The sequence below is a fragment of the Shewanella sp. YQ_9 genome (genome assembly GCF_043103185.1).
Classification (GTDB): Bacteria; Pseudomonadota; Gammaproteobacteria; order Enterobacterales; family Shewanellaceae; genus Shewanella; species Shewanella algae.
The window spans coordinates 57,039-169,780 of record NZ_JBICJO010000057.1; the positions used below are offsets into that span (position 1 = coordinate 57,039).

A 112,742-nucleotide genomic window follows, 5' to 3' on the forward strand; every position below is an offset into this window, starting at 1 on the left:
GGCGTAGAACACATTGTCCCAGGACAGCTGCCGCATATGCACTGCCACCAAGGGACCAAGGAAACCACCGATATTTACCACCTGATAGAAGATACCCCAGGCCATGGAGGTGTTGTTACGGTTGGTGGACAGCACCAGCGTTCCCTGGATACCGGGCTTGAAGATGCCGGTACCGGCCGCCAGCAACATGGCGCCGAACAAAAAGCCCCAGAAGCTGGGGAAGAAGGCCATACAGAGGTAGCCACAGATCTTGATAATGGTTGAGGCAAAGATGGTCTCTTTGTAGCCGACCCTATCTGAGATCCCGCCGGTAAATACCGGCACAAAGGTCTGCAGTAAGGCCCAGACTGAAATAATGATACCGTAGTCGCTGAGGCTGATACCTAGGCCACCTTCGGAAGCCGGTGCCTTGGCATAGAGTCCGGCACTGGCCTTAACGCCGTAGTAGGCGATACGTTCAACCAGTTCCATGCCGCCGACCAGCCAGAAGATATAGCTTAAACTGGCGATGGAAGCCCACATCCCCAGTTGCTTGACTTCGCGCAGGTCATTGCCCGCACAGGAGTTGGAGTCGCTCATACTCTTCCCTTGTCTGTATTATTATGTTTGTAGGTCTTTTATCAATCGCAGGCTAATGCCTTGTATCAAAAAAGGTGATAACCGCGACACTTTACCCGCTTTACTGTCAAACACCAAAAAACAAGCCTGATCAAATTGGAAAAATCACGATCTGCCTGGCAAAAATTGCTGCTTACTTTTAACAATATTCATAACTTTCAAATCATTAACTTGGATAAGTGACTCATTCGCTTGCAGACCTTGCTATCTCCTTGTAGCTTGGAGTTTGTTTGAGCTGATACTGGAAAGTCTGCGGCGGCAATTGAGCGCGCCCAAGGGACTGAGTAAGGAGCCAAGATGCGAGTATTAACTGTAATGACTGTGGGCACTCTGTTGCTGTTGGCGGGCTGCTCTGAAGAGGCGGCAAAAACCGAGTCCGAGAGTCTGAAAGATACTGTGGGAAGCCCTAATCCGGCAGCGGTATTTTGTGTCGAATCCGGCGGTAAGCTGGAGCTGGTTCAGGAACAAAATGGCACTGTAGGCTATTGTCACCTGCCGGATGGCAGCATTGTGGAAGAGTGGACCTATTTTCGGGCCAATCATCCGGTAAATTGATTGGCCCGACTCCCTAAAAGGGGGGTTAGAAGCGGTAGCTGTAGGCCAGGTTGACAAAGTCGAGCCCTGGGTTGGGCTTGCTGAGGCCGGCATTGGAATAATGCAGGTAGGTGATGGAGACAGTCTGTTTGCGCTGACGGCCAAATTTGAAGGCAAAGCCCAATCTGTCTTCAAACTGATAGTGTGAGCCGACATCCTTACCGGCAAATTGGCTGTCATCCAAGAGGGCAAATCCGATCCCGGCCTCCAGATAAAAGTCCAGCCATTGCCCCCTCATCAGCGGGTATCTCAATATGGGTGACATGGCCAGCACATGATTGACATCATGCTGGTTATCCTCGCCGTATTCCCAAAAGTTGATACTGGCTTCCAGGGTCAGTTCCAAATCTTCACTGATAGGTTTCAGGGTATCCAGATACAGCTGATAAGCCAGTTTGATACCGTTGGCCTGGCCTTCGCCATGGATATAGTTGATTGCCACGCCCTGTTCGGCGGCGTTGGCATCTCCCGGCAATAAACTGCCCGGCAATATCAAGCTGAGCATGAGTGTAAGCAGGGGGAATAGTCTCTGTGAGTGTTTCATCTCGTTTCTGCCTCTCGAATCAATGTCGGCAGTTTAAATCCGTAAAATTAGAAAAAATATCGCAATAAAAGCGAGTTAATTTTCTAAAAAATGGAACTGTTAGTCTGTGCCAAGCCGAATGCAAACCAAACTGTATTTGCTGGTAAAAGCAAACCAAGTGGTCAGATTCAGCTGGTTCAAGCCAGTGGGATTTAATGCCTTAAGGGGTATTACAGAGGGAATATCGCTGTACTTGGCTATTTTAACCCTATAGTCATGCCGGGATTAGTCACTCAGACAGTGACAGTGTGTTGCATCTTGGCGGGCAATGCCGGCCGGCGAAAAGTCCGACCGATTGCGCTGCGAGAGGCTCAGCCAAGGGGCGGGCTTATGGCCCCTTGGGCTGAGCTAGTACAGCTGAGTGACCCATTGGTTAGCGAAACAGATTAAGTCCCATGGCGGCTTTGACATCTTGCAGTACGGCATCACTGATGGCTCTGGCTTCTTCCGTGCCCCGCTGCAGTATCGCCAGCAGTTGCCCCTTGTCTGCCATAGCCTGACTGCGCCGTTCACGCATGGGCGCGAGTAACTCCTGCAGGCAGTCATTGAGTATCCGTTTGCACTTCATGTCCCCGAGGCCTCCTCGGCGATAATGGGCCTTGAGCTCGGCTACCAGCGCCTTGTCCGGGTGGAAAGCATCGAGATAACTGAACACCGTATTGCCCTCGACTCTGCCCGGATCTTCCACCCTCAGATGGTTGGGATCCGTATACATGGAAAACACCGCTTGCTTGAGTTCGTCACTGCTCATTCCCAGTTCTATGGTGTTGCCAAGGGATTTGGACATCTTGGCCTTGCCGTCGAGGCCTGGGAGGCGGCCTGTGTCACTGAGAATTGCCTGACACTCCTTGAGCACTTCAGCCCCCACCAGATTGTTGAAGCGACGGACGATTTCATTGCTTTGCTCCAGCATGGGCAACTGATCTTCACCCACAGGCACATGAGTGGCGCGAAAGGCGGTAATATCGGCGGTCTGACTGACGGGGTAGACCAGAAAACCCGCCGGAAGGCTGCGCTCAAAGCCTTTTTGCTGGATCTCCGCCTTGACTGTGGGATTGCGCTCAAGCCGGGCAACCGTCACCAAGTTCAAGTAGATACAGGTGAGTTCCGACAGCGCCGGTAGCGCGCTTTGCAGGCAAAAACGTGTCTTGGCCGGATCCAACCCGGCCGCCAGGTAGTCGGCCATGACTTCGAGAATATTGTCGGTCACCTTGGCCGGGTTATGGCCGTTGTCGGTCAAAGCCTGATAGTCGGCGATCATTACGTTCTGATCGAATTCGTCCTGAACCTGGACTCTTTGCCTGAGCGAACCGACATAGTGGCCGATATGCAGTTTGCCTGTGGGTCTGTCGCCTGTGAGTATGATCTGTTTCATCTTGTTCTCCTTGAAATTGCCGGAGCCATAAGACGTACAGATACACAAAGGCCGCCTTATGGCGGCCCGGAAGATATGATTTTACCTATGTTTAATCCTGACACCGCCGGTTTGGGCTGCGCCACCAAGTCTGTTGCATGAGCAATGAGTCGATTGGGGAATACATAGGATTAATCAAAAATACATTTAAAGACCCAAGGATAGTAAGTCCTGAGTCTGTGTTATGCAAGTCAATTAAAGGTCGGTTTTTTGTCAGGAATTTGTGCCAGGTCAAGCATTTTTTTACCGTAAGGTATAAGGTTAAAGCGTAGTCACTCGGCAAGTGAGAGGTGCTTATGATGCGGTCCTTGTTTGCTGGCAGATCTTGGCTGTTCCTGGGTATTGGCGCCAGTCTGCTGTTGTCGCTGGGGGTTGTGGGACGCTTTCCCGAGCAGGTGATGCAACTCAACCCCCTGATGCTGGTAGCCAGTCTGCTGGTGGCCGTTGGCGTCGGTGTCTGGTCGGCGCAGCTTGGCGGTAAAGCCTTGTGGGCGGTGCCGCTCTCGTTTGTGCTGGTGATGTTAGCCGGTACCCTGATGGCACAAACCTCGGTGGCGCTTATCGTCAGCAAGTCCTTTGTTCTCCTGTCCATGTTTGTGCTCGGCATGTTGATTGCTGGCAATATCTGTTTTGCTACCCATGTCGCCGCGGCCATGGTCGCCATGTTGGCATTCGCCCATGGCTACACCCTGGGCAGCGCCAATCTGGGCGTGGCCGACTGGACCCTCAGTGGTTCCAATTTGTTTTTGGGCTATCTGGTGGGAATAGGCGCGACAGTATTGATCCTCAGCATGGTGGGGGAGGTAACCTGTAAAGTGCTGGCCAAGAAGCAGCTGCAATACGTGCTCGGCACTTGTTTGTTGCTGGCCGGCTTGATGATGGTTGTGGCAGTGTGACGGAGCAGAAACAACAAGGGCAAGTTCAATGAACCTGCCCTTGAGTCTTTGTGCCGCTTGGGTAGCGGTTTGATTGGTCGGAGCGACAAGATTCGAACTTGCGACCCCTGCCTCCCGAAGACAGCGCTCTACCGGGCTGAGCTACGCTCCGACTCTGGAATCAGATGGTAAGTGAAGCTTAATTGGAAAAATGCCAACCAGGCCGCAAAATTATTCTCCGATGTGAGCTGGATAGTTGAAGCGCTGAAAAAATCAGCATGCTATTAGCACTGGCTGAGCTCGATGATTCTGCTTATCAGGGCATAGAGGCCGTTGCTGCGGGATGGGCTCAGTTGCCCCTCCAAACCCAGTTGTTTGAGATAAGCCTTGGGCTCAAATTGCGCCAGGGTTTGGTTGTCGCTGTTATTCACCGCATGCAGCAACAAGGCAATCAGCCCCTTGACGATACGGGCCTCGCTGTCGGCAATAAACAGATGCTTGCCCTCGACTTGGCAGTGGTAGAGCCAGGCGGCGCTTTCACAGCCGCGTACCCGGGCGGCTTCTGTTTGCAATTCGGGTGGCAGGGCCGGCAACAGCTTGGCGCCTTGCATCAACTGGCGGTATCTGTCCTGCCAATTATTGGCCGAGGAGACGGCTTCAAATAAGTCGGCCAGCGGCGCCTGGGTTTGCTTGGCAAATTGGATAAAGTCGGCAGCAGTGAGTGTTTCTGTCATGGTTCAGTATCCCAGTAGTTCGGCGCTTGCCTTCAGGGCATCGAGAAAACGTTTGATATCTTGCTCATCTGTGTAGATCCCCACAGAGGCCCGGCAGCAGCCCTTGATACCCATCAGCGACATCAGTGGCATGGCGCAATGATGGCCGCAGCGTACCGCTATGCCTTGTTGATCCAGCAGTATGCCTACATCCTGGTGATGCTCGCCCTTGAGATTAAAGGCCACGGCGCCCAGATTATCCCCGTGAGCGGCGTAAAGTTCGACCCCGGCAATGGCGGATAACCCCTGTTGCAGCTTGTTCAGCAGTTTTTGTTCGGCAAGTGCCAGGGCTTGTCTGTCCTGCTGTTCGAGAAAGGCAACGGCCTCTCCCAGACCTATGACCTCGGCTATCGGCGGGGTGCCGGCCTCGAGGCGGTTGGGCAAGTCGCCAAATGTACTGCCTTGGAAACTGACGGTTTTTATCATCTCACCGCCGGTCAGCAGTGGCTCCAAGGTGTCGAGCAATTCATAGCGGCCCCAGAGTACACCTATGCCGCTGGGGCCATACATCTTGTGGCCGGAAAAAGCATAAAAGTCGCACCCCAGTTGCTGCATGTCCAGCGGCAAATGGGCGACGGCCTGGGCACCGTCCACCACACTGATGGCGCCGGCGGCGCGAATATCCTGACACAAGGCTTGTATGTCATTGACCGTACCCAATACATTGGAAACATGGCTGAGGGCCACCAACTTGGGCTTTTGCTGGAGCAGCAGACTAAAGGCCGCCTTATTGAGGCGCAGATCTTTATCCAGCGGAATGGGTTCCAGCCTGGCACCACTGCGTTTGGCCAGTTGTTGCCAGGGCAGCAGATTGGCGTGATGAGCGCAGCTGTCGACCAGAATGAGGTCATCCTTGCCAAATCGCTTGCCAAGGCCCCAGGCCAGCAGGTTGATGGCTTCGGTGGTGCCGTGGGTGAAGATGATCTCTTCCCGCCGGGTGGCATGGATAAAATGCTGCAAGGCATCACGCACAGCTTCGTAGGCCTGGGTCGCCCGGGCGGAAAGCTGATGGGCCGCTCTGTGCACATTGGCGCAATCTTCACGGTAAAAACGCGCCATCGCTTCCAGCACCCGCCGGGGTTTTTGGCTGGTGGCGGCCGTGTCGAGATAGACCAGGGGATAATCCCCCAAAATCTGGGTGAGCGCGGGAAACTGGGCGCGCAACTGTGGAGTGCTCATTGCTGTGGATCTTCAATCAAAAGGGCGCACAGATCTTTATGGATTTGTGCGCCCAATGCAAGGCGAAATATCTCAGCCCTTAAGGGCAAGGCAGGCGAAAGCGGCTCGATAGCGAGTTGAGCTCACCGAGCAGTTCATCACTCAGCTTAAGCTGCGAGGCGGCAATGTTCTCCTTTAACTGCTCCAGATTGGTGACGCCTATGATATTGCTGCCCACAAAGGGACGGGAGTTGACGAATGCCAGTGCCATCTGTGCCGGGCTCAGGTGGAATTTTTGGGCCAGCTTGACGTAGGCCTCGGTGGCCTCAAGCGCCAACTCGGTGCCGGTATAGCGGGCGAAGCGCTTGAACAGGGTCAACCTGGCGCCTGCTGGCCATTGGCCATTTAAGTACTTGCCTGTGAGGGTACCGAAGGCCAATGGCGAGTAGGCCAGCAGCGGTAACTCTTCGCGGTGGCTTATTTCACTCATGCCCACTTCAAAGCTGCGATTCAGCAGGTTATAGGGGTTCTGCACGCTGACAATCCGCGGCAGGCCGTGTTTCTCAGCCAGTTGCAGGTATTTCATCAGGCCCCATGGGGTTTCGTTGGAAACCCCGATATAGCGCACCTTGCCGGCGCGGATCACTTCGCTCAAGGCTTCTAGGGTATCCAGGATGGGGGTCATCGACTCCTGCTCCTGCTGCTCATAGAAGAGTTCGCCGAAGAAGTTACAGTTTCTGTGGGGCCAGTGGATTTGGTAGAGATCGATACAGTCTACGCCCAGGCGCTGCAATGATGCATCCACCGCCAGCTGGATATTGCGCCAGTCCAGTGCCATCTTGCTGCGGATATAGTCACTCTTGCCGCCGGGAGCCGCCACCTTGGTGGCAATCACCAGGTTATCTCTGTTGCCTCGGGCCTTGAGATAGGCGCCAAGAATGCGTTCGGTCTCACCCTGAGTCTCGGGTTTTGGCGGCACCGGATACATCTCGGCAGTGTCGATAAAGTTAATCCCTTCGGCTAGGGCCATATCCAACTGGGCGAAGGCGTCGGCCTGGCTGTTTTGCTCGCCCCAGGTCATGGTGCCGAGGCACAGTTTGCTCACTTCCAGAGTGGAGTGGGGGATACGTCTGTATTCCATTGAAAGCTCCCGCTAATTTCCTTATCTGCAAGCTAACAAGTGACAGAGGTTGATTGTCAATAAATAAAACTGTTTTCGTGTCACTTTTGTTGTTTTTCAGTTTGTTGAGCGGGAGGTGCAGGAATGGGAAGTATGATTTGGATTTCAATCTGTTGCATAACACCATCGCTGATGAATCAATCAAGGGAGAGGTGGCAATTGAGGACTTTGGGCAGGCATAACCGATTGCCAAAGTCACACTCCGGGAATAGCTGCAGCAATCACAGCGGCATTGCATCTATTGTGTTGGTGCGCTTTTTAGGCGAGGGCCGTAGCTGCCACCAGAGCCTTCGGTGGCAGCGGCTTGCTTGGTTAGAGGCTTGCTCGGCTAGAGTGTCAGCAACATTGGAATTTCACAGGCGCTGTGGCCGGTATTGCCAAGGGGCTTGGGCAGGACGGTAAAGCCCAGACTGGCGTAGAGGCCGAGCGCTTCCGGCAACAGTTTGGTGGTTTCCAGATAACAGGCCTTATATCCCTGCTCGCGGGCAAAGCTGAGACATTGCAGCGCCAAACGGCGGGAGAGTCCCAGGCCTCGCAGTGCGGGCATAAAGTACATCTTCTGCAACTCACATACGCCCTTTTCGCCGGGCAAGGGTGCTATGCCGGCACCGCCAAGCAGTTGCTGCTGTTTTTCAATTACCCAATACCGGCTGCCTGGCTGGCCATATTGGCGACTCAGGTGATCCAGGGTCGGGTCGGCTACACTGTAACCCTTATCGGGAGTCAGGCCATATTCGGCCGATACAGCACGTATCACGGCGGCCAGCCCGGCATCGTCTGCCGCCTGTAGTGGCCTGATTACCACCCCCTGTTGGCTCTTGGCTTTGGTAATCGCCTTGTTGTAGCAGCGCAGGCTGGCTTCCAGCTGGGTCACTTCGCTCGGTGCCAACTGGGCAAGAATGTCAGCAAATTGATTATCCTGCTGGTTATCCAGCTGTTTCAACATCTTATGCCCGGCCGGAGTCAGACTGACCTGCAGACAACGATTGTCTCTGGGATTGGCCTTGGTTTGGGCCAGTTGTTTCTTGACCAGATGACTGACGGCACGACTGGCATTGGATTTATCGATATTGAGCAGGCTACTCAGTTCTTTAATGCTGAGATCTTGCTGTCCCAGCTCCAGCAGTGTGTGTGCCTGCACAGGTGTCAGCGGCAGTTGCCCGCAGGCACCGGACAACATACCCAGCTGCCGTACCAGATGACGTGACAGGTGTCTGAGCACAGGGCTGACCTGGGCCAGTTCATCCTGAGATGCTTCCTGGCGATTACCCGGTTCTTTAACATCAGGCTTGGATGAGCCCGAACTTAGCGGTTTTGTACTGAGGGACATCTAAGGGATTACCTCGCAAAAAGATAAAATGGTTGCGATAGGCAACTAATGCTGAATTCAAGTTAGCTCAGTCTGTATCTATTTGCAACAGTTGGGTTTGGTAATTGTCCCGTATTTACACAGGTCGCTTGGGAAAGATTGAGGTGGGGCGGCCAACAACACCGCCGTTATTAATAACAGCGGTGACAGGTATCAGTAAAGCTCCGGGTAACGCAGTGGCGCCGATGCGAGCAGCAAGGCGGAGTGATAAATACTCTCGCGAGTAGCATGCCCCTGGGTCAAGAGCCCTATTGCACCACCTGCCTGTTTGACATTGACAGTATTGAACAGCGAATCCATCACATCCCCCAGTTCTTCACCGGCCTTAAGCGCGGCATAAACTTTGGGCGGCAGGGGCAGGTGAGCACTGCGGCCGACGCAGAGGCGTTCTTTGGTGGCTATGACGACATAGGCAAAGGTGGCCGGCCCCTGGGGAAAATCATCCACCCCACCTTCCATTGCCAGATAGTAATCTGCATCTGCATTCGCCTTGCACCATTCCACCCTGTTGATGGCTCCCTGGCGGGTATCGGCATCTGTCATGGGTTGCTCCGCCACACCGGATGGCGCCTTCATGGCTTGGCAGTGGATTTCGGCGTCGGGATGCAGGGCGCGAACCGCATTCTCTGCGGCTTTGAGTTTTACCGGGTTGGTAGAACCCACCACTATCTGCAACTGTTTTTGTTTCATATTTGTTTATTTGATGGATCTTTAATGTGGACGACCGTTTAAATCATTGTTTAAATGGTCGGAGGTGCGACCTTGAGTTGGGCGTCATTGTGACGTGCCATAAATCACAACGCAAGATGCACCGAGGGACACGACATAAGCGCCACGACAGACCCGTATGGCTTTTGGGGAGTTGTATTGTTCAAGGGGCTGGGCCTTGTCGGATAAATGGCATTAAAAAAGAGATAATTATAATGAAATTCAACAAACTCATGTACGCCATGGGGCTGGCAGGCACCCTGGCACTCGTTGGCTGTTCGGATGACGACAATGATCAGAACCCGCCTCCGGTCGACAACACACTGCAGGCATTTGCACCGGACGGCAAGCTCTCGGTCAGCGTTCGGCGCACCAGTTTCGGTGTACCTCACATTCAAGCCGACAATTTGGAAAGCCTGGGATTCGGTAACGGCTATGTGCAGGCGCAGGACAATCTGTGCATCCTGGCCGATGGTTTTGTTAAGGCCAACTCAGAGCGTTCCATGTATTTCGGCCCCCATGCCAGCCTGGACTTCACCACAGGGATCCCGGCCCGGGAAGACAATGGCAACCTGATCTCCGACTTTGCCTACAAGGCGCTCAAGGTCAGAGCTCAGGCCGAGGCCAAATGGCCTGAATTCAGTGAAAACTCCCGGGCACTGATCAGCGGGTTTGTCGCCGGCTACAACCGGTATTTGAGCGATGTGGCCGAAGGCAAGCAACAGGCCGAGCCCTTCTGTGCCGGGCAGCCCTGGGTCAAGCCTATTGAACCTGAAGATGTGGTGACCTACCTGTTTTCAATTGCTCTGTTACCGGGGGCGGCCAACTTCCTGGATCTGATCTTTTACGCCAATCCGGGTGATGGTGATGAATATTTGCCGCGAATAGTCGGCCCGGCTCCGGCCTCTGCCGCCCAGACCGCTTTTGTCAATGACATCAACAGCAAGCTGATTGCCAGAGCCGCCAATATTGCCACCCCGGAGACTAACCCGGGTGAACTGGGCTCCAACGGCTGGGGCCTTGGCAAAGACAAGACGGAAAACGGCAAGGGCATGGTGCTGGGGAACCCGCACTTTCCGCATACAGGTAACCTGAGGTTCTGGCAGTCCCATGCCACCATTCCCGGACACCTGGATGTGATGGGCGGCTCTCTGGTAGGCATGCCGGGCCCAATCAATATTGGTTTCAACAAAGATCTCGCCTGGACCCATACCTTCTCCACCGCCGAACATTTTGTGGTCTATAACCTGGAGCTGGTTTCCGGTGACCGAATGCAGTATCTGTTTGACGGTGAGCCTATGCCTATCAGCAAGGAAACCGTACAGGTGCTGGTCAATGCCGGTCCGGCGGGTATGCTGGTAGCCGAAAAAGATATTTATACCACTCCCAAGGGACCTATAGTCGAAGCGCCTGCCACCCAGGCACCTTTTGGTTGGGATGATGGCCAGGCCTTTATGTTGCAGGATGCCAACATGGCGACCATGGATCCCGTGGATCACTGGCTGGCGATGAACATGGCCGCCAACAAGCAGGAGTTTGTGCAGGCATTTAAAGACTATGACGGCATGATCTTCAATAACACCATGTATGCCGACAGGGAAGGCAACGCCTTCTATATCGATGACTCTACCGTGCCTGGATTATCAGAGGCGGCTGTGGTATTGCTGAAGACTTCCCCTGAGATCAAGGCGGCCAAGGCGCAGGCAGGCTTTACCATATTGCCGGGCAATACCTCACTGTTCGCTTTCGATGGCCCCACGCCTTTCGAGCGGGCGCCCAAGTTGGAACGCACAGACTTTGTGCAAAACTCCAATAACTCCTTCTGGTCTACCAACCCGGCCGAGCCGCTGGAGTATTTCTCCCCCATGTACGGCCCGGAGCGTGGCCAACTGAGCATGAGAACCCGCATGGGGCTCAAGCTGCTTGGTGATGCCGCCGGTAGTGATGGCAAGTTCAACCTGGATGAACTGGAGGCGGCAGTGCTCAACAACCGCAGCTATCTGGCCGAAATGGTTTTGGATGATCTGATTGCCCAGTGTGAGGCCAAGGGCAGTGAACCTGTAATGGTCGGTACCCTTGCCAAGGATATCAGCGCTGCCTGCGCGGCGCTCAAGGCCTGGAATGGTCATCAGGACAACGACAGTAAAGGCGGCGCCTTGCTTCGGGAATTCGCCCACCTGTTCAATGACAAAACCATGTTGACCCAAGGCTTTGATTATCTGCAGCCGGCGACCACTCCCACAGGGCTGAGTACTGACGGTTCGGCGCTCACTGCGCTGGCACATGCCGCACTCAACCTGGAAGCGGCCGGTTTTGCCGTCGATGCACCCCTTGGCAGTGTGCAGTTTGTCGAGCGTTCATTGCCGGATGGCAGCGCCAGTGGTGTGCGTTTGCCCTGGCCCGGCAGTCATCATGCCGAGGGTGGTTTCAACGTATTTTCCACCAAGACCAGTGGTGACGACACGCTTATCCCGCAGCACTCTTACGCTCCGGCAACCGATATTCTGAGCGGCAAAGCGCTGGATTCCGGTCTGAGCGCCAAGGGCTATCAGGTTCGTTATGGCTCCAGCTGGATGATGGCGGTGAGCTTTACCGATGAGGGCCCGGAGGCGAGAGGGATACTGACCTACTCAGAGACCAGCAATATTCTGCGTCCCGAGTTTGCCGATCAGACAGCGCTCTACTCCAGTGAGAAACGTTTCCGTCCCTTGCTGTTCAAAGAAGCGGATATTGATGCGGCAACCGTATCCAAGATGGAACTGACGCTCGAGCGTTAAGCGCTATTCTTTCAGCTTCAATGCCGCTCATCTTGATGAGCGGCATTTTTTTACTTGTGGTTGCCAACTCAGTCAAAGTGGCCTGGTTAACGTGACAACCTATATTTGCGCTGAACTTAGGCAGGCTTTTCCTCGTACATGAGGTAGTGGCTCTGACTCATGCCCAGTGATTGGTAAGTTTGTTGGGCACGGGTGTTTTCCTGCTCCACATAGAGCCTGAAGCTGGCAGCCCCACCTTGCTTTTCGGCCAGCGTCTTGACCTCCTGATACAGGGCGCGATAGATGCCTTTTTGTCTGTGCTCTGGCTTGATATAGACGCTCTGGATCCAGTAGTAGTCTGCGGCGCGCCAGTCACTCCACTCGAAGGTAACCATCAAGGAGCCTGCGATTTCACCTTCGATTTCTGCTACCAGATAAAAACCTTTGGCGGGATTTTCCAGCAGGGTGCTGACGCCTCGGCTCAGGGTGTCACTGTCCAGTGCCAATCCTTCGGTTTCCTGAGCCATCGCCTGGTTGAAAGCCACCAGGGCCTCGGTGTCTTTTGGGGTACCTTTTCTTATTAGCATAGTTATTCCTTTGAGTTCTGTTTGCTTGAATGCTCGTAGGGGCGGGCACAATTTATCAGCAGTCCTATGTTGGTGCAAAGGGGGGACTGGATTAAAAGTCGTCATTTCCGGTTTTACCTGGATTACCCTGGCTCGGCTCAAGATAACTGCTCAAGGTAACTCAAACCTGCAACCGGGCAGCGTGATACAGATCATCCTTGCTGCAGGCGAGCTGTGCTAAACTCGCGCACCGGCCTTGATGTCTGATCTCGGCCATCCGCCAAGGATATGGCCCCTCTCTTTTTCAAATATCAAGGTTTACACATGTCAAAACACCAACCTTCACTTGTCGGCCGTCTATGGTCACGCTGGTCGGGGCTGCCGCTGTGGCTGAAAATACTGATAGGTATGGTTCTGGGGATGAGTACCGGACTGATACTGGGTAAAGATGCCATCTATCTCAAGCCCATAGGGACTCTGTTCGTCAACACCATCAAGATGCTGATAGTGCCATTGGTGTTCTGCTCGCTGATAGTGGGTGTGACCTCAATGCAGGATACCGCCAAGATGGGGCGGATAGGTTTCAAATCTTTTGCCTTCTATCTGGGGACCACTTCCATTGCCATCAGCCTGGGGTTGATAGTCGGTTCAGTCATACGTCCGGGCTCAGGGCTGAATATGACCCCTGAGGTCGGTACCGAAAAGGCTACCCAGGCGCCTTCTGTAATGGAAACCCTGATCAACATAGTGCCCACCAACCCGGTATCGGCTCTGGCCGAAGGGCAGATACTGCAGGTGATAGTATTCGCCGTGGCACTGGGGATAGCCCTGGTGTTGATTGGTGAGCATGGCAGGCCAGCGATTCGTGTATTCGAGAGCCTGGCGGAAGCCATGTACAAGCTGACCGATATGGTAATGAGTCTGGCGCCCTATGGGGTGTTTGGCTTGATGGCCTGGGTGGCCGGTGAGTACGGCATGGAGATGCTGCTGCCGCTCATTAAGGTGATTGTTGCCGTTTATATCGGTTGTTTCCTGCATATTGTCGGCTTCTACAGCCTGGTATTGAGTGTGTTTGCCCGCCTCAATCCACTGCAGTTCTTCAAGGGGATCAGCAATGCCATGGCGGTCGCCTTCACCACATCCAGCTCGGCGGGAAGTCTGCCTGCCAGTATGAAGTGTGCCAGCGAATACCTGGGAGTGAACAAGAAGATTTCCAGCTTTGTGCTACCGCTGGGCACCACTATCAACATGGATGGTACCGCCCTCTATCAAGGGGTGACCGCGCTGTTTGTGGCTCAGGCCTTTGGGATGGATCTTACCTGGGTCGATTACATTACCATTATTCTGACCGCGACCTTGGCTTCCATAGGTACTGCGGGTGTGCCCGGTGCCGGCTTGGTGATGCTGACGCTGGTGCTGACCACTGTAGGCTTACCGCTGGAAGGGGTGGCGATTATTGCCGGTATCGACCGTATTCTGGATATGGCCCGAACTGTCGTGAATGTGTCCGGCGACTTGGTGGCAACCACTGTGATTGCCAAGTCGGAAAATGAGCTGGATATAGAGCACTATAACGCCGATATGCAGCAGAGTGCTCTGATAGCCGAGCAGAATGCCGTCAGCGCTGCAGAGGAAGGGCGCAGCTGAATTTTGCAATATGAGCGCGACTGAGAGTGTGTTGCAGTCATAAAAAAAACCGCCGGAGGGCGGTTTTTTTATGACTTGAGGCAGAACTCAGAGGCTGCTGAGTTGCAGTAACACCTTGCCGTCATCGCTTTTGAGCAAGAGTTTGCCATTGCTGACTTCACCTTGGGTTACCTGAGGCAAAGCTTGCATCACCAATTGCTCCTGGGCCATCAGGGCATCGACACAGGCTTTCATTGTGCTGCCGGCCGGGGAGAGTTTCAGCTTCTGACCTTCCTGGGAATAGGTTCCGAAGAAGTTATTGCAGCTATTGTTGCCGGACAGTTTGCCGTCATTGGTAAAAACCAATTGGGCAGGGCTGTAATCTATAGTGGGTTGTCCCATAATGCTTTCTACATGCCAGCTGCCTTCCAGTGGCAGATACTGACCTTGGGTATCCGGGGTGGTTTGGCATGCAGCCAGACCAAATAGCAGCGCAGCGGCTACGAAGGTTTTCTTAATCATGGTCATTTTTCCATTAGTCTATTAAGCCTCTATAGTGTGACAAGAATAGCGCGGATTAAAAAGGGGGAGAAGGGTGATATCCAGGGCTAACTCAGTGATAGGCCTTCTGAAATTGTTACATTGGATAGGTGTGTTAATGCTGCTTGGCGGCATTGGGCTTTACATGTTGACCGATATGGCGCTTGAGGTCAGTGGAATGTTGATCATTGCCTCACTGATAGGTTTGGGGTTGGTATTCATGTCCCCTTATCCTGTGGTTATTTTTATCCAATGGGCCAAGGCTCAGGATCAAAAACCGCAATAATCGCCCAAGTTCGCAGCTTGGTTTACTCAACATAAGCGGCTTATCCCGGATTGGCGTTAAGTTTTATATTGCAGCAGATCTTGCTCTGCTTGTTCCAACATGGGTGAGAGTTCGAAGTGGGAGTCCGGTGCAAAGAAGCTTTGCCCCACCAATAACTGCAGGCCACAATCACTGCGGCTGACCTGTTTTTTAAGGCGACTGGCGAGGATATCCAGGTGCGCCTGGCTGTCCACAAATGCCAGAATAATGAACTGGTTGTGATTCAATCTGGCACATATGTCGGCTTCGCGCATGTTCTCAAGTATCACCCTTGCCAACATTTTCAGGGATTGATCCTGCTGCAGTCCGCCAATGCGGTTTGAATCCAGCTCCTTGCCTTCCAGCAGCATAAGCCCGGCATGGGAGCCCAAACGGCGACTGAGGCTCAGTTGCCTCGGCGCCAACAGATTAAAGCCTCTGGGGTTGAGCATACAGGTGAGTTCATCCTGCAGAGATAGAGACTCCAGCTGCTCCATCAGTTGCAACTGTCCAAGCTCGGCCTTGAGCAGCGCCAGCATAGGCTCGAGCAAAGACTGCAACTGCTCTAATGCCACCTTGGGTTTGCCATTGAGGATCAGTAATTCGCCAAACAGCTTGCCATCGGACCAATGAAGTGGGTACTTGATGGTCTCCGCCGGGTTAGCTGCAAAGTGTTGCAGCAGGGAGGCGATACCTTCAAATTCAGTTGGGATTTCAGCCGCCGGGCTGTGGCTCAGGACCTGCAGCTTGGTATCTGGCATATGTTGCAGTAACAGCACAGTTTGGGCGTGAAACATCTCTCTGACAGTAACCAAGCGACTCTGCCAATGGTCGAGCTGCAAAGGGTCGTTGGGATGGTCTCTTAAGCTGCTGGTTCTTTCCGTCAGTTGCGCATGCATATAGTTATAGTATTTGTGATGGCAAGGATTGCCTCAGAATACCCAACTGCGTGCGTTAATAAAATGAAAAAATTCGGTTATTGGATCTGGGTCTTTTTAACGTCTCTTCTGTGCTTTGAATCAAGGGGCTCATGCTTCTTTCTTTTGCTGTTTGGATGACTTGAGTCCCGCCCTGGCACTTTCCAGCATAGGCGCCAGCTTGGCGGCAGAGTCAGGGCTGAAAAAACAACTGCTGGAGTCCAGTTGTAATGGGGCCGAAAACTGGCTCATCTGCCGCTCAAGGCGTTTGATGATATGCTCCAGATCCCGCTCCAGATCGACAAACACCAGCAGGACATATTGGCTGTCGTTATAGTGGGCAGCGATATCTGCGGTTCTTATGGTATTGAGGATCAGGTTGCCGAGTTCTCTATGGTGACGTGCCAGCGTTTCGGCATCCATATTCATCCCGGGTATCAACTCGAAAAAAATAATGCCTGAATGAGCACCGAAGCGGCGGCCGAGATTGAGTTGCCTGGGTGCCATCATGATAAAGCCGTAGTGGTTGAGCATGCCGGTTTCCCGGTCGCGCATGGACAGCGACTCAATTCTGTGACTCTGGCATAATAGCGCCAAGTCTTGCTGCAGCAGAATTTGGAACGGCTCCAGCATATAAGGGCTGATGTGTTGCTGTTCGTTGGCATGGGCATTGATGACACACAGGCAACCGAATACCGAGCCGTCGGGCCAGAGCACTGGCCGGGATAGAATCCCCAGGACATTGCTGAACTCTTTTGGGTTGTCATCATTGGTGGAGCGGGTGAGATCCAGATTAACGCCCTCGGGTGGGCTATCGACCATACGCTGGAATACACTTTCATCGGCAGAGAATACCTTGCCGGGCGGGAACCTGTGGCTGGCATCGGCGGCGCTGACAATGACTTCGAATCCCTGATCCGTCTTTTGCAGCACAAAGACTTTGTCGGCCTGGTAGTAACGTTTCATTAGCTCACATTGATGCATCCAGCGAATAAGGTTGAGTCTGTGGCTTTCATTTTCCAATAGGCTCTTGCCTGGGTCTATGGTATCCGGGAGCATATCTCTTCCTGAGTCGAGTGGCTTAAGTTCAACTTTAAGTGTGGAAGCAGTATGGGAATTTCGCAAATCGAGTGCGGCTGCAACAGGCTTTGGCTATAATGCGGCTTCTTTTATTGCTGAGCCTTTTTGATGCCGGAAACCATGCAATACCGCCAGGCTGAGGCGGCCGATGTTGAGACGATTGCCAGCCTGGAGCAGCGCTTCGGCCAGGATGAATTGAGTGCCAGAGAGCGTACACAGGGCATGCAAGGGCAGGGCTTTTCGGCCAAGGAGCTTGAACCTCTGGTGGCCGCCGGTCATGTGTGGCTGGCGTTGGACGCGACTAAGGTAGTCGGTTATCTGATAACCGGCAGTTGGGATAAACTCAAGCATTCGCCTTTGTGTCAGGCTCTCTGTCGGCAACTGGCCCAGGATCGCTTTGACCTGGGGCTGAACTGGCAGCAGACTCTGCATTACGGCCCGGTTTGGGTGCATCCTGAATATCGTGGCAAGGGCGTGTTTGATAAGCTTTACGGCGCCGCCAGAGCCAACATCAGTGCGCCTTGGCTGGCACTGATCGCCGAGGACAACGAGGCGTCTATACGTGCCCATAGCCGGGATGGCCGCATGCGCACCCTGGACTTTGTCACCCTTTGCGGCAGGGATTTCTATCTGCTGCTAGGCTAACAGCCGCTTTGACGCGGGAGAGCAAAATGCAAAACACGCCAGAAACCCTACTGCAAGCCTGTGAGTCGCTAAGGCTATCTGCCTGGGATAATGTCAGATACCTGGTGTCTGTTTTGGCGCTGCAGGGCGAACAGGCAAAGGCCTTTGAAGCCCAAATCGATGGCAAGCCGCATTATCTGCTGCAAGCCTTGGGCGTCTGTTTCGACTGTGGGCGCAGCAACAGTTATCAGGTGCAGATCCGTCTGTTGACCGATACCGAATTCACTCCAATGAAAGTGTTGGATATCACGCCGCTATCGGCCGAGCAGTTGGGTTACCTCTGTATGGAAACGGCCCATTTCGATCACTGCTACTGAGTGTCAGTTCGACAGATATAAAAAAACCGCCCTGAGGCGGTTTTTTTGCAAGCTGAGTCTATTACAGACCTGCGTCGGCGCGCAGGGCTTCAGCCTTGTTGGTTTGCTCCCATGGGAACTCATCACGGCCGAAGTGACCGTAAGCGGCGGTGCCTTGATAGATGGGACGCGCCAGATCCAGCATCTCGGTCAGGCCGTATGGGCGAAGATCGAAGTGCTGACGAACCAATTGGATCAGCAGCTCTTGCGAGACTTTGCCGGTACCGAAGGTTTCCACACTGATGGAAGTCGGTTCGGCCACACCAATGGCGTAAGACACCTGGATTTCACAGCGATCCGCCAGACCGGCAGCCACTATGTTCTTGGCAACGTAACGGGCAGCGTAAGCGGCGCTACGGTCAACCTTGGATGGGTCTTTACCTGAGAAGGCGCCACCACCGTGACGGGCCATGCCGCCGTAGGTATCAACGATGATCTTGCGACCGGTCAAACCACAGTCACCCATAGGGCCACCGATAACGAAACGGCCGGTTGGGTTGATGAAGTACTTGGTGTCCTTATTCAGCCACTGGGCAGGCAGTACCGGCTTAATGATGGTTTCCATCACGCCTTCCACCAGATCCGCCTGACTGACGCTGTCGCAATGCTGGGTAGAAAGTACCACGGCATCGATACCGACAATCTTGTTGTCTTCGTAGGCGAAAGTCACCTGAGACTTGGCGTCGGGACGCAGCCAAGGCAGAGCGCCGCTCTTGCGTACTTCGGACTGGCGCTTAACCAACTGGTGAGCATAAGTGATAGGAGCCGGCATCAGCACGTCAGTCTCATTGCTGGCGTAACCGAACATCAGACCCTGGTCACCGGCACCCTGTTCTTTGGGATCGGCACGGTCTACACCCTGGTTGATATCGGGGGACTGCTTACCGATGGCGTTCAGTACCGCACAGCTGTCGGCATCGAAGCCCATATCTGAGTGGGTATAACCTATTTCGCGAACGGTTTTACGGGTCAGTTCTTCAATATCGACCCAGGCAGAGGTGGTGACTTCACCGGCTACCAGTACCATACCTGTCTTGACCAGGGTTTCACAGGCTACACGGGCCTTGGGATCCTGAGCCAGAATCGCGTCGAGTACCGCATCAGAAATCTGATCGGCGATTTTATCTGGATGTCCTTCTGAGACCGACTCAGAGGTAAACAAGTGTTTTGCCATAATTCGGAAAATCTCGTCTGTGGAATTCAAACGTGTAGAAGCATCTACATCTAGACGGCCATTTTAGTAGAATTCGACTTGGATGACACCCCTTGTCGCAAATATTTGTGCGCCATGGCGCAGGAATCGGCTCAAATGACTCAAATCTTTTTTTACTATTTTCAGCTATTTTGCTGAAATTTATCAGATTCATCTGTATCTGAATCTAGACTTTTCCTCTGGCAATTCAGCCTTGGCATTTGCGTTGAAAGCGATCAGCGGACAGGCAAGTTGACAGCTTTGTGAGCGGCAGGCTTCGCAAATGAGGCGCAAATGTAAACACAAAGCAAAGCCTGGGCTGCTTTTGGCGCCGTGGGTGGGCGAATTTTATTTGCGTCCTTCTGCCCGGTAGGGGAAAATATGGCTCCATTTTGCCCAAGACCTCTAAGATCAAGCAGGAGAGAGCATGTCTTCCCGTAAAGAACTCGCTAACGCTATCCGTGTTTTAAGTATGGACGCTGTCCAAAAGGCCAATTCCGGCCACCCCGGTGCTCCCATGGGGATGGCAGATATCGCCGAAGTCCTGTGGCGGGATCACCTCAAGCACAACCCTGTGAACCCTCAATGGGCTGACCGCGACCGCTTTGTGCTGTCAAACGGCCATGGTTCCATGCTGCATTACTCACTGCTGCATCTGGCGGGTTATGATCTGGGCATTGAAGATCTCAAGCAGTTCCGTCAACTGCACTCACGTACTCCGGGCCACCCTGAATATGGTTATGCTCCCGGCATCGAAACCACCACAGGGCCTCTGGGCCAAGGCATCACCAATGCCGTAGGTATGGCGATTGCGGAAAAGACTCTGGCGGCTCAGTTTAACCGTGACGGTCACGATATTGTCGATCACCACACTTATGTCTTCATGGGTGACGGCTGTCTGATGGAAGGTATCTCCCACGAAGCCTGCTCTCTGGCCGGCACTCTGGGTCTTGGCAAACTGATCGCCTTCTGGGATGACAACGGTATCTCCATCGACGGTCATGTTGAAGGCTGGTTCAGTGATGATACCCCCAAGCGCTTTGAAGCCTACGGCTGGCACGTGGTTGCCGGTGTCGACGGTCACGATCCGCAAGCTATCAACGCTGCCATCGAAGCCGCCAAGGCCGATCCGCGTCCATCGCTGATCTGCTGCAAGACCATCATAGGTTACGGTTCTCCCAACAAGTCAGGTTCTCACGACTGCCACGGTGCGCCGCTGGGTGATGCTGAAATCGCCGCCGCCCGTGAATTCCTGGGCTGGAAGCACGACCCATTCGTGATCCCATCTGAAATCTATGCTGCCTGGGATGCCAAGGAAGCCGGTAAGGCCGCCGAAAGCAGCTGGAACGACAAGTTCGCCGCCTATGAAGCCGCTCACCCCGCGCTGGCCGCTGAGCTCAAGCGTCGCCTCAACGGTGAACTGCCAGCCAACTTTGACGCCGATGCCAAAGCCTATATAGAGCAGCTGCAGGCCAATCCTGCCAATATCGCTTCCCGTAAGGCCTCGCAAAATGCCCTGGAAGCCTTCGGTAAAATGCTGCCGGAATTCTTAGGGGGCAGTGCCGACCTGGCGCCTTCCAACCTGACCATGTACTCAGGTTCCAAGCCTATTTCGGCCGAAGATGCCAGTGGCAACTACCTGCACTATGGTGTGCGTGAGTTTGGTATGACCGCCATCATCAACGGTATTGCCCTGCACGGCGGGTTTGTGCCTTACGGCGCCACCTTCCTGATGTTTATGGAATACGCCCGTAACGCCATGCGCATGGCTGCGCTGATGAAGGTGCAGAACATTCAGGTCTATACCCACGACTCCATCGGTCTGGGTGAAGACGGCCCGACTCACCAACCGGTTGAGCAGATTGCCTCTTTGCGTATGACTCCCAACATGAGCACCTGGCGCCCATGTGACCAGGTCGAATCTGCCATTGCCTGGAAGTACGCCATAGAGCGCAAAGACGGCCCAACTTCACTGATCTTCTCGCGTCAGAACCTGACCCAGATGCCACGCAGCGCCGAGCAACTGAGCGATGTGGCCAAGGGCGGTTATGTGCTGGTGGATTGCGAAGGCGCGCCTGAGCTGATCATCATTGCCACCGGCAGCGAAGTCGAGTTGGCGGTTAAGGCACAGGCTGAGCTGGCTGCTACTGGTGCCAAGGTGCGTGTGGTTTCCATGCCATCTACCGACGTATTTGACCAACAGGACGCGGCTTATAAAGAAGCCGTACTGCCAGCCAATGTCACAAAACGACTGGCAGTGGAAGCGGGCATAGCCGATTACTGGTATAAATATGTGGGCCTGAACGGTCGCATTATTGGCATGACCAGCTTTGGTGAGTCAGCGCCTGCCAATCAGTTGTTTGAGATGTTCGGTTTCACTGTAGATAAAGTGGTTGAAGCCGGTAAGGCTCTGCTCGCCTGAGCCGCGCCTGCCTGATTGGAAATGACTGTGCGGCAACCAGGCAATGGAATGCCGCACAGGAAGTGCAACGGCCTGTCAGGAAGACAGGCCGTTACCCAATCAGCATCCCTCATTAGAGGAACAGGATCTCCATGATCAGAGTCGCAATCAATGGTTATGGCCGCATCGGCCGCTCAATTCTCCGTGCCTTATACGAATCGGGTAAAAGGCAGCAAATTCAGATCGTTGCTATCAATGAACTGGCCAAGCCCGAGGCTATAGTCCACCTCACCAACTATGACACCACCCATGGTCGCTTCCATAGCCGCGCGAGTCTTGCAGACGGCATGATGCAACTGGGGGACGATAGCATCAGACTGTTGGCCGAGCCGGAGGCAGACAAACTGCCCTGGGGCGAGCTGGATATCGACTTGGTGTTCGAAGCCACAGGCGCCCTGTCTGATAGGCAGAGCTGCGAGGCTCATATCCGGGCCGGTGCCCGCCAGGTATTGATAAGTCATCCCTCTTCGGCGGATGTTGACGCCACCATAGTCTATGGTGTCAACCAGGAACTGTTGGCCGCCGAACACACTGTGGTGTCCAACGCATCCTGTACCACCAACTGTATTGTCCCTGTTATCGATGTGCTGGATCGGCACTTTGGGGTCAAGAGCGGCGCTATTACCACTATCCACTCGGCGATGAATGATCAACAGGTGATAGATGCCTATCACGACGATCTGCGCCGAACCCGCGCCGCCGGGCAATCGATTATTCCGGTCGACACCAAGCTGGCCCGCGGCATAGAGCGTATCCTGCCGCAGATGAAGGATAAGTTCGAGGCCATTTCAGTGCGGGTGCCCACTATTAATGTCACCGCCATAGATGTGTCTGTGACTCTCAATGACAGAGTGGATATTGCCAAGGTAAACCAGGTGCTGGAACAGGCGACCCATGGCCGGCTCGAGGGCATTCTGGGCTATACTGATGAGCCTCTGGTATCATGCGATTTTAATCATGATCCGCGCTCCAGCGTGGTCGACGGCACCCAGACCCGGGTCAGTGATGGCCTGCTGGTGAAACTGTTGCTTTGGTGCGACAACGAATGGGGCTTTGCCAATCGTATGTTGGATACGGCGCTGGCGATGATCAAGGCCCGCAGCGCCTGAGAGGCTGCAACAGATTATTCCAGGGGGGCAGGGAAGGCGCCGCCCTTAGTGAAACAGATTTGTTTTTGATTAAGAAGGAAGCGTAAAAATGGCAATTATCAAGATGTCAGAGCTGGATCTTCAGGGCAAGCGTGTGCTTATCCGTGAAGATCTCAACGTACCGGTGGCCGATGGCGTGGTCACCAGCGACGCGCGTCTGCGGGCTTCGCTGCCCACTATCAAGTTGGCACTGGAAAAAGGGGCTGCCGTGATGGTGATGTCCCACCTGGGACGACCAACCGAAGGCGAATATAATGAGGAGTTTTCCCTCAAGCCTGTGGTGGATTATCTGGCCAAGGCGCTGGACTGCCCGGTGCGTCTGGAAAAAGACTATCTGGAAGGCGTTGAAGTTGCCCAAGGCGAAGTGGTGGTGTTTGAAAACGTCCGCTTCAACAAGGGTGAGAAGAAAAACGACGAGGCGCTTTCCAAGCAGCTGGCAGCCCTGTGTGATGTCTATGTGATGGATGCCTTCGGTACCGCTCACCGCGCCCAGGCCTCGACTCACGGAGTCGGCATGTTTGCCCCTATAGCCTGCGCCGGTCCATTGCTGGCGGCCGAGTTGGATGCATTGGGTAAGGCGATGGATAACCCGGCGCGTCCCTTGGTGGCGATTGTCGGTGGCTCTAAAGTGTCGACCAAGCTGACAGTGCTTGAGTCTCTTTCCGGCATAGTGGATCAACTGGTAGTGGGTGGTGGTATCGCCAACACCTTTATTGCCGCCGCCGGCCATCCTGTGGGCAAGTCGCTCTATGAAGCCGACCTTATCGATGAAGCCAAGCGCTTGGTGGCCAATGCCCAGAGCCGTGGCGGCGATATCCCTGTGCCTACCGATGTGGTGGTTGGCACGGAGTTCAGCCCAGCAGCCGTGGCTACCTTGAAGCCAGTGGCAGAGGTTGCCGACGATGAGATGATCTTCGACATAGGCCCGGACAGCGCCGAAGCCCTGGCAGCTATCCTGCAAAAAGCCGGTACCATAGTCTGGAACGGCCCGGTTGGGGTGTTCGAGTTCGACCAGTTCGGCGAAGGTACCAAGCGTATCGCCCAGGCGATCGCCGAGTCACCGGCCTTCTCCATCGCAGGTGGCGGTGATACTCTGGCCGCCGTGGACAAATATGGCATTGCCGACAAGGTGTCATACATCTCTACCGGTGGCGGTGCCTTCCTCGAGTTCCTCGAAGGTAAAGAGTTGCCGGCTGTGGCCATGCTCAAGGCCCGCGGTAACTGAGCAAAATCAAAAGAATTATAAAGAAACCGCTCCCGGCTTTGCCGGGAGCATCAAGTTAAATCCAAGCGATAGCGACCTCGGTGAAGCAATTCACCCTATTATTGGAGTAAAAAAATGGCCCTTATTTCCCTACGCCAACTGCTGGACCACGCCGCCGAACATGGATACGGCGTCCCGGCGTTCAACGTTAACAACCTGGAGCAGATGCGAGCCATCATGCAGGCCGCCGAAGCCACTGACAGCCCTGTGATTGTGCAGGCTTCAGCCGGTGCCCGTAAGTATGCCCGTCCTCAGTTCCTCAAGTATCTGATGGCGGCTGCCCTCGAGCAGTATCCGGATATCCCTGTGTGTATTCACCAGGACCACGGTACTCACCCTGACGTGTGTCAGCGTTCCATCCAGCTCGGCATGAGCTCTGTGATGATGGACGGTTCCTTGATGTCTGACGGCAAGACTCCTGCCTCTTATGAGTACAACGTCGATGTTACCCGCAAGACAGTGGCCTTCGCCCACGCCTGTGGTGTTTCTGTTGAAGGTGAAATCGGCTGTCTGGGTAGTCTGGAAACCGGCATGGCCGGCGAAGAAGACGGTATCGGCGCCGAAGGTACCCTGAGCCACGAGCAGATGCTGACCAGCCCGGAAGAAGCCGCCCGCTTCGTGGCCGACACTCATGTGGATGCCCTGGCCATTGCCATTGGTACCAGCCACGGTGCTTACAAGTTCAGCCGCAAGCCTACCGGCGATGTGCTCCGTATCGACCGCATCAAAGAGATCCACGCCCGTATCCCTAACACTCATCTGGTCATGCACGGCTCTTCTTCTGTACCTCAGGAGTGGCTGCAGATCATCAACCAGTATGGTGGCGCCATCCCTGAAACTTACGGCGTGCCGCTGGAAGAGATTGTTGAAGGCATCAAGCACGGTGTACGTAAGGTTAACATCGACACAGATTTGCGCCTGGCATCTACCGGTGCGGTACGTAAGTTCCTGGCTGAAAACCCAGCTGAGTTTGACCCACGCAAATTCCTCAAGGCCTCCATGGAAGCCATGGCCGACATCTGTACCGTTCGCTACGAAGCCTTCGGTTGTGCCGGTATGGGCTCCAAGATCAAGCCGCTGTCATTGCAGGCCATGTACAAGCGTTATCAGACCGGCGAACTGGACCCACAGATCAACCTGTAATCCCGTTCTCTGTATTGAAAGCCCGCATTCGCGGGCTTTTTTACGTCCCGTTTCCGGCGTTTAAAGCAGAGATAACAGCAGCGCCGTCAGGTAGAGTCCAAGGCCAAAAACCGTATGGGCCAACAGGCTTCTGCATCTGGCTGTCCAGGGGGCCGGGGTACGTCTGGCCGCAAGGCCGGCACCCAGTCCCGGCTGCAGAATAAGAAAGGGCGCCAATACACTGATAATGCCAAGCAGCAGCGCCGGCATGATCTTCGGTGCTTGCAGCCATTGCGAACCGCAGATCGCCAGCAAGATGGCGGCAAAGATGATGCCTATCAGATAATGCGCTCCCCAGCCAAGCCAAGCTTCGCCCTTGATAGCAGCCGAGGCGCCGATAGGGCTGTGGATCAGTTTTCCCTTGGGTAAATGGCCTATCCAGCGACCGACCATGGGATAGCTCAGTGAGGGGATCCCCAACAGCATTTTTTGCGCCAAGGCCCAAATATCCATTACCAGAGTTGCACCGACACCTAAAAGCAGCGCATTGAGCCAAAAGGGAAATTCCTGCATCTATCTTACTCCTTGTCGTATTTTGTCCATCCGGGCTGGGCGGTTGTCGCCCCTGATGGATGATGATAATCTATTATTCAATAAATTAATTGAATGATTGTTTGGTGAAGAAAAAATGTCAAGCGACAATCTGACCGAGACACAGGTGCCGCAGCTCGATAGTCACTACCGGGAACTGGCGGATATTGCCAAGGTGCTCTCTCATGGCCACAGGTTAAGGCTGCTGGAGCAGATAGCGCAGGGGGAATGGCCGGTCGAGCGTTTGGCCCAGCAGTGCGGTCTGACTCTGGCCAACTGTTCCCAACACCTGCAGCAACTGAAACGCGCCGGCATGGTGGACAGTCGCCGTGAAGGCAAACAGGTACTCTATTCTCTGGCCGATGGTCCCTTGTTGGTGCTGCTGCAGAGCCTGGCGCAGCTGGCCGATTTTCAGCGTTCCCGGGTTAATCAACTGGTGGCGCGCCATAAGCCGGAACCGGGCAGCGGTGAAGGGGTTTCCCGGGAGGCGTTGTTGGCGCGGCTTGAAAGTGGTGATGTATTGCTGCTGGATGTGCGTCCCGAAGAGGAGTTTTTACTCGGCCATCTGCCGGGGGCTCTCAACCTGCCATTGCCGCTGTTGGAAGCGGAACTGGCACGTCTGCCCAAGCACACAGAGATAGTGGCCTATTGCCGCGGCCCTTATTGCGCCCTGTCGGATGAGGCGGTGGCCTTGCTGCAGGCACAGGGCTTTAATGCCAAGCGACTCAATGCCGGTTTCCCCGATTGGAAGGCGGCCGGCTTGGCGGTGGAAGTCTGACTTGGACAGTTGAACCTATCACAAAACGCCTTTTATCAGCTTGGCCAGGCTGGCTATCGATTGCTCCAACTTTGGCCCACCAGGCAGTGAGGCGTTGATGCGAAAACAGTGGCTGAACTCCCGGTGTGCCGAGAACATCTGTCCCGGCGCCAGGCTTATCCCTTGAGAGAGTGCCTGGCGATAGAGCTCTGTGGTGTCCCGCCCCTCGGGTAACTCTACCCAGAGAAAATAGCCGCCATCGCCATAATGCACTCTGACACTGTCGGGTAAGCGGTTCTTCAATGCCTGCCAGGTGGCAAACTTTCGCTGCTCCAGGGTGCGCCTCAATTGTCGCAGGTGGGTCTCATAACTGCGGGTCGACAGGTAATGAGCCAGCGCCAATTGCACCGGGGTGCTGGTGGCCAGGGTGCTCATCAGTTGCAGTTTTTGAATACTGAGCGCCATCTTGCCGGCGGCCACCCAACCGACGCGAAAACCGCCCACCAGAGACTTGGAGAAGGAGCCGCAGTGCAGGGTTCTGTTGTCCGGGTCGAAGGCCTTGGCCGGCAGGGGCTTATCTTTGCCGAAATAGAGTTCACTGTAGACATCGTCTTCAATCAAAAAGCAGTCGTGTTCCTGCAAGAGTTTCAGCAAACGACGCTTCTTGTCATCGCTCATACTGCAGCCAAGAGGATTTTGAAAGTTGGTCATCAACCAGCAGGCCTTGACCCTGTGAGTTTGCAGCGCCTGAGCCAGAGACTGTAGATCTATTCCTTCCTGGGGATGGGTGCGGATGGCGAGCGCCTTGAGACCGAGGCGCTCCAGCGACTGCAGGGCGCCGTAAAAGGCGGGGTTTTCTATCACCACCCAATCCCCGGGACGGGTAACCGCCTGCAGGCTCAGGTTTAATGCCTCCAGTGCCCCTGTGGTGATCACTATTTCATCCGGCGAGATGCTCATTCCCTGCGCCGCGTAGCGCTGGGCTAAGATATGCCTGAGCGCCGGGTTACCGGGAGGCAGATTGTCCAGAGCGCTGGCGGAATCCAGGGTCCTGGCGCTTGAAATCAAGGCCCGGTTCAACTGTTTGTGGGGCGACAGACCGGGATCCGGGTAGGCGGAGCCAAACCCTGTGATCCCCGGATCGCGACTGGCCTGCAACACCTCAAAGATAAAGGCGTTGATATCCACCGACTCGGCGCGGGTCACAGCACTGGACTGATGCAGACCTTGAGGCTTGGGGGCCGCCACTTTAGGGGCGACAAAGTAACCTGAGCGGGGGCGGGAGACTATCCAGCCCTGGCTCTCCAGTACCTGATAGGCATGCATCACTGTCATCAAACTCATCTGGCTCTGCTGAGTCTGCTCCCTGAGTGAAGGTAAGCGGTCACCCACCTGCCAGACACCGCTCTGTATCTGCTGCCTCAATTGCTGGATCAGGGTTTCATATTTGGCCATGGTTTACTCTGCTTTATTGCCCGTGCCCAGCATAACAATTATTCAATCTGTTATATATAAAATTGTATTTTCTGTATCTATTATAGTTTTGTCTCAGTCCTTAAGATGCCAGCCAGATTTATTGACCCTTTGAGGTGGTTCATGTTTGGACTGGATGCACTCGAAATGGCACGCATACAGTTTGCCTTCACGGTTTCTTTTCACATTATCTTCCCGGCCATCACCATTGGCCTGGCAAGTTATCTCGCGGTACTGGAAGGGCTTTGGCTCAAAAAGCGTAATCCGGTATACAAGCAGCTGTATCATTTTTGGTCCAAGGTATTTGCGGTCAACTTTGGTATGGGGGTGGTTTCTGGCTTGGTGATGGCTTACCAGTTCGGCACCAACTGGAGCGGCTTTTCCGAGTTTGCCGGCAGTATTACCGGCCCTCTGCTGACCTATGAAGTATTGACCGCCTTCTTCCTCGAAGCCGGATTTCTGGGGGTGATGTTGTTTGGCTGGAAAAAAGTCGGCGATCAGCTGCACTTCTTCTCCACCTGCATGGTCGCCCTCGGCACCATAATGTCCATGTTCTGGATCTTGGCCTCCAACAGTTGGATGCACACGCCGCAGGGCTTTGTCATTGAAGCCGGCCAAGTGGTACCGACAGACTGGTTGGCGGTTATCTTCAACCCTTCCTTTATTCCGCGTCTTTCGCATATGGCGGTGGCCGCCTTTATCTGCTGTGCCTTGATGGTGGCGGCATCGGGCGCCTGGCATTTGCTTAAAGGCAACGACAACCCGGCGGTGCGCAAGATGTTCTCCATGGCGCTGTGGATGATCCTCGCTTGTGCACCTTTGCAGGCCTTGCTTGGGGATATTCACGGGCTCAATACCCTGGAGCATCAGCCGGCCAAAGTCGCCGCCATGGAAGGGCACTGGGACAACAGCTCGGGGGAGCCGACACCGCTGATCCTGTTTGGCTGGCCCAATATGGAGACAGAAACCACTGACTATGCCCTCAAGATCCCGGCGCTGGCCAGTTTGATCCTGATGCACGACAGCCAGGCCCAGGTGCCGGCGCTGAAGGAGTTTGCCGTGGAAGACAGGCCCAATGTCCCTATCGTCTTCTGGTCATTTCGGGTCATGGTCGGACTGGGCATGCTGATGCTGCTGCTCGGTGTCGTCAGCCTTTGGCTCAGACGCAGTGGTGGCCTGTACCAGAGCCGCTGGTTTCTGCGCTTCAGTCTGTTCATGGGACCATCGGGACTCATAGCGCTGTTGGCCGGGTGGATAACCACGGAAGTGGGGCGGCAACCCTGGATCATTCACGGGGTAATGCGCACCCAGGATGCGGTCTCTGCCCATGGCGAGCTGCATATGAGCCTGAGCCTGCTGGGGTTCTTTGTGGTCTACAGCCTGGTGTTTGGTTTGGGGTATCTCTATCTGCTCAATCTTATCCGTCAGGGGCCCAAGGTCGAGGAAGTCTTATCCGAAAGCCCTGCGTTGGTCGGGCGTATTTCACAGTTTCACAGCGACGAGCTGCATAAGGAGAGCTGATTATGGGCATTGATCTGGCTGTTATCTGGTTTGTGATTATTATTTTCGCCACCTTGATGTACATAGTCATGGATGGTTTCGACCTGGGAGTGGGGATACTGCTGCCCTTGGTTGGAGACAGGCATGACAAAGATATCATGGTGAACTCAGTGGCACCTGTGTGGGACGGCAATGAAACCTGGCTGGTACTGGGCGGGGCTGCGCTGTTCGGCGCCTTTCCGCTGGCTTATGCGGTGATTATCGATGCCTTGGCGATTCCGCTGACCTTTATGCTGGTGGCGCTTATCTTTCGAGGCTTGGCGTTTGAGTTTCGCTTCAAGGCGTTTGAAGGCCACAGAAAAGCCTGGGACAGGGCATTTGCCATCGGCTCTGTGGCAGCGACCTTCTTCCAGGGGGTGGTGCTGGGGGCTGTGATATCCGGTTTCCCTGTCATAGATCGCAGCTTTGCCGGCTCGCAGCTCGACTGGTTGGCGCCTTTCCCGCTTTTATGCGGTGTCGGGCTGGTGGTCGCTTACGGACTCCTTGGCAGCAGCTGGCTAATCATGAAGACCCAGGGGCATCTGCAGCAACAGATGTTTCTGCTGAGCCGCTCTTTGCTCATAGGCTTGCTGGTGGCAATAGTGCTGGTCAGTATCTGGACGCCTTTGGCACATCCCCAAATCGCCGAGCGTTGGTTTTCACTGCCGAACCTGATTTTCCTCTCACCCGTGCCTTTATTGACGGCACTACTGGGATGGAATCTGTACCTGGGCCTGCAAAGGCAAGATACTTACCAACCCTTTGTGATGACGCTGCTCTTGGTGTTACTGGGGTTCTGCGGTCTTGGGATCAGCATCTGGCCCTATATTATTCCACCGGGTATCAGCATCTGGCAGGCTTCGGCACCACCCCAGAGCCAAGGCTTCATGTTGGTGGGGGCTCTGTTTATTATCCCCATTATTCTGGTTTATACCTGCTGGACCTATTATGTGTTCCGCGGCAAGGTGAGCGCCGATGAAGCCTATCATTGACGCTTTGAGGGGCCGGGCCATCCGGCTGCTGGCCCCGGCTAAGAATTGGCTCGATAGCCGTCCAGGCTGTTGGATGCTGCTGCTTTGGTGCTTGAGTGTTCTTTCTTTGCTGAGTGTCTCTTCGCTGTTGCGACTGCTGATGTCTGCGGCCGGGTTGAAGGCCTGATAGCCTTGTCTCTGTCAGACAAAACGGTTACCGGTGTCGGAAATCAGGTTTTTTCAGCTGCAAAATGCGAGCTGTTTCGTATTTTTCGCCATAGATGTTAAGATGGCGCCCGTTTTTTTAGGGGATTGCTTTGAACGGAGATGCACAAGAATGAAAAAACTGCTTAGCGCTGCAGCCATTCTGCTGGTCGCACCATTTGCTCACGCTGGGGCTGACTTTGTCGAAGGTGATAAAACATTTGCCGGTGAGGCGGAGTTGGGGGCAACCCTGACCACAGGTAACACTGAAACCTCTTCGGTGAAGGCTCGCCTGGCGATGAAACACGAACTGGGCAACTGGGAAAACCAGTACCTGCTCGAAGGTCTGTACAAGGAAGATTCTGAAGAAGTTACTGCCAAGCGTTATTTTGGTGGTGTTCAGGGCAACTACCGTCTGGATGAGCGCAGCTATCTGTTTGCCAACACCAGCTACGAAGCCGATCCCTTCACTGGTTACGATTACAAGTTCAACAGTGCGGCCGGTTACGGCTACCGTGTATTCCAGGGCAGCAAAAGCTTCCTGGATGCCGAGATAGGTCCTGGTTACCAGTATCAGCGTCTGGACAGTGAGCAAAGCGCCATTCTGGGCTATAACTCTGACGCCAGCTGGGTCGCTCACGGAGTGATCAACTATGAGCTTGAGATCAGCAAGACCTCCAAGTTCCGCCAGATGTTTATTGCCGATTATGGCGACAAGCTCGACGCCCGCTCCGAGACTTCGCTGACCGCCAACATCATCGGCGCCCTGGCAATGAAGTTTGCCGTGATTGTGCGTTATAACAGCGATCCGCTGGACGACAAAAAGAGCACTGACACTGAAACCAATATGACACTGCTGTATTCTTTCTAAAAAAGCCGTGACATAAAAAGTGTGAACCAGATAAAAGCGCCTGCGGGCGCTTTTGTGATCTATGGTGTTTTTTTACCAGTCTTTTTCAATTCTTCTGCTGCGGTCTGCCACTTAGAGCCGGGTCTTGCTCACTTAAATTGCAGAAATTTGCGTTTTATCAAGATTCGCTTTCCATTCTCTGTGCTAGGTTTTAGTTAATTTCCTACCAAGAGAAGAAAGAGATGAAGTTAATGCGTTTGCATGGGGGCTGCGCAGCCTTAGGGGGAATTTTGTCAGGACTGTTTTCGCCTGTGGTCCTGGCTAGCACGGAAGCCACAAATAACCTGAGTCTGACAGACTCAACCGTGGGGTATCTGGCTCTGACTCTGTTTGCCATCGCCTATTTACTGGTGATGGGGGAGGAGAAGCTGCACCTGAGAAAGTCCAAGCCTGTGTTGGTCGCTGCCGGTCTCATCTGGGGCATGATAGGTTATGTCTATACCCAGAATGGTATGTCGGAAGTGGCCGAAGCCGCCTTCAAACATAACCTGCTCGAATATGCCGAGTTGTTGCTGTTTTTGCTGGTGGCCATGACCTATATCAACGCCATGGAAGAACGTAAGTTGTTCGACGCCTTGCGTTGTTGGATGGTCAGCAAGGGCTTCAGTTTATACCAGATATTTTGGCTTACCGGTTTACTGGCCTTCTTTATTTCGCCCATCGCCGACAACCTGACCACTGCGCTGCTGATGTGCGCCGTGGTGATGAAAATGGGCGCCGATAATCGCCGTTTTATCACCCTGTCGTGCATCAACATAGTGGTGGCGGCCAACGCCGGTGGCGCCTTCAGCCCCTTTGGGGACATCACCACTCTGATGGTGTGGCAAAAGGGTATGGTGCACTTTTCCGAGTTCTTCAAGCTGTTCCTGCCATCACTGGTGAATTTCCTGGTGCCGGCGGTGATCATGAGCCTGTTTATTTCCAGGGAAAAATCTGATGCCCTGGTTGAAAAGGTTTACACCAAGACAGGCGCCAAGCGGATAGTGCTGCTGTTCCTGTTCACCATAGCCATGGCTGTGTGTACCCATTCACTGCTGGGTCTGCCGCCTGTGCTTGGCATGATGACAGGCCTTGGACTGCTGCAGTGTTTTGGCTTCTACCTGAGGAAGAATTTCCCCAAAGCGCTGGCAAGAGCGCAGGAGAAGGCGCGCCTGATGCAGGATGAAAAGCGTCTGGAGCAACTGGGTAACGTGGTGCCTTTCGATGTATTCAGCCGTATTGCCAGAGCCGAATGGGACACTTTGCTGTTCTTCTATGGTGTGGTGCTGTGTGTCGGCGGTTTGGGCTTTATGGGCTATTTGAGCATGGTATCCCATGCCATGTACACCCAGTGGGATCCCACCTATGCCAACGTCGCCATTGGGGTGCTGTCCTCTATCATAGACAACATTCCAGTGATGTTTGCCGTACTGACAATGAACCCGGATATGGCGTTGGGACAATGGCTGTTGGTAACCCTGACCGCCGGGGTTGGGGGGAGTTTGTTGTCCATCGGCAGTGCCGCCGGGGTGGCGCTGATGGGGCAGGCGAGAGGGGTATACACCTTTGGGGCTCACCTCAGGTGGACACCCGTGATCGCCCTGGGTTACGTAGCCAGCATTCTGGTGCACCTCTGGATTAACAGTTCTACATTCTAGATAAGAATGTATCATATTGTTAATTAACAAAATTTCAATTGTGGGAAAAGTCTGAGAGACGGTTCACGCTTCTTGTCAAAAGCTTAAAAACACCCATACAGATCACTCTGGATGGGTGTTTTTTTCCCTTATACTGCCGCCATTCATTTGCTGCTGAGCCACGCCATGCAGATAGGTTGCTATTGGTTTGATGCCGATACCGGCACGCTCAAACATACTGGATCCGGGATGAGCTGGACACTGTCTGAAACAGAGCAGTGTGTGCTGAATATTTTGTTGGCTCACAGGGGGCAGGTGGTATCCAGAATGCAACTGCTGCAGGAGGCCGCCATTCCCGCCAATCAAGGGCATTTATTGGAGCAGGCGGTGGCCAGGATCCGCCAATACCTGGGACCCGAGCACAGCGACCTCTTGGAATCCGTAGACAGGCAAGGTTTTTTGCTGCATAGCAAGACTCGAGGCCGCAGGCCCATCTCTTTGTCCCCCAAGGGACAAACGCCCTGGCGTCACTATTGTTGGATGTTACTGCTGAGCGCACTGGCATTGGTTTTTTTGTCATCCAGGGTTGGGCCACTGCGCTATCTGGAAACGCCGGATGAGGTGATTAAACTCGTACACCCTTCGGGCAGTACTACCTTTTTGCGTCTCTACGGCGAACCCAAAGCATTGGCCGCATTGAAAGATTTGACTCAAGGCATTGAAGACTGGCTGGCACGCTGCCCCGATAGTTGGCGCACCATTTCCATCTCCCTCAGCGATGACAACAAGGTGTTGAGTATGGTGGTCAAGGGAGAAGGCGACCAAGGCGAGTACCTCAAGGCTTATAAGTTGACCATGGCCCAGATGAACGCCTGCGCCCCCGAATATACCTGGCTGAGGGAGGCACTGCGCTGTGACTGAATCGACTCTGCGGCGGCGGTTACGCCAAAACCGGATCTGGATACTGCTGCTGTTATTACTGCTGTTGTTTGCTGCCGGCATTCTCTGGGGCGATACCCTGATTTCCAAACGTCTTAGCCCTAATTTCAACTGTGAAGCGAGTTTGATCCGTCCCGGCATGGCAGTGGATCAGGCCAACACTGAAAAGCTCAGGCTCAGGATAGCCACAGAAAATGGTCATGTCAGACTGCGGGTGAGCTATCGTCACGACTCTGAGCCTTGGGCCAGCATCGAACTGACAGGGCTCATCAAAGGGATTGAGCCTGGCTCCCTGAGCTATTTGATAAGCCTGGAGCAGCGACAGGAAAAGCTGCAAGTGGATGAAGCAGAGTTACCCCCATATCTACTGACGATGCGGGACAGTATCAATAAGGTGTTGGCTCAGTCAGGCAAACTGGATCTCAGACTGCATGTACTTGAGATGGATATTCTGGCCGACTATGCACTTATCCAGGTGACGCCTGGAGATCACCTCTGGGCCTGTCGTATGAGTGAGTTTGAGGAGGATAAGGCCCAAGAGCCGCTGCTCTCCCTGATCAGCGGCTTATTTGATGGGGCAGTTTTCGGGGGTTAGTTCGCACCTTCCCCTGTGGTGGGAGAGTAGAGTGTCAGCTCATTGCTGATCTCTGTGCCAAACACCTCTATGGCCACCTTATAACGGCTGACGGCACCGCTGGTGGCATTGGCATCCCAATCCAGTCCAGATGGACTGAAGCTGTAGCTGCCGGCACTGTCCAGAGCCTGCAGCGGTTCAGCGCACTCGGTCGCCGGATCGCAGCTGTAACCATAGGTCACATGCCAGCGTTTCCAGGCCTTGGGCTTGGTGGAAGCCTGCTCTTCTGCCGGATAACCAAAGTAGGTGATCTGGTACTTGGCGGCATTGGTGAGCGCCTTGCCTTCGGCGTTTTGCAGGGCAAAGGTGACCTGGCCTGAGTCGGGATCGAAGCTATTGAGGGTCAACTCAATACTGCTTGCCTCGGCAATATCCTGGCTGGGTTTCTCGACCGGCGGCGGAGGGGTGATCTCGCCACCGCCATTACTGTTGTCATCATCGCTGCCACAGCCTCCCAAGAGCAGGGCCGAGCCGAGCAGCAGGCTCAGATAGCTGATTTTCATCGGATAATCCTCAGTTAAAGTGCCCGGTATGACAGGTGGTACATTCCATATCTGTCTTGACGCTGGCGGCTGGCCCCATGGTGCTGCTGGAGCCATGACAGCTTTGGCAACTCTGGGCTTCGGTGCTGGGTTTGCTCTCCGGCAGGGCGGCCAAGTCTTCGCCCTTGTGGGCTCGGTTCAGGAGTTCCACCAGATGATAGGCAATGGAGGCCGATAAACGATAGCAGCGTTCGCCTTTTTCGGAGAAGGTCTTGCCTGAGGCCTTGGACCAGTTACTGATGGAGGAGTGGCACAGCACGCTGTTGGCAACCGAGGACTTGACCACCAGGGCGGTCTTTTCGGCGGTGGAGCCGATTCCGGCAACGAACTCATCGCTGGACAAAGGCAGTTCGGTATTCTCGTAGTAGCGGAACAGGGCGCCGATGACGGCGGCATTTTGGCCATTGATGTCATCGAGAATATTGACCAGCATACCTACCGCATTGAGGTTACCGCAAAGCGTGCCCTGGCCGGTGACCCCGGCAAAACCATAACCGGCCAGCGCCGTTGGAATAGTGGCAAACTTATCGGCATCGACACTGGCGGACTGCGCCAGCATGGTCACAGTAGCGTGAAATACCTGATGCATACAGCCACCGCCGGTTTCATAAGCGAGTTTGGCGGTCGCCATGGGATCCAATGGGGCATATTTGAGTTTTTCCCCCAGTTCCAGGCGGTAGTTTCCTGACTCATCCGTGGCTGCAAAGGCACAAGTGGCCGTGAGGCCGGCTCCGGCTGCTGCGGCGCTAATTCCAATGATCTGGCCGAGGGCCTGACGTCTGTTAATGCTCATATTTATCACCCTTTGTTGTCTTTGTTTTTCCCGACCTGGTCGGTTGTCTTCAGCTTAGGGGGATGCCTGATGAAGGTTGTGATTCAGCGCGCATGAATCCTGAGTTGGCCGAAAACGGATTTTTGACATGCAAAGACGATTGACGGCTTGCATCTTGATACCCATTGAGGATTAGCATTTGATATGGGTCACTTTATTTGTTGCATTCATGTTGATTAATGGCGTCTTCATGGCTTTTTCCCTCAGTCTTCAGTGGCTTCAATCCTGGGTACTGGTTCACAAAATGCCACTTGCTTCCCTCTTGGTCGGCGCCTCGCCTGAGTTGGATCACTTTTTAAACTTTTTCCTGTGTCAGGGTTAAGAGGATCACAGTAGTGATTAGATTTCTTGCATAGACTCATAACCATATAAAACAGGAGGAATATAATGCAGATAGGCGACTGCTGGTTTGATGAAGCCAGTGGTGAGTTACAACACAGGGGCCGGGGGGATAGCTGGCATCTTCCCCGGGCGGAGTTACAGGTACTGAAACTCCTGCTCGCCAATCAGGGGCGTTTGGTTTCCCGTATCGAGTTGCGCGCCGGTGATGACAATCATCCCCCTTTGAGCGATTCGTCCGTAGCCCGTGCTGTCTGTATGTTGCGTGCCTTTCTGGGGCCCGAATATGAGTCTTTGATTGAAACGGTCAAGGGGCAGGGGTATCTGCTGCGCTCATCTGTGGCCCGTAAACCTGCAGGAGTGCTGGAGTCCAGGTTGAATGCCGGTCCCAAACAACTGCTGGTGGGCCTGGTGCTGATATTCATGCTCGGCCTCAGTCTCTTTTATCTGTATCGCTTGCCCAGAGTGGCGCCCACCATTCCGCTGAACAAGCAGGAATTGACCTTGCTTTCGGGTCAGAGAATGGAGCTGTTTTTCTATTCCAACTCCCGCACCAACAACCAGTTGTTGACCGAGCAGGGGAAGGTGTTGGCCTCGGCATTGGCCCAGTGCAAGAGCAGCCCCTGGCGCAAGTTATATGTGTCGCTGTCCCATGATAAGCAGGTACTTAACCTCACCTTGAGAGGCGAGTATCTGGGACAATCCGTGGTGCGTAATCTCAAGATCAGCGATGGCCGTCAGGTGAAGGCATTTGTGAGCGTACCTTGGCTCAAGGAGGTTGATCTCTGTGGCTAGACGTTGGCTTTGGATGATAAATCTGCTGATCCTGATCTTTCTGCTCGGCTGTTTGCTGGTGATCTATCGTTTCAGCCAGACAGCGCCCGCTTTGGCGCTTAACTGCAGCTCCGAGCTCTACGACCGGCAGTTGAACGAGGGCGAAGATGCGCAGCACTACCTGCTGCTGGATCTGCAGACCAAAGGCAAGCGAGCCCTGGTCAACTATCGCTACTTCAACATGGATGGCACCCCCGCCGGCAGTATCTTGATGCAGGGGCAACTGGCTTCGGAAGAAGCCGGCCGTTATCAAATTCTGGTCACGGACAAACAGGAACTCTCCGGCAAGGGTGCAAGGCCCGCCCACATGCAATACCTCTCCTATATTTCCAGTTTCAACCTCAGCAACGAAGGCCTGCATCATTTGGCACTGGAGATCCTCGATGCCGATGAAGCCAAAGACTATGCTATTGTGTTATTCCAACCGAGCAACACAGTATGTGGCTGTCGCCTGATCCATTGACAGCTGAATTTTTGCTGACGATTTCACCATTTCCACTCAGTTAACGCCGGTGCGCTATCCCATTCCCGTGTTGCTTGGGCTATAGTCAGGATCTTTCATCAATTCATTGATAGTGTTCCATTATTGTGTCCAAACTACGTATCAAGCAGGAAGAAAATCTATCCATCAAGTTCAGCCATCTGATGGATGTCGGGGAGCAGCGCAAGCTGGATCTCTACTTTTCCCTGCCCAAGGAGATGGGCATAGGGCCGCAGAGCCTGAATGAAGAGGAATACTACTTCAGCGCCATTCTCGGTCGGCGTTCCTACTACTCGGATGGCCTGCATCTGCCCTTGGTGCAATCCAGGTTTGTGAGTCAGAAGAAGCGTACCGTTGAAGAGTTTCGTCTCTATCTGAACCTGTTTGCCTACCAGTTTGTGGTGGCGATGGAGAACGATGCCAAAGAGATTTCGCGGCAATCCGAGCCGGAAAATTTCTATCCCTTGCTGGAAGAATTAACCGAGCAGACAGCTATTTTGCTGAAGAAGTTTCGCCGCAACGAGCCGGCCGATGCCAAATGGAAGCACTATTTCGAGAATGCCGATAACTATCTATCCTGGTTCTGTGAACAGCAACTGCTGAAGCTGCTGGCCCATGGCCCCAGAAACAGCGACTTCAGCCATATCTCGGACAAGGTGATCACCCTCTGCCGGGTAGAAAATAACTATCGGGCGGAGCGGCACTACAATTCGGCGCAGACCCTGCAGGATCCCAATCGCATTGCCAACAAGATGTTGCTGCTCAGAAGGCTTATTCAGCAAGGGGTGGTACTCAAAGAGGAAATCAAACCTCTGGGCACAGGGCTCAAGAAGCTGACCACAGGATTGGCTACGGCCCTGGTAATGTTGGTGGTGTCGGCGCTGATCATCAAGGCCCAGGGGGTATTCAGCGGTGTGACCCTGGTATTGGTGCTGGTACTGGCGCTGATTTACGGTGCGCGGGAGATCTTTAAAGACGATGTGCGCAATGCCCTGTGGCGTTATATCCAGCGGGGACGACCGCGCTGGAGCCGGATATTGAGAGACACCACCAACCAGAAGTTCATTGCCAAGCAGCTGGTTTGGCTTGAATTTATGCGCAGCCAGGATCTTCCCAAAGATGTCAAAGAGATCCTCAGGCGGCGCCACAGCCAAAATAAGGTCGATGCCGAAATTCTTCATTATGGCATCCAGACCAAGGTGGCAGATACCGAGTTTCTTTCCGGTTACAACACGTTGCAGGAACAGGTGGTGTTCAGCTTAGTACCCTTTGCCCGCTACCTGGAGCGCGGCAAGGCCAAAATTTACACCGAAACCGATGGCAGGATCAGCAATGAGTCGGTGGAGCGGCGTTATCAGATAAACCTGGTGGCTGTGCTCAAAGAGGGCAAGCAGGCGCCGCGCTATGCCAGATACAAGATCACCATGAACCGTTCACAGATAGTGGATGTCAGCCCCAGTGATATTCCGGATTCACTGCCGGGAATTGAGGACCTGCCCTATGATTCAGAGGTCAAGGCCAGTGGAGAGTCCAGACGCAGCAAGGAAGATCGCGCCGAATCCAAGACTATGGCGGAAGAGGAACATCAGGCTAATCTGGCGGCCGTGACTCAGGCCGCCGATCTTCTGTCTGAGCTGCAACCCGGCGGGAAGGAAGATAAAGCCGTCTCCTCCCGGGCAAGCGAGCCTAAAAACGGTGAAGGCAGTCAACCCTGACGGTCTTCACCGTGAAACGGCTCAGGAACGTCCCACAGAGGAAAAGGCTCAGGAACGTCCCACAGAGGAAAAGGCCAATCCCAGCCCCAGGCTGACCAAAACGCCGCCTATGGCGCGTTCAACCCAGTGGCGACAACGGGCCACGGAGCGACGGGCAGCTTGCGAGGAAAACAATAAAGCCACCAATGAAAACCACAGCAGGTGGGCGGCTGACATAAAGGCGCCATAACCTATTTGGGTCAGAGTGCTGGTCTGGGGATCGATAACCTGGGTAAAGAGTGCTACCACAAACAATGTCGTCTTGGGATTGAGGGCATTGGTCAGAAAGCCACTCTTGAGTGTCGCCCAATCGGAAATCACTTCCTGGGTCTGCAATTCAGATGCTTCAACCGCCTTGCTTCTGAGCATGGTGATGCCGAGATAGATCAGATAAGCCGCACCGGCAAACTTGATCAGGCTGAACAGCCACAGTGACTGGGAGATCAGCAGTCCGATACCGGCAATGGAGTAGAGCACATGTACCCATACGCCCAGTGATATACCGGCACCCGTCATCAGACCGGCCCGGCGTCCGAGTACCATACTATTGCGGGATACCATGGCAAAATCAGCCCCAGGGCTGATAACGGCCAACATAGTGATACTGGCGACGGCGAAGAGTTCTAGCATGATGTCTCCTGAAACGAGTGATGGGTATGGTTGCCTATTTCCCGGGGGGGATTGGGGGCAGGGCCAACAAGCCGCTTAGTTTAGCAATAAACCAATCAGGAATCGCACTAAAGATTATGTGGTTTGTTCAGCGCTGAAGTGACACTTTGAGCGCGGCGATTTGTGCACGGCTGAGCTCTCTAAACTCCCCTTCAGCAAGCCTATCAAGTGTTAACTCCATTATCCGGGTACGGCAGAGATCTGTGACTCTGTAGCCCAAATGCCGACACATACGGCGAATTTGCCGCTTCTTGCCCTGAGTCAGAATGATTTCAAAACTGTTTGCCGAAATTGGCGTGACTTGTGATGCCCGCACCTGACCATACCCGTAATCCATTGGGTTTCTCAAGGCATGGATAAACGCGTCAGTAAATGCCCGCTCCAGAGTGACCCGGTAGTGTTTGCTGTGGCAAAAATCCGGATGCATCAGTTGCTGGGTCAGCTCGCCGTCGTTGCTGAGCAGTAATAGGCCGCGGGAGTCTTTATCCAGCCTTCCGGCCGGATACAGGCGTTTATCCTGGGGCAATAAATGCGATAGGCTGCTCGGGTCATCCTTGAGCAGGCGGCAATCTATCCCGACGGGTTTATTGAATAGCAGATAAGCGTAAGGTGCCGGGGCGGCGACGGGCTCGCCCAGATAAAACAACTTCTCAAGACAATGGCGCTGCCCGGCGGCGAGGGTGACTCTGTCTGTGTGTTTGGCTGGCCTGTCACCCAGAAAAATCTCTCCGGCTTCGATGCGTCTGGCGGCTTCGCGTCTTGAGCACAGACCGGATTGCGCCAGATAGTGGGCAAGGCGCATTGTGGCTTGTCGGGTTGTTTTTGGCGCTGTCGCGTCAGCCCTATACGGTTTTTCAGTCATCAGTCGTTGAGCGGCTGCGACCAGTGCCACAGTCGATATACGGTGGCCGACAGGCTGAGACCGGCAAACACAGTGGCAATGGAATGCAACCACATAAACCATACCGAAGGGCAGAGGGTTTGCACCGAACAAGAGGCATAGTTCATCGATGGCCATTGCAACTGGGATAACAGGCCGATGGCAGACATTATCCCCAGAAGGCTGAACAGGCACAGCGGCAGGTTACAGAGCGCTCTGTGGGAGACAAAGCAATAGCAGCAAAGGGTGAACATTACCAAGGTACTGGCAATAAAGAAGATAGCAGCCAGCTGGTGGGCAAAGAGTTCATTATAGGGGAAGACCCCCAGCGCCACTATCCCCAAGCCAACCGCTATGCCTGATCTTGACAACAAGCCGGCTGCCGCGCTGTGCTTTTGCCACCAGAGGCCACCCATGGCCAAGATGAAGCAGGCGCCGCCGAGTAGCAGCGAGATATTGTAGACATAGGCCAGCGGCGAGCTCAAGTAGTCGCCCAGTCTGTCCATGCGCATGCTGAAAATGGCGCTGCCCAAGTTGTCATAGGCGGCCCAGAAGGAGGAGGCCATGCCCAGTGCCGCTATGCTGACGCCCACCAGAGACATCATAAATGCCAGGCGCTGCGGATCTTGCTTATGGTATTGCTCGTACAGGGGCATGGAATGGCTCGTTTGAATACCTGCATTCAATAATAGTCGCCAAATGACGGCGACAAAAAAACCGGTCGCAGGGACCGGTTTGGTTATTGCGCCCGCTAGTTTAACTGCGGGGACGCAGTATCACAATCACCACGGCAACCAAGGCCAGGATCATGCAGTACCAGGTGTTGGCAACGGCTTCCAGGGGAGAGATCTTGAAGTGGGAAGCTATCAGCAATGCCTGGGCACCGTAGGGAATAAGCCCCTGAATGATACAGGCGAAAATATCCAGAATACTGGCGGCGCGTTTCGGGGCAACCCCATGTTTGGCTGCCAGATCTTTGGCGATATCGCCGCTGACCACAATAGAGACGGTATTGTTGGCCACACAGGAGTTGGTCAAAGCCACTATCCCCGCCATCCCCAGCTCGGCGGCGCGACAGGAGGCTTCACCCTTGGCGCGGGAGAAACGGGCTATCAGCTTCTCTATCTGCTGGCTGACAAAGCTCAGGCCACCTTGCTGCTGCATCAGGGCCGCCAGGCCACCAACCAGCATGGAGAGGATAAAGATCTCCTGCATATTGCCAAAGCCTTTGTAGATATCCTTACCGAAGGTCAGCAGCGAGTAATCTTGAGTGACAAACCCTGTTATCCCGGCCAGCAAAATGCCGATGGCCAGTACCACAAACACGTTCAGCCCGGCGACGGCCAGCACCAGAATACTCAAGTAAGGTAATACCTTAACAAAGTCGACCTCCTGTGGTGGCAGTTCGGCTTGACCGGAAGAGAGGAAACCGAACAGCAACAGGGTCACAATCGCCGCCGGAATGGCAAAGATCAGGTTTTCACGGAACTTGTCTCTCATTTCGCAGCCCTGGGTGCGGGTCGCGGCAATAGTGGTATCCGAGATAATAGACAGGTTGTCACCAAACAGGGCGCCTGACATCACAGAGCCCGCCATCAGTGGCAGTTCAATCCCTGCCTGATCGGCAACCCCGAGGGCGATAGGAGCCACGGCGGCAATCGTGCCCATGGAGGTGCCCATGGCGGTGGCGATAAAGGCGGCGATAATGAAAAAGCCGGGCAGCAGCAGATTGGCCGGGATCAGCTTAAGCCCCAAGGCAACTGTGGCATCAACCCCACCAGTGGCACTGGCCACGGCGGCAAAAGCACCGGCCAGTAGATAGATTAGGCACATGGCGATGATGTTGTTGTGGCCTATCCCCGCCATAAAGGTGTTCATGGTCTGGTTGAGCTTTTGCTTGGACAGCAAAATGGCCAGTACAATCGCCGGTAATATCGCTATCGGGCTCGGCAACTGATAGAAGGCAAAGTCTACCCCTTGGCTTTGGAAATAGACCCCGGCACCGATAAACAGCGCCAGAAACAGAAACAATGGCAGTAGTGCCACAAATGAGGCCGGAGCTTTAACGGCCGGAGAAGTGTTGTTCTGGGTCAAAATCTACTCTCTGTGAATCACGTTCGGCCGGGGATTCCCTCCGCAGCAGCCAAACTCGCTGAATTGCATTGTCTTAACGGCATCATCTCCTGACAAATTAGGCGAAAGAATAGGGGATAGCCAGTCGTCTGTCAATTTAGACGTCTAGATGTTTTTACTTCTATGTTGATTTTGTGCACTGTGCGGCTTAAATCCTGACCGCCGCCCTAATAATCGAATGGGGGAATGAGTTCAGCCGTTTGTCTGTTGCTGACGCTGAACTCTGTGCCCGGGTAATTCGCGGCGTAGTTGCTGCGCTCTGGTAAGAGTTTTGGGATTAAGCCTTTTGCCGGGACACAACTCTTTAAGCAACTGAGTGAGCAGCCGGGCGTTATCAAACCTGACATCCTGGCTGTACTCCTTGCCGGCATAGGTGTTCCCCACCAACTCCCTGCCTCTCAGATAGGTACACAACAGATGGCAAAACTGTTGGATCTGCACCTCGTTGGCCTGTATTTCCTGCTGCTCTTTGGCCTGTGACAGCAGCTGAATTGGAGTCTCCCAATACTCCATTGCCAGTCGATTCAGGTTACGCAGATAAGTGGCACTGGCCTTGTTGAAGATCAACCTGTTACAGGAGATGGTGGAGATAGAACTGCGCAGGCTGTAAGTCTCGGTAAATTGGATCTCATTGAGAATATAGGCGATAAATTTCTCCAGCCCTGAGTAGCTTTCCAGATTGAGCCACCAACGTAGCCCCAACACTTGATCAAAGGCGCGGCAGGTGAGTGCTACCAGAATATCTTCCTTGGTCTTAAAGATGCTGTAGAACAGGGTCGTGGATATGCCAAGCCCCTTGGTGATATCTGATACTTTCAGTGACAATATTCCTTCTTTGGCAATAACAGACTCTGCCAAATCCAAAATAGCTTCCCGTATACGGTTATGCTCGGGTTTATTCATAATTAAATACTCAAGCAAGATTTAGCTCATTATAAATAATTGCGATAGTCTTGTTGCGCTCCGTTTAACTCTTTGTGATCTCGCTCATCAAAAAATAAAATTTTATTTTTTGATGATCCTTATTAAAGCTTTTAACAAAAAGATAAAAGCTCTATTTTCCTGTGATTCAGTTCACCTATTCATTTCTGCTTCTGTAAATAATTAATTCGAGTCGGGAAGGAGGATTGAATATGAATAAGAAGTTGATATACCCATTAATTATATCTGCCTGCCTTAGTGGCACCTGTCAGGCAGCTATGCTGGCAGTCGAAGCAGGGATGATGGATTGGCAATCCAAGGCATCTGATTATTTTGGCGAAGCCAAAGACAATAACCCCTTTATCACACTTAAAGGCGCCGTTGCCAACGACTATGGCGATGTCTATGGCCACGTAAAGTGGGAAGACCCGGATGATGGGGCTTACTACGGTACTGAGATCAATGTGATCGGCCAGATCAACTTAGGGGCGACAGATTGGAACCTCTATGGTCAGGTATTTGACAAGAGCAAACCCAGTTGGGGAGAAACCAACACCATGTTGGGACTGAGCTGGGACAAGAGTTATGGTGACACCTATCTGCAGGTTGCACTGGCCGGACATTTTGTCGATGCCACTTATAAAAGTTTTGATGCCAATTTTGAAGGTGGTTTTAACGGTGGCTATGTTTATTTTTTAGCAAGCCATCAGCTAAATCTATTTAAGCAAGACTTTAAATTAACCTGGTGGCAAGAACACTTCTTTAATCGCGAAGATGATTATTTAGTTTTATCTGGTGATGGAAAGGATTTTGGTTTTAATGGAGCTTTATCTGTTAATTGGTCTTTCACCAAGAATCTGAGTTTTATTCTGAGTTATCGATATGCGGAAAATAACTTAGGAAAACAAGGATATCACGACGCTATTTTTTATTCCCTGCAATATCAACTCTAATTGGAAGGTAACAAGATGAAAATGAAGAGACTGTGTTATTTGATGTTGGCGGCATCCAGTCTGACATTGACGGGTTTCTCAACCCAGGTCATTGCCGGTGGCGATCTGCCAGGTACCAGTTCCAGCGCCGTACCTCAGGGGCAGTTGGGTTATGTCTATGTGGATCCATATAAGTTCAGCCCTTTGGTGGCGGTGATAGATCTCGGTGGCAAGTCCATCAGTGATGTCAAGGTCAAAGTAAAAGGCAAGGGAAAGAAAGGGATTGATATTCAGTACCCTGTGGGACTGACTCAACTCAACACCCACAGCGGTATTCCGGTATTTGGCCTCTATCCCGATTATTTGAACCGGGTTGAGGTCAGCTACAAACTGGCCGGTAAGCCAGTGACCGAGGAATACAAGATCCGCACCAGCGCATTGCCTCACCTGCATATCGATGGCAATGCCCGCACCCAGTACGAGTATGAACCGGTCAAAGTCGCCAAAGGCTTTGAAGACAGATTCTATCTGGTTGATGGGCAGGTGATCCCGCCCAATATCCGTGACCACTGGGACTGGATCCCGACCCAGAACATCATAGATACCAACGGCGATGTGCGTTGGCATCTGAACAGCGATGTCATCTATGACCGTCCGGGCGGCTCCATGTCTTTCAAGCAGACCCGTGATGGCAAGCTGATCTTTGGTCAGGGGCTGATGTTTGAACTGCATCAAGGGTTCCAGGTGCCTTACTACGCCAAGTATGACTTTATCGGCAAGCCTATCTTCAAGCGCGAACTCCCGCGGGGATTCAACGGTTTCTCCCATGAGATCACCGAAATGCCCAATGGCCACCTGCTACTGAGGGTGGGAAAGCGTGATTATGTTACGCCGGATGGCCTCAAGGTCGACACAGTACGCGACCATGTGATTGAAGTGGATCAGAACGGTGATGTCGTTAAGGTCTGGGACTTCAACAAGATACTCGACCCTATGCGTGACACTGTGCTCAAGTCATTGGATATGGGGGCGGTTTGCCTGAACGTGGATGTCTCCAAGGCTGGTGAAACCAAGACCGCCGAAGAGCTGGCCAGCGAACCTTACGGCGATGTTGCCGGGGTCGGAACCGGTCGCAACTGGCTACATATCAACTCCATAGGTTATGACCCGGCCGATGACAGCATCATTGTCAGCTCGCGCCACCAGTCTGCGGTGATCAAGGTTGGCCGTGATAACAAGGTCAAGTGGATCCTCGGTACTCCCGAAGGCTGGAAAGGAGAACTGGCCGCCAAGGTGCTGAAACCCGTTGATACCAAAGGTCGGGCACTCAAGTGTGACGCCAAGGGCTGCGAAGGCAACTTTGACTGGACCTGGACTCAGCACACCGCCTGGCCGGTACCGGACAGGGGCACAGTCACAGTGTTTGACAACGGTGATGGCCGTGGTCTGGAACAACCTGCGCTGCCGACCATGAAGTATTCCCGTGGCGTCGAGTACAAGGTCGACATGGGCAAGATGACAGTGCAGCAGACCTGGGAGTACGGCAAAGAGCGGGGGTACGAGTGGTATAGCCCAATCACTTCCATCACAGAGTGGCAAGCGGATCACAAGACCATGTTCATGGCCTCGGCTTCGGCCGGACTGCTGGAAGGGGATAAGGCTCCCGAGCATTGGATCACCGAGGTGGATCCCAAGACCAATGAGGTCAAGGTCGAAATCAAGGTGAAGACCCTTATGAAACATGAGCCTGGCTATCGCTCTACCGTGGTTCACCCTGAAAGCATGTTCAATCGTTAATTGTGTTTGTGGCGGCAGCCGGGCTGCCGCCTGTTTGGAGTCCGTATCATGATGAAGAAAAGTCTGTTGGCACTGGGTGCCCTGTTATTGTCCTGCTCTGTTTCCGCTGCCAAATATAATGAAGGCGAGCATTATCAACTGCTGGGGGCCGCCAGCTTTGATGCACCCAACCAAGTGGTGAAGGTGTATTCGGTCAACTGCCCCTTCTGCTACAAGTACGACAAGTCAGTGATCCCCGGCATGGTGAAAAACCTGCCCAAGGGGGTGACCTTCGATGATTATCACATCACCACCAAGCCGCCCCTAGGCAAGGAAAAGGCTTGGGTGTTGGCCTATGCCCAAACCCAATCCGAACAGGCTTTCAAGGCCGCCAAGATGGCACTGTACAAGAAGTATCACGATGACAAGGCCCGCTTTGCTTCCGCCGATGAAGCCATCGACTTTGGCCTCAAAGCAGCCGGCCTGGATCGCGCCGGTTTTGAAGCGGCCAAGAATAGCCCTGAGGTGCAACAACTCTTGAGCAAATGGGACAGAGGTGTGGAAGTCGCCAAGATCCAGGGGATCCCGGCACTGGTGGTCAATGGCAAGTACTTGATTAACACCAAGTCTATTCGCAGCATGCAGATGCTCGATGAACTGGTGGCCGAACTGGCTGCCAAGTAGGAGGGACGGATGAATAAATTGAGTTCGCTTTTTCGGGAATTTACCCAGGCGCCTGTCCCGACTTTGGCCCGCTGGCAACAGGGGCGAATACTCTGGAGCATAATGCTGGGCGCGGCGGTATTTTTGCTGGCTTCCGCCATGGGCTACTTTCAGGTGTTTCTGGAGATGGATCCCTGTGAGCTGTGCGTCTACATACGCTTCAGCCAATGCTGCATAGTGCTGGCCGGTGCCATCATATTGATCAATCCGAAGAACCACGTGCTCAAGGCCTTGGGTGTTGCCCTGGCACTCTACGGCGTGATTCAGGGAATGGCCTGGTCGATTCAACTAATGAATATCCACGACGCCGCGCACCTGGTAGTGGATGAGTCGATGGACTTCTTCGCCGAGGCAGGTTCGGCGGCAGGCTCTGCCTGCTCCACCGAGCCGCACTTCCCTCTGGGCTTGCCGCTGGATAAGTGGCTGCCATTTGAGTTCGCTCCTACCGGCGGCTGTGGTGAAGATGACTGGTCACTGTTTGGCATGAATATGGCGCACTATTGCATCATTGCCTACTCAGTGTTTGCCATCGGCCTGGGCGGCGCGATAGTGGGTTGGCTGGCGAGCTTCAAGGCCAAGCCATAACAGGCAGCTAATCGCGCCTGGCAAGAACCACCCTCAGGGGTGGTTTCTTTTTATTTGGACATCCAGATGTCTATCTGTTAGTTTGATTGCTCATTCAGTCAGCATTATCTGTCATCAAGGAGCGCGAGATGAAACTGGAATCCCTGGCGTTGCACCATGGTTATGAATCGGAAGCCACCACCAAGTCGGCGGCGGTGCCCATCTATCAGACGACGTCCTATACCTTCGACGATACTCAACACGGCGCCGATCTGTTTGACCTCAAGGTGCCCGGCAATATTTACAGTCGCATCATGAACCCCACCAACGCCGTGCTCGAAGCCAGAATGGCGGCCATCGAAGGCGGCATTGGCGCGCTGGCGCTGGCCTCTGGAATGGCGGCCATCACCTATGCGCTGCAGGCGCTGACGGAAGTGGGCGACAACATAGTCAGCAGCAGCCAGCTCTACGGCGGCACCTATAACCTGTTCGCCCATACTCTGCCGCGCCAGGGGGTTGAGGTGCGCATGGCGTCGTTCGATGACTTCGATACCCTGGAGTCGCTTATTGATGAACGCACCAAGGCGGTATTTTGTGAATCCATAGGCAACCCCGCCGGCAATATTGTCGATATCGCGCGTCTGGCAGAAATTGCCCATAAACATGGTGTGCCCTTGGTGGTGGATAACACAGTGGCGACCCCTGTGCTGTGCCGCCCCTTCGAACATGGCGCCGATATCGTCGTCCACTCGCTCACCAAGTATGTCGGTGGCCACGGTACTACAGTGGGCGGGGTGATCATCGATTCGGGCAAGTTTGACTGGGTCGCCAATAAACACAGATTTGCGGTGCTCAATCAGCCGGACCCCTCCTACCATGGGGTGGTGTATACCGAAGCCTTCGGCGCGGCGGCTTATATCGGCCGTTGCCGGGTGGTGCCTCTGCGTAATACCGGCGCGGCTCTATCACCACACAGCGCCTTTTTACTGTTGCAGGGGCTGGAGACCTTGAGCCTGAGGATGGAGCGTCATTGCAGCAATGCCGAAGCGCTGGCAAGTTACCTGCAGTCCCACCCGCTGGTTAACTGGGTCAATTATGGCGCCCTGACAGACAGCCCTTATAAGGCCAATTGCGACAAAATCACCTCGGGTAAGGCGTCCGGCATTATCAGTTTTGGTATCAAGGGGGGCAAAGAGGCCGGCGGGCGCTTTATCGATGCGCTGCAGATGATCTTGCGTCTGGTGAATATAGGCGATGCCAAGTCACTGGCGTGTCACCCTGCCACCACGACCCACAGGCAGCTCAACGCCGAGGAGTTGGCTCGCGCCGGGGTGAGTGAAGATCTGCTCCGGATCTCTGTGGGAATTGAGCATATAGACGACATCATCAGCGATGTGGCCCAGGCGCTGGAAGCCTCCCAGGCTTGATGACATCATCAAAAAGCCCCGCCAAGCGGGGCTAATACTTATCTGGCGTCCAGCTCGGACTTCAATGCACGTATTTCAGCCTCTTTGGCGCTGATCTTGGCGGCTGTTTTAGCCTCTTCTTCGGCCAGTTCTCGCTGATATTTGGCGACCTTATCGACTTTGCCCTTGCGCTCGGCCTCGGCGATATCTGCCTTCAGTTCGGCGCGATCTTCAGCCAGCTCTTCACGTAACTCGCGAATATCATCCTGCTTGTCACGGATTTTGTTTGCCAATTCATCGCGTGAATCTTGCTGTTTTTTGATTTCACCGGCCTCAGTGCAGTGGGCACGGACTTCGGCCAGCGCCGTTTCCAGCCCCCGTACTCTGTGGCTGTTGTTATGCTCTTTGGCATAAGAGATCTGCTTTTCGATTTCGGCTTCTTTTTTGGCGCAATGACCACCGGCCAGGGCGGGAAGCGAAAACAGAGCCAGAGAAAATAGGGCTATGTGGGTCAGTTTCATAAATCACCAAAGGATGGAGTAAGAGGTCGCCATTCTAGCAAAATCTTCAATCTATGGCTGTCAGACCTATCCCGCAGGCGCCTTTGAGTTGGTTTATTGTGACAGCAGCCGGGCTCTGGACTTCTGGTAGAAGTAAGCCACCCCGAGCAGCAAGGCACCAATCAGCATAAAGACGATGATCTTCTGCAGCAGATCGGCGGCGGCCATATCCAGCAGCAATACCTTGAGGCAACTGATGGCAAACAGACCTGCGGCCAGTTTGAGCATAATCTGACAGCCGGGACGCAGGCTGAGGAACATCAGCCAGCAGCCGTGGGACACCATGAGCACTGTGCTTAAGGTGGCATCGAATCCGGTTGGCATCTGGTAGGCCAGTGGCAGATAGGCCAGCAGCAACAGGGCATGCCAGGCGATAAACACCATATTGGTCGGCAACTGCTGACGATAGCGTCTCATGGCCAATGGCCGTTTACGGATAAACAGCGCCAGCAAGGCCAGGTTGCAAGTTTGTGCCAGCGCCATCAGCCAAGGTTCAGAGGGCCGGGTCAGGACATCGAGCTGCAAATATTGCAGGCTGTCGAGCCAGGTAATCCAGGGCAGCAGCAAGGCGATAAAGAAGCTGGCAAAGGCAAAAGGGTAACCCGGGCGCAGGGCCTTGAGCGGTTTGCGGCTGAGCAGGATAAAGAAGTAGCCGCTCAGCACCACACTGCTAAGTGCCAACGTGTGGCTGAACAATACCTCCAGGCTGTGGCTGACCACCGCCAGCAGCAGCGCGCCATAGAAGGGTGACAACTGCCAGCCGAGTCGGCAGGGGCCTTGCCAGAGCCTTGGCAAGGATGGATAGCGCCACAGCAGCAGACCGGAATAGATACTGCCCAGCAGCAGTGCGATAAGCCCAGGCCATTGTCCTGCCAGGCAGGCAAAAGCGGTTTGGGCTATAGCCAGCACCAGCAGTACATCCGCTTCGCGTTTCAGTATCGGCTGCCTGAACTTGCGGGCCAATACTAAGCTGACAAAGCTGGATAACCACAAGGCCGGGGCCAGCCAATCTTCAAAGCGAAGGGCGATTTTGGGCAGCCACAGCAGTGGCAAGAGCACCAGGCAGGCCAGGCGAGTGTACCAGGCCAAACGCCTAAGTTCGCCCTTGGGATGGAAGCGCCGGTATGCATACCAGGCCAGTAACAGACAGAGGAACAGCTCTACCCTGGCGATTTGCGCATACAGCGGCTGAGCGCGGAAACTCAGGCTATGCACATCCACGGCGGCGAAGATGACCTGAGCCGCCAGCGGTAACAACAAGGCCCAGGCCAAGGCCTCGCTGACCCTGAGTTGTTGCCTGCGTGCGAGTAGCAGCAAGGTCAGACTCAATCCGGGAATTATCACCAGGAAGTAGCTTTCACTTATCAGCCAGGCGCTAACCAGGGCTAAAGACACCAGCAGCACGTTGGCAAGCTCGCGTCCCAGCTGCAGCAGTTGTTGCTCCCAGCGGCTGAGCTCGGGCTGTTTGCCCAGCAGTTGGTTAAAGCCAAATAACGTAAGCGTGCTTAGCCCCCAAGCCAGCAGCGGCAGTGACAAGAGCGCCGGCGCTTCATTGATCATATCGCCAAGGGCCAACAGGTTGATGACCAGTCCAAGAGCCAGCAGGGTGATGGCCTCGATTCGCAGCGAGGCTTGCTGCTCTCGGCAACCTAGCCACATCAACAGCAAGGCTTCGAGCAGTAACACCAGCCCCAGCAGCTCACCACTGAGCAGGCTGAGCGCGGCAAAACCGAGACAGGCACCGGTCGCCAGCCACAATAGCGTCTGCAGCTGTTTGTCTTGTTTAAGCCAGAGCGACAGGCCGATAAGCACGGCGGCGTTGGCCAGTAGTAGCTCGCCGGCATGGGGGCTGAACTGACTCAGGCTATAGACCAAAAAGGCCAGTAATGCCGCCGGCAGAGCCAGCAGTCTGTGGCTAAGGCCTTCCCGGCCAAACAGCCAAAGGCTGCCAAGGCCATAACCATAGAAGAGGCCATGCAGGGAGATGAGCGCCAGAACTCCCATTATCCCTTGCCCTTGCAGCGGCAGCTCGACAAAGAAACTCAGGCTCTCGATACAGGCGATGTGCAGTATGGCTGTCGTTTCCAGCAGCACAGGCCAACGTATCTTGTGACTCAAGAGTAAAGAGCAGCCGCCAATCAGCAGCAGGAAGGGTAGATACATCAAAGGCGCCTGACTGCCGGAAAGCAGCATCAGTGGTGCTAGGGAGCCACCCAGCAAGGCGACTATGCTGATGACTCTGGCTTCCAGTTTCAGCGCCAGACTGTAACCGGCCACAGTGATAAGCAACAGCAGCAGATAACTGACGCCATCCGGCACCAGCTCGAAGTAGGGACCGACAAAATAGGCACACAGATAGTTGATAATCAGCCCAAGGCCCACCAGACCCGAGCCGAAATCGGCCATCGCTCGTTGCCGTTTGCGGATAAAGGCCCCCAAGGCCAGAATGCCATTGGCACAGACAAAGCCGGTCAAGGCCTTTCCTGTGTCCGACAGCCAGTGGTTCATGGAATACTGCAGCAGATAACCAAAGCCCAGGGTCATGGCGATGATCCCGGCCAGGGTCATCATAAATACCGGCCCCTGACCTTTGGCTTGATAGTGCTGATAAAAATCTTTGGCTTGTGCGAAGAGTCCCAGCAGGGGGCTCAGCATAGCGGCAAAAAAAGCGGCCACAGCCTGATCAAATTTACGCCCCCAGTTGGGAGTCTGCTGCTCTCGACCCTCTTGTGTTTGGGACGATCTTTGGGCGGCGGAGGATTTCGAATCTGTGGGTCTCGAAGCGGAAGATTTCGAAGCGAAGGGTTTCGCTGCAGAGGATTCCGAAGCGGTTTGCGCTTTGGCTGCAACTGGCGTTGCTGCCATCTCCACCCTTGCCGGCTTGGTGTGCTCGATAGGCTGAATATCTGCCCTACGCTGCCAGGCGTCCTGGCGCTGGGTCTGTGACTCGGAGGATAAGTCGGCTACTGGCTCGGCCTGAGGCTCATTGGGGCCAGGTATTGCTGATGGCTCGGCAACCTTGGGCGCCAAAGGCTGAGCTTGCTCTTCGGCAAGCTGATTGACGGCCGCAAACAGCGCCTCGATTCTTTGTTCTATCGCGTCGAGGCGGATATCTGTCCTGATTTCCAGGTTAGTCTCTTTGAGTTTGAGATCTTCAAGCTCGCGCCTGAGATGTTGGAGTTCTTCCGTTAACTGCATGCTGCTTTCCTGATGCTAATCGCATTTGCGTAGGCTGCGGGCATTTTAAACGCGCGGCTCTGTCCTGACCAGCGATCGGCTCAGGTTTTGGGAAATTTCCGCTATCCATTTATCGTATTTGTCATGGGAAGATGAGAGAAAACTGAACAGCAGGCAGAGGCCTCTCGCGTCTTGCCGGTGGCATAGGTACAATGAGCGGCATGCAAACTCGCCCAACCTGGGGCGAGCGGACTCACTGCAGAAGGATGGCCTTAATGCACGTACATATTCTGGGGATCTGTGGCACTTTTATGGGGGGCTTGGCGCTGCTGGCCCGCGCCATGGGACATAAGGTCACCGGCTCCGATGCCAATGTTTACCCACCCATGAGTACCCAGCTTGAGCAGCAGGGGATAGACCTTATTCAGGGGTTTGACCCGTCACAGCTGGATCCCGAGCCGGATCTCGTGGTGATAGGCAATGCCATGAGCCGCGGCAACCCCTGTGTGGAAGCCGTACTCAACCGCGGCCTGAAATACACCTCGGGTCCGCAGTTTCTGCATGATCATATATTGCCCGAACGTTGGGTATTGGCCGTTTCCGGAACCCATGGCAAAACCTCTACCGCCAGCATGTTGGCCTGGATCCTCGAAGCCAGCGGCTATCAACCAGGCTTTTTGATTGGTGGGGTGCCGCAGAATTTCGGCATTTCGGCCAGGTTGGGCGAGTCGCCCTTCTTTGTGGTCGAGGCCGACGAATATGACAGCGCTTTCTTCGACAAGCGCTCCAAGTTTGTGCATTACCAGCCAAGAACCTTGGTGATCAACAACCTGGAGTTCGACCATGCCGATATCTTCGACGATCTCAAGGCGATACAGAAGCAGTTTCACCATCTGCTCAGAATCGTGCCGGGGGATGGCCGGGTGATCTGGCCGCAAGACAGCCAGGCGGTTGCCGGCGTGATAGCCAAGGGCTGCTGGAGTGAGCAAGAAACCTTGAGCCATGAAGCGGGCCAGGGGGACTGGAGCGCCAGGATGTTGGCAGACGATGGTCACGAATTTGAGCTATTTTTCCGCGGTAAATCCCAGGGCGTTTTGAGCTGGGGCCTGATTGGGCGTCACAACATAGACAACGCCACTATGGCGATAGCCGCGGCGCGTCATGTTGGGGTCTTGCCGGTAGATGCGCTCAAGGCGCTGGCAGACTTTACCCCGCCCAAGCGCCGTCTCGAGTTGCTGGGCAGTGTAGAGGGGGTCAGTGTTTATGACGACTTTGCCCATCACCCAACGGCAATCGCCACTACTCTTCAGGGGATGCGCGCCAAGGTGGGCCAGGGCAAAATCACTGTCGTGCTCGAGCCCCGCTCCAACACCATGAAGCAAGGGGTGCATAAAGACACACTGGCCAACTCTATGGCCCTGGCCGATGAGGCCGTGTTGTATCAGGCGGATAATATCGATTGGGATATTGCCGCGGCCATGGAGGCGGCGCCGCTGCCGGTGCAGGTTTTGCACGACATAGATGAGATAGTGGCCAAGGTCAGTGGTGAAGCCAAGCCCGGCGATACCGTGCTGATCATGAGCAATGGCGGCTTTGGCGGTCTGCATCAAAAGTTGCTCCAGGCCCTTAAAGCCAGAAGTGGCGAGGTCAAAGCGTGAAATATCAGCAGATTAAGAGTATCAGCCTCGCCTGGACCGGCGCCTCCGGGGCGCCCTATGGGCTGAGGCTGCTAGAGTGCTTGCTCAAGGCCGAGTTTCGGGTTTTTCTGATGGTGTCCAGCGCCGCTCGGGTGGTGCTGGCAACGGAACATGGGCTCAAACTCAGCAGCGCGCCGGACAAGGCCACAGAGCAGCTCAGAAAACTGTTTCCCGAAGGCGGTGAGCTGAGGGTGCTCGGCAAGGATGAGTGGTTCTCTCCGCCGGCGTCCGGCTCGGCGGCGCCAAAGCAGATGGTGATCTGTCCCTGCTCAACCGGCACTTTGGCCGCGGTGGCCACCGGCATGAGTAACAGCCTGCTGGAGCGGGCCGCCGATGTAGTGCTCAAGGAGCGCGGTCAGTTGTTGTTGGTGCCCAGAGAGACACCTTTCAACGCCATTCATCTCGAACATATGTTGAAACTCAGCCAACTGGGCGCCATCATAATGCCGGCCGCCCCCGGCTTTTATCATCATCCCAAATCCATTGAAGATCTGATAGACTTCATGGTCGCCCGGATCCTGGATCATCTGGGTGTCGAACATGCATTAACGGATCGCTGGGGTTATGACAAACCCAAAGACAGTGAGATCGACAATTGAGAGTGATATGAAACACACCACCGAAGTGATGATCTCGGCAGAAGAGATCAACCAGAAACTGGATGAATTAGCCGAGCGCATCAATGCGCATTATGCCAATGCCGACAAGTTGCTGATGGTCGGCCTGCTCAAGGGCTCAGTGGTCTTTATGGCCGATCTCTGCCGTCGGATTAAGGGCCATGTAGAGATCGACTTTATGTCTGTTTCCAGCTATGGCAATGCCATGACCAGCTCTAGAGACGTGAAGATACTCAAAGATGTTCAGTCGGAAATCGCCGATCGTGATGTGTTGATCGTCGAAGATCTGATTGACTCGGGCAACACGCTCAACAAGGTACGCGAAATGCTGCTGCTGCGTGAGCCAAAGAGCCTGACTCTCTGTACTCTGCTGGACAAGCCGGACCGCCGCGAAGTCGACGTACCGGTAGACTTTGTCGGTTTTACTATTCCTGATGAATTCGTGGTCGGTTATGGTATCGACTACGCCGAGCAGTACCGCAACCTGCCTTATATCGCCAAGGTGATCCCGCAGGAGTAAGCAAGCTGTGATTTCGGCTTTGTTTGTATAGTAAGACGGACTCCCGCCACGGCGGGAGTCTTGCTTTTTGCGTCCCGGGCCGCTGCCGATACCTCAGGTATTGGAGGCTCTTTAGGAGAAACATCTATGACGACCAAAGCTCTGGCGTTGGAGCTGGACAATCTTAAGAAGACCTATAAGGGCGGTGTCGAAGCCGTCAAAGGGATTAGCCTGAATGTGGCTCAGGGCGACTTTTTTGCCTTGCTCGGCCCCAACGGTGCCGGTAAGTCCACCACTATCGGCATCATAAGCTCGTTGGTGCACAAGAGTGGCGGCAGTGTGCGGGTCTTTGGCCATGATCTGGATAAAGAACTGGAGCAGGCCAAATTGTGTATCGGCTTGGTGCCGCAGGAATTCAACTTCAATCAGTTCGAGACAGTGCTGCAAATCGTGGTTAACCAGGCCGGTTATTACGGAGTGCCCAGAGCCGAAGCCCACAAGCGGGCCGAGAAATACCTCAGGCAACTGGATCTCTGGGACAAGCGCAACAGCCAATCCCGGCAGCTTTCCGGCGGCATGAAGCGGCGTTTGATGATAGCCAGGGCACTGATGCACGAGCCCAAACTTTTGATCCTCGATGAGCCCACCGCCGGGGTGGATATAGAACTGCGGCGCTCCATGTGGGAGTTTCTCAAAAAAATCAACGCTGAAGGCGTCACCATCATACTGACGACCCACTATCTGGAAGAAGCGGAAATGCTCTGCCGCAACATAGGCATTATCGATAAGGGCGTGCTGGTGGAGTGCACCAGTATGAAATCCCTGCTGTCGAAACTGGATATGGAAACCTTTGTGTTGGATATCAAGCAGCCGCTTGTTGAGGTACCCAAACTTGGCGATATCACAGTCAGGCTCACAGATCCGGCGACCCTGGAAGTGGACTTGGTGAAGTCCCACAGCCTGAACGCCGTCTTCGGTTTACTGAGCGAGCAGGGGGTTGAGGTACTATCCATGCGTAACAAGGCCAATCGATTGGAGGAGTTGTTTGTGAAACTGGTTGAAAATGCCCAAGGAGGCAAGGCATGAGAGGTCTGTATCTGGTTGCCTTCAAGAGTATTTTAATCAAGGAAATTACCCGTTTTACCCGCATTTGGGTACAGACACTGGTACCACCGGCGATCACCATGACACTGTATTTCCTGATCTTCGGTAATCTGGTGGGCAGTCGCATTGGTGAGATGGGCGGGGTGTCCTATATGGAGTTTATTGCCCCGGGCCTTATCATGATGTCGGTGATTACCAACTCCTATTCCAATGTGGCATCTTCCTTTTTCAGCGCCAAGTTCCAACGTAACCTGGAAGAGCTGATAGTGGCGCCCGTGCCCCACTATGTGATGATAGCCGGCTATGTCGGTGGCGGTGTCGCCCGTGGATTGCTGGTGGGCCTGATAGTGACCCTGGTGGCCATGTTCTTTGTCGATCTCAGTGTGCAGCACTTGGGATTGGTGATAGTCACAGTGTTTCTGACCTCAGTGCTGTTTGCCCTTGGCGGCCTTATCAATGCCGTGTTTGCCAAGAGCTTCGACGACATCAGCATCATCCCCACCTTTGTGTTGACGCCGCTGACTTATCTTGGCGGGGTGTTTTACTCGCTGTCGCTGCTGCCTGACTTTTGGCGTGGCGTATCGGCGCTGAACCCTGTGGTGTATATGATCAACGTGTTCCGCTACGGTTTCTTGGGATTTGCCGATATGAGCGTGCCGCTGTCCATTGGCGTGATGCTGGGGTTCTGTGCGGGTCTGTGGTTGCTGGCTTATTACCTGATCTCCCGTGGGATAGGGCTGCGCAGCTGATTCAGGGCTGAGCCTCGGTTTTTTGCTGCAGCAACTGTCTGTGTTGCTGCAGCTTGGCTATCTTGTCATCATTGACGCGTTTGAGCTCATCAAAATGGGCGTTTATCTTGCCGCGTTGCTTAACAAAAGCGGGGTCTTCCCGCTCCAGTTTCTGCCAATAGCGTTGCCGCTCCTGCTTTTGTAGCTCGCTGGCCCGCAATATTTCCAGATAGCTGTTTTCCTGCTGCAGCCGATAGACTTCGGCTTCCAGTCGCTGCAATAGCTTGTCTTCTGGCAGGCTGTCGTTCTCCAAAAGGGATTGCAGCGGATCAACTCTTTCTCCCTCGGCCGTTTCCGTGGTCACGCCATACTGATATTCAATCTTGTGCTGTTTGAAGGCTTGCGGGCAGGGAAGCTGGCTGAATACTACCTTGTCCTCTTTGATACATTTATAGACGGTACCTGCCTGAACTTGCGAAGCGAGCAGCAGTGCAGCAAAGAGCCAGAGTCTGGGCTGTCCGGGCAACATTGGGGCGGGAATCCTTTCGTTACATATCTAAAACAAGTGTAACCAATATGACTCAAACCTTTATTGAAGACCAGTTTTTGACTAAGGAAATTTTTTTGGCGACCTGGAAAAAGGTCTTCGGAAGAAAGAGGGGGGGGGATATTTCCCCCTCCCTAAAGAAAGGATATCAGCGTGACAGCGTCATATTGTCTATGAGGCGAGCCTTGCCAAGATAAGCGGCGGCCAGGATCACCAGCGACTTGTCATCGCTGCTCACAGGTTTTAGGCTTGAAGCCTCACGCACTTCCAGATAGTCAGGCTCAAGCCCGGCGGCGCGCAGGAACTCCTTGGCATTGCTGATGGCCTGGTCGATATCCTGCCCCAGTACAATCGCCTCGGCCAGTTTATCCATGCTTGCCTTGAGCTTGGGCGCCAGCGCTTTTTCGGCCTCGGTGAGATAACCATTGCGCGAACTCAGTGCCAGGCCGGAATCCTCGCGAACGGTTTCTACCCCTATGACCTCGATGGGCAGCGACAGGTCGGTCACCATGGTCTTGATCACCAGAAGCTGCTGGTAGTCCTTACGGCCAAACAGGGCTATGTCAGGCTGCACTATATTGAACAGCTTGCAGACTATGGTCGCGACCCCGCGAAAGTGCCCTGGACGGCTGGCGCCGCAAAGCTCATCGGAGATCCCGGGGACTTCCACAAAGGTCTGGGCATCCAGCCCTTTGGGGTAGATAAGCTCGGGTGTTGGGGTAAACAGCAGCTCGCAGCCGGCTTCGGTCAATTTTTGTTGATCGGCGCCCAGGGTGCGGGGGTAAGCATCGAGATCCTCATTCTTGCCAAACTGCAGTGGATTGACAAAAATCGAGGCCACCACGTGATCGGCGCGGCGCGCGGCTTCGAGGATTAAACTCACATGTCCCTGGTGCAGATTGCCCATGGTAGGGACAAAGGCTACGGTTTCCCCTTTTTGGCGCCATTCCCGTACCCGGGCACGGATCTCATCTATCTTGGCTGTGGTCAGCATAATCTGGCGAATCCCCGGCTCAGTTAAAGGTGTGCTCTTCTGCGGGGAATTGTCCCTGCTGAACTTCATCGATATAGGCCTTCACGGCCTCACGGATTTCACCTGTCTGCTTAAGGTAGTTCTTGGAAAAGCGCGGGATATAGCCGCTGGATATCCCGAGTACATCGTGCATCACCAGAATTTGGCCATCAGTATCCTTGCCGGCCCCTATGCCGATCACTGGAATTTGCAGCGCTTCGGTTATCTGTTGTGCCAGCGAAGCCGGTACGCACTCGAGTACCAACAACTGGGCCCCGGCACCTTCCAGCGCCTTGGCCTCATCCAGGATCCGCTGGGCGTTGTCGGCATCGCGGCCCTGTACCTTGAAACCACCGAACACGTGCACCGATTGTGGCGTCAGTCCCAGGTGGGCGCAGACAGGAATGCCGCGCTCGGTCAACATGGAAACCGTTTCCAGCAACCATTGGCCACCTTCAATCTTGACCATGTTGGCACCGGCCTGCATCAGCTTGGTAGCATTGGTCATCGCCTGCTCGGGAGTGGCATAACTCATGAAGGGCAGATCGGCCATCAACAAACTGCGGCTGATGCCGCGGCGAACACAACGGGTGTGATAGGCCATCTCCTCGACACTGACCGGCAAGGTATCATCGTGACCTTGCAGAACCATTCCCAATGAGTCTCCTACCAGCAGGACGTCTACACCTTCGCTGTCAAAAGCGGCGGCAAAACTGGCGTCATAAGCGGTCAGAGCGGTAAACTTTCTACCTTCCTGCTTGAATTTACGCAGGGTAGCTGTGGTGATTTTAGACATAATGCTCTTCTTATTAACCGAGTGAAGTGGTGTTATATGCCATGCGGCTTTGGACTGCAACGATCCGGCTCAGGTTCTCAGCCTGAGGGGTGGATCAGTTGCAGCGATTGGCGCATGGCATTGGTGATCAGCGTGGCTATGCCGGTGCCGCAGGGCAACACCAGCGAAGGATTGAGCTCTTCCAGTGGAATGAGGACAAACTCGCGGCTCTTGATGCCGTAGTGGGGCACAGTGAGCCTTGGGGTCTGTATCTGCTTATTGCCGTAGAGCAACAGGTCCAGATCCAGAGTTCTAGGGCCCCAGCGCACCAGGCGTTGTCGCCCTTGCTGCAACTCGATTTCCTGCAAGGCGTCAAGGAGTTCCAGCGGCGCCAGCTCGGTCTCGAAATAGGCCACCGCGTTGATATAGTCCGGCTGAGGAACATCGCCCATGGGAACCGAACGATAGTAGGATGAAACGCGAAAGCTGTCTTGCCGCGCCAGCTGCTGCAGCGCCAGGCAAGCACTGTCAAGCTGGCGCTCGGGAGAGTCCAGGTTGGCGCCCAGCGCCACATAGACTCCGGTCATCTTACTCGGCCGCCTGTGGTTTTTCGCTTGGGCGACGAGGCTTGCGGCGCCGGCGTTGATTGGCGTTACGGTTGCGGCTGCCGTTGGATTTACTGCCGCTGCGCACCAGCTGTTGCTTCTGCTCGTCATCAGACTCGACAAACTGTTGCCACCAACTGGCCTGCTTGGCCAGATTGCCGCCTTCGGCATTGGCTCTGAGCAGCAAGAGATCGTAGGCGGCGCGGAACTTGGGATGTTCCATCAGTTTAAAGGCGCGGCCCCCTTGAGAGCGTTCAAAGCGCATCTGTAACTGCCAGATATCCCGCGCCGGAGTGCTGAAGCGGCGGGGAATGCTTACCGAACGGCACTGCTGTTCGAGCACATCGCCCATGGCGGCAAAGAAAGCATCATAGGGGCTGAGACCGCTCTCCAAGGCGATATCCTGGGCGCGGTTTTGCAGTGGATACCAAAGGAGTGCGGCATAGAAGAAGGCCGGAGTCACAGGCTTGTCTTCACCGACGCGCACATCTGTGTTGTGCATCATTTCGCTCAGCAGTCTGGCGGCCGGGCCCTTGGGGTCGTCCCGCAGCAGACTTTCCACCAGAGGGAAAATGGGCGCAAACAGTTGATATTCGCGCATCATCTGATAGTTGTTCAGCGCCTTACCGGCGAAAAACAGCTTGAGCACTTCTTCATACATACGCGCCGCCGGAATATCTTTCAGCAGCGGAGCCAAACTCTTGATCGGGGCCGCAGTGCGTTTTTCGATGGACATCCCAAGCTTGGTGGCAAAGCGCACGGCCCGCAGCATACGCACCGGGTCTTCCCGATAACGGGTCTCGGGATCGCCAATCAGTCGCAGGGTTCTTGCCTTAAGATCATGAATACCACCGCCATAGCTGCGAATGGAGTAGTCGGCAATATTGTAATAGAGGGCGTTGACGGTAAAGTCGCGGCGCTCGGCGTCTTCATCTATGTCACCATAAACATTGTCGCGCAGCAGTCGTCCGGCCGAATTGACCTTGGAAATCTTCTCTTCGCTGTTGCCGTGGTGGCCGCGGAAGGTCGCCACTTCAATAACATCCCGGCCAAAGACGATATGGGCCAGGCGGAAACGACGGCCAACCAGGCGGCAGTTGCGAAACAGCTTCTTGATCTCTTCCGGAGTGGCATTGGTGACCACGTCAAAGTCTTTCGGCTCCAGTCCCAGCAGCAGATCGCGTACGCCGCCACCAACCAGATAGGCGTGAAAGCCAGACTTATGCAGGCGGTACAAAACCTTGAGCGCATTCTCGCTAATCTGTCTGCGGGAAATGCTGTGGCCATCGCGCGGGATAACCTCCAGGCTCAAACCTGTGTCTGTGTTGTCTTCTTGTTGAGCCTTGGCTGTCTGACCATCGTCAAACAACTGCTTACAAAACTGACTGATACGGCGAAAAATGGGACACCTCGGAACGTTAACGCAAAATAAGGGTTAAAAACTGGCGGCTATGATATACCAAATAGCAGGCGATGAGTATATCAGCGGCCGATGAGGATCTCTGTCTGCTTGGGAATGCTGTCTGGATCAAACTGAGCCACCGCCTGGGCCAACATCTGAGTCACATCGGCTTGGGGTGTGACAGCCGTCTGGCCGAGAAACTCGAGTGCCGCCAGCAGCGCCGGTTGTGGATGGCGTTTATCCACCGGTGTGGCATGGTTTTGCTTGGAAAGCTTGAGCCCTGCCTGGGTGCTGGCCAGTGGCAGATGAAAAAAGCTCGGTTCCTGAAATCCGAATTGGCGAAACAGGCTTATCTGTCGGCAACTGGCCTCCAAGAGGTCGGCTCCGCGGACTATCTCAGTGATGCCCTGAAAGGCGTCGTCCAGTACCACCGCCAGTTGATAGGCGTACAGGCCATCGCTGCGCTTGATAATAAAGTCTTCTGCGGCGAAGGCTGGGTCGACACAGACTTTACCCAGATGGCCATCGATAAACCGGGCAACCGCCAGTTGGTTGTGAATGCGAATGGCACCTTGCTTGAGTTGCAACTCCCGGCAGCGGCCGTCGTAAACACCACCTCTTTGCTGGATCTGTTTGCGGGTGCACTGACAATAGTAGGCCTGATTGGATTCCAGTAAGGCATCAATATGTTGCTGATAGTCTTGCAGACGCCGGCTCTGGTACAGCACTTCGCCATCCCAGTGCAGGCCGAAGGCTTCCAGGGTGCGCATTATGTCATCGGCTGCGCCGCTGACTTCTCTCGGGGGGTCGATATCTTCTATTCGCAGCAACCACTGCCCTTGCTTTGAGCGGGCGCGTAGATAACTGCCGAGGGCGGCAACAAGAGAGCCGAAATGCAAAGAGCCTGAAGGCGAGGGGGCGAAACGGCCTATGTAGGAAGTGTTGTTCATCAAGGGCTGAGTGACAAAAAAACGCGGGGCCAGTGTAACACTTGGCCCCGCGCTGCGGCAGATTAGATTAACCTGCCATCTGTTTTTCTTTGATCTCTGCCAGCGTTTTGCAGTCGATACACAGATCGGCTGTCGGTCTGGCTTCCAGACGACGGATGCCGATTTCGACGCCGCAGGATTCGCAGAAACCGAAGTCATCTTCTTCAATTTTCTGCAGTGTCTTTTCGATCTTCTTGATCAGCTTACGTTCGCGGTCGCGGGCGCGCAGTTCGAGGCTGAACTCTTCTTCCTGGGCGGCACGGTCAACCGGATCCGGGAAGTTTGCAGCTTCATCCTGCATATGGGTAAGAGTGCGATCCACCTCTTGACGCAACTGATTCCTCCATGCTTCAAGAATGGTCTTGAAGTGGCTCAGTTGTTGTGAGTTCATGTACTCCTCACCGGGTTTTTCCTGGTAAGGGTCTACACCAGCGATAGCGAGTACACCAAGTTTTTTAGTGCCTTCAGGCATAACGCATCTCCTGTTTCCATTTGCGTCGTAGGGCATTCTTATGAACGGCCGCTATCTATATCAGAATCTCTCTACCTAGGCAAATATTTCGATTTACTTATTGCTAATTATTTGAATATGTCTGCTAAACCCGATTAAATCAACTTTTTATCACTTTTTGGGGCTTGTCTGACGAACAAATTCGAGCCTTGATTCCACCCTGAAGCCTTCAGGTGAAAGGCTTGTGGCATAGGCCAGTACTTCGACTCCGGCATCTATGGCTTCGTTCAATAAGTCGGCATATTTTGAATCTATATGGTGGGCCGCTGATACGGTTTTTATCCCTGTATGTTGCACTAAAAACACCAATACCCCACGTTGGCCACTTTTGACCACTGACATCAGTTCCCGCAAGTGTTTTTGACCACGGCTGGTGACAGCATCGGGAAAGTAACCATGACCCTCTTCCAAGAGCGTGGTGTTCTTCACTTCGATATAGCAATCAGCCTCTGCCCCTTCGCTGAGAAAGATATCGATACGGCTGTTTTCATCACCGTACTTCACTTCCCGCTTGAGGTTTTGGTACCCCTGCAGTTCCCTGATGACACCCGTTTGGATCCCTTCCTCTACCAGGGCATTGGCCCGTCCTGTGTTGACACCGATCAGGTCGCCTTCAGGGGTTTGCATCAGCTCCCAAGTGTGGGCGTATTTACGCTTGGGATTGTCCGAACAGGAGAACCAAACCCGCTCGCCTGGGAACTGGCAGTTCTTCATTGAACCCGTATTGGGGCAGTGCAGGGTAATCTCAGTGCCATCATCCAGCCTGACATCGGCCAGAAAGCGTTTATACCTTTGGATCAAAATGCCGGATTGCAGTGGCGGGATAAACTCCATCCCCATCTCCCTGAAGTTGTTGAAAACCCCAAAGCCTAGCAGGCTTTACAGTTGGCAACAATTCTCATTCGGCGCGGGGCTTCAAGTGCCGGGCAGGAATGCAGTACACTGGGACCAATTGTGGCGCGAAGGCGCTCACTGCATAAAGAAGAAGGAATCGAAATGAGTCAATCCATGAAGATAGTGCTGACCCATGAGGCCCCTGCGGCCCATTGGGGCAAGGCCGATGTAACCTACAATGCTGAGCAGGCTCAGATCCACCTGCAGGGAAACGATGCCCTGCGACAAATCCAGATGGCTGCCCGTAAGCTGCGTAACCAGGGGATCAATCAGGTTTCTTTGGTGGGAGAGGGTTGGGACCTCAACAGTCAGTGGGCCTTTGCCCAGGGCTTTGTCACTGCCAAAGGCGGCCATGAGATCCAATGGGCCGGTGATGAGGCGCTCAAGGGCGCGCTGACCAGCAGGGCTTACAGCGCATCGTTTGCCCGCAGTCTTATCAATGAAACCCCGGAAAACCTGCCACCACTGAAACTGGCGCAGCAGGCGGCCAATTGGCTGGCCGAACTCGGCGGTGACAAGGTCAGCTACCGGATAGTTGAAGGGGAAGCCTTGTTGCAGGAGCAGTGGATAGGCATTCATGCGGTTGGCCGCGGCAGCGAAAGGCCACCTGCGTTGCTGGAACTGGACTTCAACCCTCTGGGTGAAGATGCTCCCGTGTCCGTCGCGCTGGTAGGTAAGGGGATCACCTTTGACTCAGGCGGTTACAGCATCAAGGCTTCCGAAGGCATGCTGGGCATGAAGGCGGATATGGGCGGCGCGGCAACTGTTACTGCGGCGCTGGGGCTGGCGATTCAGAACGGTCTCGACAAGCGGGTCAAACTCTACCTCTGCTGCGCCGAGAACCTGATCAGTGGTCGTGCCTATAAGCTGGGAGACATACTGACCTACAAGAACGGCACCACGGTTGAAGTGGTCAATACCGATGCCGAGGGACGCCTGGTGCTGGCCGATGGTCTGCAGGCCGCCTGCGCCAGCGGTGCGACTCGGGTTATCGATGCCGCCACCCTGACCGGCGCCGCTGTGATGGCCGTTGGCCGCAACTATAACGCCATCTTCTCCCCCAGCCAGCCACTGCTGGCGTTGACGCAGCAAAAGGCGGCTCTAGTGGCCGAAAATGTTTGGCCTTTGCCGCTGGAGCCTTGGCATAAAGAGATGTGCCCTTCTGCCTATGCCGATACCGCCAACAGCCGCCCTGTAAAAGGTGGCGGCGCCGGTGGCGCTTCCAATGCCGCCGGTTTCCTGTGGCGTTTTGTCAATGAAGGTGTGGATTGGCTGCATATCGATCTGGCCGCCGCATTTGAAGACAACGCTTCGGCCCTTTGGGCTGCAGGTGCCACGACTCATGGTATGTTGACCATAGCCGAACTGCTGGCGGACTAAGTCATAGGGAATTAACGCCCAAACCAAGCCGCCCACTGGGCGGCTTTTTAATGCCGGTGTATCGCTATTTTTCAACAAAGGGAAGTGCAGGATGAAGTTACGCAAGGCAAGAAAGGAAGACGCACAAACTGCCTGGGATATCCGTAATCTGGCTATTCAGGCCGGTTGCCAGGGGTTTTACACAAAGGCAGAGCTCAGAATTTGGACCCAAGGCGAGATGCCCTCTGTCTTTATCACCATGGTGGAGAGAGACTTTTATCTAATCGAACATCAGGGAAAAATACTGGCGACCGGCATGCTGGATAACGACCGAATTGAAGCACTGTTCGTGCATCCACAAGCCATGGGCCAAGGGCTCGGGCGTGACTTGCTCGCTCATCTCGAGTCTTTGGCGCGTGAAAGAGGCGTGACTGCGCTGACGCTGGAGTCTACCCTCAATGCCGCCGACTTCTATCGTAGCTGTGGCTTTTGCGGTGAGGGGATAAGCCAATATCACTCCCCAAGAGGCATAGTGCTCGACTGCGTGGTGATGCACAAGGCGCTTAAGTGATTCAGTCGCTTAACGGCCAACTGGCCAATATCCGGTACTCGACGCCGGTTGGAGTACTCAAAGACTCGTAGAGTTGCAGCTCGCTTGGCGTTAAATCGAGCGTTGGAATATGTTCGAGTTTCGGTAGGTTGCCAGCCCTTCGCATCAAGGTGATATGGGGACGGTAATCATATTCGCTGCTATGCAGCCCAAGGTCGTCCGCCAGTTGTTGCGCCGTCCCGGCAAGCGCCATTAACGCCGGATCCTCGGCTGTGCCGGCCAGGCAGAGTATTTTCGGCCCGGGCCAGAAACAGAGATGCTCGAGCCGCACCCGAAAGCGTTTCAAGGGCAAGCCGGGAATGGCAGCGAGTAAATTCCCGAGCTGTTCTGCCGTCACCTGGCCGAGAAACGCCAGGGTAAGGTGCAGATTGGCCTCAGTCACTTTCTTGAGACCGGGGGCTGACGGTTCATCAGCTTGTTCACATGCTTGCTGCAACGTCAGTAAGCTCGCTCTTTCTGCCGTGGTTGGCGTGAATCCCAGAAATAGCCTTTTAGGCGTAATTGAGCTCATTTTTCGTTCCCGGTTAAGACCTTGGCCTATACTGTGACTTGTACCATTGTACACAGGAGTCGATTCACTCGGTGAGAATGAAAAGCAATGGTATCGGATGGATTCTTCGGATCAAAAAACAGTCGTAAGGAAATGACCCCATTATGCCCGCGAGTCTTGCCAACCAATTACAACATGCTCTGGTGGATGTCTTCAGCGATTCTCCGCTGATCACCCTGGAGCAGAATGTTGATCGCGCCCTGGAGATCATCACCCGACAATTGGATTGTGACGGGGTGTTTGTGCTGGCGGCCGGTAAGACACCGGGGCGACTCAAGACCCGCAATCTCTACCTCAAACCCCAATTCAAGACTCAGCAAGCCTCCCGGGAATGGGGGCTGGGGAACATGCCTTTTTTTCGCAATCTGTTACGCCACCCCAAACTCTTGACCTTGGACAGTATTGAAGAGCTTCCCAAGGAAGCTCAGGAAGAGAAACGTTTCTTACGCCAGTGGCAGGTGCGCAGCCTGTTGGTGCTGCCGCCACTGCATCTGGGGGATACTCATATCGCCGTTGGCGCCCTGCAATGCGGCGGCGAAAAGCGCTGGCAGGAAGACTTTATCAATGAACTCAGCCATGCGGCGGCCATGATAGGCTCGGCAATGGAGCTGACCCGTATCGCCTTGGCGCTGCTGGCCAGTGAGCGCAAGTATCAGGAGCTGTTCCAACAGTTACCCCTGGCTTGCGGGCAGTTGGACAGCAGTAACCAACTGACCATGATGAACCGGATAGCCAAGCAGACACTGGTGGCCGGTGACAGCAAGGATCTGCTGGCGTTGGTGCGTGAGGATGACAAGGGGATTTTGCTTGATACCCTGGCCGTGGTACGCGATGGGGTATTGAATCAGGCCTGGTGTGAGGTTGGTTTTCTGCATGGACAGGAGCTCTCTTGGCAAAAACTCAGTTTCAGCCGCAGTAAGGCTGATAAGCGTACCCTGGTGCTGATGGCCGAGGATGTCAGTGAACGCCACAGATTGGCCAGCGAGCTGTCATTTCACGCCAATTATGATGCGCTGACCGGCCTGCCCAACCGGGTGCATTTCGAAGCCCTGCTGGCCAAAGTGCTCGGCGAGGAACAGGCGCCGCCTGTGTGTATTGCCTTTGTGGATCTGGATCAGTTTCGGGTGATCAACAATGTCAGCGGTCATATCGCGGGTGACAGGCTCTTGTGTCAGGTGGCGCAGCGGCTCAAGCAGCTGGTGCGCAAGGGGGATGTGGTGGCCAGGCTCGGCGGCGATGAGTTCGGGATCCTGATGCATTTTTGCAACCCAGAGTCGGCCAAACATATCGCCGAGCGTATCTGTCAGCAGCTGTTCAATCACGAATTCAACTGGGAAAACCGCAAACACGGGGTCTCGGCCAGCATAGGCATAGCACAGTTGGATCCGGCAGCCCAGGACATCTATACCGTCATGGGCCAGGCCGATGCCGCCTGCCGACTGGCCAAGGAGCGGGGGCGCAACGGCTGGTTACTCTACGACAGCAGCGATCCCCGCCTCAAGCGGCTCTACAGCGAAATGACCGCCTCGGTCGATGTCCTCGGTGCCCTGGCCAATGACAGATTTGAGCTCTATTTCCAGGAGATCCGCCCGCTGGAGGCTACAGATAGCGGCATGCATCTGGAGATCTTGCTGCGTATGTATCAGGAGGAGGGAGAGATGTTGTCTCCGGCGATATTTCTGCCTGCGGCCGAGCGTTATAACCTGGCATCCAGGGTGGATCGCTGGGTGATAGATCATCTGCTGCTCTGGGGCAATAGGCATCTTGAGTTGTGGCAATCCCTGTCTTTGGTGTCGCTGAACCTTTCGGCGTCCTCGCTCGAGGATGAGGAGTTTATGGACTGGCTTGAGATGCGCCTGCTGGCTGAACCCGAATTGGTCGATAAGCTGTGTATCGAAATCACCGAAACTTCGGTTCTCAGCCAGCTCGAGCAGGCCCACAGGTTGATTGAGCTGCTTAAACCCCTGGGTTGTAAGCTGGCGATGGATGACTTTGGCGCCGGCTTTTCCTCTTTTGCCTACCTTAAACAGTTGGCGGTGGATTATGTGAAGATTGACGGCCAGTTTGTGCTCAATCTCTGTGAAGACAAGGCGGATCAGGCGATTATTGCCGCCATGTGCCAGTTGGGAAGGCAGATGGAGTTTCAAACTATTGCCGAGTTTGTGGAAACCGAGGCCATAGTGGCGAAACTGCAGGAGCTGGGGGTGGATTATGCTCAGGGCTACGCCATAGGCAAGCCCAGGCCCTTACTTGAGCTGAGTGAGTCCAACCGCAGTTGTGCCAATGCTTATTGATTCATACAGGCCGGCACAGACTGGCATCAGGATACCTGGTGTAGTTTGCAGGACATGGTCAGGGCCTTCCTGTTAGCCACGGCGGCTGAAACTGGTTACACTGAGCGCCTGTTTTTGTAAGCCATGCCCTGAATCTTGAACGACTTACCCATTCAACCCCTGTTGCCTCAACTGCGCCAAACCTTGGCCAGTTGTCGGCAAGTTATCCTCGAAGCGCCTACCGGAGCCGGTAAATCCACCGCGCTGCCCTTGGCACTGCTCGACTGGCCGGAAATCGACGGCAAGATCCTCATGCTGGAGCCCAGACGGGTAGCGGCGCGGGCCATCGCCGGCTTTTTGGCGCGCCAAAGAGGACAGGCGCTGGGGCAAGAGGTGGGGTTCAGGGTTCGCGGTGATAGTCAGGTCAGCGGCAATACCCGACTCGAGATCATCACCGAGGGGGTACTGACCCGCATGATCCAGCAGGACCCTGAGCTCAAGGGCGTTGCCATGATCATTTTCGATGAGATCCATGAGCGCCATCTGAGCACAGATCTCGGTCTGGCGTTGGCACTGGAAGTGCAGGCCTCATTGCGGGACGATTTACACTTGCTGGCCATGTCGGCAACGCTCGAAGGCCTGCCGTTACAAACCTTGATGCCGGATGCCAAGCTGCTTGCCAGTGAGGGCCGCAGCTACCCTGTGACTATCGCCTACAGCGCCGTTTCGGCGCAGAGGCGCAGCGGTGCGGGTTCCGGCTCTGGCATGGCACCTTGGCTTGAACATATGGGGCGGCAGTTGCTGGCGCTGCTGGACCCTCAGCAGGCCTGCGCTTTGGGGGTTAGCGAAGCGCAGCAACAGGGCTCGATACTCGCCTTCCTGCCGGGACAGGGGGAAATTCAGCGCCTCAAGCACTATCTGCAATCCAGAGTTGCAGCCAATGTGCGCATTTGTCCTCTCTACGGCTCATTGAGTGCAAAAGAGCAGGATGCGGCGATTGCCCCGGCCAATGCCGGTGAGCGTAAGCTGGTACTGTCCACCAACCTGGCTGAATCCAGTCTGACCATAGAGGGGATTACTCTGGTGGTGGACAGTGGTTACAAGCGCCAAGCCAGTTTCAACCCCCGCAGCGGCGTGACCCGTTTGGGACTCAAGCGTATCAGCCAGGCATCGGCCACTCAAAGAGCCGGGCGGGCTGGGCGCACCAGTGCGGGTTTCTGCTTAAGGCTTTGGGGCCAGGAGGAGCACAGCCGCTTGCCGCAGACGGATGAACCGGAAATCTTGCATGCCGACTTGCTCTCCATGGCCCTGGATGCGGCCTGCTGGGGTGTGCGCAGCCTCAGTGACTTGCCTTTACTGACGCCACCGGCCAGAGCCAATGAGGCGGTGGCCTGGCAGCTGTTGCAGTCGCTGCAATTGGTAGACCCGCAACGTAAGCTTACCGCCCATGGCCGCGCGGCCTATGCACTGGGGGCGCAGCCGCGGCTGGCGCACATGCTGCTCCGGGCGCAAAGCCTGGGGCAGGCGCGCGGCGAACCCGAGCTCGCCGGTCTGGCTTGTCTGCTGGCTGCCTTATTGGAGGCCAGAAGCCTTGCGGGCAACAACGCCGATATCATGGATAAACTTTCTCAGGCCACTCAAGGCCTTGAAGCCAGACAAGTCGGCAACTGGCTCAGACGCTTGGGGCTTAATGGCAAGGCGGCGGATTTTCTGAAATTGGCGAATCGTGCCGATTGCGCCCTGTTGTTGGCGCTGGCATTTCCTGACAGGATAGCCAAGGCAAGAGGCGTCGAGGGCTATCAGCTGGCCAATGGCAGCGGCGTGGTGCTCGATGCCGGTGACAGCCTTAGCGGCTGCGAGTTTCTGGTGGTGGCCGATTACCAGGAAACCGAGGGCCGCAGCGCCGGCCGTATCTACCTGGCGGCCGAATTACCGGCGGGGTTGCTGGAAAATGAGCTGGCCTTTCTCTGTACCTGGCAACAGCAGGCGGGCTGGGATGAGTCCAAGGGACGTTTCTTTGCCGAGCGCCAACTGCGTCTGGGGGAGATAGTACTCAAGCGGGAGGCCGAGAAAGAGGCGGATCCCAAGCTGAGGGCTCAGGCGATTATGGTGCTGCTGCGCAGTAAAGGCTTGGCACTGCTCAATATGGATGAGGATGTCAGGCAGCTCCAGTTCAGGCTGGCACTGGCAAGATCCAAAGACCCTAGCCTATTTCCGGACAGCAGCGATCCGGCGCTGCTGGATTCTCTCGAGGAGTGGTTGGAGCCGTTTTTGAGTGATATTAAGCAGCTAAAGGGATTAATGGCATTGGATATCAAGCAGCTGCTGCTCAATCGCCTCGAGTGGCAGGCGCAGCAGACACTGAATGAATGGCTGCCGAGTCATTGGAAAATGGCCACGGGCACCCGGGCACCGATCCGCTATGATGCCGGCGGCAGGGCGCTGCTGAGTGTGCGTCTGCAGGAAGCGCTGGGCATGGCCGAAAGCCCGCGGCTGCTGCAAGGGGAGTTGACCGTAACCATGGAACTCTTGTCTCCGGCGCAGCGCCCTTTGGCGCTGACGGCCGATCTGGCCAGTTTTTGGCAAGGGCCCTATGTCGAAGTGAAAAAAGAGATGCGTGGGCGCTACCCTAAACACCTGTGGCCCGACGATCCGGCCAATACTTTGCCGACTAAACTCACCAAGAAAAAGACCTTGAATATCCAGCAGTAAATTTTGGGATAAGCATGACCACCAAGAAAAGTACCACGAAAAAAAGTACCAGAAAAACCAGCAGCAAGAGCAAGCCGGAGCGGCAAAGCCCCGGTCTGTGGCGCAGGTTATGGTCGATAACCTGGAAGCTGGCCCTTATTCTGGTAGCGGCGTTGACTATCTATTGTATCTACCTGGATCAGATCATCGCCCGTAAGTTCGAAGGGCAGAAGTGGCACCTGCCGGCGCAGGTGTTCAGTCGCTCCATGGCGCTCTATCCCGGGGCGGCGGTGAGCCATGCCCAACTGATGGCCGAACTTAAACTGCTGGGCTATCGCAAGGTGGCCAATCCGCGCCAGGTGGGGGAGTTTTCTGCCTCCAGTACCCGAATCGAGCTGTGGCGCCGCCCCTTCCTGCATCCTGAGGGGAGCCAGGCAGAGCAGCGGGTGATGATAAGTTTCGACTCCAACGGTGTCACTTCGGTGGCGCGCATGAGCGACAAACGCCAACTGGCGGTGTTTCATCTCGAACCTGTACTGCTGGACAGGATCATCGCCGGCGATGGTGAGGACAGGCTGTTTGTACCAACCGAACAGATCCCCGAAAACATAGTCGAAGCGCTTATTCTGGTGGAAGACCGCAGCTTCTATGAGCACCACGGGGTGAACCCCTTTGCCATCGCCCGTGCCCTGCTGGTCAATATCAGTGCCGGTCGCACGGTACAGGGCGGCTCGACCCTGACCCAGCAGCTGGCGAAGAACTTCTTCCTCTCCAGTGAGCGCTCCTTGATCCGTAAGGCCAGAGAGGCCCTGATGGCGCTGATTATCGATTTTCGTTACAGCAAGGATGAAATTCTCGAGGCCTATCTCAATGAGGTCTACATGGGACAGGACAAATCCAGAGCCGTGCATGGCATGGGGCTGGCATCGCAATTCTATTTTGGCCGCCCCGTAGGAGAGCTGACCCTGGCGCAGCAAGCCTTCCTGGTCGCCGCCATCAAGGGGCCATCCTACTACAACCCCTGGCGCTATCCTGACAGGGCTCAGGAGCGGCGCGATCTGGTGCTCCGGCTGTTGATGGAAGGCAGCAAAATTTCTGTTGACCAATACAAGGCGGCAGCAGAGTCGCCGCTGGGATTAAGGCGCTCGGACAAACCTGTGCACCAGAAACTGCCGGCCTTCTTTGCCGTGGTCAAACAGGAACTCAAGGATCGCTACGGTGCGGCGCTGCTGAAGCAGTCCGGCGTCAAGGTCTATACCACCTTGGACCCCATGGCACAGGAAGCCGCCGAAAACGCCGTTGAGCGAACCCTGAAGGAGCTTGGCAAGAAAGATAAAGAGTTGCAGGTAGGCATGGTGGTGACCGACAAGTACAGCGCCGGTATCGCCGCCATGGTGGGCGACAAGGTACCTGGCTACGAGGGTTTCAACCGGGCGGTGGAAATTCGCCGTCCCATAGGTTCACTGGTCAAGCCCTTTGTTTATGCCACGGCGCTGGCTCAGGGCAGCAAGTTCAATCTCGCCAGCCCCCTCAAAGATGAGGCCATTACCCTCAAGAATGAGCAGGGCAAGACCTGGTCGCCACAGAATGTGGATCGCAAGTTCCGTGGCCAGGTGCCACTGTTGACGGCGTTCAAGAAATCGATGAATGTGCCGACCGTTAATTTGGGGATGAATGTCGGCGTCGATGCCGTGGCCGCGACGCTAAAAGAGGCCGGCTGGAATGAAGCTGTATCGGCTTATCCTTCCATGTTGCTCGGCGCCGTGAACGGTTCCCCCTTGATGGTGGCGCAGGTATATCAGACCCTGGCGGACGGTGGCCGTTATCGTCAGCTCAATGCGGTGACTGCCGTGCTGGACAGCGACAACCAGCCCCTGCCTGTGGCCAGTATGCCACGCCATGAGGCGATAACGCCTGCGGCCAACTATCTGGTGCAGTACGCCATGACCAAGGTGGTGGAGTCCGGCACGGCTTCGCGTCTGGGGGCGGCCTTCCCCGGCGTGATGCTGGCGGGCAAGACGGGCACCAGCAACGACCGCCGCGACTCCTGGTTTGCCGGGTTTGACGAGCGTAACGTTGCCGCCGTTTGGGTTGGCCGCGATGACAACGGCAAGACCCAGTTCTATGGCAGCAGTGGTGCCATGACGGTTTATCAACGCTTCCTCGCCGAGCGGCCGCCACTGGGGCTGAGGTTGCCGCCGGTCAACGGCGTGGTGCAGGGCTATTTCGATCGGGATACAGGTGCAGCGAAACAAGCCGATTGCCGTAATGTGGTGGCGGTACCTGCGCTGGCCGACAGTTATCATCCGGCGCCCAACTGCGGTGAACCTCTGCCTTGGTGGAAGCGGATCCTCGGTGGTTAACCGTGTAGAGGCTAAGGAAGGTGTGAACAAGTCCCATGTGTGCTCTGCGTCGGCTTACGGGCCTGGATGCAAGGCGTGGTTCGCAGCAAATGGCCTTAGCCCTTTGCAAGAGGCACAACACAGCAGGCAGGCCTGTAAGCCACGCCCTTCGGGGCTTTCACAGCAACCGGCTCTCTGCGTTATCCGACTTCGACAGGCCCCGGCATGCCTTCAGTCAGATGCCTTGAACGCCAATTGTTGTGCAAGCCAGAGTGCCACGAGGACTTATTCGCACCTTCCCTAATAGACACTAGATAGCAAAAAGGCCACCTCCGGGTGGCCTTTGACTTGTTTGAGAATATAGCGTGTTATCGTTATACCGTCTGATTTCAGCGGCGACGTCTGGTGACGGCGGCGACACCCGCAAAGGCCAGGAACAACCAACCCAGGCTGCCGCCTTCATCTTGCTTGGCATCTTTTTCGGTAGCCAGGAAATTGATCAGATCGGTCAGTTCGCCCAGGGTGCGAATTTCTCCCAGGTTAACCATATATTTGTCGTTTACCACGAAGCTTGGCACGCTCTGAATGGCAAATTCATTCTGCTGCTTACGCCACAAGGCGATGACATCATTGATTTTCTTGCTGTCGGCCAAGGTATCATACTGGCTGACATCGACGCCGTTGGCGGCAAACAATTGCTTGATATCGTCGCGGCTATTGATAGCAGAGGTGTGCTTGTGTCCAGGGGCGGAATGGTCATGGCCATGGGCCCCTTCCTCGCCCTGAATGGCGGCAAACATAGGATGAACCAGCTTATCAGTCGCGCCCAGCTCTTGCATGATGGCCAGAGACTTCATCACCTCAGTGCCCAGATCGCTGTTCATAAAGTCGACATGCTTGCTGTCAAAGCTGACTTCTTTATTGAGACCGGCCTTGATGTCCGGCAGATACTGGGTTTCCATGCTGAAGCAGTTATGACAGTAGAAAGAGAAGAACTCGGTGAGTTTGGGTTCTTCACTGCCTTTCTTGGCTATCTGGGTATAGTGTTTACCTTCGATAAAGTCGGCGGCGTTGGCGGCCAGCGGGATCAGGGTAAGTGCCATTGCGGCAACCAGTGGCTTGAGCAAAATAATCTCCTCAGAATTGACCGGGCGCAGCGCCCTTTGCTGTCAGGTTAGTGTGACTGGCTTAATTATGACTTAAGCGTCGGCGCCTTTGGCGGCCATTTCTGTGAGCGAGGCTAAGCTTTGACGGTTTGCCTGGTTATTCAACCTCGCAGGGCTTGCCAGGCTTCGCAGATCTGTCTGAATTTGGCGGCATCACCACCTTGCCTGTCCGGGTGCCACTTCAGCGCCAGTTTACGCCACTGGCGACGGATCTCCTTGTCGCTGGCGTCGGCTTCCAGCTCCAATACCCGCAGTGCCTCTCGTTGGGCAAAACGGCCGGGACACACGCCAATATAATCCTGATAACTGTTCCAGAAGGACTCCAGCATCTCACGAACAACATTGACGCAGGTGTCGTAGTTGTTCCAGTCGAGGTAGTAGTCTCTAAGTGCCGAGTCATCCTGTTGCAGTTGCAGCACATTGGCCGGTGGGATCCGCAGCAATATGATATCCATGGCCTGTACCTGCAGCCATTGGCCCGGCAACAGCATGTGTTGCAGTTCGTAGAGGGCATTCATCAACAGGAAGTTGCGTTTGAACAGATCTTTCTCGGGCAGAGGATCCAAGTCGTGCATCAGTCCCTGTTGCTGTAATTCGGTGGCGAGGTGATGCACCTTCCAGGAGCGGTTGCTGCGTTTGAGCAAGCTGAGCAGCGGCCAGATAAGCGGGTTATCGCCCTTGAGTCGGGTCGGCTTGACCTCAGTGGTCTCTGGCTGGGCCAGCGCGGGTTTGGCAAGCAGCATGGTAGCAATCATTCATCCTGAACTGACGATAAAATCTACTATGCCACAGGTGTCCGTGGGTGCAAGGTGAAAATAATGGAACCCGGCGTGGAGCCGGGTTCTGAAAGGGATGATGTAAACTCGTTCCTCGTTAGATCTTGGTAAACAGCTCTTCTTGAGGCAGGCGAGACTTGGGCAGCTTGGCGTTGAAGTCAGACTCGTCATGGTAGCCAAGAGCCACAACCACGCTGGCGGTCAGGCCCTGTTCTCTCAGACCCAACACCTGGTTGAGCTTAGTCGCATCGAAGCCTTCAATTGGGGTTGCATCTATGTCCAATACGCTGGCGCCCAGCAGCAGAGTACCCAGCGCCAGATAGGTTTGTTTCTCCATCCAGTGCTGCAGATCCTTAAGTTCGAACTTGTGCATATTGGTGAAGAAAGAGCGGCCGTTGTGTTGGCCTTGCTTGGCGTTTTCGTCGGCGAAGCGGCCATCGGCATCTTCTTGCTCAAGCAGACGCAGCAGATGGGCTTCGTCCATGTTGTTGCGGGTACAGAGTACTACCACGTGGGAAGCGTTGAGGATCTTTGGCGTGTTGAAGCCATAGTCAGCGGTAGACTCGGCAATTTTGGCTTTGCCTTCATCTGTCGCGGCCAGTACAAAGTGCCATGGCTGGGAGTTCACCGAGGAGGGGCTGAACTGCAGCAGACTCTGCAGATCTTCAATTTTATCCTGGGGGATCTTCTTGTTGGGATCAAAAGCCTTAGTGGTATAGCGCTTTTTGGCAAGGTATGTCAGATCTGTCATGTCACTGCTCCGGACAAATGAGGCTGAAATTGTTTTGGCATTCTACGATCTCTGTTGCGCTTTACAACAGTGTTTCTGCTGCAAGCTATATCAAAAATAAATTGAAAGTACGCTGGTGGGGAACCACCTCTCGGTGCCAACAAGATTGCGTTTGCATGTTTTTGGCTATTAAATTGCGTTTGCTGTATATCTTGGTTAATATATGGACAGGTTTATGGCGGAGCAGCAAAGATGAATACCCTAGAGAAAGCCAATGCAGCCGAGGTATTATTCAAGGCGTTTTCCAATGCTTGCAGCGAGTTACAACTTACCCAGGCCGAGGCCAGCCGTATCATAGGTGTTAATCCCAGCACCTTGAGCCGTAACAGCGGCAAGGGGTTTAAACCCGATTCCAAGCAGGGGGAACTGCAGTTGCAGCTTATCCGCCTGTATCGCTCGTTGTATGCCATAGCGGGTGGTGAGAAAGCCTTTATGCGTCACTGGCTCAACAGCCCCAACAAGGCGCTGAATGGGACCCCCAAGACTTTATTGCAAACCGTGGTTGGCCTGGTGAGTGTTAACCAATATCTGGATGCGATGCGAGGCAAGGTCTGAAAGCCATAGCCGGTGACAGGAGACAAATAACTGAAAATGGATTTTAGCGCGTTAGAGCCGCAGGACTTTTTCCCTCGCCCTTACCTTGGCCGCGGTTATCGCCTGGTCGAGTCCCAGGAAGAAGCCGCCACCCTGAGCCTGGTGGATGATTTTGACGAACAGATGCTGCTTGAGTCTCTGCTCGATGAGGTTAAACCGCCTTACCGAAGTGGAACAGAGCACTTGCATTATCTGCTCAAGACCCCGTTTCGTTATCCGCCGCTGCGCCATGGCTCGCGCTTTGGCAGTATCACAATGGAAAGCTTCTTTTATGCCAGTGAATCCTGGCAGACCTGTTTGGCCGAAGTTGCTTACTATCGTTTTGTCTTTATGGCCGACATGCTGGAGCCTTATCTGGAGCCGCTGCGCTCTGAGCATATGCTGTACTCTGTGGATATCAATGCCCGCGATTGTGCCGACCTGACGCTATTGCAGGGGCAGGAAGTGCAGCAGCAACTGACTCACAAGTCGAACTATACCTATACCCAGGCTATGGGGGCCTGGCTGCTGCAACAGCAGGCGCAGATGATCCGCTACACTTCGGCCAGAGCCGAAGAGGGCGTTAACCTGGCGCTGCACGATCCTTTGGTGTTGCAATCAACCGAGCCGCAGGAGTGTGAATACTGGATCTGCCAAAGCTCGGCCGACAAGGTGGCTTTCAGTCGTCGTAATAGCCGCAGCATGCCATTGACCTGGTTTTTAAAAGACTTTTTGCAGGACGGGCAGTTGCCGCGTCCTGCCTGAGTGCAGAACTTAGTCAGGATTGCGTGGTGATAAACAGCGGGTTGGAATAGAACCAGAGATCGCCGTAGTTACGCTCATTGATGTCGTTGTACCATTGCTGCACCTGCTCCCCTTCGGCCTGTGGCAACACCTCTGAACGCAGAGGTGTGCCCTTGTTGGTCAAGCCGCTGACGTTGTAATCCAGGTTAGTACCACGCAGGCGGAAATACTGCTTGCCATCGGCGATAAAGCTGAAGCTCATGTTGTAGAAGCCATCGCTGTCTTTTTGCCAGTCGGCCTGGGTGAATGACTTGATCACCCGGGTGCTGTCGTTGGTTTCCTTTTGCCAGGCAGCCGTTCCCGGCTTTGCCCGTTCACCGATATCGCCGGCAATCAAATCGATATGATGTACTCCCGGATTAATGCCGGCGTAGTGTTCATTGCCGATATCGCTTTCCTTGTTATTCAGCTCAGGGCTGCGGAACCTGATATTGATAGTGACCTTGTCACCGTCCTTGGCGCTCAAGGTTTGTCCCATAGTGATGGTTTGATCACCTGTATTCATCTGGAAATCCAGCCCATCGATGAGATCGCCAAATACCGCAAAGCTGTTCCCCGAGCGTAGCCCTTCAAGCAGTGCCTGGGTGCCTTCACCCTCAACCCAGGTGTAATTCTTGGCGTATTCGCCGGGATAATAACTGCTGGCGTAAGGTGGCCTGGTCTTGAAGTGAATATCCGAGTTACCCATGTTCCAAATCCTGCGCCCTTCGCCCAGCAGCGCATCCCACCAACCGCCGACTTCGGCCACGACGGGATCGACACCGCCGTAAACACCGCTCGATCTGTCACCATAGTCACCGCGGTTGCCACTGAACTGGCCGCCAACCATGCCTTCCACCAGGAAGAAGACCTCAGGCGCGGCACTGTGAAGCTCCCTGACTTCGGCTATGGTGTAGCTGTCGAGATAGCGTCTGGGGTGATTGAGCATGCCGTAGCTCTGTTTGGGGAAGTGTTGCTGTAGCCAGGCGAGCGCCGCTACGGCATCTGCATGGGTTTGATTCTGACGCTTGACGCCGGCGGCCTCCCAGGCGGCGAGATCTTCGGCTGCGAAATCCTCCGGCTCATTCTTGGCACTGAAGCTGTACTCGAAGGTTTTAATCGCATCCAGAGTCCGCTGTTCATCGGCCAAGATGGCGATATTGAAGTGTTCGTGAGTCGGCATATCCCACTCAAAGCCGGAGTAAACCAACTTGCCCGGGTAGTTGGGCATCAGGCTGGCGAGTCCGGGTTTTTCGTAGCGGGTGAGGGCATCATAAAAGAGAATGCCGCCTAGATCGTTATCTTCATTGTCCTGGCTGTTGTTGCGCATATGGTTGGTCAGGCTCATATAATCCAGGCCAAAGTCCTCGAAGCCCCACTTGAGAATATCGGCCTGGGTCTCTCTGGCATCCTGGGAAACCGCAGTGTGAACATGAAGATCGCCTTTGAGCCAGCGACCCGTTACCGGCTCGGGAGTTTGAGTGTCGTTATCTGAGTTACAGCCGGCCAGCAGGGCCAGAGACAACAGTGACAATGCTGCGACTTGATGGGATTGACGCACGAATAACCTCTCTATATTGGGCGTTTGGGAAAGCACCCAACATAGAGAACAAAGATGGTAGATTTATGGCACTTTTGTACTAAAAAGTTACCCTGTGATCAGCGCAGCACCTTGGCAAGGAAGCCTTGAGTACGGGGATTTTGCGGCGCATTGAAAATCTGCTCCGGCGTGCCCGCTTCCTGGATCACCCCTTCATCCATGAAGATCACCCTGTCAGACACCTCGCGGGCAAACCCCATTTCGTGAGTGACTATCACCATGGTCATGCCGTCGCGAGCCAAAGATTGCATCACATCCAGTACATCGCCGACCATTTCCGGATCCAGCGCCGAGGTGGGTTCGTCAAACAGCATCAGTTCGGGAGACATGGTCAGGGCTCTGGCAATGGCCACCCTCTGTTTCTGGCCGCCGGAAAGACTGGATGGATAGGCATCTTTCTTATCTGCCAGGCCAACCTTACCCAGCAGTCCCAAAGCCTTGGCTTCGGCCTCGGCCGAACTCATCAACCCCAGCTTGACCGGTGCCAGCGTCAGGTTGGCCAACACTGTCTTGTGGGGAAACAGGTTAAAGTGCTGGAATACCATGCCCACTTTCTGTCTGAGCTTGTCGACACAGGCCCCCGGCGCCGTTATCGATTCACCGGCTATCCGTATTTCGCCTTCAGTCGGTTGCTCCAAAAGGTTGATACAGCGAAGAAAAGTACTCTTGCCACTACCACTGGGGCCTATAATACTGACCACTTCTCCCTTGGCGATATGCTGATCTATGCCTTTGAGTACTTCCAGTTTGCCGTAGTACTTGTGCAGGTTGGTTATCTCAATCACTTTGTTTCAGCCTCGCTTCAAACTTACCCAACAGCCAGGTGAAGCTGTAGGTCAACAACAGATAGATAAGGGCACAAGTCAGCAGCGGCACCACATCTTCGAAGGTTCGGCTGCGGATGATTTCACCGGCACGCATCAGATCCACACCACCGATAAAGCCGATGACGGCCGTTTCTTTCAAAAGCACGATAAATTCATTGCCGAGCGCCGGCAGAATATTCTTGATTGCTTGTGGCAACACTACCTCACGCATGGTCAGTGAATGGCTCATCCCCAGAGAGCGGGCGGCCTCGGCCTGGCCCTTGTCAACCGCCTGGATACCGGCACGGATGATCTCACTGATATAGGCGCCACTGTTGAGGCCAAAGGCGATGATGGCGGCTGTCACCTTGTCGACATCCATGGCGGCCAACACGATAAAGTAGAGGATCACCAGTTGAACCACTACGGGGGTACCGCGGATCACCCCGACATACAGCTTGGCCGGCCAGCGCAGATACCAGCGCTCGGACATACCCATCAAGGTGGTGAGCACCCCGAGAATGGCACCGAGGATCATGGCGAAGAAGGTCACCGTCAAGGTGACCTTGAGGCCGCTTAGGATCAGCAAAATACCGATCATGCCGTCTTCCCCTATGGGGGTAAACAGCGAAGAGATTATTGCATCCATCTAAGATTACTTCTGATACTTTTCAAGGAGTTGTTGGTATTCGCCTGAGCTTTGCAGCCGTGACAGGGTGGCATTGATCTGGCCGAGCAGTTCGGGTTGATTCTTGGAGACTGCAATACCGTAAAACTCGGGTGAGAAGTCGATATCCAGCTGTTTGAGAGTGGGGTTCTTGGCCAGATAAGTGGCCGCCGGTTGGCTGTCGAACAGTACCAGGTCTACCTTGTGGTTTTTCAGCTCCATAAAGGCTTCAAAACCCGTATTGAAGGCCACGACTTCGGCCTTGAGTTCCTTGGCCATGATGTCGCCGGTAGAGCCCAGCTGCACCGCAATCTTCTTGCCGGCAAGATCAGCCGAAGTGCTGAATATCTGGCTATCCTGATTGACTATCACCACTTGGGTGGCTTCGTAGTAAGGCGTGGAGAAGTTGACGCTCTTTTGCCGCTCATCCGTGATTGTCATGCCGGAGGCGATAAAATCGATTTTGCCTGAGTTCAGCGCCACTATCAGAGAGTCGAACTTGAGGTTTTCTACCTTGAGGGTTTTACCGGCGTCGGCGGCAATCGCCTTGGCAATATCGATATCCAGCCCTTTTACCTCATCACCATTGGCACCCCCCATATATTCAAATGGAGGGAAGGCAGCATTGGTACCGACGACCAGTACATCTTGATCTTTACCGCAGCCGGTCAACAGCAAAGCCGTGACAGTGGCCAGAAGCAGGGATTTTTTCATCATTGAAGATACTCTTGAAGAACCGTATGGCTGGCACTATAGCCAGTTCGAACGTATCAATCAATAACTAATCATAAAAAATGACTAATTATTCATTTGTTGGTTTTGTCTTGTTAGAAAATCTTTGTTAATTAGTTTGTTATTTATTAATTGAACATGCTTAAGTGAATAAAGTAGATATTGCTCAACTAGGACTGAGCGACTAGAGAAGATTTTTTGTCGCCTGAGACACAAGAATGTGCATTTGGCACAGCGCCAAAGAAAAATTTGTTATAAAATGCGCGCCCAAAATCCTCTGCCTGCCTACAATGGTGGAAGCCACTCCGGATTTTGGAACCGGCCTCCAATTCAGTACCTGCCAAAAGCAGACAGCGAAGCACACAAAATAGAACAAGATGGGGTCGCATACCTATGACAGAAAAACGCTTTATTACCGCACAGGAATTGCTGGAGGACTCATTTCGTCTGGCAGCACAGGTCTATGACAGTGGCTTTCGGCCACAGTTTATTGTTGGGATCTGGCGTGGCGGCGCCCCAATAGGGATTGCGGTACAGGAGTTTTTCGACTTCAAAAAAGTGGAGACCGACCATATTGCGGTGCGTACTTCATCCTACTACGGCATAGGCACAGACAAGCAGAGCAAGGAGATCAAGGTTCATGGTCTGCACTACATTGTTGAAAATGCCAATGCCGATGATGGTTTGCTGATTGTTGATGATGTTTTTGACTCCGGCCGCAGTATCTTTGCACTGAAGGAGAAACTCGGTCAGCTGATGCGACTGAACATGCCCAAGGATATCCGTATCGCTTGTCCTTACTACAAGCCACAAAACACTGCGGTGCCACTGAAGCCTGACTACTATATCCATGCCTCGGATGAATGGTTGGTATTCCCCCATGAAGTTTCCGGTTTGAGCCCGCAAGAGCTGGCTGAAGGTAAGGGCGATTTGAGAAATATCAAAGAGTTGTTCCTCTGATAAAGGGTTTCTATCATCAAATACTGAAGAGGGCGCCAATGGGCGCCCTCTTTGTTGCTCACACTCGTTATATGTCCATGCAGTTGGCGTAATAAGTCACAGTCGCCGGCCAATCGGAGAAGACTCCCAAGACCTCTACCTCTTTGGCCAGTACATCCAGCAGTTGATAGACATCGCCATCGTTGTTGATGCCATCGCTGATGCTCTGATAATACCAACCACCGCCTTGCGCCAGGGGGCCAGAGCGTTCCAGTGACCAAGTGATTATTTTAAGCCCGGCTTCCTTGGCCGCCAGAGCATAGGCCGAGGGAACTATCTTGCCGCTGTCCTCCAGAGCTACCAATACCCACAAGGGCGGCGCAATGATTTCGACTCCCAGTGCCTTGAGCCTTTGCATATCGGCCTGCCAATGGGCCATATCATTGGGGTTAAAGCTGCTGTCTGAGTCATACCTGTCATCCAGATAGACGGCCTGCTTGCCAAAATCGGCGTTATTGGCCAACCAGTATTGCACATCTTCCAGATTAAATGACTGGGGATAGACATCTTTTGCCGGCACCCCGGCGGCCTGATATTCGTCGATCATCTTCTGAGCATAGTCCTGTTGGCTAAAGCCATCGAAGGGCATGGGCACACTGGCGGCCTTGAGTTCAGGCGTCATCTTGACCTTGGCTTCTTTAAACAGAGCTATGCTCTCGGCGTGGGTCATCAATGTGCCGCAACTGGCGTAGAGATCCGTGCGCCAGGCAGGAGTGCCCTCCATAAATTCTTGCGCCGTGGTGGCCTTGGGATTAAAACCATCCATCTTGCCGCAAAGCTGTTTGAATTCGTCCAGGGTTATATCGCTGGTACAGCACTCGGCACTGGCGTTAACACCATTGGCAGCATCGGCGGGAGAGAAAGGCTGACGGCATTTGGCTGCCAACTCAGGGATACCCAGGATATTGGTGGTTGTGGCCAGATCGCATTGGGAGTGCCGACAAACCAGCTGTTTATCGGCGGTGAAGGTGACATCGCATTCCACTATTCCGGCTCCGGCATCTATGGCTGCCAAATAGGCTTCTTTGGTGTGCTCAGGGAACTGCATGGAGGCGCCGCGGTGGCCTATGCTGAAGTCGGTGCGATAAAAGGGCCCCTGGCTGCATTGTGCCAGTTTATCTTTGAGCGGCCCTTCATCCATGTCATTTACCAGAAACAGGGGACGGGGGCCCAGATTGGCGCCAACTTTCTCCTGCTGATCCTGTGTCGGGGTTGAAGTATTGGCGTTGTTGTCATTGCTGTTGCAGCCACCGAGCAACAGGCCAAACAGTACAGAGCCAAGTAATACCGACGTTGTTTTGGAGTGAAAAGCCTTCATTAAGCAGATCCTCATACTATTTCGCACAGGAGTATATTCACTTGGCGAGAATGGTATTTAGTCATAAACAGGCCGCTTAAGCTAAAGACGGTTGATGACAGCCGGATAGCAAAATCATGACAGTTAACTTAATTAATACAGTATTTTGTTCCGGATATACTGAAGAGAAACCTATTGCGTTAGTCTTAGAGCCGATTGATCTTGTCCTTCAGATCGTAGCTTTTGTCCGTGACTATGGTTTCCAGATTGGCAATTCGCTGCCTCAATTCATCCACTTCCCGTTGCAGTTTTTCAACTTCGCCATTTTGGTGGTATTGCTGCTTGCGGTTGTAATCCTTGATGAGTATCACCGCAAAAATGCCTATGACTATCACAAGCATCAGACTGATTAATCCCATAACGACTCCTTGATGTTAAGCATGTTGAACATTCTGGCACAGTATAGGGGGACAGGAAAATCAAGGGCCTCATTGAGGCCCTTGTTCTGTCTTTCTGCTAAGGTTTCAGGGTATCTTTTATCAGTACGCAGCGCTGCTCTCTCTCTATGGCTTGCTTGAGATTACGCTGGGTCATGGCCGATAGCTCAGGGTTGGCCTGTAAGGCTTTTTCGAGCTGCAGCACTGAGGCGTGACTGCATTGACGCGGTAATAATGCCGGTGCGTAACTGCGCATAAATACCGGGCCTTTTTCGGCGTCCAGGGTGGCCAGCTGACTCAAGCGCTGCTCTGCGGTGCTGGCCTGGAGTTGCCCTTGGCTGCTGGGATAGAGGTTTTCCATTGCCACCCTCAGCTTGGCAAACGGCAGCGCCGAATGGTTGATTTTCTCCAGCCAGCGGCGTTTACCGGCGGTTTCCGGGCGCACCACTTCGGCGGCGATGGCCGCCTTTTGCCCCGAATCGCTGTTATCAAGCTTGGCTTCTTGCTGTAACAGAAGTTTGCTGGTGGGGTAATCGTAACGGTTCAACTGATAGATAAGCTGCCAGCGGGTATCTTGATCCAGCTCCACTCCCTTTATCTTGCTGTGGCCTTGCAGCAGTGACAGCAGGTGATCCAGCGAGTCCCCGTCGCGGGCAAAGTCCACATAGGCATCGAACCAGCGCCGCTGCAGATCTTTATTATCCGCGTTTTGCATGGTCAGACGCAGACTCATTTGCGCCAGCGCTCTGATGGCGCGCTCGGCATAGGCCGAGTGAATGGGAGCCATCGACTCGAGTAAGGTCTTGCTGTAGCGCATATTGCCGAGAATTTGCCCCAGCAGGGTGTAATCGCTCTCTTTGGGAGCATTGATAAGCACAGTTTCCAGATACTTGTTCAAGGGCAAGTTACCGCTCTGGACACTGTCCCACAGGCTTTGCCAGAGCATGGCGCGCAGCAGGGGATCTTCTACCTTGGCCAGGTGATTGAAGGCGGTATCGAACGAGCGTGGGTCGAGCTCGACTTTGACATAGCCCCAGTCCTGATAGTTGGGATAAACCAAATCAGGACAGGACGCGCCTTTAAGTTGCGGCACCAAGGTCTTTTCACCTTGGTAGGTAACGGCCAGAGTTTGCAGCAGGTGCATCTCATGGCGGCCCTTGCTCAGTAAGGCCAACTGAACTTTTTGCTCTCTGAGCGTCGGATAGGCGAGATCGCTTGCCGACTGCAGCAGGGCAAATTCACTAATGCGGCCATCTTGGCACTGGAACTCAGCCTTGAGGCTGTTGACACCGGCGCTGTAGAGCCAATCCCGGGTCCACTGGCTCAGATCCCGCTTGGCGGCCTGGCCGAGACTGGTAATGAAGTCTTCCAGTGTGGCGTTTTGCCAGGAGTAGCGTTTGAGGTATTCACTGACGCCACGGCGGAAGGTTTGCTCCCCAAGCAGGTGGCGCAGTTGAATGAGAACCGCGGCCCCTTTCTGGTAAGTGATGGCGTCGATATTATCGAAGGCGTTGGCACTGCTGGCTACAGGCACTTCTATGGGGTGGGTGGTAACGCCAGAGTCCTGCTGATAGGCACTCTGTTTGCCCCTGGCGTAAAAACTGCGCCAGGTATTGTCAAACTCAGTGGCTTCTGCGCTCGCCAGCATGCCCATGAAGGAGGCGAAGCTTTCATTGAGCCACAGACCGTTCCACCATTTCATGGTCACCAGATCGCCAAACCACTGGTGCGCCATTTCATGCATGATCACAGACGCCAAGCGCTGGCGCTGATTGGCTGTCATCTCACCACTGCCAAGAAAACGCCCTTCGGCAAAGGTGATGGCGGCGGCATTTTCCATGGCACCATAGAGGAAGTCAGGCACCAGCAGTTGATCGTATTTTTTAAAGAGGTAGTCGATACCGAAATAGTCGTCAAAAAACTTAAGCCCGGCGTCTGTATATCTGAACCAGTCGGCGGCATTGACCTGGGCCGCCACTGATTGGCGGGCAAACAGGCGCATGGGGTATTTGCCGCTGTTGTCTTGCCAGACATGGTAAGGGCCTGCATGCATGGAAAAGTTGTAGGGGCTCAACTTGGGTGTTGCCGGAAACTGCCACAGCTGGTTGTCACCCTCCGGGGTCACACTCAATTCTTGGGTGGCGCTGATCACCTGCCAGTCTTTGGGGGCTCTGACAGTTAACTTGTAGCTGGCCTTGAGATCCGGTTGGTCGAATACGGCAAACATCTGCTGCGCGGCGGCGGGCTCAAAGTGGGAGTAGAGATAGACCTTGCCATCGACGGGATCCACAAAGCGGTGCAGCCCTTCACCATTGCTGGAATGCTGGCGTGTGAAGCTGACTTCTATCTCATTGTCGCCTTTGAGCAGCAACTTGGCACTGATCTCCAGATAGGCGCCATTGTATTTGGGATAGAGCCTGTGGCCGTTGATCTTAAGGCTGGTGATCTGCGCCTTGCTCAAGTCCAATGTCAGGGGCTGTTGGTTGTCGCTGAGACTGAAACGTACCAGGGTGCGGTTGGCAAATCGCTCGCTGCCATCCAAGGTAAAGTCCAGTTCATAGCTGACATTGCTGACTCTGGCAGAGCGAGCCATCGCCTGTTGCTCACTGATATAACCGCTGCCATCCCGCACACCTGCAGAGGATTGAGTGCTGCTGCAGCCGCTGAGTGATAGCAGTCCGGCAGCCAACAGGCTGAGACCAAACAACCGGGGAAGAGATTTCACAAACAGATTCCTTGCTTTTTATTGTTTTACCATTGGGTGTCGGTGTTTTCCCTCACAACAGGAATGAAAGGGAGGGATACGCCTTAAGTTAATACCCTGTCAGGCTTGGCGCCCGCGGCATAAATTACGCTATTTGCCGACAAAGAACAAAGGAGAAATGTTACAAAAAAGCCGCTGTGACAGCGGCTTTTGGGAAGGAGTGTGATGCTTGGTTAGAGCCCGAGGAAGGACTTGGACTTCACTTTGCGGATCTCTTTTTCATCGGACCATTCGATCAAGCCGGTTTCCAGATCCATCAGGCGCATGGTCATCTTGTAGTAGACATCACGGGTGCTGCCATCTTGTTTGACTATGCTGGAAAGGTTGCCGTAGAGCATGTATTGAGCGCCTATCTGACGACCGAACTTGATGGCGGTGGATGGGTCAACCATGCCGGCGTTGTTCTGGTAGTCCAGTTGCTTGCGCACTGAATCCACCTTGGTCATATCGATAAAACGGAACTTGCCTGAGCGCAGCAGCTTGTTGCTGATGGAGTCGGTCACTGACTCAGTATCTATATGCTCAGAGGTCTTGTTCTTGATCTTGTCGACAAAGATGATAGGTCTGTCGTTGGCTGTCATGGCCACCACAGGCGGGAAAGTCAGCATGCTGTCGACCATTTTGGCGGCAATGGCTTGCAGATCTGTCGAACCGAAGTTTTCATTCACTGTCTCTACCTCAGTGGCATCACCGTATTCCACTTTGGATTGACAGGCTGCCATGCCCATAGCCATTGCCAGTATCAGTATCAGCTTCAAGTGTTTCATAGTCAGTTCCATTTCAAGGTTATCAAATCAATTTTGTATAAAAACGTGTGACATTGCCAGTGTCTATTGCCCAGACCAGAGTGGTCTTGCCACTCTGAACCTGAATTTCCGTGCCCTGATTGTCCAGAGTCAGTTGATAGCTGCCGGCATCGACAAACTGCCTCGCTATCTGTGCCTGCCTAGGTAACGTGAGCCAACTGCGGCGATCGGCCTGCTCTGTGACCACGTTGAATATCTGCATGGCTATCACCCCAAGGTCCGAACCGTCTTTGCGCTCGGCCTTGCGGGCCATTTCCGACTTGGCATAGACCCTGGCGGCCTGGCGCACCAGCAGATAGGGTAGTTCCTCCTTGAGCGCCGTGATGGCCAAGGCATCTATATTGGCTATCGGGGCTGCGGTCATAGGTTTTGACAAGCCGCGGATATTGGCACTGCTGACCGGCACTCTGGAGGGCATATAGGTGGGCAGAGAGACAGTTTGCCAGTTGCCGTGAATGATGAAGGGAACTGTTAGGCTCTCCTTGGCGGGCACAAAGCCGCGCTCCAGCAGCAAGATGACCTGACCTTGCCCCTTGGCGGGCGTGGGCGCTTCTCCCCAACGGCGTTTGAACTCATCATACTGAGGCATGGCAAGCTCTTTGGCCAAGCGCACCAGATCCTGCTGCAGATAAGGATTCTCCGGCATAATCTGCGCCGCCTTGCGATAGTCGATAAAGGCATCGTTGCGCTCACCAAGGATTTCGTGCAGTACCCCTGTGGTGTAGTAACTGTAGGCGTTCAAAAACGAGCTGGTGACACTGCCGGCAGCCTTGCCCAGTTTATCCATTTCGGCGCTGATAGTGCCGTTGGCCATCTGCTGCACCGCACTGCTGGATTTCTCGTACCTTTGCTGTTCCAGCGATTGCAGTTCATTGCTGCGACGCACCTCCACCAACGCGCCTTCGGCATCGCCGGCAAACAGATAATTGAGAGCCTGATATTGGTGCAGCATGATGCGCTCATACCCGGGACCACGATAGGGAATGATATTGTCGTTCAGCAGCAGGCTGCCACCCTGTGAACCCAGCTCGGACAAACTGAGCTTGGCTTTGTCGTCGAATGCCTGATAGGCGGCTATGGCGCTTTGGTAATAGTCTTTACTGGCGGTGAAATCGCCGCTTATCTGCGCGGCGCGCCCCGCTTCCTGGGCATAGAGCAGGCCATCGCGGCTGCTGATCCCGCCTGCCAACTCCTTGGCGGCATTGCCCGGCATTGATGAGTTGAGTTCGGCGCGAACGCCGGCCAGTTGTGATGGATAGTTGACCAATACACTGTTGAAGGCGCAGCCAGTGAGGCTCAGAGACAACAACAGTGGCAGCAGTAACTTGCCTGACTTCAAGAGTCGGCTCCTTGGTTTTGGATCTCCAGTCGTTCTCTCAAGGTGAGTCCTTCCAGATGATCATATTCATGCTGAAAAATGCGCGCGACAAAGCCTTGTAACCATTCTTGCTGCCACTCGCCGCTGAGATCCTGATAACGTACCTCAATGCTTTCATGGCGCAGAATCTGTACTCTTTCACCGGGCAGAGACAGGCAACCCTCTTCTCCGGCCAGCATCTTGCCTGAGCGTTTGAGTATCTGCGGGTTGATCACCACCTGGGGCGCCATCAAAGGCGCATCCGGATATCTGTCGTTGGGATGGGATGCCATAATAAACAAGCGGATACCTTGGCCTACCTGAGGCGCGGCTATGCCAACCCCCTGTGCCAGTTTCATGGTCTCGAGCATTTTCTCGGCCAGGGCCGCCAAAGGTTCATCGAACTGTTGAACCGGCTGGGCAGCCTGCCCCAGAATACGTTCTCCGTAGGTTGCTATGGCTAACATCCTTATCCCCCCTTTATTCGACTCAGTAGTGAGGCGGCGGCGTTTCTTCCGATTGAGACGCGATATTGCTCGGTTCTACCGCTTTGAGTTTACTGATTAACAACTGGATCTGAAACTGCTGCTCGGCCACTACCTTATTGAGTTCGAAAATCTCCTGACTCAATTCTTCCAGTGTGGCTTCCTGAAATGACAGCTTGGTTTCGAGCTCTTCGATCCTGTCCGGGATTGCTTGCATTACTTACCTCTGTGTTGGCGCCGACCAGCGTTCCAGCAAGCTGGCACTGCTGATACTCTGAAGTTGGCCGTTGTCGGATTCAGACACTGAGTATACTACGGCGCTTTGGGGCAAAGGCTTTTTTGGCAGTGAAACTTGCCAGTTGGCGACTTTTTTCCCCGAATCGACCTGCCACAGACTCAATTCTCTGGCCGGCGTGCCGGTCAACAAGGCCTGCTCCTGTTGGATAAAGCGCGCTGCCGAAAAGTTCATTTGCCGCCGGACTATCGCCAGCGAGCTGGCCAGTTTCCCAGAATCATTGTGCCAAATGTCGGCATTGCCGGTACTGTCGGACACTAAACTAAGGTTACCGCTGCGGCTGAGGGCAACCTTCAGTACCCTGGAGTCCATCTGCCAACGCCTCAGTACCTGAGCATCCTGGGTGCGCCACAGCAGGGCGGTGGCATCGTTGGCGCCGGTCAATGCCAGGCGGCCATCGGCAGAGAGGGCAACGCTGTTGACCTTTTCACTGTGGCCAAGAAATTTCACCAGCACACCTGTGGTCGGGGTCAGCGACATCACCGCGCCATCGGCCAGCCCTACCAGCAACTGGCCGTTGTCGGCCACGGCCACAGTCTGGGCTACTGCCGGCAGTGACCACCAACCCGCCGCCCGGCCGTCGGCGATTTTCCACAGTGCAACTGAATCGCGGCTTAACGTCACCGCATATTCTCCATTGGCCGAGATATCTGTGGCGATGACATCATTGGCTTCACTGCCTTGAGCCCACTGATACTTGACCGCGCCTTGTCTGAGATCCCAAAGCCTGATCCCCTCCTGGCTGCTTATCAAAGCGTAGCGGCCATCGGCAGAGAGGCTGGCGCTGTAGCTGGGATCGGCCGCCAGGGATTGGCTGCTATTGGGGCCTGGATGGCAGGCACCAAGGCCAAGCAAAGTAAAACTGAGCGTGCAAATAAGTAGCAATCTGTTTATTGCCATGAACTTATACCGCCTCGACTTGTCATTTTGAGTAAGGGTAAAACGCTGTCGCTTCCATGCAAGGGTTATCGGTTTGTCGGCCGCTTTCCCTTGTTAACCAGTATGGATAATCTGCTTTGTATCTCAAAGTTAACTGGTATAAAGTGAGTCGTCTTACATATTTTGGGTTAATTGTAACCATTTGAAGATCCTGAGGATGCCTTTAATGAAACCGATTTACAAAATTTCACTGGTCGCACTGGCCCTGATCGGCCTTTCCGCCTGTAACCAAGAACAAAAAACAGCGAGTGCCGACAAAGTGGAACTGAGCTCTGTCGAGCAGAAAGAAGCCTATAGCGTGGGCGCCTCTATTGGCCGCTACATGGCCGGCCATATCAAGGAGCAGGAAGAGCTGGGTTTCTCAGTCGATCGTGCTTTGATTGTGACTGGTTTCCAACAGGGGCTGAAAGACGAGCTGCAACTGACTGAAGATGAGATGCAGAAAGTGCTTGAAGGTCTGGACCAGAAGCTGAATGAAAAACGTATGGCCAAGGTCCAGGAGATGGCGGCCAAGTCGATGCAGGAAAGCAAGGCTTATCTGGAACAGAACAAGGCCAAAGAGGGTGTGATCACCACTGAGTCCGGTCTGCAATACGAAGTATTGACTCCAGGCGAGGGTGAGAAGCCGGCCGCCGAAGACGTAGTGACAGTTCACTACCGTGGTACTCTGATCGACGGCACTGAGTTTGACAGCTCCTACTCCCGCGGTGAACCGGCAGAATTTGCCCTGAACCGGGTGATCCCTGGCTGGACCGAAGGGGTTCAGTTGATGCCGGTAGGCGCCAAGTATCGCTTCGTTATCCCATCAGAGCTGGCCTATGGCGAGCGTGATATGGGCACTATTCCTGCCAACTCCACACTCATCTTTGAAGTCGAGTTGCTCAAGGTCAAAAAGGCCGAAGCCCCCGTAGAGCCGACCGAAGCCGAGGCTTCTGCCAAGTAATCCCTTCTTTTACGGAAAGTGGATACCCGATATTGAAAAGGACGCCGCCGGCGTCCTTTCTGTTTACAGTCACTTATTGCGTCAGTAATTCTAAAGCCACTTATAGCGATAGAACAGCCACAACTGTCCCCCTACCAATAGCAACAGGAACAGGCAAAAGGCTCCGAAGGCCCAGCCGACATCGGCGCCCGGGATCCCGGCGATATTGACCCCGAGCAGACCGGTAAGAAAACCCAGCGGCAGAAAGACGGCGCTGATCAGCGACAGGAAATAGAGGCGGCGATTGACTGCCTCGGCCTGACGGTTTTGTAACTCTTCCTGGGTGACGCTGGCCCTGTCTCTTATTGCGTCCAGATCTTCGATGCAGCGAATGAGTTGATCATTGATTTCGTTGAATTTAAGCCGCTGCTGTTCATCAAATACCTTGGCCGAGTCTGCCAGCAGGCGGGTAAAGGCTTCCCGCTGCGGCGCCAGGTAGCGCCGGACCACCACTATCTGGCGCCTGAGCTCGGCGATATCGCTGCGTAGATCCCTGTCTTTACCGGCCATGACCTTGTCTTCCAGATCGTCGACAGTTTCTTCCAGCCGGTCGATAAACTCCGTCTTACGTTGGGTGAGACGCTGCGTCAGCGCCAGCAAAAACTCCCCGGTATTGCCGGGGCCAGCTCCCTGGCTGACGCTCTGGATGATGTCTTTGACCGATAACAGCTCGCGACTGCTGGTGCTGATAATTCTGTGATTGTCCAGGTAGAGGCGTATCGACACCATGTCTTCAGGGTCGGCCCCTGGGTTGTGATTGACCCCTCTGAGCGCCAGCAGGAAGCCCTGGCCGGATTGTACCACCCTGGGGCGAGTGTCCTGCGCCAACAGGGCAGCCACTTCCAGCGCTTCCAGGCCGCTGTGTTGTTGCAACCACTGACGGTTGGATTTCTTCTTATAGTCCAGATGCAGCCAGAGTATGCCCTGCTCCGGGCGCCAGTCGCTGACCTGTTGCTGCGTCAACTCCTTGCCTGCCATCTCCCCGCTGAGCAGCAAGGCACAAAACTGTTTTTCGGCCATAGATTCACTCTCATAGGTTTGCTTTAGTTCAAGCTAACCTAGTTATACCACTGGGCATAGGAATTTACTCACTCAGTGACAATGAAAAGCTGGGCAGGCAAGTAAAGTAATGGAAGGATATCGGGATAAAGCGACATTGGCTTGCGCCGCATACGTGCTTTTTCAACTCGCCCTTGGGGAGCTTGTCAGCCACCCGATGACTACACCAACTTGTCTCGCCGTAGCATCACTATGCCATCGCCAATCTGGCTTGAACCCCAATGGTTGACACAGTTCTGAGCAAGTCAAACTTCTATAGGGAATGATATTACGATAGAAAGTAAAGCCCAGGCATAACTATGGGCAATCCCCTGGGCTCTGGGTTAAAATTAGGATAGGTTTGATTACAGCAAAAGAAGTGGCACCATGGAATACGAATTTCGGCGCAATTCACTGACGGGAACCGCAATGGCCCGCTTCAGTATGGAGCATCATGTACTGGGGCAATGGTTCTCTGAAGAGTTGGCGGATAACGCCGAGATCTGCACTCAGGTCAAACAGGCATTGGCGGATTTACAGTCAGGGCGCATTCGCGAATGGCAGTTGATTGGCCGGGATCTGACGCTGCAACTGGATCAGGAGCAGGTGCGGGTTTACGCCAATGTGCTCGAATTCGGTGAGAGTCAGGAGTTGGATGAGTCCCTCTCTCTTTATGATGCCGAGTCAGAAGCCTGGTGCGGCCTGGAAGACTTTCAGGATGTGCTTGAGAGTTGGTGTGACTTTCTGCACCAGAGCCGCTGAACAAGCGGCATTGGCAGCAATGAGAAGGGACGCAGTGGCGTCCCTTTTTCGTGGCTTAACGGTTGAGATAACGCACCGCCATTTCGGTGCGGGACTTGGCATTGGCCTTGCGAAGCAGGTTTTTGACATGCACCTTGACCGTGCCTTCGCTGATATGCAGTTCTTCGGAGATCACCCTGTTGCTCTGGCCTTCAGCCAGATGCTGCAGTATCTGCAACTCTCTCGGTGTCAGGCTATCGAGCCAGGCTTCCTCGTCGGCGGCATTTTTCAATTCAAACAGATAGTCTTCCACTTCGGCGCTGATCACTCGGTGGCCGGACATGGCTTCTTTCAGCTGCCCAAGCAGCAGATCGGGTTCGGTATCCTTGAGCAGGTAACCATCGGCGCCGGCTCGCAGCAAACGGATAACATCCTGTTTGGCATCGGAAACCGTCAGGATAACGATTCTGGAGGTGACTCCCTCCTGACGCAGGGCGTTCAGAGTATCGAGACCCGTCATGCCTTTCATATTCAGATCCAGCAGGATAATGTCCGGTTCGTTTTCGGCGGTAGCCGCCAAGGCGTCGAGCCCGGTACCGGCTTCACCGAAGAGACTAAAGTCAGGATCGGATGCCAGTAACTGACAGATACCGCGACGCAGTAAGGGATGGTCATCGACTACCAGAACTGAATAAGGTTTACCCATGATGTGGCTCCTGCTGAGGTGGGAAAGTCAGGACAACACTGGTGCCTCCCGACGCATTGCTGGAAAATTCAACCATACCCGAGAGGCGGCTGGCTCGCTCGTGCATTATCCCTATGCCGAAATGTTGATCCCTTTCCTTGATATGCGCCAGGCCTATGCCGTTGTCTTCGACACTGATAACCACCATGTTATCAGAGTTCTTTTCGCAGCTGATACAAATACGACTCGCATTTGCATGTTTAATGGCATTGAGGGTGGCTTCTCGGGTGAGCTGCAGAATATGAATATGTTGGTGCGCCGCCAGTAACTGTGGCGGCAGGCGATAGCTGAGTTCCAGCTCCGTGTCTGTTTGGCTGCGCAGTTGCTCCAGCATGGCCTCGAGGGCGTTGCGCAGATTGGGTTCTTTAACAGTCAGGCGGAAGGTAGACAGCAGTTCTCTGAGCTGGGCGTAGGCTGTGGTCACCCCTTCATTGAGTTCTTCGAGCTGTTGGGTCACCGCCGGGCTTTTGCAGCTCTGGTCGAGGCCTTTACGCAGCAAACTTATCTGGATTTTCAGGAAGGACAGCAGTTGCCCAAGAGAATCGTGTAGCTCCCTGGCGATAACCGCCCGCTCTTCCAGCAGGGCCAGCTGTTGGCGTTGTTCGGAGGCGTTGTGAATCACTATCGAGCGAGCCAGCATGATGGCGAAGTTTTCAAACAGGGGCACATTGATATCGTGCTCGCCTATCACTTCCAGAAAGCCGAGTTCCTGTTGTTCAAACTTGAGCGGAAACTGCATGGTCTGTCCGGATTGCGGCCAGATATCCTCGTCGGTGGCGATCACCTCCATGGCATCTTCATCCTGCTGAATAATCAGCCGCAGATGTTGCAGGTGCTCATACTCCTTGAGTTGCAGCAGCGACTGCCGCATCACCTCGAAATTGAGTTTGCCCGAATGCAGCAACACCAGATTGTCATAAAGAAATTTGAGCTCACGGTTGGCACGGGTCAACGCCAGGGTCTTCTCCTTCACCTGAGTTTCCAGGTTGCCGTAGAGAGTTGCCAGCTCCTGAGCCGTACTGTCGAGGGCATCGGAAAGAGCGCTGAGCTCAATATATTCCGTCTTCGGCATTTCGACGGCAAAGTTACCCTTGGAAATAGTGTTGGCCGATTCCATCATCTGTTGCAGCGGCACCACCACCTTGCGTTTGGTAAAGCGCACGGCGATAAAGGCAATCAGCAGCATCAACCCCAAGCCCACTATCTGGCTGACGGCCAGCAATCTTAGTTTGAAGGCGGCGTGGTGCTCCATCTCCAATACCAGCAAATCTATGGTATCGACAAAGTCTTTCAGCGAGGAGGCATAGTTGCGCGAGTCTTCCTGCTCTATGTAGTACTTCATGACCTTCCACTTGCTGATCACCAGTTGGTATTGCTGCCCGAGCCTGGCCGGCGATGACCAGTCCATAGAGCGTACCAAGGCATCTGAGTAGAGGGTGTTTTCAAATTCGCGAATTTTTTGCAGCGCTTCTTCACTGCCGGAGTTGGCATAAAACATCAGCCGGTAGCTCTGCATTCGCAGGGAGCCGGAAGCGTTGATCGCCCTGGCATCTCCCAGGCTGTAAGACAGATTGATAATGGCAAAAGTGGCCAGACCGCTTGAGAGCAGGATAAGGGTCAGCATTAAGCCTAAAATGGTAGAGGTCAAACTGCCTCGTTTCATGAAATATTCACTCACTTTTGCTAAGATTTCCTCAGTCCCTGCAGCATTACTCTCGATTATCGGAAAGAAAACGCGCCGATAAGATTGTCGAGAATAAAAAAGGACTTGGGTCTCAGAGTTCTACATTAGCCAGCGCTTGAATACATTAACAAGAGTACAAAAATGTGAACAACATCGCCTTCACATTTTGATCTGGCGCAAACTTCGCTCCGGATACCCCCTAAGAGGTATATTTTTGGCGTATTCAAGCGGCTACTTTTGACTTTGGAGATGTCGTGGTTATTGCAAATAACGATAAAGTAACACGGAGATGAGATGGTGAAAAAATTAAGCCAAAAATCCTTTGCACTCAGTGCATTGGTCGCGGCAAGCGTAATGGCTGCCGGTGCGTTTGCGAGTGACAAGACCGAGCCTCGCAACGAAGTCTACAAAGACAAGTTCAAAAATCAATATGCCAGTTGGCATGACACTGCAAAGAGTTCTGAAATTGTTGACGTATTGGCAGAAGATCCCAACCTGGTGATCCTGTGGGCCGGTTATGGTTTCGCCAAGGACTACAATGCTCCTCGTGGCCACATTTATGCCGTGACCGATGTGCGCAACACCCTGCGTACCGGTGCGCCAAAGAGTGCCGAAGATGGTCCAATGCCAATGGCTTGCTGGAGCTGTAAGAGCCCGGATGTACCTCGCCTGATTGAAGAGCAGGGTGAAGATGGTTACTTCACCGGCAAGTGGGCCAAAGGTGGCCCTGAAGTGGTTAACGCCATAGGTTGTGGCGATTGTCACGAGAAAGGTTCGCCCAAGCTGCGTTTGGGCCGTCCTTTTGCCGAGCGCGCCATGGAGACCCTGGGTACGCCATTTGATAAGGCTTCCCGCAAAGACAAGCAATCCATGGTTTGTGGCCAGTGTCACGTAGAATACTACTTTGAGAAAGTGGAAGGCCGTAAGGGCTTTGTTAAGTTCCCATGGGATCAAGGCACTACAGTGGAATCCATGGAAGCTTACTACGATGCCATCGAGTTTGCCGACTGGACTCACGCTCTGTCCAAGACTCCTATGCTGAAGGCACAGCACCCAGGTTATGAAACCTGGCAGCTGGGGGTTCACGGTAAGAACAACGTGACCTGTGTTGACTGTCACATGCCGAAAGTAACCAACGACAAGGGTCGTAAGTTCACCGATCACAAAGTGGGTAATCCGTTCGACCGCTTCGAAGAAACCTGTGCTCAGTGCCACACTCAGAGCAAAGAGTTTATGGAGAACCTGACTGCCGAGCGTAAAGCCAAAGTTAAAGAGCTGAAGCTGAAGGCTGAAGATCAAATCGTCAAGGCACACTTCGAAGCTGCTGCCGCCTGGAAAGCCGGTGCGACCGAAGCCGAGATGAAGCCAATCCTGACTGATATCCGTCATGCTCAATGGCGCTGGGATTATGCTATCGCCTCTCACGGTGTCGCGGCTCACGCTCCTGATGAAGCGCTGCGGGTACTGGGTACTGCGGTTGACAAGGCTGCCAATGCCCGGGTGAAACTGGCGCAGCTGCTGGCCAAGAAAGGTATCACAGAGCCTGTCGCTCTGCCTGATATCTCCACCAAGGCCAAGGCTCAGGCTGCTCTGGGTATGGACATGAAGAAGATGGTTTCCGACAAGGAAGACTTCAAGAAAAATGTTCTGCCTAAGTGGGATGCTGAAGCCAAGAAGCGTGAAGCAACCTACAAGTAACAGTCGTTAACATAACAAAATGAAAAATCCCCGCACCGCGGGGATTTTTTATCTTACAAGCCAGCAGTGGTAGCCAGTGAGTGATTACAGGCTTATTTGATCAGCTTAAGCAGAGCCTTAAAGCGTTCACCTTCTGCCTGATGTTGCAGTTCAAACAATAAAGATTCGCTGTTGTTGAGCCTGGCTCCCTGCTGCTTCATCATCTCTATTCCCAAGCGTTTGTTGCTTTCACTGCGGGAGCTGACGGCATCGGCTATCAAGTGCACATAGAAACCCTGCTCGATAAGATCACCACAGGTTTGATAGACACAGACATGGGTCTCTATCCCGGCCAGCAGTACCTGTTTGCGGCCCGTGCTCAACAGTGCCTCACGGAACGCCGGGCAGTGCCAGCCACTGAAGTGATGCTTGGCAATCGGCGAAGTGGTCTTGGATAGCAGGGCAGCCAGCGACTCTGTCGTAGGGCCGAGCTTCTGTGGCAACTGTTCCAGCCAGAGCACTGGGATATCAAACAAGGCCGTGCCTTCTATCAGCATGGCCAGTTGTTGATGCAGCTGTTCACTCTTGTCCATTATCTGCGCCAGTTTGCCCTGAACATCCACTATGACCAGCACACATTCTTCCGCTTTTAACATCTTGTTCTCCTTTAGGTTGGTCTTAGGACAGGTGCAAACGAGTCCTTCTTTCTCTCCAGTCAACGACAGGACATTCAGTTAACGTCAGTACAGGGCTTAAGCCAATAGGCCTTAGGTCGTAGATGATTGCGCTTTTTTTGTGCGCATAAGCCTTACTTGCACTTAATTGGTGCATATCTGCAGCTCTTAACCTGGCCCGTAAAAGCTAACTCTTTATAAAACAAAAAATTAACATTTTGGCCTGATGCTTGAATTGCTTTTGGCATAACACCAATACAGCAAGGCGATTCTGGAGGTCTGGATGAAATTAGTCAGCGCAATCATTAAGCCGTTCAAGCTTGATGATGTCCGCGAAGCGATTGCGGGCATAGGCATTGAGGGGATGACGGTCACCGAAGTAAAAGGTTTTGGCCGACAAAAGGGGCATACAGAGCTCTATCGGGGAGCCGAGTATCAGGTGGACTTTCTGCCCAAGGTTAAGCTCGAGATTGCCACCAAGGCGGAGAATCTTGAGCACCTGCTGGAGGTCATCACCAACGCCGCCCATACCGGCAAGATAGGTGACGGCAAGATCTTTGTGACAGATCTGGAACAGGTTATCCGTATTCGTACGGGCGAAACAGACACAGAAGCGCTGTAAGGGGGAGAAGATGGAAGAACTGAGCAAATTGGGTACTACGGTCACAGAGCTGCGTTTTGCGCTGGACACCTTTTACTTTCTGATCTCCGGCGCGCTGGTGATGTGGATGGCGGCGGGTTTCGCCATGCTGGAGGCTGGGTTGGTGCGTTCCAAAAACACTACAGAGATACTCACCAAAAACATCTGTCTCTATTCAATCGCCTGTATCACCTACCTGATAGTGGGTTACAACATCATGTATGTGGACAATGGCGAGGGCGGCTGGCTGCCGAGCATCAGCACCTTGATAGGATCTCAAGCTGCTGACGCCGACCATGCGCTGGAGTCTGATTTCTTCTTCCAGGTGGTATTTGTGGCTACAGCCATGTCGATTGTTTCCGGCGCCGTGGCCGAGCGCATGCGCCTGTGGGCTTTCCTGGCATTCAGCCTGGTAATGACGGCAGTCATCTATCCGGTGGAAGGTTACTGGACCTGGGGCGGTGGTTTCCTTTCCGAAGCCGGCTTTGTCGACTTTGCCGGTAGCGGCATAGTGCATATGGCCGGTGCGGCCGCGGCCTTGGCCGGCGTCTTGCTGCTGGGGGCCCGTAAAGGTAAATATGGCGCCAATGGCCAGGTTAACCCTATCCCGGGATCCAACCTGCCGCTGGCAACCCTGGGGACTTTTATCCTCTGGATGGGTTGGTTCGGTTTCAACGGTGGTTCTCAGTTACTGGTCTCTGATGCCGAGAATGCCAGCGCCGTGGCCAAAGTCTTCGTCAACACCAATTCGGCGGCGGCCTTCGGCGCGGTATCTGCACTGATCGTCTGTAAGATGGTGTGGGGCAAGGCCGACTTGACCATGATACTCAATGGTACTTTGGCTGGTTTGGTGGCTATCACGGCCGATCCATTGTCGCCCTCTCTGCCTATGGCGGGTGTGATAGGCCTGGTAGCCGGCGGTTTGGTGGTGTTCTCCATCGTGGGCTTTGACCGCATCAAGGTAGATGATCCTGTCGGGGCTATCTCGGTGCACGGGGTCGCCGGTTTCTTCGGTTTGATGATGGTGCCTCTGTCCAATGCCGATGCCAGTGTGACAGGGCAACTGTTTGGCGCTGCGGTGATCTCTGCCTGGGTGTTCCTGGCGTCATTGCTGGTGTGGGGCGCCTTGAAAGTGACCATGGGGATCCGGGTGACCGAAGAGGAAGAATACAACGGTATGGACGCGTCGGATTGCGGTATCGATGCCTATCCTGAGTTTGTGACTGTCAAGAGCGCCAATTGATAAGCCAAGAACGCCAGTTGAAAGGCCAGGCACGCCAGCTGATAAGCCATGAGTGTTCTTGAGAGACCAGGCAAGCTTCCTTTATCTTTAAGCCATCTCTTGTGAGGTGGCTTTTGGTTAGAGCTGGCTTTGGGGTTACCGGCCTTGTGGTTACCTGGCTTGGGGGGAGTCGGCCAGGAAAAGCGCATTTTGCGGCTATGGCGCTTGATGACAGACGCTCTTGGGGGCAGACTGAAAGCAGAAACAGCCTGGAGCCTAAGGGGATGGCGATGAAGACTCTCAGTGTAATGAAGCTGACCGGTACTTTTCTCTGCACTTTGTGCAGCACCTTGCTGTGGCTTGGCAATGCCGAGGCAGGTCAAGTGGTGGTTCGTGATGCCAGTGAGCCCTTCGATGCCTTTGCCGTCAGGGATGAATTACTGCGTCAGCATGAGTGGCAGGAACTACTGCGCTCGCAGCAGCAACTGGAGATCCTCCGCAGCCTGCCTGCCATATGTGTTCCTTACATGCGCCCCTATCGCTACTTTTCCTGCGATGGCCATTTTTATCGCCCCTATCTTTACCGGCAACAGCAGCTCTATATAGGGATCCCCAAGCCGGGTTTCGAAGTTATCGCTCCCGGGAATGAAGGCTTGAACTAGGGGATATTCACATTTTGTCACCCTTTGGCGCGGCAGGAGTGGCCAGTCTGACTTAAGCTTTCAGTAAAGAAGCCTTAACTCAGGAGGCCTTATGTTCTCAGGCACTTTCTCAAGCGCTTTCTCCGGCTCTCTCACTCGTGTTCTCTCTGGCGCTCTATCCGCTACCATGTTGAGTCGCTTAATTGGTGCGGTTTTGCTGCTGCTATTTTGCGGTTGCAACAGTACCCCGGTGCCAAGCAAGATGGCCCTTGGCAGCCTGTTTCAGGATAACCAATTCAAAGAGGTTGGGAATATCCCCGAGCCCGCCGAATTATTCGCCTTGCCTACCGAGGCGGTGCAGTTGCTCAGAGGTGCCTATAGCCGCAGCGCACTCATCTCCAATCAGGAGTTGGCCCACGAGTGGTTGGCTGACTATATCCATGCCGACAAGGGCGGCTTTCGCTATCAGGACAACTACACCCGCACCGCCGCCGAAACCTTTCACGACAGGGCCGGAAACTGCATGTCACTGGTGATCCTGACGGCGGCCATGGCGCAACAACTGGGGATAGAGGTTGAATTTCGTGATGTGGAAGTGCCCCCGGTCTGGGATCGTCAAGGCGCCTTTTATCTGGTCAATGGTCATATCAACCTCAAGCTATACCCGCCCAAGAATAATCATGTCTTCCATGTCACCGAGCGTTCCATCCTGGTGGATTTCATGCCAGAGCGTGCTGTGCGCAGCTATAAGGTCAATAAGATCAGCCAAGGTACTGTGGTCGCCATGTATTACAACAATGCGGCGGCCGAGGCATTGATCAATGAGAATTGGGATCTCGCATACGGCTTGCTGAAAAAGAGCCTGCAACAGCAGAGTCTGTTTATTCCGGCGCTCAACAGCCTGGCGGTGCTCTATCGCGCCAGGGGCATGGAACAGATGGCCGAGCGGGTCTACCGCTATGCGTTGACGCTTGAGCCGGAAAACATGACTACCCTCTATAACCTGGCGGTCATGCTGAGCAGCCAGGACAGACTGGATGAATGGGCCGAAGTGCACAAGGTACTGGAGCTTGCCCGGATCCGTAATCCTTATTATTACTATGATATGGCGCAACAAGCCTACATGGATAGCCAATATGACGAGGCACTGAGTTGGTATCGAAGAGCGATTGAGAAGGCGGATTATCGTCACGAGTTTTACTTTGGTTTGTCTAGAACCTATTGGGCAAAAGGGGACTCCGACCGGGCGAAGAGCAATCTGCAAAAGGCGTTGGCGCTGGCCGGTGACGGCGAGCAGAAAAAACGCTATCAGGCCAAGTTGCATGCGATGGAAGGGCATTGATTCAAAAGCTTGGCTGAAAGAGTGGGGTTATAAAGGCGCAATTAGTTGCAGCCAAGCTGCAGAGTAAAAAGCCCGATGCTGACATCTGCATCGGGCTTTGTTGCTTTTGGGCTATGAGTTGCTTTCTGGCTATAAGTTTCTCTCTACCTGAAAGTTGGCCTTAAAGGGCATCTAAACTCAGCGCCTTATCACGGTAACTCAAGCGCACCATCTGCCCCATATCCTTGAGCTCAACTGCCCTGACACCATAGGGCGGCTTTAAGCCCGAATTTTGGATTAGCTCAAGGTTTAGAGGCAACTGCAGACTGTTTTGCTCTTGTGTCAGCCAGGCTGCGCTTTCACTCTGCAGTATGGCGATTTCCCGCCCCTGGGAGTCCATCCCTGTGAGTATTGCCGACACCCCAAAACGACCACTTTGGGCCAGCTCCAGCGTAAAGTTGAGGGCACTTGGCAGACCATTTTGCCAACCAACTTTGATTTCGGGTACCAGCCGCGCCGATGGATAGAACTGCTTGAAGGCGGTCTTGACTGTTCGTCGTACCAAGGTGTTATCCACCTGTGTCTCAATATCGACCACCAATTCACTGAAACCCGCATTGCTTGAGGGCATGGGCAGCTGCTCATTTTGCAGTCGCCAGCTGTTGCCACTTTGGCTGAGTTGCAGTGGGGTTTGCTCGCCGCTTGCTTGCTGCAGCCGGGCACTGGCCAAACGAGGTGAACCCATGGCCTTATCGTTCTCAAGCGCCAGCTCCAACTCGAGATGGGTGTTGGCCTCGAGTGATGATGGGGTGCTTAACTTGAGACGATAGGCAGACCCTTTCTCTTTGACATTGACGAGATAGTTGTCAGTGGCGGTCAGCGCTGCGGCGACCTGCAGGCGATAGAGACCGGGCTTGATATCTGAGCTCAGCAACAGGGCACTGGAGTCATCATCCATCCCGGCGCTGGCCAGAGACTCAGAGTCTACGGCGCGGCGGATAAGACGCTTGTTCTCAGTTTTGCCTGCGGCCGAGCTGAGTTGAACTGCGTCCGGAGCAATGCTCTTGGGGGCAGTCGGGGCGCCGCTGCTTTTATCCCAGCGAGGAGCCAGACGGATAACGCTGCTGCCTTGGGTTAATGGCAGCTCTATGCCCTGGTTAAGCTCGGCGCCTGTAACCATCAACCAGTATTCATCACTGCTGGCACTGGCGGTTTTGTCCGGCAGCTGGGCTTGATACTCCCCTGACAGCGCCCTGACAAAGCTGACATCTTCCCTGGAAGTATTCAAGGGCGGCAATTGCCCTGTATCTAGCTCTTCTGAAGCCTTGATATCGCTTGTCTGGGGCGGCACCATGGCCAAGGTCAGGCTTTTGGGCTGCTGGTTCTGTTCTACCTTGGCATCATCCTGGCAACCCGTGAGGCTCAGGAGTATCGCTGCCAGCAGCGGTGTCTTGCTGATATGCATCTTCATACTTACGTCCTCAGATATGATTGCGCAGAAGGGTGTCGAGATTAAAACAGGCCCGGCGGCTTTGATGGTGACTCAAAGGTTCTCTGTCACGGGTTTTCTGCTTATCGGTAAACCAGACACTGCCGGCGGCACTCTGGGAGCTGCACTCAAGAAAACCGTCGGAGCAGTTATCCAGCCAGTTTTGGGTAGTCTCCAACCCGACCTGGTACTGATAGCCGCCGCAATAGCTGTCGCTGTCCCAAACTGCCGACTCCACGTCCGAGCCGACAACAGCTTCAAAAGGCTTACCCAGAGAAGGGCGCCCGGCTGTGCCGTACAGCCATTGACTGTTGTATTGCGCCATCCAACCCACTTGCTGCTGTTTGACGGCATCGCTGTCGTAACCGAGCAGCCAGCCGAGACTGGTTTCAAACACATTGCCTTGAGTGACGGCATCGGCCAGTGGGGTACCGGCACTGGAAGGAGCCAGCGCTATCACTCGGCTGATGCTGTTGATCACAGCTGGATAACGCCCATCCCAGGTGGGATTGGACAAGACCCAGCGCACTATGTTGCCGCCATTGGAGTGGGTGATGAGGATCAGTTGATCCAGATTGCGGGCGTTGATAAAGCTCTGCAGCTGAGCGACCAGACAGCCGGCAGCGGCCTCATCCCACATATATTGTTCGAAGTCACAGTTGATGACCTGATAGTTACTCGGGGTGCTGATACCTTGACGAACTGAATCGACAAACTCGCGGGTCCAGTAATCGTTCAGGGCATCGGTTTGTTTTCCTGTTCCATGGACAAAGGCGACGCCGGTGGCGCCATGACTCAGGGAGCAGACACTACAAAGACCCAACATCATTAGGGTGGTGGATATTTTCATGTCGCATTTCTCTTGTTGATTGTCATTATTTTGTTGAACGGATAAGTATGCTCATCCACTAATTAAGCTAACTTCGATATGTTAAGGCGGCAAGACTTTATGCGGAATATTTGATTGTCTGAAGAGGGTTTAATGTGGGATTGTGTTTGAATTTCAGCTTTGACTTTATTTATCTGCTGCTTTTTCAGATAAATAAAGCCTGATGGAAAACTACTCGGGTTTGAATATTGTCAGTCATCAAACTGTGGTGGTTCGGCCAGAATACGCTCGGCAACTCCCTGCTCATAAAGCCACTCGATACCGGCGGTTATTTCGGCGGCTATCTCAGGATCCCGGCAAGCCAGAAAGCGTGGGGCCTCTTCGAACAGCGATACTTCCCTTACAGGAGGAAGTGAGTCCTTTTTCTCAGCAAGTTTTTGATAGTTATAGGCAAAAATTCGCCTTTCCAACACTATTGCCTCAACTCTATTCCCCAGCAACATAGCCACCTGATTACTCTGATTGGCAATTTCACTGTAATCCGGATTCAGGCGGGCCATCTTGGCAAATTCCGCTCCCAGGTAATGGCTGGCATTTTGAAAGGCCGCCAGGCGTATATGGGCGAGATCGGCGACTTGCTCAATGATTCTCTGGTTATCGGCGAGCAGAAAGATGCTGTTTTGGTAACTGAGCAGGCTCGGGTTGTAGTGCATCCCTTTGAGTCCGGGCGGAGCATTGATAAGACAATCGACCTGGCCGGCCAACAGCAGCCGCAAGGCGCGTTTGGGGGGCGTAAAAGCGATATCTCCCAAGGTGAGTTGCCTGTGTTGCAAGGCTTGTTTCAGTAACTGGTATTGGATGCCGTTGTGGCGGTCTTCAGTAAAGAAAGGCGCGATGGAGAAACTGGTGGAAAAGGTCACCGACCGATTGGCCTGCGACTTGGCTTGGGCAAGAGGCATCAGCATGAGTACAGATAGCAGACAGAGTCGGATCACAGTTGGCCTTGGGTTACTGGGTATCAGGTGTAATTATAATTCGGTTCCTGGGGCCTATAGGCTGTTTGCCTGCCCATTGGTTGCTGAACATCTCTTTCGTTTGCAATATCACACTTAAAGAATTTTTTATTAAATCATAAGATTGCCATACAAAAAACAATAAAAGGGCAGATTTGCCTGTAAACCCATATAAGTCAATTGCATTGGTTGAATATAACGGATAGATTGAATCTGTTATCCAAAACAAGAGATTCTTATCAATAGCCGGAGTAGTGTGACATTTATGTATTACCAGAATGATGATGTACGGATTAATGAAGTTAAAGAGTTACTGCCACCGATAGCCATTCTGGAACGATTTCCGGCAACCGAGCGCGCTTCCTCAACTGTCTTTAAGGCCAGGGAAAATATTCACAGAATTCTTCAGGGACAGGATGATCGCCTGCTGGTGGTGATAGGGCCATGCTCTATTCACGACCCTGAAGCGGCGTTGGAGTATGGTGAGCGTCTGGCCAAGCTCAGAACGGCCTATCAGGATCAACTGGAAGTGGTGATGCGGGTTTATTTTGAAAAACCCAGAACGACAGTGGGCTGGAAGGGGCTGATTAACGATCCATACATGGATAACAGCTTCAAGCTCAACGACGGCCTAAGAACTGCCCGCAAACTGCTGCTCGAATTGAATGACAGCCAGGTGCCAACCGCGGGTGAGTTTCTCGATATGATCACCCCGCAGTATATGGCCGACCTCATGTGTTGGGGCGCTATCGGAGCCCGTACCACAGAGTCCCAGGTTCATCGGGAGTTGGCATCGGGCCTCTCTTGCCCTGTGGGATTCAAAAACGGTACAGATGGCACCACCAAGGTGGCGATAGATGCCATTGGGGCCGCCAGTGCGCCACACCATTTCCTGTCTGTGACCAAGTTTGGCCATTCGGCGATTGTGTCAACCAAGGGGAATGATGACTGCCATATCATTCTGCGCGGTGGACGCGAGCCCAACTACAGCTCGGCCCATGTAACCCAGATATGTTCTCAGCTTGAGAGTGCCGGTTTGAAACCCAAGGTGATGATTGATTTCAGCCATGCTAACTCCAGTAAGGACTTTCGGCGTCAGATGTTGGTAGCTGAAGATGTCTGCGGCCAGATTGCCGCCAAACAGCAGGCAATTTTTGGGGTGATGGTGGAGAGTCATCTGGTGGAAGGACGTCAGGATCTCAAACCCGGACAGCCTCTTTGTTATGGCCAGAGCATTACCGATGCCTGCATAGGTTGGGATGATACAGAGAGGCTGCTGTCAATGCTCAACGACAGCGTGCTTAAACGCCGTCAGGGTTGAATGTTTCTACTACATAGATAAAGGCGCCATCGGCGCCTTTATTTTTGGGCTTGCTGTGCCAAATATTCGTTGGCTTTGGCCAGACTGCCAAAGGAAGCTATCAGGTTGTTACGGCCTTTTTCCTGGATCTCGGGGTTGCCTGATTCGATCATCATCCATACCCAGGTTTGGATCAGCGGCAGGGGCGGGTATTGAACTTTTGAATCCAACATAAGATTTCCTTCAAAATATACGGTAAAAATCGGTGCGGGCCGGTTTGTTTGACATTTTTTGAACACTTGTTGCTGCCCGTACTCAATAGCTGGAAAGAGTACCAAATTCTTTTTTCATGCATAACCATCTTTCGCTTCTTTGAGGTGATTTTGGCGATAAAAATTCCGTTACTAGTCATTTAGTCTAGGTCTAATGTTATTTTTGTCATTCTAAAGTGCTAGTTGCTGTGATTATTTCCGAGTGGGCAGCCAAACAGATCGCAGACTTGAGTCCTGGTCACTGCTACACTCGAGTCACTCTTTTCCCCTGGCAAGATGTATGCGTCCAACTCTCTACTTTGAAGGTCCCGTCGATAAGCTCAACTGGCAAGTGCTCAAACTTCTCTGGCCCTATCTGCTGGAATACAAGGGCCGGATTATCCTGGCGCTGTCGTGTCTTGTTGTGGGAAAGCTCGCCAGTGTCGGCTTGCCTTTCCTGCTGAAGCATTTGGTAGACGGCCTTGGCGGCGAACAAACGGCGCAGCTGTTGGCCGTGCCCTTGGCGTTGGTTTTGGCTTATGGCGGCTTGAGATTGGTTAATGCACTCACAGGGGAGATCAGGGATACCCTCTTTGGCAGGGTAACAGAGAGAGCGATACGGCGCCTTGGGTTGCAGGTATTTGAACATCTGCACCGGCTGGATCTTGGGTTCCATCTCGACAGACGCACTGGCGGATTATCGAGGGACATAGAGCGCGGCACCAGCGGCATCAGTTTTCTGATGCGCTTTATGGTGTTCAACATAGTGCCTACCTTGCTGGAAATCCTGATGGTAGTGGCCATTTTGCTGTGGAATTACGGCATCTGGTTTGCGCTGATTACCTTCTGCTCCGTGTTGGCCTATGGCCTGTTCTCTGTGATAGCCACCGAGTGGCGCACCGCCTATGTACGTGAGGCGGCAAAGGCCGACTCTGTATCCAATACCCGTGCTATCGACAGTTTGCTTAACTATGAAACCGTCAAGTACTTCAATAATGAAGCCTATGAGGCGAATGAGTATGACAAGGCTTTGGCGGATTGGGAGGTGGCCAAACGCAAGAATCGCTTGTCGCTGTTTGCTCTAAATGCCGGTCAGGCCACCATTATTGCTGTTGCCATGACCTTGATGCTGGGGCTCGCGGCTTTTGAAGTGACCCGGGGACAGATGACAGTGGGTGATTTTGTGTTGATCAACGCCTTTATGATGCAACTCTTTATGCCGCTCAACTTCCTGGGTTTTGTGTATCGTGAGATTCGTGGAGCCTTGGCCAATATTGAAAGGATGTTCTCGCTGCTGGATAAGACTCCGCTGGTAAAAGACAACCCAGCGGCCAAGGATATCGTGCCGACAGAGGGCCGAGTCAGTTTTGAGTCGGTTGGCTTTGGCTATGGTGACAGGGAGATACTCAAGGGCGTGAGTTTTGAGATAGAACCCGGGCAGAAGGTGGCTGTAGTGGGTGAAAGCGGCGCCGGTAAATCGACGTTGGTACGCTTGCTGTTCCGTTTTTACGATGTCAGCCAAGGGGCAATTCGGGTCGATGGTATAGATATTCGCGACATGACCCAAGATGCACTGCGCCGGGCCATCGCCATAGTGCCTCAGGATACAGTGCTGTTTAACGATACTCTGTTTGAAAACATTCGCTATGGCCGCCCCGATGCTTCTGACGCCGAGATTTGGCAGGCGATAGAGTTGGCCCATCTGAAGCAGTTTGTTGAGACATTACCACAGCAGGCTCAGACCAAGGTGGGAGAGAGAGGCATGAAACTCTCCGGCGGTGAAAAGCAGCGAGTGGCTATTGCCAGGGCGATATTGAAGCGCTCGCCGATACTGATCTTCGATGAAGCCACCTCGTCACTGGACAGCCGCTCCGAGAGGGCTATTCTCAAGGCGCTCGATGAAGTTGCCAAGGGCCATACCAGTCTGGTGATTGCCCACAGGCTGTCGACTGTGGTGGATGCCGATAAAATCTTAGTGTTGCATCAAGGTCGGTTGGTTGAGTCCGGCACCCACGACCACCTGTTGGCCGCCGATGGATATTATGCTCGTTTGTGGCGGATCCAGCACACAAAACAGGCAGATGAGTCGGTGCAAGTTCAGCATTGATTCAGGCTGGCTGCCGCATACTTGATACTCCGAAGTAGCGTCAGCCTGGGGGCAGCACAGATGGAAAACATTGTATTGCAGGTCAATATCGAAGGAATGCAGGACAAAGTCCGTACAGACTGGAACAGTTTGGCAGATAATCTGAAAAAGCGGGGTATGGACGAAGTTGCCCTCAATCAACTGCATACCGAGTTACGTGCCGGACTGAGAGTTTCCACCCGTGGCCTGACTCTGTCTATGGTATCTGCGGAAACCTTTAATGCGGCGTTGGAAGGGATTATCAGTGAGTCAAGAAAGCAGGCTCAGTCGCAAGGGGTTTTGCGCAGCTGAGCCTGAGTGGATCCTATTTCTTGGTTTGGTTGCGGTTGGCTTGCCAGCCGTCGCACAGTAGGTTGAAACCATTTTTCGCTTCGTTTACCGGCGTCAGTTCAGTTATTTTACCGCCGCGATAACAGAGCATCTCTCCCTCAATCTCAATCAAACGGCTGCAATTCTTGCAGCTGAGCGATGCAGTTTTGCTCGTTTCCGGCTTGGGGACCTGACTGACAAATGTCATTTTCACTTCAAAATCCTCTGGAAGTGGCAAGTCTTGACTAGGAGTAAGATCTTACCACTTTTGTGACATAACGCACAATCTACCCACTATTATACTTTAGTGACAGCTAAATTATCTTTATTGATCGAAGTGAGCGTAATATTTATCCAAGGACACAGACAGACCATTTTGAGTGACGACTCTGACATGATGTGGCTTGAGCTGTCTTGGGTCACTGACTCCACAGGAATGGGCCAGCATCCCCAGGTCATGGTGTAATGCCTTGTTGTAGTTGGCGACTCGGGTGGATTTGTCTCTGGGATCCAAACCCTGTTGCAGCTTCTTGTTGTGGGTGGTTATCCCGGTAGGGCAGGTATCCTTGTTGCACTGCAATGCCTGAATACATCCCAGCGCAAACATGTTACCTCTGGCAGAGGCGATGAAGTCTGCGCCAAGAGCCAGTGCCCAGGCGACTCTGGAAGGGGTGATCAGCTTGCCCGAGGCAATCACTTTAATCCTCTGCTTCAATCCATGGCGGCGAAGATGATCCACCAGCAATGGCAGACTCTCTTTCAGCGGCAGGCCAACGTAATCCATCAGAGTTTGCGGCGCCGCGCCTGTGCCGCCATCGGCGCTGTCGAGGGTGAAGAAGTCGGGAGCCGATTCATGGCCGCGTTGGTTAATCTCTTCCAGAAAATCTTCCAACCAGTGGATATCACCCAAGACTGCCTTGATCCCTGTGGGTTTGCCTGTCACTTGCCTGACTCTGGCTATCATGTCGAGAATGTCGCCGACATGGTGAAATTCAATATGACCATTGGGACTGATGGAGTCCTGTCCGACAGGGATGCCGCGAATGGTGGCTATCTCTTCGGTTACTTTCACCCCGGGAAGAATTCCGCCTTTGCCTGGCTTGGCTCCCTGACTGAGTTTGATTTCGAACATCTTCACCTGAGAGTGAGCGGCCACTTCCCTGAGCTTGTCATCATCCAGGTGGCCTTCGGCATTGCGAACACCGTATTTGGCGGTACCTATCTGAAACACCAGATCGCAATTTCCCTTGAGATGGTGGGCGCTGAGGCCGCCTTCCCCTGTGTTGAGCCAGCATCCTGCCTGAGCTGCACCATGGGAAAGGGCGGTAACAGCCGGGCGGGAGAGGGCGCCAAAGCTCATGGCGGAAATATGGCAAATGGCGCTGGTGGCAAAGGGATGTTCACAGTCCGGGCCAATAACCACAGGCGCTGGTGGCACAACGTCTTGATCCAGCGTTGGGAAGGCCGTATTCATAAACATGATACTGCCGTTGGCTTCCAGTGGCCTGGTGGAGCCGAAGGCTATGGTGCGATCAACATTTTTCGCCGCCCGATATACCCAACTACGCTCGGCGCGATTAAAGGGAAGTTCTTCCCGATCGAGGGCAAAAAAGTACTGGCGGAAGAATTCGCCCATTTTCTCGAAGAAATATCTGAATCGGCCTACAACAGGGTAGTTATGCCGCACCGCCTGCTTGGTTTGCATCACATCGGCGATATACATGTAAGTGATCACCAAAAGCCCTAAGCCGACGACTATCAGAAACAGGCCGGAAAACAGTTCCAGCCCCCACATAAACCAGTTTTGCTCGCGCATCTTCTATCCTTATTGACTGCCAAAGTGGGTGGTTACCAGGCCTGTGGGCCCCTGTTCTCCCAAGGTGAGAATAAACAGTTGGTCGTATTGCTGCTCATTCAGGCTAACCAGGGGGCCACCCAGAGCCTTAATGATGGCCGGAACTGTATTGCTGTGGCCGGCGATCAGCACATTGCCTTGGCTGGCTTTAACCGCATCAGCTATGGCATTGATGTGAGCCTCCAAGCCGGCTTTGGCTGGAAACACTTCTATCCTGAGTTGTTTGGCTGTTGCAATCGGCGCCAGGGTTTCCTGAGTACGGC

109 protein-coding genes and 1 tRNA gene (2 of these 110 cut by a window edge) are annotated in these 112,742 nt (G+C 53.9%); 50 read left to right on the top strand and 60 right to left on the bottom strand.

Annotated elements, in window-relative coordinates:
• Positions 1-579 carry the 5' portion of an MFS transporter gene (locus tag ACF8D4_RS15275; RefSeq protein ID WP_028780202.1) on the bottom strand. Its footprint begins 957 nt before the window's first position, so 579 of the gene's 1,536 nt are visible here — the first part of the coding sequence; the start codon lies at positions 577-579; its stop codon lies off the left edge, out of view.
• 336 nt (positions 580-915) lie between these two features.
• Between ACF8D4_RS15275 and ACF8D4_RS15280 the strand changes: the two genes are divergently transcribed.
• Entirely contained in the window at positions 916-1,173 is a 258-nt protein-coding gene (locus tag ACF8D4_RS15280) for a DUF333 domain-containing protein (RefSeq protein ID WP_304716312.1), read from the top strand.
• Between the two features lie 25 nt (positions 1,174-1,198).
• Here ACF8D4_RS15280 and ACF8D4_RS15285 read toward each other — a convergent pair whose 3' ends face one another.
• Positions 1,199-1,756 carry an acyloxyacyl hydrolase gene (locus ACF8D4_RS15285; protein ID WP_101058235.1) on the bottom strand — a complete coding sequence of 186 codons (558 nt, stop codon included), beginning with the start codon at positions 1,754-1,756 and terminating at the stop codon, positions 1,199-1,201.
• A 412-nt stretch (positions 1,757-2,168) separates the two neighbouring features.
• The gene (gene trpS / locus ACF8D4_RS15290) at positions 2,169-3,170 is read right to left on the bottom strand and encodes a tryptophan--tRNA ligase (RefSeq protein ID WP_025010003.1); all 1,002 of its coding nucleotides are present in this window, start codon (positions 3,168-3,170) and stop codon (positions 2,169-2,171) included.
• A 335-nt stretch (positions 3,171-3,505) separates the two neighbouring features.
• On the opposite strand from trpS, the gene ACF8D4_RS15295 reads away from it, so the two are divergent.
• Positions 3,506-4,105 (top strand): HupE/UreJ family protein, encoded by a 600-nt coding sequence (locus ACF8D4_RS15295; RefSeq protein ID WP_052678858.1) that lies wholly within the window; start codon positions 3,506-3,508, stop codon positions 4,103-4,105.
• A gap of 74 nt (positions 4,106-4,179) precedes the next feature.
• On the opposite strand, the gene ACF8D4_RS15300 is transcribed toward ACF8D4_RS15295, so the two are convergent.
• The 6 genes from ACF8D4_RS15300 to yjjX all read right to left on the bottom strand — a co-directional run bounded on the left by ACF8D4_RS15300 (position 4,180) and on the right by yjjX (position 9,254).
• Positions 4,180-4,256 (bottom strand) — tRNA-Pro (locus ACF8D4_RS15300).
• Positions 4,257-4,368: 112 nt separating this feature from the next.
• Positions 4,369-4,818 carry a SufE family protein gene (locus ACF8D4_RS15305; RefSeq protein WP_392468831.1) on the bottom strand — a complete coding sequence of 150 codons (450 nt, stop codon included), beginning with the start codon at positions 4,816-4,818 and terminating at the stop codon, positions 4,369-4,371.
• 3 nt (positions 4,819-4,821) lie between these two features.
• Complete coding sequence (locus ACF8D4_RS15310; RefSeq protein ID WP_392465811.1) at positions 4,822-6,036, bottom strand: aminotransferase class V-fold PLP-dependent enzyme; 1,215 nt, start codon at positions 6,034-6,036, stop codon at positions 4,822-4,824.
• Positions 6,037-6,115: 79 nt separating this feature from the next.
• Positions 6,116-7,156: an NADP(H)-dependent aldo-keto reductase gene (locus tag ACF8D4_RS15315; protein WP_392465813.1), complete on the bottom strand. Its 1,041-nt coding sequence runs from the start codon at positions 7,154-7,156 to the stop codon at positions 6,116-6,118.
• Positions 7,157-7,523: 367 nt separating this feature from the next.
• A complete protein-coding gene (locus ACF8D4_RS15320) occupies positions 7,524-8,525 on the bottom strand; it encodes a bifunctional helix-turn-helix transcriptional regulator/GNAT family N-acetyltransferase (protein ID WP_208157419.1) in 1,002 nt (333 codons plus the stop codon).
• Between the two features lie 192 nt (positions 8,526-8,717).
• On the bottom strand, positions 8,718-9,254 hold the full coding sequence (yjjX, locus tag ACF8D4_RS15325; RefSeq protein WP_025010008.1) for an inosine/xanthosine triphosphatase: 537 nt from the start codon (positions 9,252-9,254) through the stop codon (positions 8,718-8,720).
• A 233-nt stretch (positions 9,255-9,487) separates the two neighbouring features.
• Here yjjX and ACF8D4_RS15330 point away from each other — a divergent pair, with 233 nt between their 5' ends.
• Positions 9,488-12,049, top strand: a complete 2,562-nt coding sequence (locus ACF8D4_RS15330; RefSeq protein WP_144159218.1) for an acylase — start codon at positions 9,488-9,490, stop codon at positions 12,047-12,049.
• Between the two features lie 116 nt (positions 12,050-12,165).
• On the opposite strand, the gene ACF8D4_RS15335 is transcribed toward ACF8D4_RS15330, so the two are convergent.
• Positions 12,166-12,615, bottom strand: a complete 450-nt coding sequence (locus ACF8D4_RS15335; RefSeq protein ID WP_025010009.1) for a GNAT family N-acetyltransferase — start codon at positions 12,613-12,615, stop codon at positions 12,166-12,168.
• A gap of 303 nt (positions 12,616-12,918) precedes the next feature.
• Here ACF8D4_RS15335 and ACF8D4_RS15340 point away from each other — a divergent pair, with 303 nt between their 5' ends.
• Complete coding sequence (locus ACF8D4_RS15340; protein ID WP_062793438.1) at positions 12,919-14,241, top strand: dicarboxylate/amino acid:cation symporter; 1,323 nt, start codon at positions 12,919-12,921, stop codon at positions 14,239-14,241.
• Positions 14,242-14,328: 87 nt separating this feature from the next.
• Here ACF8D4_RS15340 and ACF8D4_RS15345 read toward each other — a convergent pair whose 3' ends face one another.
• Positions 14,329-14,742 (bottom strand): META domain-containing protein, encoded by a 414-nt coding sequence (locus ACF8D4_RS15345; protein ID WP_025886935.1) that lies wholly within the window; start codon positions 14,740-14,742, stop codon positions 14,329-14,331.
• 94 nt (positions 14,743-14,836) lie between these two features.
• Here ACF8D4_RS15345 and ACF8D4_RS15350 point away from each other — a divergent pair, with 94 nt between their 5' ends.
• A complete protein-coding gene (locus ACF8D4_RS15350) occupies positions 14,837-15,046 on the top strand; it encodes a hypothetical protein (RefSeq protein ID WP_028780192.1) in 210 nt (69 codons plus the stop codon).
• Positions 15,047-15,102: 56 nt separating this feature from the next.
• On the opposite strand, the gene ACF8D4_RS15355 is transcribed toward ACF8D4_RS15350, so the two are convergent.
• Positions 15,103-15,963: a GGDEF domain-containing protein gene (locus ACF8D4_RS15355; protein WP_208155777.1), complete on the bottom strand. Its 861-nt coding sequence runs from the start codon at positions 15,961-15,963 to the stop codon at positions 15,103-15,105.
• A 129-nt stretch (positions 15,964-16,092) separates the two neighbouring features.
• Positions 16,093-17,040, bottom strand: a complete 948-nt coding sequence (locus ACF8D4_RS15360; protein WP_028780191.1) for a deoxycytidine triphosphate deaminase — start codon at positions 17,038-17,040, stop codon at positions 16,093-16,095.
• 129 nt (positions 17,041-17,169) lie between these two features.
• On the opposite strand from ACF8D4_RS15360, the gene ACF8D4_RS15365 reads away from it, so the two are divergent.
• Both ACF8D4_RS15365 and ACF8D4_RS15370 read left to right on the top strand, forming a co-directional pair.
• Positions 17,170-17,706: a GNAT family N-acetyltransferase gene (locus tag ACF8D4_RS15365; protein ID WP_392465820.1), complete on the top strand. Its 537-nt coding sequence runs from the start codon at positions 17,170-17,172 to the stop codon at positions 17,704-17,706.
• Between the two features lie 26 nt (positions 17,707-17,732).
• Positions 17,733-18,062: a hypothetical protein gene (locus ACF8D4_RS15370; protein ID WP_025010014.1), complete on the top strand. Its 330-nt coding sequence runs from the start codon at positions 17,733-17,735 to the stop codon at positions 18,060-18,062.
• 61 nt (positions 18,063-18,123) lie between these two features.
• Here the strand turns inward: ACF8D4_RS15370 and metK are convergent, their stop codons facing one another.
• A complete protein-coding gene (gene metK, locus ACF8D4_RS15375) occupies positions 18,124-19,275 on the bottom strand; it encodes a methionine adenosyltransferase (RefSeq protein ID WP_025010015.1) in 1,152 nt (383 codons plus the stop codon).
• Positions 19,276-19,720: 445 nt separating this feature from the next.
• On the opposite strand from metK, the gene tkt reads away from it, so the two are divergent.
• From tkt to fba, 4 genes are all read left to right on the top strand, one after another.
• Positions 19,721-21,715, top strand: a complete 1,995-nt coding sequence (gene tkt / locus ACF8D4_RS15380; RefSeq protein ID WP_107006085.1) for a transketolase — start codon at positions 19,721-19,723, stop codon at positions 21,713-21,715.
• 131 nt (positions 21,716-21,846) lie between these two features.
• A complete protein-coding gene (gene epd, locus ACF8D4_RS15385) occupies positions 21,847-22,863 on the top strand; it encodes an erythrose-4-phosphate dehydrogenase (RefSeq protein ID WP_392465825.1) in 1,017 nt (338 codons plus the stop codon).
• 88 nt (positions 22,864-22,951) lie between these two features.
• Positions 22,952-24,127: a phosphoglycerate kinase gene (locus ACF8D4_RS15390; protein ID WP_208180866.1), complete on the top strand. Its 1,176-nt coding sequence runs from the start codon at positions 22,952-22,954 to the stop codon at positions 24,125-24,127.
• A gap of 114 nt (positions 24,128-24,241) precedes the next feature.
• Positions 24,242-25,309: a class II fructose-bisphosphate aldolase gene (gene fba / locus ACF8D4_RS15395; RefSeq protein WP_025886945.1), complete on the top strand. Its 1,068-nt coding sequence runs from the start codon at positions 24,242-24,244 to the stop codon at positions 25,307-25,309.
• A gap of 60 nt (positions 25,310-25,369) precedes the next feature.
• Here fba and ACF8D4_RS15400 read toward each other — a convergent pair whose 3' ends face one another.
• Positions 25,370-25,861 (bottom strand): DUF2938 domain-containing protein, encoded by a 492-nt coding sequence (locus tag ACF8D4_RS15400; RefSeq protein WP_025010020.1) that lies wholly within the window; start codon positions 25,859-25,861, stop codon positions 25,370-25,372.
• A 115-nt stretch (positions 25,862-25,976) separates the two neighbouring features.
• On the opposite strand from ACF8D4_RS15400, the gene ACF8D4_RS15405 reads away from it, so the two are divergent.
• Positions 25,977-26,657 (top strand): metalloregulator ArsR/SmtB family transcription factor, encoded by a 681-nt coding sequence (locus tag ACF8D4_RS15405; protein ID WP_107006082.1) that lies wholly within the window; start codon positions 25,977-25,979, stop codon positions 26,655-26,657.
• 18 nt (positions 26,658-26,675) lie between these two features.
• Here ACF8D4_RS15405 and ACF8D4_RS15410 read toward each other — a convergent pair whose 3' ends face one another.
• Complete coding sequence (locus ACF8D4_RS15410) at positions 26,676-28,091, bottom strand: PLP-dependent aminotransferase family protein (RefSeq protein ID WP_144159200.1); 1,416 nt, start codon at positions 28,089-28,091, stop codon at positions 26,676-26,678.
• A 141-nt stretch (positions 28,092-28,232) separates the two neighbouring features.
• On the opposite strand from ACF8D4_RS15410, the gene ACF8D4_RS15415 reads away from it, so the two are divergent.
• The 7 genes from ACF8D4_RS15415 (at position 28,233) to ACF8D4_RS15445 (ending at position 34,883) form a co-directional block, all read left to right on the top strand.
• On the top strand, positions 28,233-29,630 hold the full coding sequence (locus tag ACF8D4_RS15415; protein WP_107006080.1) for a cytochrome ubiquinol oxidase subunit I: 1,398 nt from the start codon (positions 28,233-28,235) through the stop codon (positions 29,628-29,630).
• A 2-nt stretch (positions 29,631-29,632) separates the two neighbouring features.
• Entirely contained in the window at positions 29,633-30,640 is a 1,008-nt protein-coding gene (gene cydB, locus ACF8D4_RS15420; protein ID WP_025010023.1) for a cytochrome d ubiquinol oxidase subunit II, read from the top strand.
• A gap of 73 nt (positions 30,641-30,713) precedes the next feature.
• Positions 30,714-30,806 (top strand): DUF2474 family protein, encoded by a 93-nt coding sequence (locus tag ACF8D4_RS15425; protein ID WP_223828965.1) that lies wholly within the window; start codon positions 30,714-30,716, stop codon positions 30,804-30,806.
• 150 nt (positions 30,807-30,956) lie between these two features.
• Entirely contained in the window at positions 30,957-31,694 is a 738-nt protein-coding gene (locus ACF8D4_RS15430) for a YdiY family protein (protein ID WP_044733810.1), read from the top strand.
• 221 nt (positions 31,695-31,915) lie between these two features.
• Positions 31,916-33,370, top strand: a complete 1,455-nt coding sequence (gene nhaD / locus ACF8D4_RS15435; protein WP_025010025.1) for a sodium:proton antiporter NhaD — start codon at positions 31,916-31,918, stop codon at positions 33,368-33,370.
• A 111-nt stretch (positions 33,371-33,481) separates the two neighbouring features.
• Positions 33,482-34,270 carry a helix-turn-helix domain-containing protein gene (locus ACF8D4_RS15440; RefSeq protein WP_144135312.1) on the top strand — a complete coding sequence of 263 codons (789 nt, stop codon included), beginning with the start codon at positions 33,482-33,484 and terminating at the stop codon, positions 34,268-34,270.
• Positions 34,263-34,883: a hypothetical protein gene (locus ACF8D4_RS15445; RefSeq protein ID WP_144380054.1), complete on the top strand. Its 621-nt coding sequence runs from the start codon at positions 34,263-34,265 to the stop codon at positions 34,881-34,883. Before ACF8D4_RS15440 ends, ACF8D4_RS15445 begins: the two co-directional genes overlap by 8 nt.
• Here the strand turns inward: ACF8D4_RS15445 and ACF8D4_RS15450 are convergent.
• Positions 34,880-35,425 carry a hypothetical protein gene (locus ACF8D4_RS15450; protein ID WP_144380053.1) on the bottom strand — a complete coding sequence of 182 codons (546 nt, stop codon included), beginning with the start codon at positions 35,423-35,425 and terminating at the stop codon, positions 34,880-34,882. The genes ACF8D4_RS15445 and ACF8D4_RS15450 overlap by 4 nt on opposite strands.
• 10 nt (positions 35,426-35,435) lie before the next feature.
• Positions 35,436-36,257, bottom strand: coding sequence for a hypothetical protein (locus tag ACF8D4_RS15455; RefSeq protein WP_025886951.1), 822 nt, complete (start codon positions 36,255-36,257; stop codon positions 35,436-35,438).
• 426 nt (positions 36,258-36,683) lie between these two features.
• Here ACF8D4_RS15455 and ACF8D4_RS15460 point away from each other — a divergent pair, with 426 nt between their 5' ends.
• The 3 genes from ACF8D4_RS15460 (at position 36,684) to ACF8D4_RS15470 (ending at position 39,665) form a co-directional block, all read left to right on the top strand.
• Positions 36,684-37,430 (top strand): helix-turn-helix domain-containing protein, encoded by a 747-nt coding sequence (locus ACF8D4_RS15460; protein WP_028780179.1) that lies wholly within the window; start codon positions 36,684-36,686, stop codon positions 37,428-37,430.
• Positions 37,423-37,932 carry a hypothetical protein gene (locus tag ACF8D4_RS15465; protein ID WP_025010031.1) on the top strand — a complete coding sequence of 170 codons (510 nt, stop codon included), beginning with the start codon at positions 37,423-37,425 and terminating at the stop codon, positions 37,930-37,932. The genes ACF8D4_RS15460 and ACF8D4_RS15465 overlap by 8 nt, the downstream gene beginning before the upstream one ends.
• Before the next feature lie 125 nt (positions 37,933-38,057).
• A complete protein-coding gene (locus tag ACF8D4_RS15470; RefSeq protein WP_243756825.1) occupies positions 38,058-39,665 on the top strand; it encodes a hypothetical protein in 1,608 nt (535 codons plus the stop codon).
• 48 nt (positions 39,666-39,713) lie between these two features.
• Here ACF8D4_RS15470 and ACF8D4_RS15475 read toward each other — a convergent pair whose 3' ends face one another.
• The 5 genes from ACF8D4_RS15475 to ACF8D4_RS15495 form a co-directional block, all read right to left on the bottom strand.
• Complete coding sequence (locus ACF8D4_RS15475; protein ID WP_208125577.1) at positions 39,714-40,334, bottom strand: LysE family translocator; 621 nt, start codon at positions 40,332-40,334, stop codon at positions 39,714-39,716.
• Positions 40,335-40,461: 127 nt separating this feature from the next.
• Positions 40,462-41,175: an RNA pseudouridine synthase gene (locus tag ACF8D4_RS15480; RefSeq protein ID WP_144220839.1), complete on the bottom strand. Its 714-nt coding sequence runs from the start codon at positions 41,173-41,175 to the stop codon at positions 40,462-40,464.
• Between the two features lie 59 nt (positions 41,176-41,234).
• Positions 41,235-41,909, bottom strand: a complete 675-nt coding sequence (locus tag ACF8D4_RS15485; protein ID WP_208125578.1) for a hypothetical protein — start codon at positions 41,907-41,909, stop codon at positions 41,235-41,237.
• Between the two features lie 100 nt (positions 41,910-42,009).
• On the bottom strand, positions 42,010-43,347 hold the full coding sequence (locus tag ACF8D4_RS15490) for a Na+/H+ antiporter NhaC family protein (RefSeq protein WP_028780176.1): 1,338 nt from the start codon (positions 43,345-43,347) through the stop codon (positions 42,010-42,012).
• Positions 43,348-43,578: 231 nt separating this feature from the next.
• Complete coding sequence (locus ACF8D4_RS15495; protein ID WP_062793421.1) at positions 43,579-44,289, bottom strand: TetR/AcrR family transcriptional regulator; 711 nt, start codon at positions 44,287-44,289, stop codon at positions 43,579-43,581.
• A gap of 230 nt (positions 44,290-44,519) precedes the next feature.
• Here ACF8D4_RS15495 and ACF8D4_RS15500 point away from each other — a divergent pair, with 230 nt between their 5' ends.
• From ACF8D4_RS15500 to ACF8D4_RS15520, 5 genes are all read left to right on the top strand, one after another.
• Complete coding sequence (locus tag ACF8D4_RS15500) at positions 44,520-45,260, top strand: hypothetical protein (RefSeq protein ID WP_221059468.1); 741 nt, start codon at positions 44,520-44,522, stop codon at positions 45,258-45,260.
• 15 nt (positions 45,261-45,275) lie between these two features.
• A complete protein-coding gene (locus ACF8D4_RS15505) occupies positions 45,276-47,036 on the top strand; it encodes an aryl-sulfate sulfotransferase (protein ID WP_044733818.1) in 1,761 nt (586 codons plus the stop codon).
• A 48-nt stretch (positions 47,037-47,084) separates the two neighbouring features.
• Positions 47,085-47,699 carry a thiol:disulfide interchange protein DsbA/DsbL gene (locus ACF8D4_RS15510; RefSeq protein WP_223828908.1) on the top strand — a complete coding sequence of 205 codons (615 nt, stop codon included), beginning with the start codon at positions 47,085-47,087 and terminating at the stop codon, positions 47,697-47,699.
• A gap of 9 nt (positions 47,700-47,708) precedes the next feature.
• A complete protein-coding gene (locus ACF8D4_RS15515) occupies positions 47,709-48,323 on the top strand; it encodes a disulfide bond formation protein B (RefSeq protein WP_025010038.1) in 615 nt (204 codons plus the stop codon).
• A gap of 128 nt (positions 48,324-48,451) precedes the next feature.
• Positions 48,452-49,729 carry an O-acetylhomoserine aminocarboxypropyltransferase/cysteine synthase family protein gene (locus tag ACF8D4_RS15520; RefSeq protein ID WP_144191191.1) on the top strand — a complete coding sequence of 426 codons (1,278 nt, stop codon included), beginning with the start codon at positions 48,452-48,454 and terminating at the stop codon, positions 49,727-49,729.
• A gap of 38 nt (positions 49,730-49,767) precedes the next feature.
• Here ACF8D4_RS15520 and ACF8D4_RS15525 read toward each other — a convergent pair whose 3' ends face one another.
• Both ACF8D4_RS15525 and ACF8D4_RS15530 read right to left on the bottom strand, forming a co-directional pair.
• A complete protein-coding gene (locus ACF8D4_RS15525) occupies positions 49,768-50,229 on the bottom strand; it encodes a DUF1090 domain-containing protein (protein ID WP_054744608.1) in 462 nt (153 codons plus the stop codon).
• A 93-nt stretch (positions 50,230-50,322) separates the two neighbouring features.
• Complete coding sequence (locus ACF8D4_RS15530) at positions 50,323-53,466, bottom strand: DUF2339 domain-containing protein (RefSeq protein WP_392465836.1); 3,144 nt, start codon at positions 53,464-53,466, stop codon at positions 50,323-50,325.
• Positions 53,467-53,720: 254 nt separating this feature from the next.
• Between ACF8D4_RS15530 and mpl the strand changes: the two genes are divergently transcribed.
• The 5 genes from mpl to ACF8D4_RS15555 all read left to right on the top strand — a co-directional run bounded on the left by mpl (position 53,721) and on the right by ACF8D4_RS15555 (position 58,111).
• A complete protein-coding gene (gene mpl / locus ACF8D4_RS15535) occupies positions 53,721-55,103 on the top strand; it encodes a UDP-N-acetylmuramate:L-alanyl-gamma-D-glutamyl-meso-diaminopimelate ligase (protein ID WP_392465839.1) in 1,383 nt (460 codons plus the stop codon).
• A complete protein-coding gene (locus ACF8D4_RS15540) occupies positions 55,100-55,741 on the top strand; it encodes a flavin prenyltransferase UbiX (protein WP_025010042.1) in 642 nt (213 codons plus the stop codon). Before mpl ends, ACF8D4_RS15540 begins: the two co-directional genes overlap by 4 nt.
• A 7-nt stretch (positions 55,742-55,748) precedes the next feature.
• Complete coding sequence (hpt, locus tag ACF8D4_RS15545; RefSeq protein ID WP_025010043.1) at positions 55,749-56,279, top strand: hypoxanthine phosphoribosyltransferase; 531 nt, start codon at positions 55,749-55,751, stop codon at positions 56,277-56,279.
• Positions 56,280-56,405: 126 nt separating this feature from the next.
• Positions 56,406-57,344 (top strand): ABC transporter ATP-binding protein, encoded by a 939-nt coding sequence (locus ACF8D4_RS15550; RefSeq protein ID WP_044733821.1) that lies wholly within the window; start codon positions 56,406-56,408, stop codon positions 57,342-57,344.
• Positions 57,341-58,111: an ABC transporter permease gene (locus ACF8D4_RS15555; protein ID WP_025010045.1), complete on the top strand. Its 771-nt coding sequence runs from the start codon at positions 57,341-57,343 to the stop codon at positions 58,109-58,111. The genes ACF8D4_RS15550 and ACF8D4_RS15555 overlap by 4 nt, the downstream gene beginning before the upstream one ends.
• A gap of 1 nt (position 58,112) precedes the next feature.
• On the opposite strand, the gene ACF8D4_RS15560 is transcribed toward ACF8D4_RS15555, so the two are convergent.
• The 8 genes from ACF8D4_RS15560 to sfsA form a co-directional block, all read right to left on the bottom strand.
• Entirely contained in the window at positions 58,113-58,619 is a 507-nt protein-coding gene (locus tag ACF8D4_RS15560; RefSeq protein WP_071238548.1) for a DUF4124 domain-containing protein, read from the bottom strand.
• 166 nt (positions 58,620-58,785) lie between these two features.
• Positions 58,786-59,631, bottom strand: coding sequence for a pantoate--beta-alanine ligase (gene panC / locus ACF8D4_RS15565; RefSeq protein WP_028780166.1), 846 nt, complete (start codon positions 59,629-59,631; stop codon positions 58,786-58,788).
• Between the two features lie 19 nt (positions 59,632-59,650).
• Positions 59,651-60,445, bottom strand: a complete 795-nt coding sequence (gene panB / locus ACF8D4_RS15570; RefSeq protein WP_025010048.1) for a 3-methyl-2-oxobutanoate hydroxymethyltransferase — start codon at positions 60,443-60,445, stop codon at positions 59,651-59,653.
• A 77-nt stretch (positions 60,446-60,522) separates the two neighbouring features.
• Positions 60,523-61,011: a 2-amino-4-hydroxy-6-hydroxymethyldihydropteridine diphosphokinase gene (gene folK / locus ACF8D4_RS15575; RefSeq protein ID WP_144217912.1), complete on the bottom strand. Its 489-nt coding sequence runs from the start codon at positions 61,009-61,011 to the stop codon at positions 60,523-60,525.
• 1 nt (position 61,012) lies between these two features.
• Entirely contained in the window at positions 61,013-62,398 is a 1,386-nt protein-coding gene (pcnB, locus tag ACF8D4_RS15580; RefSeq protein WP_210736194.1) for a polynucleotide adenylyltransferase PcnB, read from the bottom strand.
• Between the two features lie 113 nt (positions 62,399-62,511).
• Positions 62,512-63,381 (bottom strand): tRNA glutamyl-Q(34) synthetase GluQRS, encoded by an 870-nt coding sequence (gene gluQRS / locus ACF8D4_RS15585; protein ID WP_025886961.1) that lies wholly within the window; start codon positions 63,379-63,381, stop codon positions 62,512-62,514.
• Between the two features lie 67 nt (positions 63,382-63,448).
• A complete protein-coding gene (dksA, locus tag ACF8D4_RS15590; protein WP_025010051.1) occupies positions 63,449-63,892 on the bottom strand; it encodes an RNA polymerase-binding protein DksA in 444 nt (147 codons plus the stop codon).
• A gap of 150 nt (positions 63,893-64,042) precedes the next feature.
• A complete protein-coding gene (sfsA, locus tag ACF8D4_RS15595; protein ID WP_109247574.1) occupies positions 64,043-64,765 on the bottom strand; it encodes a DNA/RNA nuclease SfsA in 723 nt (240 codons plus the stop codon).
• Positions 64,766-64,927: 162 nt separating this feature from the next.
• On the opposite strand from sfsA, the gene pepB reads away from it, so the two are divergent.
• Entirely contained in the window at positions 64,928-66,205 is a 1,278-nt protein-coding gene (gene pepB / locus ACF8D4_RS15600) for an aminopeptidase PepB (protein WP_025886963.1), read from the top strand.
• Positions 66,206-66,296: 91 nt separating this feature from the next.
• Positions 66,297-66,755: a GNAT family N-acetyltransferase gene (locus ACF8D4_RS15605; RefSeq protein WP_028780159.1), complete on the top strand. Its 459-nt coding sequence runs from the start codon at positions 66,297-66,299 to the stop codon at positions 66,753-66,755.
• 1 nt (position 66,756) lies between these two features.
• Here ACF8D4_RS15605 and thpR read toward each other — a convergent pair whose 3' ends face one another.
• On the bottom strand, positions 66,757-67,305 hold the full coding sequence (gene thpR, locus ACF8D4_RS15610; protein WP_071238542.1) for an RNA 2',3'-cyclic phosphodiesterase: 549 nt from the start codon (positions 67,303-67,305) through the stop codon (positions 66,757-66,759).
• A 143-nt stretch (positions 67,306-67,448) separates the two neighbouring features.
• Here thpR and ACF8D4_RS15615 point away from each other — a divergent pair, with 143 nt between their 5' ends.
• The 3 genes from ACF8D4_RS15615 (at position 67,449) to mrcB (ending at position 74,671) form a co-directional block, all read left to right on the top strand.
• Entirely contained in the window at positions 67,449-69,638 is a 2,190-nt protein-coding gene (locus ACF8D4_RS15615; protein WP_392465850.1) for a putative bifunctional diguanylate cyclase/phosphodiesterase, read from the top strand.
• A gap of 135 nt (positions 69,639-69,773) precedes the next feature.
• The gene (gene hrpB, locus ACF8D4_RS15620) at positions 69,774-72,329 is read left to right on the top strand and encodes an ATP-dependent helicase HrpB (protein WP_392465852.1); all 2,556 of its coding nucleotides are present in this window, start codon (positions 69,774-69,776) and stop codon (positions 72,327-72,329) included.
• A 14-nt stretch (positions 72,330-72,343) separates the two neighbouring features.
• A complete protein-coding gene (gene mrcB / locus ACF8D4_RS15625; protein ID WP_096142325.1) occupies positions 72,344-74,671 on the top strand; it encodes a penicillin-binding protein 1B in 2,328 nt (775 codons plus the stop codon).
• 368 nt (positions 74,672-75,039) lie between these two features.
• Here the strand turns inward: mrcB and ACF8D4_RS15630 are convergent, their stop codons facing one another.
• From ACF8D4_RS15630 to ACF8D4_RS15640, 3 genes are all read right to left on the bottom strand, one after another.
• Positions 75,040-75,777 (bottom strand): DsbA family protein, encoded by a 738-nt coding sequence (locus tag ACF8D4_RS15630; protein ID WP_392466721.1) that lies wholly within the window; start codon positions 75,775-75,777, stop codon positions 75,040-75,042.
• Between the two features lie 140 nt (positions 75,778-75,917).
• Positions 75,918-76,559: a DNA-J related domain-containing protein gene (locus tag ACF8D4_RS15635; protein ID WP_028780153.1), complete on the bottom strand. Its 642-nt coding sequence runs from the start codon at positions 76,557-76,559 to the stop codon at positions 75,918-75,920.
• Positions 76,560-76,689: 130 nt separating this feature from the next.
• Positions 76,690-77,343 (bottom strand): oxygen-insensitive NAD(P)H-dependent nitroreductase NfsB, encoded by a 654-nt coding sequence (locus tag ACF8D4_RS15640; protein WP_045283714.1) that lies wholly within the window; start codon positions 77,341-77,343, stop codon positions 76,690-76,692.
• 231 nt (positions 77,344-77,574) lie between these two features.
• Here ACF8D4_RS15640 and ACF8D4_RS15645 point away from each other — a divergent pair, with 231 nt between their 5' ends.
• A complete protein-coding gene (locus tag ACF8D4_RS15645) occupies positions 77,575-77,937 on the top strand; it encodes an MbcA/ParS/Xre antitoxin family protein (protein WP_025011540.1) in 363 nt (120 codons plus the stop codon).
• A 36-nt stretch (positions 77,938-77,973) separates the two neighbouring features.
• On the top strand, positions 77,974-78,720 hold the full coding sequence (locus ACF8D4_RS15650) for an RES family NAD+ phosphorylase (RefSeq protein ID WP_054744620.1): 747 nt from the start codon (positions 77,974-77,976) through the stop codon (positions 78,718-78,720).
• A gap of 13 nt (positions 78,721-78,733) precedes the next feature.
• On the opposite strand, the gene ACF8D4_RS15655 is transcribed toward ACF8D4_RS15650, so the two are convergent.
• The 4 genes from ACF8D4_RS15655 to ACF8D4_RS15670 all read right to left on the bottom strand — a co-directional run bounded on the left by ACF8D4_RS15655 (position 78,734) and on the right by ACF8D4_RS15670 (position 82,525).
• Entirely contained in the window at positions 78,734-80,299 is a 1,566-nt protein-coding gene (locus ACF8D4_RS15655) for a hypothetical protein (RefSeq protein WP_219012541.1), read from the bottom strand.
• A gap of 98 nt (positions 80,300-80,397) precedes the next feature.
• Positions 80,398-81,123 (bottom strand): amino acid ABC transporter ATP-binding protein, encoded by a 726-nt coding sequence (locus ACF8D4_RS15660; RefSeq protein ID WP_025886969.1) that lies wholly within the window; start codon positions 81,121-81,123, stop codon positions 80,398-80,400.
• A complete protein-coding gene (locus ACF8D4_RS15665) occupies positions 81,116-81,793 on the bottom strand; it encodes an amino acid ABC transporter permease (RefSeq protein WP_044733837.1) in 678 nt (225 codons plus the stop codon). The genes ACF8D4_RS15660 and ACF8D4_RS15665 overlap by 8 nt, the downstream gene beginning before the upstream one ends.
• A gap of 6 nt (positions 81,794-81,799) precedes the next feature.
• Positions 81,800-82,525 carry a basic amino acid ABC transporter substrate-binding protein gene (locus ACF8D4_RS15670; RefSeq protein ID WP_045283734.1) on the bottom strand — a complete coding sequence of 242 codons (726 nt, stop codon included), beginning with the start codon at positions 82,523-82,525 and terminating at the stop codon, positions 81,800-81,802.
• 411 nt (positions 82,526-82,936) lie between these two features.
• Here ACF8D4_RS15670 and ACF8D4_RS15675 point away from each other — a divergent pair, with 411 nt between their 5' ends.
• The gene (locus ACF8D4_RS15675; RefSeq protein ID WP_025011535.1) at positions 82,937-83,503 is read left to right on the top strand and encodes a phosphoribosyltransferase; all 567 of its coding nucleotides are present in this window, start codon (positions 82,937-82,939) and stop codon (positions 83,501-83,503) included.
• Positions 83,504-83,570: 67 nt separating this feature from the next.
• Here ACF8D4_RS15675 and ACF8D4_RS15680 read toward each other — a convergent pair whose 3' ends face one another.
• The 8 genes from ACF8D4_RS15680 to ACF8D4_RS15715 form a co-directional block, all read right to left on the bottom strand.
• The gene (locus ACF8D4_RS15680) at positions 83,571-84,860 is read right to left on the bottom strand and encodes a glycerophosphodiester phosphodiesterase family protein (protein ID WP_045283717.1); all 1,290 of its coding nucleotides are present in this window, start codon (positions 84,858-84,860) and stop codon (positions 83,571-83,573) included.
• 185 nt (positions 84,861-85,045) lie between these two features.
• The gene (locus ACF8D4_RS15685; protein WP_025886971.1) at positions 85,046-85,258 is read right to left on the bottom strand and encodes a hypothetical protein; all 213 of its coding nucleotides are present in this window, start codon (positions 85,256-85,258) and stop codon (positions 85,046-85,048) included.
• A gap of 97 nt (positions 85,259-85,355) precedes the next feature.
• Positions 85,356-88,001, bottom strand: a complete 2,646-nt coding sequence (gene pepN, locus ACF8D4_RS15690) for an aminopeptidase N (protein WP_335922652.1) — start codon at positions 87,999-88,001, stop codon at positions 85,356-85,358.
• A 212-nt stretch (positions 88,002-88,213) separates the two neighbouring features.
• The gene (gene lpoB, locus ACF8D4_RS15695; RefSeq protein WP_170946744.1) at positions 88,214-88,807 is read right to left on the bottom strand and encodes a penicillin-binding protein activator LpoB; all 594 of its coding nucleotides are present in this window, start codon (positions 88,805-88,807) and stop codon (positions 88,214-88,216) included.
• 22 nt (positions 88,808-88,829) lie between these two features.
• The gene (locus tag ACF8D4_RS15700; RefSeq protein ID WP_335922653.1) at positions 88,830-90,185 is read right to left on the bottom strand and encodes a hypothetical protein; all 1,356 of its coding nucleotides are present in this window, start codon (positions 90,183-90,185) and stop codon (positions 88,830-88,832) included.
• Entirely contained in the window at positions 90,182-90,670 is a 489-nt protein-coding gene (gene def, locus ACF8D4_RS15705; protein ID WP_025886974.1) for a peptide deformylase, read from the bottom strand. The genes ACF8D4_RS15700 and def overlap by 4 nt, the downstream gene beginning before the upstream one ends.
• Before the next feature lie 22 nt (positions 90,671-90,692).
• Positions 90,693-90,905: a SlyX family protein gene (locus tag ACF8D4_RS15710; protein ID WP_025011529.1), complete on the bottom strand. Its 213-nt coding sequence runs from the start codon at positions 90,903-90,905 to the stop codon at positions 90,693-90,695.
• 3 nt (positions 90,906-90,908) lie between these two features.
• Entirely contained in the window at positions 90,909-91,883 is a 975-nt protein-coding gene (locus ACF8D4_RS15715) for a WD40 repeat domain-containing protein (RefSeq protein ID WP_144165109.1), read from the bottom strand.
• Between the two features lie 205 nt (positions 91,884-92,088).
• Here ACF8D4_RS15715 and fkpA point away from each other — a divergent pair, with 205 nt between their 5' ends.
• Positions 92,089-92,865 (top strand): FKBP-type peptidyl-prolyl cis-trans isomerase, encoded by a 777-nt coding sequence (gene fkpA, locus ACF8D4_RS15720; RefSeq protein ID WP_025011527.1) that lies wholly within the window; start codon positions 92,089-92,091, stop codon positions 92,863-92,865.
• A gap of 90 nt (positions 92,866-92,955) precedes the next feature.
• On the opposite strand, the gene ACF8D4_RS15725 is transcribed toward fkpA, so the two are convergent.
• Complete coding sequence (locus ACF8D4_RS15725) at positions 92,956-93,924, bottom strand: zinc transporter ZntB (protein ID WP_101052502.1); 969 nt, start codon at positions 93,922-93,924, stop codon at positions 92,956-92,958.
• A gap of 405 nt (positions 93,925-94,329) precedes the next feature.
• Here ACF8D4_RS15725 and ACF8D4_RS15730 point away from each other — a divergent pair, with 405 nt between their 5' ends.
• Positions 94,330-94,704: a YacL family protein gene (locus tag ACF8D4_RS15730; RefSeq protein WP_025011525.1), complete on the top strand. Its 375-nt coding sequence runs from the start codon at positions 94,330-94,332 to the stop codon at positions 94,702-94,704.
• Positions 94,705-94,759: 55 nt separating this feature from the next.
• Here the strand turns inward: ACF8D4_RS15730 and ACF8D4_RS15735 are convergent, their stop codons facing one another.
• Positions 94,760-95,389 (bottom strand): response regulator, encoded by a 630-nt coding sequence (locus tag ACF8D4_RS15735; RefSeq protein ID WP_025011524.1) that lies wholly within the window; start codon positions 95,387-95,389, stop codon positions 94,760-94,762.
• Positions 95,382-97,091: a nitrate/nitrite two-component system sensor histidine kinase NarQ gene (gene narQ / locus ACF8D4_RS15740; protein ID WP_028780137.1), complete on the bottom strand. Its 1,710-nt coding sequence runs from the start codon at positions 97,089-97,091 to the stop codon at positions 95,382-95,384. The genes ACF8D4_RS15735 and narQ overlap by 8 nt, the downstream gene beginning before the upstream one ends.
• A 315-nt stretch (positions 97,092-97,406) precedes the next feature.
• Between narQ and nrfA the strand changes: the two genes are divergently transcribed.
• Entirely contained in the window at positions 97,407-98,810 is a 1,404-nt protein-coding gene (gene nrfA / locus ACF8D4_RS15745) for an ammonia-forming nitrite reductase cytochrome c552 subunit (RefSeq protein ID WP_028780136.1), read from the top strand.
• A 92-nt stretch (positions 98,811-98,902) separates the two neighbouring features.
• On the opposite strand, the gene ACF8D4_RS15750 is transcribed toward nrfA, so the two are convergent.
• A complete protein-coding gene (locus tag ACF8D4_RS15750; protein WP_044733845.1) occupies positions 98,903-99,445 on the bottom strand; it encodes a hydrolase in 543 nt (180 codons plus the stop codon).
• Between the two features lie 301 nt (positions 99,446-99,746).
• On the opposite strand from ACF8D4_RS15750, the gene glnK reads away from it, so the two are divergent.
• The 4 genes from glnK to ACF8D4_RS15770 all read left to right on the top strand — a co-directional run bounded on the left by glnK (position 99,747) and on the right by ACF8D4_RS15770 (position 103,308).
• Positions 99,747-100,085, top strand: a complete 339-nt coding sequence (glnK, locus tag ACF8D4_RS15755; protein ID WP_025011521.1) for a P-II family nitrogen regulator — start codon at positions 99,747-99,749, stop codon at positions 100,083-100,085.
• A gap of 10 nt (positions 100,086-100,095) precedes the next feature.
• A complete protein-coding gene (locus ACF8D4_RS15760; protein WP_107006052.1) occupies positions 100,096-101,346 on the top strand; it encodes an ammonium transporter in 1,251 nt (416 codons plus the stop codon).
• Positions 101,347-101,615: 269 nt separating this feature from the next.
• Positions 101,616-101,987 carry a hypothetical protein gene (locus ACF8D4_RS15765; protein ID WP_243891840.1) on the top strand — a complete coding sequence of 124 codons (372 nt, stop codon included), beginning with the start codon at positions 101,616-101,618 and terminating at the stop codon, positions 101,985-101,987.
• Positions 101,988-102,153: 166 nt separating this feature from the next.
• Entirely contained in the window at positions 102,154-103,308 is a 1,155-nt protein-coding gene (locus ACF8D4_RS15770) for a tetratricopeptide repeat protein (protein WP_144165217.1), read from the top strand.
• A 160-nt stretch (positions 103,309-103,468) separates the two neighbouring features.
• Here ACF8D4_RS15770 and ACF8D4_RS15775 read toward each other — a convergent pair whose 3' ends face one another.
• From ACF8D4_RS15775 to ACF8D4_RS15785, 3 genes are all read right to left on the bottom strand, one after another.
• Positions 103,469-104,758 carry a DUF4785 domain-containing protein gene (locus ACF8D4_RS15775; protein WP_107006050.1) on the bottom strand — a complete coding sequence of 430 codons (1,290 nt, stop codon included), beginning with the start codon at positions 104,756-104,758 and terminating at the stop codon, positions 103,469-103,471.
• A 10-nt stretch (positions 104,759-104,768) separates the two neighbouring features.
• On the bottom strand, positions 104,769-105,626 hold the full coding sequence (locus tag ACF8D4_RS15780) for a hypothetical protein (protein WP_107006049.1): 858 nt from the start codon (positions 105,624-105,626) through the stop codon (positions 104,769-104,771).
• Between the two features lie 230 nt (positions 105,627-105,856).
• Entirely contained in the window at positions 105,857-106,600 is a 744-nt protein-coding gene (locus tag ACF8D4_RS15785) for a transporter substrate-binding domain-containing protein (RefSeq protein ID WP_144165105.1), read from the bottom strand.
• A gap of 283 nt (positions 106,601-106,883) precedes the next feature.
• Between ACF8D4_RS15785 and aroG the strand changes: the two genes are divergently transcribed.
• A complete protein-coding gene (gene aroG, locus ACF8D4_RS15790) occupies positions 106,884-107,939 on the top strand; it encodes a 3-deoxy-7-phosphoheptulonate synthase AroG (RefSeq protein WP_304716360.1) in 1,056 nt (351 codons plus the stop codon).
• A gap of 38 nt (positions 107,940-107,977) precedes the next feature.
• Here aroG and ACF8D4_RS15795 read toward each other — a convergent pair whose 3' ends face one another.
• On the bottom strand, positions 107,978-108,151 hold the full coding sequence (locus ACF8D4_RS15795; protein ID WP_096142315.1) for a hypothetical protein: 174 nt from the start codon (positions 108,149-108,151) through the stop codon (positions 107,978-107,980).
• Between the two features lie 319 nt (positions 108,152-108,470).
• Here ACF8D4_RS15795 and ACF8D4_RS15800 point away from each other — a divergent pair, with 319 nt between their 5' ends.
• Positions 108,471-110,276 (top strand): ABC transporter ATP-binding protein/permease, encoded by a 1,806-nt coding sequence (locus ACF8D4_RS15800; protein WP_208125591.1) that lies wholly within the window; start codon positions 108,471-108,473, stop codon positions 110,274-110,276.
• A 60-nt stretch (positions 110,277-110,336) separates the two neighbouring features.
• A complete protein-coding gene (locus ACF8D4_RS15805) occupies positions 110,337-110,606 on the top strand; it encodes a hypothetical protein (protein WP_025011513.1) in 270 nt (89 codons plus the stop codon).
• A gap of 13 nt (positions 110,607-110,619) precedes the next feature.
• Here ACF8D4_RS15805 and ACF8D4_RS15810 read toward each other — a convergent pair whose 3' ends face one another.
• From ACF8D4_RS15810 to ACF8D4_RS15820, 3 genes are all read right to left on the bottom strand, one after another.
• Positions 110,620-110,832, bottom strand: coding sequence for a hypothetical protein (locus ACF8D4_RS15810; protein ID WP_243889803.1), 213 nt, complete (start codon positions 110,830-110,832; stop codon positions 110,620-110,622).
• Between the two features lie 117 nt (positions 110,833-110,949).
• Positions 110,950-112,440 carry an FMN-binding glutamate synthase family protein gene (locus ACF8D4_RS15815; protein ID WP_144221055.1) on the bottom strand — a complete coding sequence of 497 codons (1,491 nt, stop codon included), beginning with the start codon at positions 112,438-112,440 and terminating at the stop codon, positions 110,950-110,952.
• 9 nt (positions 112,441-112,449) lie between these two features.
• Positions 112,450-112,742 carry the 3' portion of a phosphoglycerate mutase family protein gene (locus tag ACF8D4_RS15820; protein WP_037466670.1) on the bottom strand. Its footprint extends 214 nt past the window's final position, so only the last 293 of its 507 coding nucleotides appear in the window; the start codon falls outside the window, past its right edge; it ends in the stop codon at positions 112,450-112,452.

Coding starts and splice junctions, on each gene's coding strand:
- ACF8D4_RS15295 (WP_052678858.1), top strand. CDS start 3,506: ATGATGCGGTCCTTGTTTGCTGGCAGATCTTGGCTGTTCCTGGGTATT.
- ACF8D4_RS15455 (WP_025886951.1), bottom strand. CDS start 36,257: ATGAGCATTAACAGACGTCAGGCCCTCGGCCAGATCATTGGAATTAGC.
- ACF8D4_RS15685 (WP_025886971.1), bottom strand. CDS start 85,258: ATGGGATTAATCAGTCTGATGCTTGTGATAGTCATAGGCATTTTTGCG.
- ACF8D4_RS15615 (WP_392465850.1), top strand. CDS start 67,449: ATGCCCGCGAGTCTTGCCAACCAATTACAACATGCTCTGGTGGATGTC.
- ACF8D4_RS15370 (WP_025010014.1), top strand. CDS start 17,733: ATGCAAAACACGCCAGAAACCCTACTGCAAGCCTGTGAGTCGCTAAGG.
- ACF8D4_RS15735 (WP_025011524.1), bottom strand. CDS start 95,389: ATGGGTAAACCTTATTCAGTTCTGGTAGTCGATGACCATCCCTTACTG.
- ACF8D4_RS15650 (WP_054744620.1), top strand. CDS start 77,974: ATGGATTTTAGCGCGTTAGAGCCGCAGGACTTTTTCCCTCGCCCTTAC.
- ACF8D4_RS15750 (WP_044733845.1), bottom strand. CDS start 99,445: ATGTTAAAAGCGGAAGAATGTGTGCTGGTCATAGTGGATGTTCAGGGC.
- ACF8D4_RS15555 (WP_025010045.1), top strand. CDS start 57,341: ATGAGAGGTCTGTATCTGGTTGCCTTCAAGAGTATTTTAATCAAGGAA.
- glnK (WP_025011521.1), top strand. CDS start 99,747: ATGAAATTAGTCAGCGCAATCATTAAGCCGTTCAAGCTTGATGATGTC.
- ACF8D4_RS15425 (WP_223828965.1), top strand. CDS start 30,714: ATGCTGCTGCTTTGGTGCTTGAGTGTTCTTTCTTTGCTGAGTGTCTCT.
- ACF8D4_RS15310 (WP_392465811.1), bottom strand. CDS start 6,036: ATGAGCACTCCACAGTTGCGCGCCCAGTTTCCCGCGCTCACCCAGATT.
- ACF8D4_RS15405 (WP_107006082.1), top strand. CDS start 25,977: ATGTCAAGCGACAATCTGACCGAGACACAGGTGCCGCAGCTCGATAGT.
- ACF8D4_RS15305 (WP_392468831.1), bottom strand. CDS start 4,818: ATGACAGAAACACTCACTGCTGCCGACTTTATCCAATTTGCCAAGCAA.
- ACF8D4_RS15320 (WP_208157419.1), bottom strand. CDS start 8,525: ATGTCCCTCAGTACAAAACCGCTAAGTTCGGGCTCATCCAAGCCTGAT.
- ACF8D4_RS15715 (WP_144165109.1), bottom strand. CDS start 91,883: ATGGCAATAAACAGATTGCTACTTATTTGCACGCTCAGTTTTACTTTG.
- aroG (WP_304716360.1), top strand. CDS start 106,884: ATGTATTACCAGAATGATGATGTACGGATTAATGAAGTTAAAGAGTTA.
- ACF8D4_RS15365 (WP_392465820.1), top strand. CDS start 17,170: ATGCCGGAAACCATGCAATACCGCCAGGCTGAGGCGGCCGATGTTGAG.
- cydB (WP_025010023.1), top strand. CDS start 29,633: ATGGGCATTGATCTGGCTGTTATCTGGTTTGTGATTATTATTTTCGCC.
- ACF8D4_RS15400 (WP_025010020.1), bottom strand. CDS start 25,861: ATGCAGGAATTTCCCTTTTGGCTCAATGCGCTGCTTTTAGGTGTCGGT.
- thpR (WP_071238542.1), bottom strand. CDS start 67,305: ATGAGCTCAATTACGCCTAAAAGGCTATTTCTGGGATTCACGCCAACC.
- ACF8D4_RS15335 (WP_025010009.1), bottom strand. CDS start 12,615: ATGCTAATAAGAAAAGGTACCCCAAAAGACACCGAGGCCCTGGTGGCT.
- ACF8D4_RS15670 (WP_045283734.1), bottom strand. CDS start 82,525: ATGAAAAAATCCCTGCTTCTGGCCACTGTCACGGCTTTGCTGTTGACC.
- gluQRS (WP_025886961.1), bottom strand. CDS start 63,381: ATGAACAACACTTCCTACATAGGCCGTTTCGCCCCCTCGCCTTCAGGC.
- ACF8D4_RS15520 (WP_144191191.1), top strand. CDS start 48,452: ATGAAACTGGAATCCCTGGCGTTGCACCATGGTTATGAATCGGAAGCC.
- def (WP_025886974.1), bottom strand. CDS start 90,670: ATGTTAGCCATAGCAACCTACGGAGAACGTATTCTGGGGCAGGCTGCC.
- ACF8D4_RS15285 (WP_101058235.1), bottom strand. CDS start 1,756: ATGAAACACTCACAGAGACTATTCCCCCTGCTTACACTCATGCTCAGC.
- ACF8D4_RS15780 (WP_107006049.1), bottom strand. CDS start 105,626: ATGAAAATATCCACCACCCTAATGATGTTGGGTCTTTGTAGTGTCTGC.
- ACF8D4_RS15345 (WP_025886935.1), bottom strand. CDS start 14,742: ATGATTAAGAAAACCTTCGTAGCCGCTGCGCTGCTATTTGGTCTGGCT.
- ACF8D4_RS15605 (WP_028780159.1), top strand. CDS start 66,297: ATGAAGTTACGCAAGGCAAGAAAGGAAGACGCACAAACTGCCTGGGAT.
- ACF8D4_RS15430 (WP_044733810.1), top strand. CDS start 30,957: ATGAAAAAACTGCTTAGCGCTGCAGCCATTCTGCTGGTCGCACCATTT.
- ACF8D4_RS15485 (WP_208125578.1), bottom strand. CDS start 41,909: ATGCCCCTGTACGAGCAATACCATAAGCAAGATCCGCAGCGCCTGGCA.
- ACF8D4_RS15725 (WP_101052502.1), bottom strand. CDS start 93,924: ATGGCCGAAAAACAGTTTTGTGCCTTGCTGCTCAGCGGGGAGATGGCA.
- narQ (WP_028780137.1), bottom strand. CDS start 97,091: ATGAAACGAGGCAGTTTGACCTCTACCATTTTAGGCTTAATGCTGACC.
- metK (WP_025010015.1), bottom strand. CDS start 19,275: ATGGCAAAACACTTGTTTACCTCTGAGTCGGTCTCAGAAGGACATCCA.
- ACF8D4_RS15805 (WP_025011513.1), top strand. CDS start 110,337: ATGGAAAACATTGTATTGCAGGTCAATATCGAAGGAATGCAGGACAAA.
- epd (WP_392465825.1), top strand. CDS start 21,847: ATGATCAGAGTCGCAATCAATGGTTATGGCCGCATCGGCCGCTCAATT.
- panC (WP_028780166.1), bottom strand. CDS start 59,631: ATGCTGACCACAGCCAAGATAGATGAGATCCGTGCCCGGGTACGGGAA.
- ACF8D4_RS15730 (WP_025011525.1), top strand. CDS start 94,330: ATGGAATACGAATTTCGGCGCAATTCACTGACGGGAACCGCAATGGCC.
- lpoB (WP_170946744.1), bottom strand. CDS start 88,807: ATGAAACACTTGAAGCTGATACTGATACTGGCAATGGCTATGGGCATG.
- ACF8D4_RS15810 (WP_243889803.1), bottom strand. CDS start 110,832: ATGACATTTGTCAGTCAGGTCCCCAAGCCGGAAACGAGCAAAACTGCA.
- ACF8D4_RS15440 (WP_144135312.1), top strand. CDS start 33,482: ATGGGTGTTTTTTTCCCTTATACTGCCGCCATTCATTTGCTGCTGAGC.
- ACF8D4_RS15460 (WP_028780179.1), top strand. CDS start 36,684: ATGCAGATAGGCGACTGCTGGTTTGATGAAGCCAGTGGTGAGTTACAA.
- ACF8D4_RS15280 (WP_304716312.1), top strand. CDS start 916: ATGCGAGTATTAACTGTAATGACTGTGGGCACTCTGTTGCTGTTGGCG.
- ACF8D4_RS15505 (WP_044733818.1), top strand. CDS start 45,276: ATGAAAATGAAGAGACTGTGTTATTTGATGTTGGCGGCATCCAGTCTG.
- ACF8D4_RS15665 (WP_044733837.1), bottom strand. CDS start 81,793: ATGGATGCAATAATCTCTTCGCTGTTTACCCCCATAGGGGAAGACGGC.
- ACF8D4_RS15770 (WP_144165217.1), top strand. CDS start 102,154: ATGTTGAGTCGCTTAATTGGTGCGGTTTTGCTGCTGCTATTTTGCGGT.
- ACF8D4_RS15390 (WP_208180866.1), top strand. CDS start 22,952: ATGGCAATTATCAAGATGTCAGAGCTGGATCTTCAGGGCAAGCGTGTG.
- ACF8D4_RS15765 (WP_243891840.1), top strand. CDS start 101,616: ATGAAGACTCTCAGTGTAATGAAGCTGACCGGTACTTTTCTCTGCACT.
- trpS (WP_025010003.1), bottom strand. CDS start 3,170: ATGAAACAGATCATACTCACAGGCGACAGACCCACAGGCAAACTGCAT.
- fkpA (WP_025011527.1), top strand. CDS start 92,089: ATGAAACCGATTTACAAAATTTCACTGGTCGCACTGGCCCTGATCGGC.
- ACF8D4_RS15415 (WP_107006080.1), top strand. CDS start 28,233: ATGTTTGGACTGGATGCACTCGAAATGGCACGCATACAGTTTGCCTTC.
- ACF8D4_RS15480 (WP_144220839.1), bottom strand. CDS start 41,175: ATGCGCCTTGCCCACTATCTGGCGCAATCCGGTCTGTGCTCAAGACGC.
- ACF8D4_RS15450 (WP_144380053.1), bottom strand. CDS start 35,425: ATGAAAATCAGCTATCTGAGCCTGCTGCTCGGCTCGGCCCTGCTCTTG.
- ACF8D4_RS15800 (WP_208125591.1), top strand. CDS start 108,471: ATGCGTCCAACTCTCTACTTTGAAGGTCCCGTCGATAAGCTCAACTGG.
- panB (WP_025010048.1), bottom strand. CDS start 60,445: ATGTCTAAAATCACCACAGCTACCCTGCGTAAATTCAAGCAGGAAGGT.
- ACF8D4_RS15340 (WP_062793438.1), top strand. CDS start 12,919: ATGTCAAAACACCAACCTTCACTTGTCGGCCGTCTATGGTCACGCTGG.
- ACF8D4_RS15675 (WP_025011535.1), top strand. CDS start 82,937: ATGACAGAAAAACGCTTTATTACCGCACAGGAATTGCTGGAGGACTCA.
- fba (WP_025886945.1), top strand. CDS start 24,242: ATGGCCCTTATTTCCCTACGCCAACTGCTGGACCACGCCGCCGAACAT.
- ACF8D4_RS15525 (WP_054744608.1), bottom strand. CDS start 50,229: ATGAAACTGACCCACATAGCCCTATTTTCTCTGGCTCTGTTTTCGCTT.
- ACF8D4_RS15500 (WP_221059468.1), top strand. CDS start 44,520: ATGAATAAGAAGTTGATATACCCATTAATTATATCTGCCTGCCTTAGT.
- ACF8D4_RS15495 (WP_062793421.1), bottom strand. CDS start 44,289: ATGAATAAACCCGAGCATAACCGTATACGGGAAGCTATTTTGGATTTG.
- sfsA (WP_109247574.1), bottom strand. CDS start 64,765: ATGGAGTTTATCCCGCCACTGCAATCCGGCATTTTGATCCAAAGGTAT.
- ACF8D4_RS15355 (WP_208155777.1), bottom strand. CDS start 15,963: ATGCATGCGCAACTGACGGAAAGAACCAGCAGCTTAAGAGACCATCCC.
- nhaD (WP_025010025.1), top strand. CDS start 31,916: ATGAAGTTAATGCGTTTGCATGGGGGCTGCGCAGCCTTAGGGGGAATT.
- ACF8D4_RS15475 (WP_208125577.1), bottom strand. CDS start 40,334: ATGCTAGAACTCTTCGCCGTCGCCAGTATCACTATGTTGGCCGTTATC.
- ACF8D4_RS15795 (WP_096142315.1), bottom strand. CDS start 108,151: ATGTTGGATTCAAAAGTTCAATACCCGCCCCTGCCGCTGATCCAAACC.
- nrfA (WP_028780136.1), top strand. CDS start 97,407: ATGGTGAAAAAATTAAGCCAAAAATCCTTTGCACTCAGTGCATTGGTC.
- ACF8D4_RS15315 (WP_392465813.1), bottom strand. CDS start 7,156: ATGGAATACAGACGTATCCCCCACTCCACTCTGGAAGTGAGCAAACTG.
- ACF8D4_RS15815 (WP_144221055.1), bottom strand. CDS start 112,440: ATGCGCGAGCAAAACTGGTTTATGTGGGGGCTGGAACTGTTTTCCGGC.
- ACF8D4_RS15330 (WP_144159218.1), top strand. CDS start 9,488: ATGAAATTCAACAAACTCATGTACGCCATGGGGCTGGCAGGCACCCTG.
- yjjX (WP_025010008.1), bottom strand. CDS start 9,254: ATGAAACAAAAACAGTTGCAGATAGTGGTGGGTTCTACCAACCCGGTA.
- ACF8D4_RS15550 (WP_044733821.1), top strand. CDS start 56,406: ATGACGACCAAAGCTCTGGCGTTGGAGCTGGACAATCTTAAGAAGACC.
- folK (WP_144217912.1), bottom strand. CDS start 61,011: ATGACCGGAGTCTATGTGGCGCTGGGCGCCAACCTGGACTCTCCCGAG.
- ACF8D4_RS15635 (WP_028780153.1), bottom strand. CDS start 76,559: ATGCTGCTTGCCAAACCCGCGCTGGCCCAGCCAGAGACCACTGAGGTC.
- tkt (WP_107006085.1), top strand. CDS start 19,721: ATGTCTTCCCGTAAAGAACTCGCTAACGCTATCCGTGTTTTAAGTATG.
- ACF8D4_RS15710 (WP_025011529.1), bottom strand. CDS start 90,905: ATGCAAGCAATCCCGGACAGGATCGAAGAGCTCGAAACCAAGCTGTCA.
- pepB (WP_025886963.1), top strand. CDS start 64,928: ATGAGTCAATCCATGAAGATAGTGCTGACCCATGAGGCCCCTGCGGCC.
- ACF8D4_RS15680 (WP_045283717.1), bottom strand. CDS start 84,860: ATGAAGGCTTTTCACTCCAAAACAACGTCGGTATTACTTGGCTCTGTA.
- ACF8D4_RS15760 (WP_107006052.1), top strand. CDS start 100,096: ATGGAAGAACTGAGCAAATTGGGTACTACGGTCACAGAGCTGCGTTTT.
- ACF8D4_RS15640 (WP_045283714.1), bottom strand. CDS start 77,343: ATGACAGATCTGACATACCTTGCCAAAAAGCGCTATACCACTAAGGCT.
- dksA (WP_025010051.1), bottom strand. CDS start 63,892: ATGCCTGAAGGCACTAAAAAACTTGGTGTACTCGCTATCGCTGGTGTA.
- mpl (WP_392465839.1), top strand. CDS start 53,721: ATGCACGTACATATTCTGGGGATCTGTGGCACTTTTATGGGGGGCTTG.
- ACF8D4_RS15510 (WP_223828908.1), top strand. CDS start 47,085: ATGATGAAGAAAAGTCTGTTGGCACTGGGTGCCCTGTTATTGTCCTGC.
- ACF8D4_RS15775 (WP_107006050.1), bottom strand. CDS start 104,758: ATGAAGATGCATATCAGCAAGACACCGCTGCTGGCAGCGATACTCCTG.
- ACF8D4_RS15360 (WP_028780191.1), bottom strand. CDS start 17,040: ATGCTCCCGGATACCATAGACCCAGGCAAGAGCCTATTGGAAAATGAA.
- mrcB (WP_096142325.1), top strand. CDS start 72,344: ATGACCACCAAGAAAAGTACCACGAAAAAAAGTACCAGAAAAACCAGC.
- ACF8D4_RS15530 (WP_392465836.1), bottom strand. CDS start 53,466: ATGCAGTTAACGGAAGAACTCCAACATCTCAGGCGCGAGCTTGAAGAT.
- ACF8D4_RS15560 (WP_071238548.1), bottom strand. CDS start 58,619: ATGTTGCCCGGACAGCCCAGACTCTGGCTCTTTGCTGCACTGCTGCTC.
- ACF8D4_RS15645 (WP_025011540.1), top strand. CDS start 77,575: ATGAATACCCTAGAGAAAGCCAATGCAGCCGAGGTATTATTCAAGGCG.
- ACF8D4_RS15515 (WP_025010038.1), top strand. CDS start 47,709: ATGAATAAATTGAGTTCGCTTTTTCGGGAATTTACCCAGGCGCCTGTC.
- hpt (WP_025010043.1), top strand. CDS start 55,749: ATGAAACACACCACCGAAGTGATGATCTCGGCAGAAGAGATCAACCAG.
- ACF8D4_RS15410 (WP_144159200.1), bottom strand. CDS start 28,091: ATGGCCAAATATGAAACCCTGATCCAGCAATTGAGGCAGCAGATACAG.